Origin of the sequence: Klenkia terrae, from assembly GCF_900491935.1 — a bacterium.
GTDB lineage: Bacteria > Actinomycetota > Actinomycetes > Mycobacteriales > Geodermatophilaceae > Klenkia > Klenkia terrae.
The window spans coordinates 1,092,586-1,176,763 of the sequence record NZ_UEXK01000004.1 but is presented as its reverse complement, the minus strand read 5'-3'; the positions used below and the strand labels follow the sequence as shown (position 1 = coordinate 1,176,763).

Below are 84,178 nucleotides of genomic sequence, written 5' to 3'. Positions count from 1 at the left end.
CAACGGCACGGGCGCTGGCCGGCCTGGGCTTCGGCACCGTCACCGGGGACGCCGCCGCGACGACCACGCTCACCGCGATCAGCTACCCGCCCGGCAGCGAGGCCACCGCACGGGCGGCGGCCTCGCTGCCGGGCGGGTAGCTGATCGCGGTGAGCGTGGTCGTCGCGGCGGCGTCCCCGGTGACGGTGCCGAAGCCCAGGCCGGCCAGCGCCTGCGCGGCGGTGCCGGCCCGCCCGGCGGCGCCCGTGCCGTTGAGCACCTGGACCTGGACCGTGGTCGGGTCGGCCGGGGTGGCCGCGGTGAAGGCCGGAGGGTCCCCGACCACCGAGTCCACGAAGGCCGGCATGGCCAGCGTGTCGACCGCGACGATCGAGACGTCGTGCCCGTGCACCCGGATGGTCGGCGTGCCGGTGACCGGGATGGTGGTGAACCGGATGCTGCTCGGGCTGGTGTGCGCAAGCCGCTGGGCCAGCGCCAGCAGGTCCAGGCCCGGGTCGGTCTGCACCGCCGCGCCCACCGCCGTGACCAGGCCGTCGAGCCGGGACGGCGACAGCAGCAGACCGCTGGAGGTGATCGCTGCGGCCTCGGCGGACAGGAAGTACTGCTGCCGGACCTCGCGGTCCAGGTCGCCGTGCGGGAGCCCGTGCCGCTGCCGCACGAAGGCCAGGGCCTGGGAGGCGTCCAGCGTGGAGACCCCGGCGGGCAGCTGCAGGCCGGAGTAGCTGTCGTCCACCGGTGCGTCCAGGCAGACCTGCACCGGCCCGAGGGCCTGGGCGACCTGGTAGAAGCCGAGCAGGGAGATCCGCACGACGTGGTCGACGGTCAGCCCGGTCAGCTGCTGCACCGTGGCGACCAGGGTCTGCAGCCCGCCCGCGTCGCCGCCGTCCGCCGCGCCGTCGGCGAACGCCGAGTTGATCTTCGCGGTGTCGTGCCCGGCGATCGGCACCCAGGAGTCCCGCGGGATGGACACCGCGGTCGGTGCGCCGCCGCCGGCGGGCAGGTGCAGCACGATCAGCGTGTCGGTGTTGGTGCTGCCGCCGTCCTCCTGGGTGCCCAGCTCGGCCAGCAGCTCAGGGCTCGCGTCGGCGGGGCGGTGGTCGTCCCCGACCAGCAGGATGTTCTGCGCGGCGTCCTCGGCGGCCGGGGCCTGCCCGGCCGGCAGGGCGTCGACCCGGGTGACGCTCGCGTCCAGGGCCCGGTAGACCTGCCACCCGTAGCCGCTGCCCACCAGCACCGCTGCCGACACCAGCGCCGCCGTCCCGCGCAGCAGGGCGGAGGCGGGTGTCGGCAGGCTCACCGGCCCAGGGTGGGACGTCGTGCTGTGCGGCGGCCGGACGTCGGCTGGGGGTCGTCCGGGAGGTGCAGCGCTCAGCCGCGCTCGCGGGCCAGCTTCTCCTGCCGGTTGCGCAGCAGGGTCAGGAAGGGCGGGCGGGCCTGGTTGGCCTGCTCGTAGGCGAGGAGCTCGTCGACGGTGACCGGCTGGTAGCCGCGCAGCCGGCCGCGCAGCTGGGCGATGGTGAACCCGTCGTAGCCGGCGACCGGCGCCTCGGCGGCGGACTCGTGCACGGCCTCGATGGCCTTCTCGGAGGCGGCGATCATCGCGTCGTCCTCGGCGGCGTCGTCGCTCATGTTCACCGCCAGCTCGTCGACGGTGGAGGTGATCTCGTCGGCGGCCGGGTCGTCGGGGAGGGCGGCCACGTCGACGTCGGAGAAGTCGGTACCGCCCAGCTCGGCGGTGAGCGCGGTGGCCGCGAGCTCCTCGGCGGCCAACGTCTCGTCGGTCAGGTCGTCGTCGCCGACCGCGGCGGCCTCGTCGACCACCAGCAGGGGGGTCTGCGGCTCGTCCTCGACGTCCTCGACGGCGTCGGCGGGGTAGGCGTCGTCGGTGTCGAAGGAGTCCTCGGCGTCCACCGGGACGCGGTCGAAGGCCGAGGCGCGCGAGCCCAGGCCGCCCTCGGCCGGGGCCGGGGCGGGGGCGTCCTCGTCGTCGAAGGTGGCCAGACCCGGCTCGGCGTCGCCGCGCAGGCCGGTGAGGACCTCGTCGCCCCGGGCGACCAGGCCCGAGTACTCCTGCTGCAGCTTCAGGGTCGTCTGCATGGCCAGCCCGATCGCCCGGACGGGCAGGGCGGGCAGGGTCGTCGGCAGCTTGCGCGCCTCGTCGAGGAGGGTGGCGGCCAGCCCGGCGACGGCGCGGACGGGTTCGGGGATCTCACGGGCCATGCCACCAGCGTGCCCCAGAGCACGGCGGATCGCGCTGCGGGGCTGCGGGGGGCTCCTACAGTGGTGGCATGGCTCCTGCTCGCGGACGTGTCCTGCTCGCCGATCCCCGTGGCTACTGCGCCGGGGTGGACCGCGCGGTGATCGCGGTGGAGAAGGCGCTGGAGATCCACGGCGCACCGGTCTACGTCCGCAAGCAGATCGTCCACAACAAGCACGTCGTGGCCACCCTGGAGCGTCGGGGAGCGGTCTTCGTGGAGGAGACCGACGAGGTGCCCGAGGGTGCCGTCGTCGTGTTCAGCGCGCACGGGGTGTCCCCGGCGGTGCACGAGCAGGCGGCCGCCCGCCAGCTGCGCACCATCGACGCGACCTGCCCGCTGGTCACCAAGGTGCACAAGGAGGCCCAGCGCTTCGCCAAGGACGACTTCGACATCCTGCTGATCGGCCACCGGGGGCACGAGGAGGTCGAGGGCACGATGGGTGAGGCGCCCGAGCGGACCCAGCTGGTCGACGGCGCCGACGACATCGCCAACGTGCAGGTCCGGGACCCGGAGAAGGTCGTCTGGTTGTCCCAGACCACGCTGTCGGTCGACGAGACCCTGGAGACGGTGGACCGCCTGAAGGACCGTTTCCCCGGGCTGCAGGCCCCGCCCAGCGACGACATCTGCTACGCCACGCAGAACCGGCAGCAGGCCGTGAAGCAGATGGCCGGGGAGTGCGACCTGGTGCTGGTGGTCGGCTCCACCAACTCCTCGAACTCCGTCCGCCTGGTCGAGGTCGCGCTGGAGGCCGGCGCCCGTGCGTCCTACCTGGTCGACTACGCCTCCGAGGTCGACGAGGCCTGGCTGGAGGGCGTCTCGACCGTCGGCGTCACCAGCGGCGCCTCGGTGCCCGAGGTGCTGGTCGGTGAGCTGCTGGACTGGCTGGGCGAGCGCGGCTACCCCGACGTCGAGACGGTCAAGGCGGCCGAGGAGCGGCTGGTCTTCGCCCTCCCGCACGAGCTCAAGCAGCGCCGGCAGGCCCTGGCCGTGGACACCTCGGCCGACTGACCCCGCCGACGCAGCAGGCCATCACCCGGCGTACCGGGTGGGTGCCTGCTGCGTGGAGGGGGCCGGTCAGCGGCGTGCGACCAGCCGGACGACGGTCAGCACCAGCGCCGCGGCGACGGCGATGGCCATCGCCGGGAAGCCCCGGATGAGCAGGGTGGCGACCGTCGGCAGCGAGAACGTCGCCGAGGGCGCCAGCACGATGTTGGCCACCGCGACGCCCACGAAGACCAGGGGCGGGGCCACGACCATGGTGGCCAGGTCGCGGCGGCGCACCAGCAGGGTGGCGACGGCGACCGAGCCGACGAGGGCGACCGTGGTGATCAGGCCGAGCCCGACGCCGACGTAGGAGTCCGCGGCGGCGCCGGCGAGGGTGACCAGGAAGGCCCCCAGCACGCCGAGGGCGCCCCGGATGCCGCGCTGGGGCGGGGCCGCGCGGCGCGGTGCGCGCTGGCCGTCGCGGGCGCCCGGTGCAGGGCGCGGGTTGCGGGGTGCCCGGGGGTCGGGCTGCTCGTAGGACCACTCGTCGTGGCCACCGCGCTCGGCGGACCGGCTGCGGGGTTGTGGGGACCTAGGACGGGGGACCCCGCCACCGAGGTCGTCCCGGTGGCTGCGCTCGGCTCGCACAGCGTCCTCCCGCCTGGACTCGACAGCACTGACCGGTGCGATCTTGCACCCCCTCGCTCCCGGCAGCACCCATGTGTGGCCGCCGATCGATCGCGTCACGGTAACGGCCGGACCTGTCCGGGAGCTGGAGGTCAGCCGGTGCCGCGCGCGTCGTGCCCCCGGGTGGCGGGGGATGCAGCCGCTCAGCCGTAGCGGAGGTCGTCGCCGGGCCGGTCCTCCACGGGTGGGTGCAGCGCCCGGACCTGGGCCTCCAGGGCCGGCGGCTGCGGCACCGGCGTGGCCGCGACGCCGAGGTCGTCGAACCGGCGGGGGGTGCTGAGCACCGACCGCTCGTAGCTGCCCACGGTGTCGTTGAACCGGCCCACCGCCGAGCCCAGCGCCGAGCCCAGCCGGGTGAGGTGGCCCGACAGCGTGCCGAGCCGGGTGTGCAGCAACCGGCCCACCTCGAGCACCGCCGCGGCGTCGCGGGCCAGCCGCTCGGTGCGCCAGGAGTAGGCCACGGTGCGCAGCAGGGCGAGCAGCGTGCTGGGCGTGGCGATGACGACGTCCCGGCCGAAGGCGTGCTCGAGCAGGCCCGGCTCGGCCTCCAGTGCGGTGGTCAGGAACCCGTCGGAGGGCACGAAGAGGACGGTGAACGGCGCGGCGGAGTCGAACGCCGTCGGGTAGCGGCGGGCGGCCAGCGCCTCGACGTGCGTCCGGAGCTGGCGGGCGTGGTCGGCGACCCGCTGCACCCGGACCGCCTCGTCGGTGGCCTGCACCGCCTCGATCCAGCCGGCGAAGGGCACCTTGGCGTCGACCACCACCTGCTTGCCGTCGGCCAGGGTGACCACCAGGTCCGGCCGCACCCCGGCGCCCAGGTCGTTCACGGCCGCGGGCTGCTGCACGAAGTCGCAGTGCTCGAGCAGCCCGGCGACCTCGACCACCCGGCGCAGCTGGACCTCGCCCCACCGGCCGCGGACGTGCGGGGTGCGCAGCGCGGTGACCAGCGCAGCGGTCTCCTGGCGCAGCTGCGCCGAGGTCTGCCCCACCGTGCCCACCTGCTCCCGCAGCTCGCCGTGCGCGGTGGCCCGGTCGCGCTCGATGCCGGCCAGCAGCCGGTGCAGGTGGTCGAGGGACTCGTGCACCGGCTCGAGTCCGTCGGGCTGCGGCGCGCGCCCGCGCAGCAGGCTCACCAGCCCGAGGGTCACCGCGGTGGCCAGCAGTGCACCGACCAGCAGGCCGAGGAGGAGGGCGGTGACGTCCATGCCCGCAGGGTGCCGGAGGGGTCCGACAGAATCGCTCAGGCGGCGCGGGCGACGTGGGCGGCCTCGTGGTCGAGCAGCCACCGCTTGACCGGCGTCCCCCAGCGGAAGCCGCCCAGCCCGCCGCCGGTGGCGAGCACCCGGTGGCAGGGCACGAAGAGGGCGGCGGCGTTGCGGGCACAGGCACCCGCCGCGGCGCGGACCGCCGCCGGGCGGCCGCAGCGCGCGGCGAAGGCGGCGTAGCTGTCCGGCCGGCCGGCCGGCACCGTCCGCAGCACCTCCCACGCCTCCTGCAGGAACGGCCCCGAGCGCTGGGAGACGACGACGCCGTCGATGGCCGCGACGTCCCCGGCGTGGAACGCGTCGACGACGTCCAGGACGGGCAACCGGTCGGCGGCCGCCACCGCGGCCGGCCGCAGGGAGCGGTGCACCACCGGCACGAGGTCGTCGACGTCGGCGGTCCACCCGCTGGCGAGGACCGCGCCGGAGGCGTCGTCGACCAGCACGGTGAACGGCCCGATCGGGGTGCTGGTGGTGGCGTGCAGTGCGGTCACGACGGGACCTCCGGGGTCGGGTGGCGGGTGAAGAGGGCGGGGGCCGACATCGCCCACAGGTGCGCGACGGCGTAGGAGCGCCAGGGGCGCCAGCGGGTGGCCGCGTCGGCGTCGGAGCTGCCGAGGGCGGTCAGGGACCGGCGCAGCGCCAGGTCGCCGGGCAGCCAGACGTCCGGGTCGCCGAGTCCGCGCAGCCCGACCAGGGCCACGGTCCAGGGCCCGATCCCCGGGACGGCCAGCAGGGCGCGCCCGGCCTCGGCGCGGTCGGCCCCGGCGCCCAGGTCGATCTCCCCGGCGACGAGCCCGCCGGCCAGGGCGTGCACGGTGCGCCGGCGGCTGCCGGTGAGCCCCACGGCGCCGAGGTCGGCATCGACGAGCGCCCCGGGGCGGGGGAAGGCGTGGGTCAGCGTGCCCACCGGCTCGGGCAGCGGCGTCCCGGCCGCGGCCACCACCCGAGCGGTGAAGGTGCGCGCGCCGCCGAGGGACACGTGCTGACCCAGCACGGCGCGCACGGCGCCCTCGACCGCGTCGGGGTGGGTGGGCATCCGCCGGCCCGGTGCCGCGCGGACCAGCCCGGCCAGGGCGGGGTCTGCGGCCAGGACGGTGTCGACGGCGAGCGGGTCGGCGTCCAGGTCCAGCAGGTGCCGGCAGCGGGCGACGGCGACGCCGAGGTCGCGCAGCTCGGCCAGCCGCAGCCGGGCGGTGACCGAGACGCCGTCCGCGGCGGGGGACAGCCGGACGACGGCGGGCCCGTGCGGCAGGTCCAGGACGCGGGAGAAGGTCACGCCGTCCCACTCCTCGAGCCCGGCGACGGCGTGCCCGCCCAGGAAGAGCAGCACCTCGGCGGCGCAGAACGGGGCCCGGGCGGCCAGCCGGAGGGTGAGCCACCCGGACGGGCCGGCGGCCGGGCGGCGGGACCCGCGCAGGGCGCTGGGTGTGGTGGCGAAGACCTCCCGCACGGTGTCGTTGAACTGCCGGATGCTGGCGAACCCGGCGGCGAAGGCGAGGTCGGCGACCGGCAGGTCGGTGGTCTCCAGCAGCACGCGGGCGGTCTGGGCCCGCTGCGCCCGGGCCAGGGCCAGTGGCCCCACCCCGAGCTCGGCGACGACCAGGCGGTGGAGCTGGCGCTCGCTGTAGCCCAGCGCCGCGGCCAGCCCGGCCACCCCGCTGCGCTCGACCTCGCCGTCGGCGATCAACCGCATCGCCCTGGCCACCACGTCGGCCCGGACGTCCCACTCCGGCGACCCCGGCACCGCGTCGGGTCGGCAGCGCCGGCAGGCCCGGAACCCGGCGGCCTGCGCACCGGCCGCGGTGGGGTGGAACTCGACATTGCCGACCAGCGGGGTACGGGCCGGGCACGAGGGTCGGCAGTAGATCCTGGTGGTGCGGACGGCGGTGAAGAACCACCCGTCGAACCGGGCATCCCGGCTGGTCACGGCGCGGTAGCAGCGATCGGCGTCCAGTCCGCGTCCCTCTAGCAGCTCGGTCACGGGATCGAGCATGCCAGCGCCCAGGGCCCAGCTCTGGCGGGAATCGGACACGGTGGTCACCCGGTGGGGAGGCCGAGCCGATAACCCCGGTGTCCGTGTTGTCGAACCTGGTGGGGCCCCGTGCGCGTCGTCGTGTGCCAGAACAAGAACTCCGGCCTGAACCACCACCGGGTGGAGGAGCCGGCGCGCGCGGTGAACGAGGCCGGGGTCGGGGTCGGGGTGACGGTGGTGCAGGGCCTGGCCACGACCATGAGCTCCGGTGCCGACCCGGTCGTGCTCGACGTCGACGACCAGGGCGCCGACGTGGTGGTGCTCCAGCTGCCCAAGACCGTCGAGCTGCTGCAGTGCATGCGGATGCTGCAGGCGCGCGGGGTGGCGGTCGTGGTCGAGATCGACGAGCTCCTCTCCGGCATCCCGTTCGGCCACCCGGGCTTCGGCGTGGCGGGCAACGGGATGGCCCGGCGCGCGGCGGACTGCGCGCGGGAGGCCGACCTGGTGACCGTGTCGACGCCGGCGCTGCTGCAGGAGTACGCGCGGCACGGTCGTGGCGCGGTCGTCCCCAACGCTGTTCCCCGGCGCCTGGCCGAGCTCCCGCCGGCCTACGAGCGGTCGGGCGGCCTGGCCGAGGTCGTGTGGACGGGCAACGTGCTGGGCCAGGCCGACGACCTGCAGGTGATGGGTTCCGGCCTCGAGCAGGCGTTGGTGGCCACCGCCGGGCGCAGCCGCTTCTCGGTGCTGGGGAACAAGCTCGACCTCCAGCAGGCGCTCGGGCTGTCCGCGGACCCGCGGGAGGTCGCGTGGTTGACGGATGTCGACAGCTACGTCCAGGCGCTGGGCGAGCTCTTCGACATCGGCATCGCGCCGATGCGCGACGACCGGTTCACCAGCGCGAAGAGCTGGCTCAAGGTGCTCGAGTACTCCGCCCGCGGCGTGTACGCGGTGCGGTCGGCGACGGCGGAGTACGAGCGGCTGGGCCTGGGCTGGCGGGCCAAGGCGCCCCGGGACTGGGCCAAGGCGATCACCAAGGCGGTGCAGGACCCCGAATGGCGCCGCGAGCAGGCGGCGGCGGCCCACCGGACGGTCCTCGACCAGCACCTCACCGAGCACACCGTCCCGCTGTGGCTCGGGGCGTGGCAGCGGGCGGCGGAGAACCGGGCGACCGCCCTGCGCCGCGGTGCGGTCGCCGTCGGCTGACCCCGCCGGGGCCCCGTACCCTGGTCCGACGTGGCTCTCTCCATCGGGATCGTCGGTCTGCCCAACGTCGGCAAGTCGACGCTCTTCAACGCCCTGACCAAGAACGACGTGCTCGCGGCGAACTACCCGTTCGCGACGATCGAGCCCAACGTCGGCGTGGTCGGCGTCCCCGACGAGCGGATCGCGAAGCTCGCCGAGGTGTTCGGCAGCACCAAGCAGATCCCGGCGACGGTGTCCTTCGTCGACATCGCCGGCATCGTGCGGGGCGCGAGCGAGGGCCAGGGGCTGGGCAACAAGTTCCTGGCCAACATCCGTGAGTCCGACGCGATCTGCCAGGTCATCCGGGTCTTCGCCGACCCCGACGTGGTGCACGTCGACGGCAAGGTCTCGCCCAAGGACGACATCGAGACCATCAACACCGAGCTCCTGCTCGCGGACCTGCAGACCCTGGAGAAGGCCGTCCCGCGGCTGGAGAAGGAGATGCGCAAGGACAAGGACCGCAAGGCCTTGTACGACGCCGCGGTCGCCGCGCAGCAGGTCCTGGACGGCGGGCAGACGCTCTTCAGCGCCGGGGTGGACAGCGAGCCGCTGCGCGAGCTGGGCCTGATGACCACCAAGCCGTTCCTCTACGTGTTCAACGTGGACAGCGACGAGCTGTCCAACGACGAGCTGCTCGCCGAGCTGCGTGCCCTGGTGGCCCCGGCCGAGGCGATCGTGCTGGACGCGCAGACCGAGGCCGAGCTGGCCGAGCTGCCCGACGAGGAGGCCGCCGAGCTGTTGGCCGCCGTCGGCCAGGACGAGCCGGGCCTGCACCAGCTCGCCCGGGTCGGCTTCGCCACCCTGGGCCTGCAGACCTACCTGACCGCCGGCCCCAAGGAGTCCCGGGCGTGGACGATCCCGGTCGGGGCCACCGCGCCGCAGGCCGCCGGGGTCATCCACACCGACTTCCAGCGCGGGTTCATCAAGGCCGAGGTCGTGTCCTTCGACGACCTGGTGGCCGCCGGGTCGATGGCCGCGGCCAAGACCAAGGGCCAGGTGCGCATCGAGGGCAAGGAGTACGTGATGCAGGACGGCGACGTCGTGGAGTTCCGCTTCAACGTCTGAATCGCGGTGGACCTGCAGCTCAGGGGCTTGCGCCAGTCATCTGGTCCGCAGATGGTCCGCAGGGGAGTCCAGCGAGGCCGCCATCAGGCTCTCCGTGGCGGCTCGTGTGCGGTCGTCCGCGTCGGGCCACAGGTGGCTGTAGCTGTTGGGCGTCGCGGTCACCGTCGGGTAGGTGGACCTCGACGTGGGCGCCGAGCATCGGCAGCAGCCGGTCGCACTCGGCTTCGGCGTAGCGGACTCGCCGGCCGAGGCGGACGCCGGTCCGCATCCGGCGTCGCCCGGTCGCGCCCCGGTCCCAGGCGGCTACCTGGAACCGCCGGTGGCGGTCGGCGGGGGTTCGGCCCGGGCACGAGCCACACGCGGACCGGCCCGGGGCCTCGGGGAGCAGGCAGCACGAGGCGCGGCGGGTGAATCTGCTGGTGCCCAGTTCGGGGCCAGGGGAACACCGACTGCGGCGGCGACCGCGGTCGCGGTGGGCGAGGCGTCCAGGCCCACGGCTCGACCGGCCCACAGGAACCGGTTGCCCAGGGCGTCGGTGGCGATGGCCCACAGCGGCCTCTCCCGCATCTGGCCGGCCTCGGCGACCCGCGGCAGGACGTCGCTCGAGGTGACCCGGATCGCGGCACCCAGGGCGGTCACCGGGTCCTCGCCGATCAGCTCGACCCCCGACGTGCCGCCGGTGACGCGGCTGTCGGGGAGCCGGTGCAGGGTGACGTCGTCCACCCGCGGGGACAGTGCCCGGCTTGTCGCGAGCAGCGACGCCGCGGCGGCCACGACGTACCGGTCGGACACCGAGCACCACCACAGCGTGGCCAGCACCCGGAGGTCGTCGGGGCCTGGGACGAGTGGTCCGTGGTGGGCGGCGGGTACCCGTGCCAGGGTGACGGCGAGCAAGTCGGTCATGTGAGTTCTCCGTCCCACATCGTCACGATCCGGTCGGCGTAGGAGGCCAGCCGGGGCCGGTCGTGGCTGACCACCAGCACCGCGCAGCCCTCGTCGGCGGCGGCACGCAGCAGGCTGGCGACCACGGCGGCGCTGTCGACGTCCAGGCTGGCGGTGGGCTCGTCGGCCACCAGCAGTGCCGGTCCGGCGACCAGCGCCCGGACGACGGCCACCCGCTGGCACTGCCCGACCGACAGGGTCCCGGGCAACCGGTCGACGTCGACCCCGGCCAGGCCCACCCTGGCCAACTCCGCGGCCGCCCGCCGCCGTCGGACGGCGCGGCTGGAGCGGCCGGGCAGCGGCTCGGTGATCGTGCGCCACAGCGGCCACCGGCGATCCAGGGAAGCCACCGGGTCCTGGAAGACCGGCATGGCCCAACCGCGGCGTGGGAGCGTCGCCCGGCCCGACGTCCAGGCGTCCTCCCCGCCGAGCTGCACCCGGCCGGCGTCCGGACGTTCCAGGCCGGCGGCCACGCGGAGCAGGGTGGACTTGCCCGACCCCGACCGGCCGACGACGCCCAGCACCTCTCCGGCCCGCACCTGCAGGTCGACCCCGTGCACGGCGGGATGGCCGGCGTAGGACCGGGTCACTCCGCTGAGCACCACCTGCGGCGCGCCGACCGTCGGGGCCGCCACGGTGCGCGGCGGTGGGGTGGATGCGGCCACCAACGCAGCGGTGACCGGGTGCCGGGGTGCGGTGAGAAGCTGGGCCGAGGGGCCGTCCTCGACCACCCGGCCACCGTCCAGCACGACCAGGGAGTCGGTGTGCCGGGCGACGAGGGCCAGGTCGTGGCTGACCAGCAGCAGCGCTCGGCCGGCGTCGGCGACCAGGTCCAGCACGTCGTCGGCGAGCTCGGCGTCCAGGGCGCTGGTGGGCTCGTCGGCCAGGGTCAACGGCGGCCGGTGCGCCGCGGCGGCCACGGTCGTGGCGCGCTGCAGCATGCCGCCGGACCACTGATGGGGGTGCTGGGCGGCCCGCCGGACGACGTCGGTGATCCCGACGTCGGCCAGACGCGCGGTGACTGCGCCCTCGGGTGGGCGTCGGCCGTGGGCGAGCCAGGCCTCGGCGACGTGGGAGGACACCCGGCGCAGCGGGTCGCAGGCGGCGAACGGGTCCTGGGCGACGTAGCCCACCGCGGTGCCCCGCAATGCCCGCAGCTCCCGCTCGGGTCGCCCGAGCACCTCGGCGCCGCCGACCCGGATCGAGCCGGCGACGTGGGTGCCGCGCGGCAACAGGCCCAGGACGGCCCGCACCAGGGTGGTCTTGCCGCACCCGGAGGTACCGACCAGGCCGACCCGGCCGCCCTCGGGAACCACCAGGTCGACGCCGACCAGGCAGCGGTAGCCATCGGGGTAGGTGACGGTCAGGCCGCGGACCTCCAGGGCGTTCACGCGCGGGTCCCCGGGTCGGTGACGTCGCGCAGCGCCTCGGACGGCAGGGTGGCCGCCAGCACGGTGGCGACCAGTCCGAGGCCGGGGCCGATCAGCTGCCACGGCGCGAAGGCCAGGGTGTCCCGCGCCGCGGCCAGCATCACACCCCACTCGGCGGTCGGTGGCTGCGCGCCCAGCCCCAGGAACGACAGCCCGGCCAGGGCCAGCACGACCTCGCCGACACCCAGGGTGGCCAGGACCAGCACCTGCGCGGCGGCTGCGGGGAGCACGTGGCCCACCGCGATCCGCAGCTCCCCGACCCCGGCCATCCGGGCGGCCAGGACGTCCGGCCGGGTCAGTGCGGTGCGGGCGTGCACCCGGGCCAGGCGGGCCAGCCCGGCCCAGCCGGCCAGCGTCATCGCCAGCACCAGGTTGCCGAACCCAGGACCCAGCAGCCCCACCACCGCGAGGGTGAGCACCAGGCCGGGCAGGCCCAGCAGCACGTCGGTCAGCCGGGACAGGACGGCGTCCACCCAGCCGCCGAGCACGCCGGCGACCACCCCGACGAACAGGCCGATCAGCGCGCTCAGGGCGGCGACGAGCAACGCGGCGCCCAGCGAGGTGCGGGTGCCGGCGACGGTGCGGGCCAGCAGGTCCCGGCCGGCGCCGTCGGTGCCCAGCAGATGACCGCCACCGGGTGGGGCGACCTTGTCGGTGTAGTCGGGCACGTTCGGATCCACGGTGAGCAGCGGGCCCAGCACGGCGACGAGCACCAGGGCAGCGAGCAGTCCCAGCCCGATCCGGGCGTCCCACCGGGCCAGCAGCCGCGGCCAGACCCCGATGACCGCGACCGGCTGGGGTGAGCCCGCTGGGGTGGGCCGGAGCATCGCGGGCAGCACGCTCATGCCGCCACCCTCGCGCGCAGTCGGGGGTCCAGCGCGGCCGCCAGCAGGTCCAGCGCCAGGCTGACCACCACGTAGAGCAGGACGGCGAGCAGGGTGAAGCCGGTGACCACCGGCATGTCCCGGCCGGTGATCGCCTCCACGGTGTACCGGCCGACCCCGGGCCAGGTGAACACCGTCTCCACGATCGGCGCCCCGCCCAGCAGCGCGGCACTGCCCAGCCCGATCAGGGTCAGGTACGGCGGCAGCGCGTTGGGCAGTTCGTGGACGACGAGGCGGCGGGCGGGGCCGGCACCCCGGGCCCGGCTGACCCGCAGGTGCGCGGCGCCGCGTGCCTCCAGCAGACCCGCACGCAATACCCGGGACCAGCTGGCTGCTGCCCCCAGCGACAGCACCAGCGCCGGCAGGAAGGCCGTGCTCCAGGTGCCGTCGGCGATGACCCGACCCAGCCCTGCCCGGACGACCAGCACATCCAGGACGACGACGCCGAGCAGGAACCCCGGCACCACCAGCACCGCGGTGGACAGCACCCGGGCGACGTGGTCGGGCCAGCCGCCGGGGCGGGCCGCGGCCAGCAACCCCAGCGCCAGGGACAGCACGACGGCGAGCCCGAGGGCCGAGACCGCGAGGATCGCCGTCGCGGGCAGCCGGTCGACCAGCTCGGTGGTCACCGGCCGCCCGGTCCGCCAGCTCACCCCGAGGTCGCCCCGGGTGAGGTCGGTGAGCCAGTCCCAGAACCGCAGCGGCAGGGGCTGGTCCACGCCCAGCTCGGCGCGGACCTGGGCCACGGCCGTCGGCGTGGGGTCCTGCACGCCGCGGGCGGACAGCACCCGGCGGGCGGGGTCGCCGGGGGCGGCGACCAGCAGTGCGAAGGTGAGGATCGCACCGCCGGCCGCCGTCCCCAGGGCCTGACCCAGCCGCCGCAGGGCGGCGCGGGTCACGCCGCGGCGGGTGCGGTGTCCGCGGTCACCCACAGGTTGCTGATCGGGGTCTCGTACCCCGACCACGCCTGGTTGCTGACCACCGCGGGCAGTCGCAACACGGTGGCCGCGAAGTAGCCCTGGTCGTGGATGACGGTCTGGATGCGCTCGAGCAGGTCGGTGCGCTCGGCGTCGTCGAAGCTGACCGACAGCCGGGCGACCAGGTCGTCCAGGGTGGCGTCGGAGACCCCGCCGTAGTTCTCGCTGCCCCCGGTGACCAGCCCGTCGGTGAGTCCCTCGACCGGGCTGCCACCGAAGGAGACCAGGGAGTCCCCGACGATCGCGGCGTCCCAGTCGCTGCCCTCGCGGGCGGCGGTGACGTCGTCGACCTGGCTGACCTGCACGTCGATCCCGACCTCGCCCAGCTGCACCTGCAGGGCCTCGGCCAGGGTGGTCGAGTCCGGCTGCTGCGGGTAGCTCAGCAGCCGCAGGGTCAGCGGGACGCCGTCCCTGGTGCGGGTGCCGTCGGCGCCGGCGCCGGCGCCGGCGGTCCAGCCTGCGGCCTCGAGCTGGTCGGCGGCGGCGGCGAGGGCGGTCTCCTGGGTGTCCACGGCGTAGGGCAGGGACGGGGCGAAGACGCTGGTCGCGGTGTCGGCCAGTCCGTCCAGTACATCCTCGACCAGGGCCCGGTAGTCCACCGCCAGCAGCGCGGCGGTGCGGACGGCGGGGTCGTCCCAGCCGGGGGAGCGGGTGTTGAAGCTCAACGAGAAGGTCGAGCCGGTGGGCTCCCCGGTCACCCAGACCGCATCGTCGCGGCCCTCCAGGGTCTGCTCGATCGCGGTCGGCATGTACAGCGCGAGGTCGGCCTCCCCGGTCTGCACCGCCTGCACCCGCGAGCTGGCCTCGGGCACGAACTTCACCGTCAGCGCACTCAGCGCCGGGGTGCCACCCCAGTAGCCCGCCACCGGGACCAGCTCGGCGGCCTGGTCGTCCAGGCTCTGCACCGCGTAGGGCCCGGTGTACAGGTCGGCGTCCACCAGCGCCGAGGGGGCGTCGCCGGCGGCCAGGTGGTCCTCGTAGCCGGCGACGTCGAACACCGGCACCATCGACTCGTCGGCGAACACGCTGGCCAGGGTCGGCACCGGCCGCGAGGTGGTCACCGTGACCTCGTCCTGCCCCGTCACCTCCGCCGAGGCGAGCGCCGAGGCGCTGGCGAAGCTGTCGACGTTCTCCGCCGTCCAGGTCAGCAGATCGGCCAGGGCCCGGGCGTCGAAGCCGGCGCCGTCGGTGAACGCCACGCCCTCGTTGAGCGTCAGCGTCCAGGTGGTGTCATCGGTGCTCTGCAGGTCCGACAGCACCCATGGCTCCGGGGTGCCCTCGCGGGTCGGGCGCATCAGCAACTCGACGTAGCCGAACTCCGGGCCCCAGAAGGCGTTCTCCAGCGGGTCGAGGTCGTCGATGGCGAAGCTGGTCGCGATCGTCAACGTGGCCGGGGCCTCGGGGTCCGCGGCGGCGTCACCTCCGCCGCCGGTGGTCGCGCAGGCGCTCAACGCCAGTGCGGCGATGGACAGGGCGGTCACGGGCCGGACCTTCGTGGACAGGACAGCACGCAGCGTCATCAGATGTCTCCGCCAGCACCTCGTGGATGACTCCCGATGCCGTGGCCGGTCTCCTGGCTGACAGGTGTCGGTCTCACCCCGCCTTCCCGGACCGCCGACGTGCGGGTCCAGTGGCTGCCTCGGCCCCACGAGTGGGCGAAGGCGAGGAGCGAGACCACCTGATCACAGTGGCGAGGGCCGCGCCGGCATCACACCGGCTTCCCGAGCACCACGGCGGGCGGAACTCGCGAGCCCGCTGGTGCGGGCTCGCTCCCTCAGTCGCCCGAGCCGGACCAGGGGTTCCGAGACCCCCCAGCCGTGACCTCATCGTTATCTCGGGCGAGTCTGCCGACAGCTCGGCCTCGGTGCCCGGCGACGAGACCTGTGCCCACCGGTCCGTGCCCTCCGGGCATCAGGCTCGGCGGCGGGGCTCGGCGTGGCTGACCATGGCGGCCACGAGGTCGGCCCGGGCCCGGGCGACCCGCGAACGGATGGTGCCGACGGGGCAGCCGATGACCTCGGCTGCCTCGCTGTAGGGAAGCCCCAGCAGTTGGGTGAGCACGAAGGCTTCCCGCCGTTGCGGCTCCAGCCGATCCAGGGCATCACGGGCGGCCACCGTGCCGCCGACCTCGTCGGTGACGGCGGGGTGCTCGCCCAGCAGGGACTCCACCTCCTGGCCACCCCCGACGAACACGAGCCTGCGCCGCTGCTTGTAGCGCAGGTGGTCGGCGCACACCCGGCGGGCGATCGACAGCAACCAGGTGCGCAGACTCGACCGGCCCTGGAACCCGGCCAACGCAGGGATGGCCCGCAGGTACGTCTCCTGGGTGAGGTCGTCGGCCGCTTGCCTGTCCACCAGCCGCGAGCACAACCGCCACACGTCGGTCTGCGTGGCGCGCACGAGCGCGGCGGTGGCCGCGACGTCACCCCCCGCGGCCCGCGCCGCCCACACCTCGAGCTGGTCCACGTCCATCCCGTCGAAGTCGGTGAGCGGCGGAACTCAGCCGCCCCCTGCGACGACTACTGAACCATGGACTGCTCGTCGTTCCGTGAATCGCTGTCGGCCCGGATGGACGGCGAGGCCGGTGACCTCCCCCACCGTTGGGTCGAGGAGCACCTGAGCGGTTGCCTGGCTTGCCAGGGATGGTCCGATGCCGCCGTCGAGGCGACCCGCCGGGTCCGGATGGCTCCCGCCGTACCGGTCCCGGACCTCACGATGGCGGTCCTGACCCGGCTGCCCGAGATGGCGGGCCGCGCAGGTCGGTCCAGGTCGTGGGCGTCGACCACGCTGCGCCTGGCCCTCCTGGCCGTCGGGGCTGGGCAGACGGCGCTGAGCCTCCCGGCGCTCCTCGGGGGGGCGGGCACCATGTCGGCCCCGATGCACGTCGCCCACGAGAGCGGCGCCTGGAATGCCGCGCTCGCCTTCGCCTTCGTCGTCGTCGCGGGCCTGCCCAGGCTGGCGGCAGGCGCCTTGCCGCTGCTCGGGTTCTTCACCTCGGTGCTCACCTTCGTCACCGTGCGGGACCTCCTGGCCAGCCAGGTGGGTACTGGTCGTGCCGCCGGGCACCTGCTCCTGCTGGCCGGGACCCTGCTGGTGGCAGCGCTGGCGTGGCACGGGCGTCCACGCGCTTCGGTGCGGTCCGCGGCCGTCGCCCGAGCCCGGTGGCCGGAGCAGCGCTCGCGTGCACCCCGGTGGGTCCTCCGCACCACGGAGGCCCCCGTCCCCCTGCGTCGGGAGCACCAGGTGCAGACGTGAGGATGGGTCCTCCGGGCCGTCTGGGCGGGCTCTCCCCGACGTAGCCCGCCGGGGGGCGCCTGGCCGGGACCCCCGACGCGTGCCCCGCGGCCCGGAGGGGCACAGCTACGACTGAACACCCCACACACCTCCCTCACCACAGAACGAGGCACAGACCGATGCGCAGCACCCACCGGAGCCGCACCCTGCTGGGGGCCGCCCTGCTCAGCGCCTCCCTGCTGTTGGCCGGCTGCGGTACCCCGGCCAGCTCCCCGGACACGGGCGCCACCGCCGACGGCGGCGGCATGGCCGGGATGTCCATGCCACCGGCGCCGGCCACCCTCTCGGCACCCGACAACCCCTACGAGGGCCTCAACCTCGCCACCCCGTTCCAGAAGCCGACCTTCACGTTGACCGACCAGTCCGGTGCCGCGTACGACTTCGCGGCCCGCACCGGGGATGCGCCGACGTTGTTGTTCTTCGGCTACACGAACTGCCCCGACGTGTGCCCCACCACGATGGCCGACGTCGCGATCGCCCTGCAGACCGTGGACCCGGCGGTCGCCGAGCAGGTGCAGGTCGTCTTCGTGACCACCGACCCCGCGCGCGACACCCCGGCGGTCCTGGGTGAGTACCTCGGACGGTTCAGCTCCGGGGCGGCCGCCCCGTTCGTCGGTCTCACCGGCACCCAGTCCGAGATCGACGCGGCACAGCTGGAGGCGGGGGTGCCGCTCGCTGAGGAGGAGGGCCAGCAGCACTCGTCGCTGGTGCTGCTGTACGGCGACGACGGTCAGGCCCACGTCGCCTTCAACGCCGCGGACGGCTCCAGCGCCATCGCACACGACCTGGCTGTGGTCGCCGGTTCCTGACCGTCGCGGCCTCCCGTGGGCCGCGACGTGCCTGCGGTGGGCAGCTGCGGCGCCCCGGGTGGGCCGGTGGCCGCCAGGATGCCGCTGTCCACCATCGCCACCTGGTCGCTGTGGGCCAGGGCGTGATCGAGGTCGTGGAGCACCGCGACCCTGGTCTGGGGAAGGGCGCCCAGCAGCTCCCCGAGCTCGAGCTGGGCGCGGGCCCCGAGGTGGTCGGTGGGCTCGTCCAGCGGCAGGTGGGCGCGTCCTGGCCAGGGCGCAGGCCACCAGCACGCGCTGGCGTCCGCCGCCGGACAGGGTGCCGACCATCCGTCCGGCCAGCGCCTCGGATCCGGTGCGGCGCATCGCTTCGAGCAGAGCGGCGCGGTCGTCACGCACCGGACGCGTGATGACCTCACCGTCGGACGCCGCCAGCCCAGCCATGCTCCAGGCATAGGGCCGCTCCACCGCGGCCCACCACCCCTGGGCGCCCCGCCGGGCGTCACCCTCGGGTGCGACGAGGAGGGTCCACTGCTCACGCATGGTCGAGGACGTCGAGGTCCTTCCGCTACGACGTCGCTCTGCGGTACCGACCCCTCAGTCGGCCCGCTCGCCCAGCAGCACCTCGCGCACCGCCGCCCAGGTGCGGTCGGCGTCCTGCAGCCAGAAGTCGTGCCCGACCCCGGTCACCCGCGCGACGTCCCAGCCGAGTGCCTCCAGGCGCGCCGCCGTCGCGTCCGGGAGCACGGCGCGGGAGTCGTCGGACAGCACGATCGTCGAGGGGACGGCGGGCGGGGCGACCGGCGCCGGGGCGTGGGCGACGTCGCGGAAGACGCGGAGGGCCATGCCTCGGTCGAAGCGCGCGGTCGCCGCGTCGCGGAGCACCGCGTCGGCGGGGGACAGGGCGGGACGGCCCCGGCTGCGCCACTTCTGGGCCAGCGCGGCCACCGCCAGGCTGACCGGGGCGGTGCCCCAGAACAGCCGCCCGGCGAGGCCCGCGGTCGGCAGCCCGAGCCGGAAGCCGGGGTCGAGGTAGACCGCGGATGCCGGGGCCAGCCGCGCGACCGCGCGCTCGAGCACCGAGCCGCCCAGGGAGTGCCCGACGACGACGTCCAGCCCGACCGGCAGGCTCTCGACGAGGTCGTCGGCGAACGCGCGGACGGAGTAGTCCTCGGCCCGGTCGCTGTCCCCGTGCCCGCGGAGGTCGACCGTGGTGACGGCCACCCCGCCCGCGGCGACGAGGCGCTCGGTGAGCCCGCGCCACGTCGCGCCGTCGGCACCGAGCCCGTGGACCAGGGCCACCTGGCGCGGACCCGCGCCGTGGACCTGCGTCGCCAGCTTCACGATGCGCGCGGGCGGGTCGGGCGGAGGGTCGTCATGGGTCCGGACGCTAACCGGGTCCGGGCCGGCAGGGGATGGAGAAGTCCTCCGTGGTCCAGCGGTGCGGGTGGAGGAGTCAGTCGGCCCGTTCGGCGATCAGCCGGTGCAGGCGCAGCGCCACCTGCAGCTCCAGGGCCCGCCCCGGCTCCTTCCACCGCGGCCCGAGCACCTCGGTGATCCGGTCGAGCCGCTGGTACAGCGTGTTGGCGTGGATGTGCAGCGCCTCGCAGGTCCGCGCGTGGTGGCGGGCCAGCTCGAGGTAGGTCTCCAGCGTCACCGCCAGGTCGCGCTGCCGGTCGCGGTCGTGGTCGAGGAGGGGACCGACCGTGGCGCGGACGAACGCCGTGAGGTCGGCGCGACCGGAGCGGCTGAACAGCGACCGGTACAGCCCCAGGTCGTCGGCCGCGGCGCAGGAGCCTGCCCGGTCCAGCGCGATCAGCAGGGCCGCGGTCTGCCGGGCCTCCTCGTGGCTCGCCCGGATGCCCGCGGGACCGCCCGCGCCGGTAGCCAGCCCCGTGGTCGGTGTCGCGACGTCGGCGGCCGACAGCCGCGCCACGGCAGCGCGTGCCTGCTCGACGGGGACGGGCAGCAGCACCACGACCTGCCCGGCGTGGGCGGCGGACCACCCGCGCAGCTCGGCGGCGAGCCGGGCGGCGAACGTCCCGGCCGCGGCGGCACCGACCGGCTCGGCGTCCACCACGGCCACGGTGGACACCGCGTGCAGGTCGATGCCGTTGGCGCGGGCCCGGCGCAGCAGGCTGGCCTCGTCGGCCCCGGAGGAGAGCAGGGCGTGCACGAACTCGCCGCGGGTGCGCAGCTCGGCCTCGGCGACGGAGCGCTCCGACGCCAGCAGGACCGCCACCGTGGTGGCCCCGATCCGGAGCAGGCGCACGGCCTCCTCCTCGGGCACCGTGGTCGGCGCCGCGACCAGGTCGCCGCCGTGTCCCCCCGGCAGCTCGACCGGTACGACGAGCCCGCCCTCGGGGGACGGTCCACCCGCCAGGGTCCGGCCGTCGTGGTCGCGGATCTCCACGACCAGGCCGGCCGACCGGCGCAGCGCCGCCACGACCGCCGGGAGTCCCTCGCCGTGGAGCACGACCTCGTTGAGGACGTCGCGCAGGTCGCTGGCGCGCTCCCGGCTGGCGCTCACCTCCCGGAGCCTGGCGTTGACCGCCCGCAGCTCGGCCGCCGCGGCCCGTTCCCGGTCGAAGAGGTCGGCCGTGCGCAGGGCCAGCGCCGCGTGCGCGGCGAGCCCGGCGAGGAGCTCGACGTCGTGCGCGACGAAGGCCCGGGCCCGGCGCTCGGCGGCGAGCAGGACGCCGAGCGTGTGGTCCCCGACGACGAGGGGGACGCCGAGGATGCCGCCCAGCTGCTCGCTGGTCGCCGCCGAGTCGACGCCGTCGGTGTGCGGGAACCGGTCGTCCTGGAGGTAGCTCACGCTCCACAGCGGGCGCCCCGTCGCCAGGACCTGCCCACCGAGGCCCTGGCCCCGCTCGAGCTCGATGCCGCGCATCGCCGAGCCCATGGCGCCGTCCACGACCTCGATCCGCAGCAGGTCGCCGCGCAGCAGCATGATGTAGGCGACGTCCACGCCGAGCAGCCGCCGGGCCTGCCGCGCCACCTCGTCGAGCACGTCCCGGGTGTCGTGCAACGCGGCGAGCCGACGAGCCAGGTCGTTGAGCACGACCAGCTCGTCGGCCCGGCGACGCAGTTCGGCGACCGTCGGTGCGACGTCGGGGGCCATGACCCCATCCTCGCCCACCGGGACGGCCGGGGTCAGGGCGCCGGGTGCCCCGTCACCGGACGGCCTTGACCCGGCGGATGGCGACCGCGCCCAGCATCACGAAGACGATGCCGGAGACGAAGAGGACCGGGTACCCGCCGGTGAGCGTGACCAGGCCCGCGGCGATCGAGGGGCTCATGGCCTGCGGGACGGTGGTGGCCAGACCGAGGATGGCCAGGTCGCGCCCGGCGCTGCCCCCGCCGAGGCGGGCGGGCAGGACCTCGGTCATGAGGGCGAGGTCGATGGAGATGTAGGCACCGAAGCCCAGGCCCAGCAGGAACGGGTAGACCAGGACGCCGGTCGTCGTGGGCACGGCGAGGGGGACGGCGAGGGCGATCGACATGACGACCGAGGACCAGACGATGAAGGGCTTGCGCCGGCCGACGCGGTCGGAGAGCCAGCCGCTGACCGACGCCGAGAGCAGGACACCCACGAGCAGGACGACGCCCATCGTGGCGGCGAAGGAGTTGGACTCCTCGTCGCCCAGGCCGATGTAGTCGCGCAGGATGTAGAGACCGAAGGTCTGGGCGCCGAAGAACCCGATCACCATGAGGAAGCGGGAGGCGAAGGCCCAGGCGAAGTCGGGGTGCTGGCGCGGGCTGACCCAGAACCCGCGCAGGAACTCCCGGGCGCCGGTGCGCTCGTGGGGCAGGTGCGTGCTGGGCTCGTCCCGGTTGACCACGACGAAGACGCCGACGACGAGGACGACGAGGCCGGCCAGGACCACGTAGGGCAGGGAGCCCTGGCCGGCGGTGCTGCCGGCCACGGTCACGCCGACCGCGTTGCCGATGGTGATGCCGACGCCGATCATCGCCGAGACCCCGCCGCGGCGGGCCGCCGGGTAGCGGTCGGGCACGACGGCCGTCGCGGCCGCCTGCAGCACGTTGACGCCGACCTGGACGACCAGCCACACCAGCGCGACGGTGAACACCGACTGCGCCATCGGCAGGCCCAGGACGAACCCGCCGGTCAGCAGGGCGCCGGCCACCATCCACGGCGTGCGGCGGCCGAAGCGCGACCGGGTGGCATCGGACAGGGCGCCGGCGATCGGCTGGGCGAAGATGTTGGCGACGAAGGCGACGGTGGTGACGATCGCGAGGTTGCCGATCTTCCCGGCCTCGTCGATCCCCGCCACGATGTTCGGCAGCAGGATCCCGTTGCCACCCGAGTTCACCGCCAGGATCGCGACGTAGACCATCAGGAGCCTGAAGGACATCCGCCGCATGCGGGGCGCGGGTGCCGTGGTTGCCTCGGTCGGCTCGCCCGGCACGGCGGTGGTGGGGATCTTGCTCGTCGTCATGGTCTCTCCTGGTCCGGGCCGGCTCGCCGCCGCCGCTGGCTGTGACGCTAGGCACTCCGCGGTGGCTGCACGACGGGGATCCTCTCCACGGACGACCCCCTCGTATGGGCGATGCATCCACCCCTGGGACCGCTGGGTCAGATGGGCCCGAGGTTGCCGCGCAGGGCCGCTGCGCAGGCCGCTGCGCCGTGGTCGGTCATGATGATCGCCGCGTGGTCGACGTCCTCCACCAGCTCGGCGGAGACGAGGGACGGCGTCGCGGCGACCAGGCGGGCCACGTGCGCGGCCGCGTACATCGGCGGCGAACCGGCCCCGTTGCTCCACGGCGCGTGGACCAGCCTGACCGGCGCCCGCACGGCGGCGAGGGCCTGGGCCGGGGCTGACGAGGCGAAGACCGAGACCGCGTCGTCGACCACCGTCTCCAGGTCGCGGTGCACGGCCAGCCCGCCGTCGACCTGCGCGAGGTCGTGCGCCACCAGGGCCAGCATGCGCGGGTCGTCGGCCCCGGTCAGCGGGGCGACGCTTGCCCGGTAGTGCTCGAGGTAGGCAGCCTCGTCGGCCCAGACCCGGTCGTCGGCGTACTGGGCGCGCAGCCGGGGCGCCACCGCGGCCGCCGGGGGCGGTCCCTGCTCGCCCACCTCGAGCGGCAGCCCGCCGTCGACCAGGGTGACGGTGGCGACCCGGTCCGGGTGCCGGGCGGCGAGCTCGGCGACGACGAAGCCGCCCAGCGACATGCCGAGCAGGTGGACCCGGTCGAGCCCGAGTGCGTCCAGCAGGGCCACCAGCTGCTCGGCGTGCGCGGGCACCGAGGACGGGCCCGGTCGCGCCGGCGTCCCGCCGCGGCCGGCGAGGTCGGGGGCGACCAGGCTGACCTCCGGCGCGGCGTCCAGGACCCACGCCCACAGCCGGCTGTTGCTGGACACCCCGTGCACCGCGAGCACCGGCTCGGTGGTGCCGGGCCGGGTCAGCACCTCGAAGGGTCCGGCCGCGGTCTCGACGACCTCGGTGGTGGCGCTCACGAGAAGACCTTGCCGGGGTTGAGCAGGTGGGCGGGGTCGAGGGCGGCCTTGACGGCGCGGTGCATCGCGAGCACCTCGGCGGACAGCTCGGCGGTCAGCCCGTCGCGCTTGAGCAGACCCACGCCGTGCTCGCCGGTGACGGTGCCGCCGAGCGCGAGGGCGTCGGCGATGATGTCGTCGAACGCGGCCTCGGCGCGTGCCCTGGCTTCCACGTCCCCCGGGGGTGTCACCAGCAGCGGGTGCAGGTTCCCGTCGCCGGCGTGGGCGATGTTCGCGATCACGACGCCCCGGCGGACCGCGGTCCGCTCGATGCGCGCCAGCATCTCGGGCACCTGCTCCTTGGGGACGCACACGTCCTCGGTCAGGACCGGTCCCAGGCGCTCGAGCGCCGGGTAGGCCAGCCGCCGCGCGGCGAACAGCGCCTCGGCCTCGGCCTCGTCGGTGGACCGCTCGGCCCAGGTGGCGCCGGCGGCGCGGAAGCACGCCACCATCTGCTCGGCGAGGCCCTCGCCGAGCTCGCCCGGCTCGTCGAACCGGCCCAGCAGGACGACCTCGGCCTCGGTGGACAGGCCCATGTTCTTCCACTCGTCGACGGCCCGCAGGCAGTGCCGGTCGACCAGCTCGAGTGCCGACGGCACCAGGCCGGCCTCGCCCACCGCCCGCACGGCCGCGCCGGCGGCCACGACGGAGGAGAAGAAGCCGGCGACGGTCACGGCCGGGGCGGGCAGCGGGCGCAGCCGGACGGTGACCTCGGTGACGATCCCGAGCGTGCCCTCCGACCCGACGACCAGGCCCATCAGGTCGTAGCCCGCCACGCCCTTGGCGGTGCGCCGACCGAGCCGGACGACCTCGCCGCGGCCGGTCACGACCTCGAGCTGGAGCACGTAGTCGCGGGTGACGCCGTACTTCACGCAGCACAGGCCCCCGGCGTTGGTCGCCACGTTGCCGCCGATCGTCGACCAGGGCGAGCTCGCGGGGTCCGGGGGGTACCAGAGGTCGTGCTCGGCCACCGCGGCGCGCAGGTCGTCGTTGACGACCCCGGGCTGGACGACGGCCAGCTGCTCCAGGGGGTTGATCTCGAGCACCCGGTCCATCCGCTCGAGCGACACGACGACGCAGCCCTCGACCGCGTTCGCCCCGCCGGACAGCCCGGTGCCGGCACCGCGGGCGACGACCGGGACGCCGTGGCGCAGGCACGTGCGCACCACGTGGACGACGTCGGCGGTGCAGGTGGCGCGGACCACCGCGGCGGGCCGACCGTGCGGGGCCCACGCGGCCTGGTCGCGGCTCATGGAAGCCACGACGTCGGGGTCGGTCAGCACGGCACCGGCCGGCAGCCCGGCCGCGAGCTCGTCGGCGAGCGCGGAGCCCGCGACGTCTGGGGAGGTCGTCGTCGGCGCCAGCGGAGCTGTCATCGTCATGGGTGCACCAGATCACACCGCGAGGCCCGCCGACGCGGAGACCGTCCCCGTCGTCACGGGTCCCCGGTGGAGGTTTCCACCCCCCTGACCGTCGGGCCCGGGCCGGCCGGCGCGCGGTAGTGGTCCCGCAGGGCCGGGTCGGAGAGCCACCAGGGCGTCGTCGTCGCGTCCGGGTCGTCCCGGTCGGCGCGGTCGAGCACGGCGTCGACCTGCCGGGCCTCGACCCGCTCGACCCGGATCCACTGCAGCACGGTGAGCGCCAGGAACGGCAGGTCCAGGCACTCGGCGACCGTCCAGAGGAGGGCCCCGGCGTGCTGCTGGTCGACCAGCCACCCTGGTCGGCCCACGCCGAACCAGGGGATCGTCAGGTGCGTCTCCAGGCGGAGCACGATGCCGGGCACGGCGTCCAGCAGCAGCTCCACCACGCCGACCGACAGCGCGGCGCCGACGGCGAGCGAGGTGCGGGCGTCCTCGCGGTCGACCAGCGGCAGCGCGATCAGCGCCCCCAGCGCGAGGAGGGCCACGTGCAGCACCCAGCCCGCGTGCTGGTGCGGCACGACGAGCCGTCCGAGCCCGCCGAAGTACAGCGCCCCGGCGGTCAGCGGCACGTAGAGCGGGCCGACCGCGGGGTGGCCGGCGACCCGCAGAACCCGAGACCCGAGCACCCGCACCAGCACCGACCGCGGGCCGTGCGCGGCCCGGGCCAGCGCGACCGGCTGGGCGGCCACCAGCAGCGCCGGGACGACGAGCAGCAGGAGCAGCCACTGCAGGGTCCACACCCACATCAGCTGCTGGGCCCGGGCCTCCGGGAACCCGCAGCTGACCCACACCCCGAGCAGCACCCCGCCGCCCAGCGCGGCGTCCCGGAGCGGGGGCCACGGCTGCCCGGCCGCGTGCAGCCGCCACCTGGCCCGGACGACGAGGACCACCACCCCGGCCAGGACGGCGACGACGAGCCAGTCCGGTCGCCACTGGGTGACCGGGTGCGAGGCGCCGGGTCAGCCGGTGGGCCGCACGAAGACGTCGTCCAGGGTGACGGTGGTCAGGCCGCGGTCGGCGATGATCTGGGTCAGCTGCGGGAAGACCGTCGTCACCGGGGTGAAGTTGAGGTGGCCGATGACGATGTGCTGCGGCAGGAACCACTGGTCGGCGAAGCCGACGACCTGGTCGGGCGTGAGCAGCCCGGAGTCCGACAGCGAGCCGTACCAGAGCACCGGGCAGGTGTAGCCGATCTCGGCGGCCGCCGCGTCGGTCGAGGCGTCCCGGTAGCCGTAGGGCGGCCGGTAGTAGGGCCGCATGTCGACCCCGTAGGTGCTCAGCACGAAGTCGTGGTTGCGCTGCAGCTCGTCCTGCACCCCGGCCGCGGACAGCGAGGTGAGGTCGGCGTGGCTCCAGGTGTGGTTGCCCAGCTGGATCCGGCCGTCCGCGACCAGGGGGCGCAGCAGGTCGGCGTTCTCGGTCCAGGCCGGCTTGCTCCCGTTGAGGAAGAAGGTCAGCCGGGTGCCGGTGTCCCGGCCGAACTCGGTGTAGGCGCGCACCACCGAGCTGTCGTCGCCGTCGTCCACGGTCCAGGCCAGCAGCGACCCGTCGCCGGGGAGCTCGGTGAGCCGCCCGGGCGGGATCGGCACCCTGGTCAGCTGCGGCGCCGGGAAGGACGGCGCCGGCGGGGTGGTGGGTGGCGGCGTCGTGGGCGGCGGGGGAGTCGTGGTCGTGCTGCTCGGCGCCGCGGACGGCGTCGACCCGCAACCGGTCAGCGCGGCCCCACCCGCCAGGGTGAGGGCCAGGAAGCGACGTCGGTCCACGGTGTCGAGGTTACGGTCCGACCTGCCGATACCCACGGCATGACGACGACGGTCTGCGACGCGCTGCACCAGCTCGGCACCTCGGCGGGCACCCTCTCCGCCGACCGCTCCGACGGCGACCTGTTCACCGCCGCGGGGTGGCTGAGCACGGCGATCACCGAGGCGCTGGAGGCCCGGTTCGCCGACGCGCTGGTGCCCGCCTGACCCGGTCGTAGGGTCCTGGTCGTGCCGAACGTGTTCACCGACTACGCGCAGACCCACTGGGTGCCGATCAACGACGACATGGTCACCGTGCAGACCGTCGACGCGGCCGGCCGGCGCGAGACGCATGTGCTCTCGGTGCCCGACGCCCTGGCCCAGTTCAAGGTGAAGTACCCGTTCGTCGACGACGCCCAGGCCGCGGAGCTCTTCGCCCGCGGCGGCTGACCTTGACCGCCGACATCATCGAGCGCATCATCTGGTGCAGTTTCTGATGATGCGAAGGAGGCGGTCGTGCGGACGACGGTGACCCTGGACGACGACCTGGTGGCGCGGGCGCAGGAGCTCTCCGGGGTGTCCGAGCGTTCGGCGCTGCTGCGTGAGTCCCTGGAGCTGCTGGTCCGGATCGAGAGCGGGCGGCGACTGGCGGCTCTCGGCGGTTCCGATCCCCATGCGCAGGCAGGACCCCGCCGGCGACCCGACGAGCCGTGATCCTGGTCGACACGTCGATCTGGATCGACCACCTGCACGCCTCGGAGCCCGCGCTCGTCGACGCACTCGCCGCCGACGAGGTCGGACACCACCCGCTCGTCGCCGAGGAACTGGCGATGGGTCGGCTGGAGCGACGTACGGACGTCCTGCGGGCGCTGCGGCAGCTGCGCCCGTTCCCGCAGCTGTCGCACCAGGAGTTCACCTCGTTCGTCGAGGCCGAGCGGCTGTGGGGCCGAGGACTCGGTCCGGTCGACGCCCACCTGCTCGGCTCGGTCCGGCTGGTGCCCGGGTCGGTGCTGTGGTCTCGGGACCGCAGGCTGGTGGCCGCCGCCCGGGACCTGGGGCAGGCCGTCCGGGACTGACCGGAGGTCAGTGCGCGGCGGCCTTCCCGCCGCGCTTGGGGACGACGTGCAGCACGGCCACCACGACCGCGCCCACCACGACCCCGACCACCGCGGACAGCGCCGTGTTGGTCAGCCACCCCAGCACCCCGCCCAGCGCCCCGGTGGCGTCGTGCACGGCCACCTCGACGTGGTGCACCAGGTCGTAGGGCCAGGCCCAGCCCAGCTCCTCGGCGCCGACCAGCAGGATGTGCCCGCCGACCCACAGCATCGCGGCGATCCCGACGGTGGCCAGCGTCGCCAGCACGATGGGCATGGCCTTGACCAGCCCGCGACCGAACGCGGCGACCGCGGTGGACTTCTTCGCGGCCAGCGCGATGCCGGCGTCGTCCATCTTCACGATCAGCGCGACCACGCCGTAGACCAGCGCGGTGATCAGCAGCGCGACGACGACCAGGATGATCGCCCGGGAGACGAACGGCTCGTCCTCGACCTCGTTGAGCGCGATCACCATGATCTCGGCGGACAGGATGAAGTCGGTCCGCACCGCCCCGGCGACGACCGTCTTCTCCCGCTCCGCCGGGTCGACGTCGGTCTCCTCGGCGGCGGCCTCCTCCGGGTGGTGGCCGGAGAACTTCTCCCACAGCTTCTCCGCCCCCTCGTAGCAGAGGTAGGTGCCGCCCAGCATGAGGATCGGGGTGAGCAGGAACGGCAGGAACTGGCTCAGCAGCAGGATCGCCGGGAGGATGATCAGCAGCTTGTTGCGGATCGAGCCCTTGGCGATCCGGCCGATGATCGACAGCTCGCGGGCGGGCTCCAGGCCCTGGACGTAGCGCGGGGTGACCGCGGTGTCGTCGACCACGACGCCGGCGGCCTTGACCCCGGCCCGGCCGGCCGCGGCGCCGATGTCGTCCAGCGACGCGGCGGACAACCGGACGAGCGCGGCGACGTCGTCGAACAGGGCGAACAGGCCGCTGGCCATCAGAGGGTCCCGGGGGCGCTCAGCGAGGTCACAGCCTTCAGGCTAGGACATCTCACCGGAGCTGCGCCTCCTTCGGCGCCAACCCGCGGGCCGCCTCGGCGGCGACCTGGTCCCGGCCGGCGCCCCCGGCGGCGACGACCACGGCGCCCACCAGCCCCTCGACCAGCGGTGCGGCCGACAGCAGCACCCGCTCGCGCACCTCGTCGTCCAGCAGCTCCAGCGCGGTCTCCGCCGACAGCACCGCACTGCCCAGGTCCATGAGGACGACGACGCCCTCGCCGGAGTCCGCCGCCGTGATCGCCTCGGACACCGCGACCGCGTCGGTGCCCAGCGAGCCGTCGTCCATCCCGGCGGCGACCTCGATCGCGAGCTCCCGGCCGGGCAGCATCTGCCGGGCCAGCTCGACCGCGGCGTCGGCCAGCGCCCGGCTGTGCGAGACCACGACCACCCCCACGCTCACGACAGCGTCTCCGCGGCCGCCTGCAGCAGGTACGCCGTCGAGGTGGCGCCCGGGTCGGCGTGCCCGGCGCTGCGCTCGCCCAGGTAGCTGGCCCGACCCTTGCGGGCGACCAACGGCACGGTGGCGTCCCGGCCGTCCGCGGCTGCCTGCGCGGCCTCGGCGACCGACCCGCCGGCGTCCAGGACGTCGCAGGCCGGGCCCAGCGCGTCGACCATCGTCTTATCGCCCGGCTCGGCCTTGCCCCGGGCGAGCACGCCGTCGAACCCGGCCCGCAGCGCGGGCGCGAAGCCCTCGCCGACCGCGCCGGCCATCCGGAGGAACAGCGTCCCGTACAGCGGCCCGCTGGCCCCGCCGACCTTGCTGACCAGCGTCGCGCCGGTCTTCTTCAGCAGGGCCGCCGGGTCGTCCGGGGGAGCCTCGGTCAGCGCGGCCACGACGGCGGTCATCCCGCGGTCCATGTTCGAGCCGTGGTCGGCGTCCCCGATGGCGGAGTCCAGCGCGGTGAGCTCGTCCCGGTGCTCGTGCACCAGCTCGGCGAACCGGGTGATCCAGGCGGTGAGCTGCTCGGTGGTGGGCGCGTCGCTCATGCGCCCCACCGGAGCCCGGGGGTGTCGACCGGCGCGTCCCACAGCCGCAGCAGCTCGTCGTCGGCCTGCAGCAGGGTGACCGAGCAGCCGGCCATCTCCAGGCTGGTCATGTACGGACCGACCAGCGAGCGGGCGATGCCGATGCCGGACTTCTCCAGGATCGCCGCGACCTCGGCGTAGACCACGTACAGCTCGATCAGCGGGGTGCCGCCCAGGCCGTTGACGAAGCAGATGACGCCGTCGGAGAAGGTGTGGTCGGCCAGGATCGGCTCCACCAGCATGGCGGCGACGTCGCGCGCCGGGGCGATCGGCACGCGCCGGCGGCCGGGCTCGCCGTGGATGCCGATGCCGATCTCCATCTCGCCCTCGGGCAGCTCGAAGGTCGGCTTGCCCGCGGCCGGCACGGTGCACGAGGTCAGCGCCATGCCCATGCTGCGGCCGGAGTCGTCGATCCGGCGGGCCAGGTCGGCGACCGCGGCCAGTGGCCGGCCCTCCTCGGCGGCGGCACCGACGATCTTCTCCAGCAGCACCGTCGTCCCGACCCCGCGCCGCCCGGCGGTGTAGAGGCTGTCCTGCACAGCGACGTCGTCGTCCACGACGACGGTGACCACCTCGGTGCCGGACTCCGCGGCGACGAGCTCGGCGGCCATCTCGAAGTTCATGACGTCGCCGGTGTAGTTCTTCACGATGTGCAGCACGCCGGCGCCGCCGTCGACGCCCTGGGTGGCCGCGACCATCTGGTCGGGCACCGGGGAGGTGAACACCTCGCCGGCGCAGGCGGCGTCGAGCATGCCGGGGCCGACGAACCCGCCGTGCATGGGCTCGTGCCCGGCGCCGCCGCCGGAGACCAGGCCGACCTTGCCCTGCACGGGTGCATCACCCCGGAACACGACGCGGTTCTCGTGGTCGACGCGGAGCCGGGGGTGGGCGGCCGCCATGCCCCGGAGGGCGTCGGCGACCACGTCGGCAGGGTCGTTGATGAGCTTCTTCACGGGGCTTCCTGACCTCGGGGGGAGGGGCGGGTGCACCCGCAGGCTAGGACCGTCCCGGGGAGGGCACAACGCGCAGGGGACTGCGCTAGGTTCGCCGCGACCCGCGCCCACCCGGGTGCGGTCTCCCGAGACCGTGGAGGACACCGTGGCAGTCGAGGTCGTGCTGGACAAGGCGCTGGACAAGGCATACGAGGGCAAGCCGCTGGGCGAGATCCTGGACGCACCCGTGGCGGCGCTGGCCGGGGTGAGCGACGGCGACGCCGCCAAGCTCAAGGAGGCGTTCGGCATCGTGACCGTGCGCGACCTGGGCACGAACAAGTACTTCGCCGTGGCGGGCGTGCTGGCCGCGATGGAGAAGCACGCGGGCTGAGCGACCGTCGCGCTGCCCGGTCGGGTCAGCCCCGGCCGGGCAGCGCGCGCACCCAGGTCCGCCAGGTGCGCGGCGGGTGCCACCGGCTGACCGTCGTGCCCGGTGCGACGACGAAGCCGCACCGCTCGTAGAGGGCGATGGCCGCCGCGTTGTCGTCGAAGACCCGGGCCTCCAGCACGACGGCGCCCTGCCCGGCCGCCCAGTCCGCGACTTCCTCGACCAGCGCGGCGCCGACCCCCTGGCCCCGTGCGGACGGCGACACCCACATCGAGCGCAGCTCGGCCCGGTCGGGGGCGGCCACCGCACCGCCGACGAGGCCGAGCGGGTGCGCCACGAACCAGGGGCCGGCGGCCAGCAGCTCCCGCCACCGGTCCGCCGGCCACCCGCGCTCGACTCCGAGCGAGGAGGCGAACACCGCCGGGTCCGCGCCCAGGGCGCGGAGCCGGACGTCCCGGAGCAGGGCCCAGTCGGGCCCGTCGAGCCGGCGGATCAGTGCTCGGTCACCTGCTCGAACGCCGCCTCGAGGACGTCGAGGGCCTCGTCGAGCAGGTCGTGCCCGATGACCAGCGGCGGCAGGAAGCGCAGCACGTTGCCGTAGGAGCCGGCGGTCAGCACGATGACGCCCTGCGCGTGGCAGGCCTTGGCCACCGCGCCCGCCAGGGCGGCATCGGGCTCGGTGGTGCCCGGCCGGACCAGCTCCAGGGCGATCATCGCCCCGCGGCCCCGGACGTCCCCGATCGCCGGGAACCGCTCGGCGAGGGCGCGCAGCCGGGGCAGCATGCGCTCGCCGATCGCCCGTGCGGCGCCGTTGAGGTCCTCGGCCCGCATGGTCTCGATCGAGCCCAGCGCCGCGGCGCAGGCCACCGGGTTGCCGCCGTAGGTGCCGCCGAGGCCGCCGGGGTGCACGGCGTCCATGATCTCCGCGCGGCCGGTCACCGCGGCCAGCGGCAGCCCGCCGGCCATGCCCTTCGCCGTCGTCACCAGGTCCGGGACGACGCCCTCGGCGTCGCAGCCGAACCACTCGCCGGTGCGGCAGAAGCCGGACTGGATCTCGTCGGCGATGAACACGACGCCGTTCGCGGTGCACCACTCGCTGATCGCGGTGAGGAAGCCGGGGGCCGGCTCGATGAACCCGCCCTCGCCCTGCACCGGCTCGATGAGCACGGCGGCGGTGTTGCCCGCGCCGACCTGGACCTCGATCTGGGAGATCGCCCGGGCGGCGGCGTCGGCACCGGACAGGCCGTCGCGGAAGGGGTAGCTCATCGGCACCCGGTAGACCTCGCCGGCGAAGGGCCCGAAGCGGTGCTTGTACGGCATGTTCTTCGCGGTCAGCGCCATCGTGAGGTTGGTGCGGCCGTGGTAGGCGTGGTCGAAGACGACGACGCCCTGCCGGCCGGTGGCGTGCCGGGCGATCTTCACCGCGTTCTCCACGGCCTCCGAGCCGGAGTTGAACAGCGCGCTCTTCTTGGCGTGCGTGCCGGGGGTGAGCTCGGCGAGCGCCTCGCAGACGGCCACGTAGCCCTCGTAGGGCGTCACCATGAAGCAGGTGTGGGTGAAGTCGGCGACCTGGGCCTGCACGGCCTCGACCACCCGGGGCGCGGCGTTGCCGACGCTGACCACGGCGATGCCCGAGCCGAGGTCGATGAGGGTGTTGCCGTCGACGTCCTCGACCACGCCGCCGCCGGCGCGGGACACGAAGACCGGCAGCGTGGTGCCGACGCCGGCCGAGACCGTGGCGTTGCGCCGGGCCATCAGCTCCTGCGAGCGGGGGCCGGGGATCTCGGTGACCAGGTGCCGGCGCTGCTGCAGCGCGGTCTGGTCGAGCAGGTCGGTCATCGCAGAACCCCTCACGTCGTCGGTGGCCCCATGGTGGCACCGATGGCCACCGTTTGGGGAATCCGTCGTCAGATCGCCCCCGGACGACGGAAAAGGGCGGTGGACCCGGAGGTCCACCGCCCTTTCACCCGCGAGGGGTCGATCAGCTCGTCGGCACCGCCCCGGCGCGCAGGGCGCCGAGCAGGTCGTGGTTCAGCCGCGAGATGGTCTCCATCGAGATGCCCTTGGGGCACACGGCCGAGCACTCACCGATGTTGGTGCAGCCACCGAAGTCCTCGGCGTCCTGCTGGGCGACCATGCGGACGACCCGGCTGTCCCGCTCGGGCTGGCCCTGGGGGAGCAGTCCGAGGTGGGTCACCTTGGCGGCGGTGAAGAGCATGGCCGAGCCGTTGGGGCAGGCCGCCACGCAGGCACCGCAGCCGATGCAGGTCGCCGCGTCGAAGGCGGCGTCGGCATCGACCTTGGGCACCGGGGTGGCGTGCGCCTCGGGCGCGGTGCCGGTCGGGGCCGAGATGAACCCGCCGGCGGAGATGATCCGGTCGAAGGCGGACCGGTCGACGACGAGGTCCTTGACGACCGGGAAGCCCCCGGAGCGCCACGGCTCGATGTCGATGGTGTCGCCGTCGGAGAACGACCGCATGTGGAGCTGGCACGTGGTGGTCTGCTCCGGGCCGTGCGCGATGCCGTTGATCATCAGGCCGCAGCTGCCGCAGATGCCCTCGCGGCAGTCGTGGTCGAAGGCCACCGGGTCCTCACCGGAGAGGATCAACTGCTCGTTGAGCACGTCGAGCATCTCCAGGAAGGACATGTCCGGGGACACGTCGGTCAGGTGGTAGTTGGCCATCTTCCCCTTGACGGCGGGGGAGGGCTGGCGCCAGACCCTCAGGGTCAGCTGCATCACTTGTAACTCCGCTGTGCGAGGTGGACGTACTCGTACTCGAGGGCTTCCTTGTGCAGGATCGGGGGCTCCCCCTCCGGGGTCCACCCCCATGCCGCGACGTAGGCGAAGTTCTCGTCGTCGCGCAGCGCCTCGCCCTCGGGGGTCTGGCTCTCGGCCCGGAAGTGACCGCCGCAGCTCTCCTCGCGGTGGAGCGCGTCGATGCACATCAGCTCGGCCAGGTCGATGAAGTCGGCGACCCGGGCCGCGTGCTCGAGGTTCTGGTTGAAGTCGGTCGCGGTGCCCGCGACCTTGACGTCGGTCCAGAACTCCTTGCGGATCTCGGGGATCCGGTCAAGGGCCTTGCGGAGACTCTCCGCGGTGCGCTCCATGCCGCAGTAGTCCCAGACCAGCTTGCCCAGCTCGCGGTGGAACGAGGCCACCGTGCGGGTGCCGTTGATCGACAGGAACTTCTCGACCTGGGCGTGCACGCCGGCCTCGGCCTCGACGATCGCCGGGTGGTCGGCGGGCACCTTCTCGAACGGACCGGCCGACAGGTAGTCGGTGATCGTGTTCGGCAGCACGAAGTAGCCGTCGGACAGGCCCTGCATGAGGGCGCTGGCGCCGAGCCGGTTCGCGCCGTGGTCGGAGAAGTTGGCCTCGCCGATCACGAACAGGCCGGGGATCGTCGACTGCAGGTCGTAGTCGACCCACAGACCACCCATCGTGTAGTGCACGGCCGGGTAGATCCGCATGCCGGACTCGTAGGGGTCCTCCCCGGTGATCCGGGCGTACATGTCGAAGAGGTTGCCGTACTTGGCCTCGACGGCCTTGCGGCCCAGGCGCTGGATCGCGTCGGTGAAGTCCAGGTACACGCCCAGCCCGCCGGGGCCCACGCCGTAGCCCTCGTCGCACACGTTCTTCGCCTGCCGGGAGGCGATGTCGCGGGGCACCAGGTTGCCGAACGCGGGGTACTTGCGCTCCAGGTAGTAGTCGCGCTCGTCCTCGGGGATCTCGTGGGCAGGACGGCTGTCGCCGCGCTCCTTGGGCACCCACACGCGGCCGTCGTTGCGCAGCGACTCCGACATCAGGGTCAGCTTCGACTGGTAGTCACCCGACACCGGGATGCAGGTGGGGTGGATCTGCGTGTAGCAGGGGTTGGCGAACAGCGCGCCCCGCTTGTGCGCCCGCCAGATCGCCGTGGTGTTCGAGCCCTTGGCGTTCGTGGACAGGTAGTAGACGTTGGAGTACCCGCCGGTGCCCAGCACCACGGCGTCGGCCAGGTGCGTGGTGACCTCGCCGGTGACCAGGTCCCGGACGACGATGCCGCGGGCCTTGCCGTCGACGACGACCAGGTCGAGCATCTCGGTGCGCGAGTGCGTCTCGATGCTGCCGGCCGCCACCTGCCGCTCGAAGGCCTGGTAGGCCCCGATCAGCAGCTGCTGGCCCGTCTGGCCGCGGGCGTAGAAGGTGCGCGAGACCTGGGCACCGCCGAAGGAGCGGTTGTCCAGCAGGCCGCCGTACTCGCGGGCGAAGGGCACGCCCTGGGCCACGCACTGGTCGATGATCTGGGTGCTGATCTCGGCCAGGCGGTGGACGTTGTCCTCGCGCGAGCGGAAGTCGCCGCCCTTGACCGTGTCGTAGAACAGCCGGTGCACGCTGTCGCCGTCGTTGCGGTAGTTCTTGGCGGCGTTGATCCCGCCCTGCGCGGCGATGGAGTGCGCGCGCCGGGGGCTGTCCTGGAACCAGAAGGACTTCACGTGGTAGCCGGCCTCGGCCAGCGTCGCGGCGGCCGCGCCACCGGCGAGGCCGGTGCCGACCACGATGATCGTCAGCTTGCGGCGGTTGGCCGGGTTGACCAGCTTGCCGCGGAACTTGCGCTCGCTCCAGCGCTCCCCGATGGGGACGTCGCGCGGGGCCTTGGTGTCGGCGATCGGGTCGCCTTCGAGGAACAGCTCGAGTGCCATGGCGGTGCTCCTGTCAGTCGATGATGCCGAAGAGGACGGAGAACGGGATGAGCAGGTACCCACCGATCAGCACCACCGCGAAGGCGGTGGCGAAGACGTTGAGGGCCCGCTCGCGCCGCTTGTTGCTGTGCCCCAGGCTCTGGGTGGCCGACCACACGCCGTGCCGGATGTGGAAGCCCAGCACGATCAGCGCGACGGCGTACCAGATGACCACGACGGGGTTCTGGAACCCCTCGACCAGGCGGCCGTAGGGCAGCGAGTCGCGGCCGGCCGGGTTCACCGCACCGAGGGTCAGGTCCAGGATGTGCCACACGATGAACAGGAAGAGGATGATCCCGCCCCAGCGCATGGTCCGGGACGCGTAGCTCTGCTGCACGCGCTTCTTGGTCACGTAGCCGATCGGGCGGGCCCGCTTGGCCTGGCGCCACAGCGACACCGCGGCCCAGATGTGCGTCGCGATCGCGACGAGCAGGACCACCCGGATGATCGTCAGCACGGTCAGCCGCGGCAGGATCGGTTCCCCGAGCTCGCGGAGGAACTCGGAGTAGTTGTTGAAGGTCTCCGCCCCGGCGAAGGCCTTGAGGTTCCCCACCATGTGCGCGATGAGGTAGAGGACGAAGATGATGCCGGTCACGGCCATCGTCGCCTTCTTGAAGACCGACGAGCTGAACCGCCCGGTCTTCGGCTGCCGCCTCGGCCCGGGGTTGGCCCCGGCCGATTGTCCTGCCTGCTGCGTCGTCACTGTCGCCACGGGCCCACGGTACGACCATGCACAGGTCACGCCGAGGTGAACGCGGCGTGACACGGCTCATGCAAGGTGAGCCTTACCGGGAACGATCGAGCGCGGCACCGTGTTCCCGCACCACCCGACCCCCGAGATCGAGGCCCCCGNCGCCGCCCAGCGGGGGCCGGTCCGACGGCGCCCCCACCGGCCCCGGCCGGCCCGCCGAGCCCACCCCGCGGATCAGCCCGGAGACCTGGAGCATCACCGTCGCCGGCAACGTGGAGAACCCGACCACCTGGGACTGGGACGGCGTGCACGCGCTGCCGGCCAGCGAGTACCGCGGCGACATCCACTGCGTCACCACGTGGTCGAAGTTCGACACCCGGTTCGGCGGGGTCTCCCTGGACTCGCTGTGGGACGTCGCCCGGCCCACCGCCGAGGGCGCCTTCGTCATGGCGACCTCCAAGTCCGGCTACACGACCAACCTGCCGATCGAGGACCTCGTCGGCGGCAAGGCCTGGCTGGTGTGGGAGTTCGACGGGAAGCCTCTGACGGTCGAGCACGGCGGTCCGGTGCGGCTGCTGGTGCCGCACCTGTACTTCTGGAAGAGCGCGAAGTGGGTCACCAAGCTCGACGTCCTCAAGCGGGACCAGCAGGGCTTCTGGGAGCGCAACGGCTACCACGACCGCGGCGACCCGTGGCGCCAGCAGCGCTACCAGGGCGACTGATGAAGGACCCCGTTCCCCCCCACGACGCGCTCCGCACGCCGCGGGTCCCTGAAACGGGGCCGTTGCAGCAGGTCACCTCCTGGACCACCGCGACGATCGCCGGGCTCAAGCGGCCGCTGGCCCGCACGGTGCAGCTGCGGCTGGACGTCGCCGACCGGGTGGACCACCTGCCCGGGCAGCACTACGTGGTGCGGCTGACCGCCGAGGACGGCTACACCGCGCAGCGGTCGTACTCGGTGGCCTCGGCACCGTCGGACCCGCTGGTCGAGCTGTTCGTCGAGCGGCTGGACGACGGCGAGGTGTCCACCTACCTGGCCGACGTCGCCGAGCCCGGGGACACCCTGGAGGTGCGGGGACCCATCGGCGGCTGGTTTGCCTGGGACGGGCGGACCCCGGCGCTGCTGGTCGGCGGCGGCACCGGCGTCGTCCCGCTGGTGGCGATGGTCCGGCACGCCGTGTCGATCGACCGGCTGGACCTGCTCCGGGTGGCGGTGTCGGCCCGCACGCTGGCCGAGCTGCCCTACGCCGACGAGCTGCTGGCCGCCGGCGCGGTGGTGGTGCTCACCCGCGAGCAGCACGGCATCCGGCCGGCCGCGCGGCTGACCGCGGTGGACCTGCTGCCGCTGTGGGAGGACGGGCAGACGGCGTTCGTCTGCGGCTCCTCGGGGTTCGCCGAGACCGCGAGCCAGCTGCTGGTCGGGATGGGGTTCGCGCCGTCCGCCGTCCGGGTGGAGCGGTTCGGTCCCTCGGCTCAGTAGCCCGGTGGCTTGCCGGCGCCCAGCCAGGCGTCGAAGAACCCGCCGAGGTCGGTGCCCGAGACCTCGTCGGCCAGGTCGGTGAACTCCCCGGTGGTCACCGCCTGGCCGGCGCGGTCGGTGGTCCACCGGGACAGCAGCTCGGCGAAGTCGTCGTCGCCGACCTCGGCCCGCAGCGCCGCGAGGAGCGCGCCGCCGCGCAGGTAGACCGCCTCGCTGAACAGCTCGTCGGACGCCGCGCCGGGGTCGCCGATGGCCTGCTCCCAGAACGGGTCGTCGTCCGGGATCGCCGTGATGTCGGCGAGCTGGTCGGCCACCGTCGGGCCGCCCTGGTCCTCGGTCCAGGCCCACTCGGCGTAGGTGGCGAAGCCCTCGTTGAGCCAGATGTCGCGCCAGCGGTCCAGCCGCAGGTCGTCGCCGGTCCACTGGTGGGCCAGCTCGTGCACCACGACGAGCTCGGCGCCCGACGCCGAGCCGAAGAAGTCCTGGGCGTAGATCGGCCGGGTCTGGGTCTCCAGCGCGAAGCCCAGCGAGGAGGCGGTGACGATCCCGCCGGCCTCGGTGAACGGGTAGGGCGAGCCGAACACCCCGGCCAGGAAGTCCAGGATCGCCGGCTGCTGGTCCAGCGCGGCGCGGGCGTTCTGCGCCCGGCGGTCGGACAGCCCGGCGGCGACGGCGTCCCGGTAGGTGATGCCGTCCACCTCCCGCTCGGTGAGGTCGAAGTCGCCGACGGCGAGGGTGACCAGGTACGGGGCCATCGGCTGGTCGCTGCGCCACACCCAGGTGCGCTCGCCGTCCACCGGGTCGCCGCGGTCGACCAGCTCGCCGTTGGACACCGCGACCAGGTCCTCGGGCACGGTCACCGACAGCTGCACGGCGGCGGCGTCGCTGGGGTGGTCGTTGACCGGGAACCAGGTGGCGGCGACGTCGGGCTGGCCGACCACCAGCACGCCGTCGTCGGTGGTGACCACCCCGGACTCACCCGGCCCGTCCTCGACCGGTTCGGGGACGCCGGAGTACTCCACGCGGACGGTGAAGTCGCCGTCCACGACGACCTGCCCGGGGTAGACGACCAGTTCGTCGTCGTCCCGGCTGACCTGCACGTCGGTGCCGTCGACCTGCACCGCGGCGACCTCCAGGCCGACCAGGTCCAGGGAGAAGCTCGACAGCGGCGTGCCGGTGGTGCGGGCGGTGATCGTGGCGGTCCCGGTCAGCTCGTCGGTGCCGGGGTCGTAGCCGACGACGAGGTCGTAGCGGTCGACGTCGTACCCGCCGTTGCCGTCCCCGGGGGAGTAGGGGTCGCCGATGCCGGTGGCGCCGACCACCGGGAGCTCGCGCAGGCCGGTGGTGCCGCAGGCGGCCAGCAGGAGCACGGTGCCGACGATGACGAGCGGACGGCGTCGCGGCATGGCTGCACGGTAGGGCCCCGGTAGCGTGGCGGGCACTGTGCTCGCCGCCGTCACCGCCACCCGCTACGTCCTCCCGCTGCGCGAGGGCGGGTCCCTGCCCGGCCTGGTCGAGGCCGACGACCTGGGCACCTACGTCGTGAAGTGGCGGGCGGCCGGCCAGGGCGTCCCGGTGCTGGCCGCCGAGGTGATCTGCGGCGAGCTCGCCCGGGCGCTCGCCCTGCCGGTGCCGGCGTTGGTCACCGTGGACGTCGCACCCGAGCTGGCGGTGGGGGAGCCCGACCAGGAGGTGCAGGAGCTGCTCCGGCACTCCGCCGGCACCAACCTGGGCATGGACTACCTGCCCGGCGCGCTGGACTTCTCCGCGCACGGCCCGGACGTGCCCGCGGAGCTGGCCGGTCGGGTGCTGTGGTTCGACGCGCTGGTCGGCAACGTCGACCGGTCCTGGCGCAACCCGAACATGCTCTTCTGGCACGGCCGGCTGCAGCTGATCGACCACGGTGCCGCGCTGACCTTCCACCACCACTGGCCCGGTGCGCCGGCCGCGGTCGACCGGGTCTACGACGCGAGCCAGCACGCGCTGGTCGAGTCCCACCCCGACGTCCGGGCCGCCGACGCCGCGCTCGGCCCGCTGGTCACCCGGCCGCTGCTGGAGCGGGTGCTGGCGCTGGTGCCCGATGCCTGGCTGCGCGGTCCCGGGCGGACGGGGGAGGACACGGAGGCGCCCGACGTCACCCGGGAGCGCTACACCGCCCAGCTGCTGGCCCGGCTGGCCGCCCGTCCCGCCTGGTTGCCGGCGCTGGTCCAGGCCGCCGCCGACGGCTCCCGCGGGCGGGCCCCGGAGCCCCGCGGGCAGAACCGTCCCGGCTGGCTGGGCCCGCCGCCCCCGCCCGGGGTCCGGCAGCGGTGAACACCTACGAGTACGCCGTGCTCCGGGTGGTGCCCCGGGTCGACCGGGGCGAGAGCTTCAACGCCGGGGTGCTCGTCTACTGCCGGCAGCGGGACTACCTCGGCTCGCGGGTGCACCTGGACCTGGCGCGGCTGCGGGCGCTGGACCCGACCGCGGACCCGGTGGCAGTGGCCTGGGCGCTGCAGGCCGCCGCGGACGTCTGCGCGGGTGCCGCCGGTGCGGGCGCGGCCGGCCGGGAGGCGCTGGGGCCCCGGTTCCGCTGGCTCACCGCGCCGCGCTCGACCGTCGTCCAGCCCTCGCCGGTGCACACCGGGCTGACCGGTGACCCCGACGCCGAGGCCGACCGGTTGCTGGAGCTGCTGGTCCTGCCGATCGGCTGAGGGTCAGTCGCCGTTGGTCCCCGGGAAGAGGGCGTCGACCCGGCGGGCCAGCTCGACGTCGAGCTCGGTGACCCCGCCGGCGTCGTGGGTGACCACCGCGATCCGGACGCAGTCGTAGCGCAGGTCCAGGTCGGGGTGGTGGTCCATCTCCTCCGCGACGTCGGCGATCTGCACGACGGCGTCCACGGCGGCCCGGAACGAGGGGAACTCGACCCGGCGGTAGATGCCCTGGACGTCGCCGTCCCAGTGGGTCAGCTCGGCCACCGCGGTGGCCACCTCCTCGGGGGACAGGGCCTGCGGTCGCGTCATGCCAGGAGTGTCGCCCCTAGGTGTGGAGGCCGCACTCCACCTTGCCGCGGCCGGCCCAGCGGCCGGCGCGGGGGTCCTCGCCGGGGGCCACCGGTCGGGTGCACGGTGCGCAGCCGATCGAGGCGTAGCCGATCTCGACGAGCGGGTTCACCGGCACCTGGTGCTCGTGCACGTAGGCGTCGACGTCGTCCTGGTTCCAGGCGGCCAGCGGGTTGACCTTGACCATGCCGCGCTTGGCGTCCCAGTCGACGACCTTGGTGCCCACCCGGGTCACGGACTCGTCGCGCCGGACGCCGGAGCCCCAGGCGCTGAACCCGGCCAGCGTGCGGGCGAGCGGCTGCACCTTGCGCAGGTCGCAGCACAAGTCCGGGTCGCGGTCGTGCAGCGCGGGCCCGAACTCGGCGTCCTGCTCGGCGACGGTCTTCTCGGCCTCGACCGACAGCACCCGGATGTCCATCACCGAGGCGATCCAGTCGCGGGTGCCGATGGTCTCGGCGAAGTGGTAGCCGGTCTGCAGGAAGATCACCTGCACCCCGGGGTGGGCGCGGGCGGCCAGGTGGGCCAGCAGCCCGTCGGCCATCGACGAGGTGAGCGCGAAGGAGTCCCCGAAGGTCTCCCCGGCCCAGCGCAGCACCGCCAGCGCCTGCTCCACCGGGTCGGCGATGCCCTCGAAGCGGGCGTCGGCCTCCGCGGCCAGCTCCGGTGTCGGCTCGATCAGCGCGGTCGTCACGGCTGCTGCACTCCCGTTCCCGTCGTCCGGAGGGTGAAGGTCCGCAGGCAGGACCCGCAGTGCCATTCTCCCTCGGTCTCGCGCGGTCGGAGGGTCTCCTCGCCGCAGAACGGGCAGTAGAACGGCGGCAGCTGCCGAACCCTTCCCGGCGCGGTCAGCGCAACCAGTCCTCGTCGGCCCGGGTGGCGTAGGCGGCGAAGGACTCGCCGTCGGTGCGGTGCTCGAGGTAGCCGCGCAGCACCCGCTCCACGTAGTCGGCGGTGTCGGTGGCCAGCACCTTGTTCCCGCGGAGCTTGCGGCCGATGGAGGACTCGAAGCCCAGGTGGCCGCCGAGGTGGACCTGGAAGCCCTCCTCGCCGCCGACGACCATGCCCTTGAAGCCGATGTCGGCGGTCTGGAAGCGGGCGCAGGAGTTCGGGCAGCCGTTGACGTTGATCGTCAGCGGGGTGTCGAAGTCCGGCAGCCGGCGCTCGAGCTCGGCGGTCAGCTCCTTCGCGTGGCCCTTGGTCTCCACGATCGCCAGCTTGCAGAACTCGATGCCCGTGCAGGCCATCGTCTGCCGGCGGAAGACGCTGGGCCGCACCTGCAGGTCGTGCGCGGCCAGGGCGGCGACGGCGTCCTCGACCGCGTCGTCCGGGACGTCGAGGATGACCAGCTTCTGGTCGGCCGTCGTCCGGATCCGGCCCTGCCCGTACTGCTCGGCGATGTCGGCGACGGTGGCCAGCAGCTCGCCGCCGATCCGGCCGGTGTGCAGCGCGAAGCCCAGCGCGTTGGCGCCGTCGACCTGCTTCTGGACGCCGACGTGGTCGCGCTGGTCGGTGGCCGGCCGGTCGGGCGCGGGGCCGTCGGGCAGCGCCTCGTGCAGGTACTCGTCCTGCAGCACCTGGCGGAACTTCTCCGGGCCCCAGTCGGCCATGAGGAACTTGATCCGGGCGTGGGTGCGCGAGCGCCGGTACCCGTAGTCGCGGAAGACCGCGCAGACCCCGGCCCAGACGTCGGAGACCTGGTCGGGCCGGACGAAGACGCCCAGCCGCTCGGCGAAGCGCGGGTTGGTCGACAGCCCGCCGCCGACCCAGAGGTCGTAGCCGGCCTCGCCCGCGGCGTTGCGCACACCCACGAACGCGACGTCGTTGATCTCGTGGTTGGTGCAGTGGTGCGCGCAGCCGGAGATCGATGACTTGAACTTGCGGGGCAGGTTGGAGAACTCCCTGTCGCCGAGGTACTTGTCGACGACCTCGGTGACGGCGGGGGTCGCGTCGAGCACCTCGTCGTCGAGCACCCCGGCCAGCGGGCAGCCGAGGATCACCCGCGGGGTGTCGCCGCAGGCCTCGGTGGTGGACAGCCCGACCGCCTCGAGGCGCTCCCAGATCTCGGGGACGTCCTCGATGCGGATCCAGTGCAGCTGCACGTTCTGCCGGTCGGTGACGTCGGCGACGCCGCGGCCGAACTCGGTGGAGATGCCGGCGATGACCCGCAGCTGGTCGGCCGACAGCTGACCGCCGTCGATCCGCACGCGGAGCATGAAGTAGGAGTCCTCGAGCTCCTCGGGCTCCAGCACGGCGGTCTTGCCGCCGGGGATGCCCTGGGCGCGCTGGGTGTAGAGCCCCATCCAGCGCATCCGGCCGCGCAGGTCGCCGGGGTCGATGCCGTCGAAGCCGGTGCGGGAGTAGATGTCGGTGATCCGCTGGCGGACGTCGAGGCCGTCGGAGTCCTTCTTCATCCGCTCGTTGGGGTTGAGCGGCTCGCGGGACCCGAGGGCCCACTGGCCCTGGCCCTTCTGGGCCGGGCGGCTGGGGCGGGTGGGGGAGGACACGGGAGGACTCCATCTTCGCGCGGGACGGGCGCGGCGTTGCGGGGGACTGGGGTGCGGTGCGCTCAGCGGGAGCGGCGACAGGCGGCACTCACGACGCGCCCCAGATCGATGTGCAGGCGCGCCACCAGAGGCGTCCCGCGGTCGGTCACGCCGCCGAGTCTCCCACACCGGCCATGGCGGCCCGGACCTGCGCGACCGCCTCGGCGAGGGGCACCCGGGAGGTGTCGACCCGCAGCTCGGCCCGCACCGGCACCTCGTAGGGGTCGCTGACCCCGGTGAAGGTCGTGATCTCCCCGGCCCGCGCCCGGGCGTAGAGGCCCTTGACGTCCCGGGCCTCGCAGACCTCCAGCGGGGTGGACAGGTGCACCAGCACGAAGCGGCCGTGCTGCTCGACCAGCGCGCGGGCCTGCTCGCGGGCCTCCTCGAACGGGGCGATCGCGGCGATGACCACCGTGCCCCCGTGCTTGACGACCTCGCCGGCCACCCAGCCGATGCGCCGGATGTTGAGGTCCCGGTCGGCCCGGGAGAAGCCCAGCTCGCTGGACAGGTGGGTGCGGACGACGTCGCCGTCCAGGACCGTCACCGCCGTGCCCCCGGCCTCCAGCTCGGCCACCAGGGCGTCGGTGATCGTGGACTTCCCGGCCCCGGAGAAGCCGGTGAGCAGGACGGCGACACCAGTCATGCCGGGCAGTCTCTCAGTCGACGGGGGTGGCCCCGAAGGACCGCCAGGCGCTCTCCACCTCGGCCAGCTCGGCGACGGCGTCGGGCAGCTTGCCGGCCACGACGTCGGCCAGGGTGACCTGCTCGAGCACCCGGCGGTAGGAGTCCCGGGCGGCCACCCACACGCTGGTGAGCTCCTTGGCCACGCCCGGGTAGGTGGCGTCCTCCGGCCGCTGGCCGTGCACCTCGGCGAGGAAGCCCTGCTCCACCCGCATGACCCGGGCGATCGACACCTCCGAGGGCGGCAGGGCCAGCCGGTAGCCGCCGTCGCGGCCGCGCTGGCTGGTCACCAGCCGGGCGTGCTGCAGGTCGCCGAGGATCGCCTGCAGGAAGCGGGAGGGGATGCCCTGGGCGGTGGCGATGCGGTCGCAGGTGAGGGCGTCGGGGCTGGCCGCGGCCAGCTCGATGGCGGCGCGGACGGCGTAGTCGACCCGGGCGGAGATGCGCACGGAGGTCATCCTGCCGGGTCTGGGAAACTCGACCCGTGTTCCAGCTGCGATTCACCACGCTGGTGGAGGCGCCGCTGACCGTGGCGTTCGACGTCGGGCGGGTCCTCGGGCGCCCCTGGCCGTGGGCGCTGACCGAGGTCGCCACCGACCGCCCGCACGCCGACGAGCACCGCGGCGCCGGCGGCCTGCTGGCGCAGGTCCGGCACACCCGGCGGTTCCACCCGACGGGCGCGGGCACGCTGGTGGACGAGCAGGTGGAGTGGGTGAACCGGGTGCCCGGGTTCCTCGGCCGGCTGCTGGACCAGACGGTCGTGCGCCGGCACGTGCTCGGCGCGATGCAGGCCCACCTGGACCTGTTCGCCGCCGCCGCGCAGCGCCGGGCCGAGGACGTCGTCCAGGTGGTCGGCGCGGCGCTGGTGTCCGACGGCCGCGTGCTGGTCGCCCAGCGGGGGGCCGGACCCTTCGCCGGGCTCTGGGAGTTCCCCGGCGGCAAGGTCGAGCGGGGGGAGTCCGAGCTGGCCGCGCTGGTGCGCGAGTGCCGGGAGGAGCTCTCGGTCGAGATCGCCCCGCAGGCGTTCCTGGGGGAGGTGCCCCTGCCGGGTGTCGTCGCCGGCGGTGCGCCCGGCGCCTCGACGCTGCGGGTGTGGTGGGGGCGCATCGTGGCCGGCGACCCGGTGGACCACGAGCACAGCGAGCTGCGCTGGGCGACCGCCGGGGAGCTCGACGCCCTGGACTGGATCCCGGCCGACCGCCCGCTGCTGCCCGCCGTCCGGGCCCTGCTCGACCGCCTCTGAACGCCGAGAGGCCCGCCCCGCAGGTGCGGGACGGGCCTCTCGTGCAGGACCTCTTACTTGAAGATGTCCTTGACCTTCTCGCCGGCCTGCTTGGCGTTGCCGCTGGCCTGGTCCTTCTGGCCCTCGGCCTGCAGGTCGCGGTTGCCCGTGGCCTCGCCGGTGGCCTCCTTGCCCTGGCCCAGCAGCTCTTCGGCCTTGTTCTTGATCTTGTCCACGGCGCTCATGGCGTGCTCCTCACGTCGGCAGCTTCGGTCCACCCACGACTACCCGGCCCCGGCGGGCCCACACATGCCCGCACCTGTGGGTCTGCTGGCACCGGACCGGCGGATCCCGGTACCCGAGGTGCCGCAAGCGGTTCGACGAGCGCGGATCGGCACCGCAAGACGTCCGGTCGTGACGCCCGTGTTGCGTGCTTGTTGCGGCCTGGACGGGCTCGTCCGTGCAGGTCGTGAGCCCAGGTCACAAAACGGTGACGGTCGTGGACTGCCCCCACGGGCGTGCCTAGTGTTCGCCGGGACGTACCGGGTCCGACAGCTGTTGGCCAGGTCCGTCACGGCTCGTCCCCAGCTCGATCCGGATGCGATCGCCTCCGGACGGGCAGACCAGGTCAGATCCCCCCGCAGGTGCGGGTCGAGGGAGGCAATCGAACGTGAAGTTCAGCAAGCGCGGAGCAGCGCTCGTCGCCACCGGCATCGCCGGCGCGATGGTGCTGTCGGCCTGTGGCGGCGGCAGCAGCGACAGCGGTGGCGGTGAGGGCGACAGCGGTTCCGGCCGGGTCATCTTCGGTGAGTCCACCGACTTCCCGGAGAACCTCTTCCCCTACATCGCAGCGGGCAACGCCACCTCGGTGGCCAACCTGTTGATCCGGGTGCTGCCCGGCCCGTACGTGGTCAACCCCGACTTCAGCGTCGACTGGGACCAGGACCTGCTGGCCTCCGAGCCCGAGCTGGACACCAGCAGCGGCCAGGTCAACACCTACGAGATCAACCCCGACGCGGTGTGGAGCGACGGCACCCCGATCACGGCGGCGGACTTCGAGTTCACCTGGCGCGCGAACCGCTCCAGCGACCCGGCCGACGGCGGCTGCCCGGCCCTGCTGGGCACCACCGGCTACGAGCAGATCGCCTCCGTCGAGGCCTCGGGCGACGACGACAAGACCGTCACCGTCACCTACACGACGCCGTTCTCCGACTGGCAGTCGCTGTTCGGCAACCTGCTGCCGGCCCACGTCATGGACAACGACGACCCGGCCGCGCTGTGCGAGAGCATCACCAACGGCTGGCCGATCGCCGACGGCATCATGGACGACATCTCCGGTGGCCCCTGGCAGATCAAGGCCGAGAACATCGACGTCGGCAGTCAGATCGTCACGCTGACCCCCAACCCCGAGTGGTGGGGCGAGCCGACCGGGCTGGCCCAGCTGGTCGTGCAGAACATCGGCAACGACCCGACCGCCGCGGTGCAGGCCATGAGCAACCAGGAGCTCGGGGTCATCTACCCGCAGCCCCAGCTCGACCTGGTCAGCCAGATCGAGGACCTGTCGCCGGCCGTCGAGAGCGACGTGAACTTCGGGCTCTCCTTCGAGCACCTGGACTTCAACACCACGTACGGCCCGCTGAGCTCGCTGGCCGTCCGCCAGGCCTTCACCATGGCCCTGGACCGGCAGGAGATCGTCGACCAGACCGTCGGCCAGTTCTCCTCCGACGCCGAGGTGCTGGAGAACCGGATCTTCTTCAACAACCAGCCGCAGTACCAGGACACCGCGCCCGACGAGTACAAGACCCAGAACACCGCGATGGCCAAGTCGCTCCTGGAGAGCGACGGCTGGGTGCTCGGCTCCGACGGCGTCTACGCCAAGGACGGCCAGCGGCTGACCGTGCAGATCGACACCACGGCCAACAACCCGCTGCGCGAGACCACGATCAACGTCATGATCCCGCAGCTGGCCGAGGCCGGCATCGAGGCGACCTTCAACGCCAACCCGGACATCTTCGCCGGCGCCGAGAAGCCGACCTCGCTGGAGGCCGGTGGCTTCCAGGCCGCCGTCTTCGCCTGGGTCGGGTCGCCGTTCCGCGGTGCCACGCAGTCGATCTACGAGCAGCCGCAGGGCGACGCCATCGGGCAGAACTACTCCCGCCAGGGCACGCAGGAGATCGACGACCTGTTCGCCCAGTTCCAGACCGAGCCCGACCCCGACGCGCAGGCCGAGCTGGGCAACCAGATCGACGCCCTGCTCTGGGGCCAGGTCGCGACGGTGCCGCTGTACCAGAAGCCCACGTTCATCGCCTACCAGAGCTCCATCTCCGGCGTCGAGGACAACTCGACCCAGGCCGGTCCGCTCTGGAACGCCGACACGTGGACGGTGCAGTGACCCGCTGATCGGCCGATCAGCACGCACCACCTGAGAACCGCACCACCTGCACGCAGCCACGGCCCCCGGGGGCTCCCCCCGGGGGCCGTGCTGTGTCCGGACGTCCCAGCTGAACTGGTCGTTCCCACCGGACGACTTCCGCTCCCGGCGTAAGGTCCCCGCATGTTCTTCTTCACGATCCGGCGGATCATCGCCTCGGTCCTCGTGTTGATCGCCAGTTCGTTCCTGGTCTTCGCGCTCTGCGCGGCCAGCTTCGACCCGCTGTCGCGGTACTACACCCAGAACCCGCGCCCGCCGCAGGCGTTCTTCGACAACCTGCGCGAGCAGTTCGGGCTGAACGACAACTTCTTCGTGCGGTACTGGAACTGGCTGTCCGGCGCGCTGACCGGGGACTTCGGCCAGACCATCGGCGGGACGGCGGTCACCGACCAGCTGTGGGGCCGACTCTGGATCACCGGCAAGATGATCTTCTTCGCCGTCCTCATCGCCGTCGTCCTGGCGATCCTGGTCGGCGTGGTAGGGGCGGTCCGGCAGTACAAGCCCTCGGACTACGCCTTCACCTTCCTGGCCTACCTCCTCATCGCGCTGCCGACGTTCTGGTTCGCCGCGCTGCTCAAGGAGTTCGTGGCCGGCGGCATCAACGACGCCTTCGGGCGACAAGTGCTCTACACCCTCGGCGAGGAATCACCGGGCATCGCGTCCTACGGGACACCGTCGGAGATCTTCTGGGACCGGCTGGGCCACCTCGTGCTGCCCACCATCTGCCTGGCGCTGCTGTCCTTCGCCGCCTGGAGCCGCTTCCAGCGCTCGGCGATGCTCGACGTCCTCGGGTCGGACTACATGCGGCTGGCCCGGGCCAAGGGCCTGACCTACCGGCGGACCGTCATGAAGCACGGGCTGCGCAACGCCCTCATCCCGCTGACCACCGTCGTGGCACTGGGGATCGGCACGCTGTTCGGCGGCGCGATCATCACCGAGCAGGTCTTCGTCTGGCACGGCATGGGCGAGTACCTGCTCAAGAACGGCATCGGCCAGAACGACATCAACGTCGTCCTGGGCTGGCTGCTGATCAGCGCCGTGTTCGTCGTGCTGTTCAACCTCATCGCCGACGTCCTGTACGCGGTCCTCGACCCGCGCATCCGTCTCGCCTGACGGTCGGAGGAGACCCATGACCACCACCCAGGCCGCCACCGAGGCGGCCGCCGCACAGACGCCCGGACCCGGGGTCGAGCGGGAGTTCACCGTCAAGGCGCGCAGCCAGCGCCAGCAGATCGTCCGCCGGTTCGTCCGCAACAAGGTGGGGATGACCGGGCTGGTCGTCTTCCTCCTGCTGCTGGCCTTCGGCTTCCTGGGCCCGCTGGTGTACGGCACGAGCTACTCGACCCAGAACAGCGGCGCGCAGTCGGTCTCGCCCGGCGTGCAGGGCTACCCGCTGGGCAGCGACGAGATCGGCCGCGACCTGCTCGCCGGCCTGATGATCGGGGTGCAGCGCTCCCTGTTCATCGTGCTGCTCTTCATCGTCATCGCGCTGCCCCTGGGCCTGCTCGTCGGCGCCCTGGCCGGCTACTTCGGCCGCTGGGTCGACAGCGTGCTCATGCGCTTCGTCGACCTGATCCTCACCGTCCCGCTGCTGGTCGTCCTCATCGTCGTGGCCAGCAACTTCGGCGAGGCGCGCACCCCGCTGGGCGTCGGCATCATCCTGGGCCTGTTCGGCTGGCTGGACCTCGCCCGGATCGTGCGCAGCCAGTTCCTCTCGCTGCGCGAGAAGGAGTACGTCGAGGCGGCGCACGCCCTGGGGGCGTCCAACAGCCGGATCATCTTCAAGCACCTGATCCCGAACGCCCTGGGTTCGCTGATCGTCTGGACGACGCTGGCCGCGGCCACCGCGATCATCCTCGAGGCGTCGCTGACCTACCTGGGCTTCGGCGTGAACAACCCGAGCTCCACGTCGCTGGGCCGCCTGGTCTCCGACGGCGTGCAGGCCGCCTCGACGCGGCCGTGGCTCTTCTACTTCCCGGGCATCACCCTGCTGGTCATCGTGCTGTCGATCAACCTGATCGGCGACGGGATCCGGGATGCCTTCGACCCGAGCAACCGCCGCGTGCGGGCCTGAAGGGGATCACGTGAGCACCAGCACCGGAGCACTGCAGCAGGGGCGCACCGACCCCCGCCCCGTCGACCCCGACGTGCCGCTGCTGGCCGTCGAGGACCTGAACGTCCGGTTCCCCACCGAGGACGGCCTCGTGCACGCCGTCCGCGGCGTGGACTACACCCTGCGCTCGGGCGAGGTCCTGGGCATCGTGGGTGAGTCCGGGTCGGGCAAGTCGGTCACCTCGCTGGCCGTCATGGGCCTGCTCCCGGGATCCGCCCGGGTGACCGGGTCGGTCAAGTACCGGGGCCAGGAGCTGCTCGGGCAGAGCGACCGCGCCATGTCGCGGGTCCGCGGCAAGGGCGTCTCGATGATCTTCCAGGACCCGATGACCTCGCTGGACCCGGTGTACCGCGTCGGGTTCCAGATCGAGGAGACCCTGCGGACCCACGACTCCAAGCTGTCGTCCAAGGCCGCGCAGGCCCGGGCCGCTGACCTCCTCGCGATGGTCGGCATCCCCAACGCCGCCGAGCGCGTGCGGTCCTACCCGCACGAGTTCTCCGGCGGCATGCGCCAGCGCGTGGTCATCGCCATCGCGATGGCCAACCAGCCCGACGTGATCATCGCCGACGAGCCCACGACGGCCCTCGACGTCACCGTCCAGGCGCAGATCCTCGAGGTGCTGCAGACCGCGCTCACCGAGACCGGCGCGGCGATGGTGCTCATCACCCACGACCTCGGCGTCGTGGCCGGCATCGCCGACCGCGTGCTGGTCATGTACGCCGGCCGGCCGGTGGAGATCGGCAGCGTCGAGGACATCTACTACGAGCCGCGGATGCCCTACACGCTCGGGCTGCTCGGCTCGCTGCCCCGGCTGGACGCCTCCACCAAGCAGCGGCTGACCCCGATCAAGGGCTCCCCGCCCTCGGTGGTCAACATGCCGCCGGGCTGCCCCTTCGCGCCCCGCTGCCCGCTGCACGTCGCCGAGTGCGACACCGTCGAGCCCGACCTGCTCGACGTCGGCGGCGGGCACGGCGCGGCCTGCATCCGCACCGACGAGGTCGGCAAGGCCCACGGCGAGGCCGCCGCGGTCTTCGACGTGACCGCCGACGACACCGTGCTCGGTTCCGAGGCGCCGGTGGACCTCTCGGCCGCCGCCGGCACCACCGACACCGGGGCGCCCGGTGACCCCGTCGGCGAGCGCAGCGACCCGGGCCGGTCGACGGCCACCGGGTCGCTGCTGGACCCCACCACCCAGGACGGAGACCGTCGATGACCACCACCCGCGAGCCCATCCTGAGCGTCCGTGGCCTGGAGAAGCACTTCCCGATCAAGGGCGGCGGGCTGCTCCAGCGCACCGTCGGCGCCGTCCGCGCGGTCGACGGCCTGGACCTGGACCTGTACCCCGGCGAGGTGCTCGGCCTGGTCGGCGAGTCCGGGTGCGGCAAGTCCACCACCGGTCGGGCGATCCTGAACCTGCAGCCGGCCACGGCCGGCTCGGTGGTCTTCCAGGGACGCGAGCTGGTCGGCCTGGACCGCAAGCAGATGCGTCCGCTGCGCCGGGACATCCAGATCGTCTTCCAGGACCCGTACGCCTCGCTCAACCCGCGGCTGCCGGTCTTCGACATCGTGGCCGAGCCGCTGATCATCCACGGCCTGACCAAGGACGAGGCCGAGCTCCGCGAGCGGGTGCGGTCCCTGGTGGAGACGGTCGGGCTCAACCCCGAGCACACCAACCGCTACCCGGCCGAGTTCTCCGGCGGCCAGCGGCAGCGCATCGGCATCGCCCGGGCGCTGGCGCTCGAGCCGAAGGTGCTGGTGCTCGACGAGCCGGTGTCCGCGCTGGACGTGTCGATCCAGGCCGGCGTGATCAACCTGCTCGAGGACCTGAAGGAACGGCTGGGGCTGTCCTACCTGTTCATCGCGCACGACCTGTCCGTGGTGCGGCACATCTCCGACCGCGTCGCGGTCATGTACCTGGGCAAGATCATCGAGGTCGCGCCGCGGGACGAGCTGTTCGACCGGCCCACGCACCCCTACACGCAGGCGCTGCTGTCGGCGATCCCGCTGCCCGACCCGCGCCTGGAGCGCAGCCGGAAGCGGATCATCATCACCGGCGACGTGCCCAGCCCGGCCAACCCGCCCTCGGGCTGCCGGTTCCGCACCCGCTGCCAGAAGTTCGCCGGCGAGCTGACCGACACCCAGCGCGAGAAGTGCCTCACCGTGGAGCCCCTGCTGGAGTCCCGCGGCACCGGCCACACCAGCGCCTGCCACTACGCGGAGGCCACCAAGGTCCTGTAGGGGACGATGGTCGGGTGCTCCCCGACCGTCGCCTCCTGCTCGTGCACGCCCACCCCGACGACGAGTCGATCAACAACGGGGCCACGATGGCCCGCTACGTCGCCGAGGGCGTGCACGTCACCCTGCTCACCTGCACGCTGGGGGAGGAGGGCGAGATCCTGGTGCCCGAGCTCGCCGGGCTGGCCGCCGACCAGGCCGACCAGCTGGGCGGCTACCGGATCGGCGAGCTCGCTGACGCAATGGCCGCCCTGGGCGTGGCCGACCACCGCTTCCTCGGCGGCACCGGCCGCTGGCGGGACTCCGGGATGATCGGGACGCCGGCCAACGACCACCCGCGGGCGTTCTGGAACGCCGACCTCGACGAGGCCGTCGGCGCCGCGGTCGCCGTCCTGCGAGAGGTCCGGCCGCAGGTGGTCGTCGGCTACGACGAGCACGGCGGGTACGGCCACCCCGACCACATCCAGGCCCACCGGGTCACCACGCTGGCCGTCGAGGCGGCCGCGGACGGCGGCTACCGCCCCGACCTGGGCACCGCGCACGAGGTGGCGAAGGTCTACTGGACCTGCGTCCCGATCTCGGTCCTGCAGGAGGGGCTGGACGCCCTCGCCGCGGCCGACACCGGCTACGACGGCGTGACCGACGCCCGCGAGATCCCGTTCGCCGCGGCCGACGAGGACGTGACCTGCGAGCTCGACGGGTCGGCGTTCCTGGCGCAGAAGGCGGCCGGCATGGCCGCGCACGCCACCCAGCTGACCCTGGACGGCGAGTTCTACGCGCTGTCCAACAACCTGGGCCAGCAGGTGCTCACCACCGAGTACTACCGCCTGGTCCGCGGGCAGCGCGGCCCGGGGGAGGGCCCGCGGGGCTGGGAGACCGACCTGTTCGCCGGCCTGTGAGGGCGCTGCGGACGGTCGGCTGGGGGCTGCTGGCCGTCGTCGTCGCGTCGTGGCTGGCCGCGGTCGAGGTGCTCTGGTTGCCGCTGCGGATCGGTCCGGTCCCGGTGCCGCTGTCGGTGCTCGGCGCGGCGCTGGGCAACCTGCTGCTGGTCACCTGGGCGCACCGGTTGTCCGGCTCCCGGGTGGTCGCCCTGCTGCCGGCGGCCGCCTGGGCGGTGGTCGCGGTGGGTGCGTCGGTGCGCCGGCCGGAGGGCGACCTGCTCATCACCGGCGAGACCACCGCCGCCCAGCTGGTGGGGCTGGGTTTCCTGCTGGTCGGGGTGCTGTTCGCCTCGTTCGCGGTCGGCCGGGTGCTCAGCCGACAGGTGGCCGCCGGTAGTGGTAGCGGTGGTGCTCGATGAAGCCCAGCCGCCGGTAGAGGGCCCGGGCCGGGTCGTTGGACGCCACCACCTGCAGGTAGCACCAGCGGCCACCCCGGTCGACCGCCCAGGCCTGCAGCGCCCGGGTGAGGGAGGTGGCCAGACCCCCGCGCCGGGCTGCGGGGTCCACCGACACGGCGCTGATGCCCAACCAGTCGTCGACGAGCACCCCGCGGGCGACGCCGAGCACGGTGCCCGCGTCGTCCCGGACCCCGGCGAAGGCCAACTGCTCGGCGTTGGTCAGCACGCCGCGGGCGTCGGCCGGGACCGGATCGCCACCCCGCCGCGCCGCGGCCAGCCAGGCGTCGTCCGGGGCGGGGGACAGCTCCACCGGGACGGCGGGGGTGGGTTCTCCGTCGTCCAGCGGCACGGTGAGCACGAGGGTGTCGGGGTCGCGGGCCCACCCGGCGGCGGCGAACGCGGCGTCGGCCGCCCGGGACTGCCGGCCGGGCAGCTGGGCGCACGGGGTCAACCCGCGGTCGGCGTACCAGGAGGCGACCACGTCGACGGCGTCGGCGAGCGGGAGGCCGGGGTCGCCGGTGACCAGCGCCGAGTGCGCGCGGCTGGTGAAACCACCCCCGCCGGCGCGCAGCAGCCACTGCCCCAGGGGCTCGGTCTCCGACCCCCGCCAGCCTCGCGCGGCGACCAGCTCGAGCTCGGCGACGTCCAGCGGACTCCGTCGTTGTCCCACGGTCTCCCTCCCCGGGGTGGCGGGATAGGCAACCCTGACCTCGGCACCGCCGGGAACGGCGCCATACTGGTCACGACCCTAGAGCGAACTGGTCGTACCCCCGGAGGAACCCCCGTGACCTACGTCATCACCCAGGCCTGCGTCGACGTCCTCGACAAGGCGTGCATCGACGAGTGTCCGGTGGACTGCATCTACGAGGGCGAGCGGATGCTCTACATCCACCCCGACGAGTGCGTGGACTGCGGGGCGTGCGAGCCGGTCTGCCCGGTCGAGGCCATCTACTACGAGGACGACGTCCCGGACAAGTGGAAGGACTTCTACAACGCCAACGTGGAGTTCTTCTCCGAGCTGGGCAGCCCCGGCGGCGCCGCCCGCACCGGGAAGATCGCCAAGGACCACCCGCTGGTCGCGGCGCTGCCGCCGCAGGGGGAGTGAGCTCCCGCTCGCTGCCGGACTTCCCCTGGGACTCCCTGCGCCCGGCCCGCGCTCGCGCGGCCGAGCACCCCGGGGGGGTGGTCGACCTGTCCATCGGCACGCCGGTGGACCCGACCCCGGACGTCCTGCGCTCGGCGCTGTCCGCCGCGGCCGACGCGCCGGGCTACCCGACGGCGCTGGGCACGACCGACGTCCGGCTCGCCGCGGCGGGCTGGTTGCGGCGCCGGCTCGGCGTGACGCTGGCCGACCCGCTGGGCGCCGTGCCGTCGGTCATCCCGACGGTGGGCTCCAAGGAGCTGGTGGCGCTGCTGCCGACCCTGCTCGGGCTGGGGTCGGGCACCGTGGTGATCCCCGAGGTCGCCTACCCGACCTACGAGGTCGGTGCGGTGGTGGCCGGGCTGTCGGTGCTGCGCAGCGACGTGCCCCCGGACGACGTCGCCGACCCGGTGCTGGTGTGGCTGAACTCCCCGGGCAACCCGCACGGCCGGGTGCTGTCGGTCGAGGAGCTGCGGGCGTGGGTGGCCTGGGGCCGCGAGCGCGGCGTGCCCGTGGTCGCCGACGAGTGCTACGTCGAGCTGGGCTGGGACGTCGTCCCGACCTCGGTGCTGCACCCGTCGGTGGCCGGCGGCTCGCACCAGGGCCTGCTGGCCGTGCACTCGCTGTCCAAGCAGTCGACCGCTGCCGGCTACCGGGCCGGGCTGCTGTCCGGTGACCCGGCGCTGGTCGCGCGGGTCTGGGAGGCCCGCCGGAACCTGGGCCTGCTGGTGCCCGGTCCGGTGCAGGCCGCGACGGCCGCCGCGCTGGGCGACGACGCGCACGTCGAGCTGGCCCGGTCCCGCTACGGCGCCCGGCGGGCCCGGCTGCGCGCCGCGGTCGAGGCCTGGGGCGGTCGGGTCGAGCACTCCGAGGCCGGGCTGTACCTGTGGACCACCCGCGACGAGGACTGCTGGACGACGGTCGACCGGTTGGCCGGCCTGGGCGTGGTCGTCGCACCGGGGTCGTTCTACGGCCCGGCGGGAGAGCGGCACGTGCGGATGGCGCTGACCGCCACCGACGAGCGCATCGACGCCGCCGTGGAGCGGCTGACAAGCTGAGCTGGGGCGTCACCTTGGGGCGCGGCTTGCAGCTGAACGGCGGCCGCTGCAGGCCCGGCAGCTTCGGCGCGGGTTCCTGTTCAGTGAATGCGGCGTGGCGGTCCAGACCTGTCCGCAGTGCGGGCAGGTCCAGAGGCAGCGGTCGATGCTGTTCGGCTTCATCTCGGACAGGGTTCGGCCCGGGGCCGTGACGTCCTCCAGGAAGTAGCCGACCAGCTGGGGATGCACATCGGCGAAGCTCGTGCCCGGAGCCGGGGTGGACGACTTCCTCGCGCCCCGGCGGGCGGAGCACGACGGACATGCAGTACCGAGGCGCGTCCGGTTGGCGACCCGAGCCTCGTAGGTGCCCCCGCACCCGCCGCACCTCCAGATGCCGCGGTCATCACCGGCCGGGGGCAGGTGAGCAGCGCTGAGGGCCGGCCTGCCCACGACACCGACGAGTTCGGCGGCGACCTCCGGGTGCTCGGTCAGGAGGGAGTGGCCGCGGAGGCCCGCACGGAGCTCTCTCCATCTCTCGTCGGCCCGGGCGACGGCGTCGTCCAGCGGGGCCCCGACGGGGATCACCGACGGGGTGTCGGGTCGGTACGAGCAGATCACCGAGATGATGGCTGCCGCCCAAGCGCATGGATCGGTCTCGTCCTCCGACGTCAGCGGAACCTGACGCAGGCGGAGGTCCCCGGGGAGGGCAAGAACCGGTAGACCCCGCGGCCGGATCCGCACGTAGCGGCGACCGGCCAACCGGACCACCTTCCGGGCATCGCGCGCCTGCGCCTCGGTGGGCGCATGCCACCGGGTCGGGTCCAGGTCGACGTAGAGGTCGATGTCGTCGACCACGAGGTCGATGCGCTCGACCGGCCCGCCTCCGGCACGCAGGACCACCGCGTCGACCTCGACCGGGAGACCGGTGGCCAGGGCTACGGCTGCGGCCACCCGGTGCTCGAGGCGGCTGACCCGGAGCGACGACAGGCACACGGGGCACTGCGTCCCGTACTTGACGCGTTGGCGAGCCGTCGTCTCCCAGCTGTGGTCGACCACGCACCGCCAGAGCACCCGGTCGTGTGATCCGCACGGCGTGGAGTCGGCGTCGCGGTCCGCTCGGGTCAGGTTCTCCACGAACTCCGCCGCCAGATCGGGCCGCGCATCGCCGATGCTCGGCGTCTTGGCCGGACGGCGCCGTGCGCTGGCAGCTCCGCGGACCCTCGCGCACTCCGGACATCCGGAGCCGCGCCTGGTCCGGTTGACGACCGAGGTCACCCACTCGTGTCGGCAGGACGAGCACCGCCACCGACAACGAGCACCGCTGCCGGATGCCAGGTCGGAAGGGATTGATCCCGCAGGTGCGCCGTCCACGACCTCGATGAACTGAGCGGCCACCGACGGGTGCGTGACCGAGAGTCCGGTGCTGCGCGCTCGTAGCGAACGGGGGTCCAGTCCCCACCGTCGTGCGACCAGCCGGACGAGGGACCCACTGCGGCCGTAGGCGGCGGCGACGGCATCCGGGGTCTGACCACTGGCGAGCAGCTGCTCGAGGCGAGCGCGATCGACATCTGCCCACCGCGGAGGGGGTTGCTCGGCGCCTGCCACCGGGCGACCGTGCCATGCACCTACGACAGTCCGGCGTCCTCGATCAGGTGCTGAGCTGCAGGACCAAGGCGCCCGCGTCCTGCCCGGTGTTCTGCTGCCAGCCGATGTCCGGCGTCCAGGTCCAGTCGGCGAACCGCACCTGGCTCAGCTGCAGCCGCTGGGCGTGCGCGACGGCCCAGGTCACCTCGGGCCAGGCGGCATCGGCCACGGTGATCACCCCGCCGGCGGCGACCGTGGGTGGGCCTGCCTCACCCCGTACCGCCTCCGCGACGGCCGCGGCCCGGTCGTCGACAGGACCGGCGGCGTCCGGGGGCGAGAACGTGCACGACAGGGCGGCCGGCGCTTCGGACTGCAGGGCCCCGGCCAGGGTCTCGGCCATCTCGGTCCACTGCCGGTAGGCGAGCGGGAAGGCCGACCGCTGCACGGCGTCGGCGACCAGCGTCAGGTCACCGGTCTCCCAGCCGGGCACCTCGACCAGCCCGTCGAGGAACTTGCCGGTGGCGTAGACCGGGTCCTGCACCTGCGCCTCGGTGCCCCAGCCCTGCGAGGGGCGCTGCTGGAACAACCCGAGCGAGTCGCGGTCGCCGTAGTCCAGGTTGCGCAGCCGGGACTCCTGCTGCGCGGTGGCCAGCGCGATGACCGTCGCCCGCGCGGGCAGCCCGCGGGAACGGGCGACCGCGGCGATGGTGGCCGCGTTGGCCGCCTGCTCGTTGGTCAGCGTCAGGGCCGACCCGGCGACCGAGCAGCGGCCGGCCACCGGCGGCACCCCCTGCGTGTCGGTGTCCCAGGACAGGCCGACCACGGCGACGACCACGACCAGCAACGGCGCCCAGAGCCCGGCCATCCGGCCGCGGCGCTTCTTCCGGCGCCGGGCCGCGGCCGGATGGCCGGGCTCTGGGCGCCGTTGCTGGTCGTGGTCGTCNGGATGGCCGGGCTCTGGGCGCCGTTGCTGGTCGTGGTCGTCGCCGTGGTCGGCCTGTCCTGGGACACCGACACGCAGGGGGTGCCGCCGGCCGTGCGCTGGTCACCGCACCCACGGTAGCTAGGTTGTGCGCCATGACCGAGCACCTGCTCCCGGGGATCGTCGCGTCGCGCATCGGGACCGGGCGGGTGACCCAGCAGGTGCTGCACCGCGAGGACGTCGATCCGCACGGTGGCGGCGAGGCGGTGCTGCTCGTGCACGGCAACGTCAGCTCGGCGCTGTTCTGGCAGCAGCCGCTGCAGGCCCTGGACCCCGGCCAGCGGGCGCTGGCGGTGGACCTGCGCGGCTTCGGCGGCACGGACACCGCCCCGGTGGACGCCACCCGTGGGGTCCGTGACTGGGCCGACGACCTGGACGCGCTGGTCACCGCCCTGGGGCTGGAGCGGGTGCACCTGGTGGGCTGGAGCATGGGCGGCGGCGTCGTCCTGCAGTTCCTGCTCGACCACGCCGAGCGGGTCGCCTCGGTGACCCTGGTCGCGCCGGTCTCGCCCTACGGGTTCGGCGGGACGGCGGGGCCCGACGGGCAGCTCGTGCACCCCGACGGCACCGGGGCCGGCGCGGGCGGGGCCAACCCGGACTTCGTCGCGGCGCTGGCCGCGGGGGACACCACCGCGGACGCCCCCACCAGTCCCCGGTCGATCCTGCGCGCCTTCTACGTGGCGCCGGACAGCATGCCGATCGACTCCGGGCTCGAGGACGTGTTCGTGGCCTCGATGCTGACCACGGCGACCGGCGAGGACAACTACCCGGGCGACGTCGTCGCCGTCCCGGCGTGGCCCGGTGCCGCACCGGGCGGCCGCGGCGTGCTCAACACGATGGCTCCGCCGGTGTTCGACGTCTCGGCGATCACCGAGCTGGCGGTCAAGCCGCCGGTGCTGTGGATCCGGGGCGACGCCGACCAGATCGTCAGCGACGCCTCCGCGTTCGACCTGGCGTTCCTGGGCTCGATCGGTGCGGTGCCCGGCTGGCCGGGGGCCACGGAGTTCCCGCCGCAGCCGATGGTCACCCAGACCCGGGCCGTGCTGGACCGCTACGCCGCGACCGGCGGCGCCTACCGCGAGGTGGTGCTGCCCGGCGTGGGGCACTCCCCGCACGTGGAGCGCCCGCAGGAGTTCGTGGTGGTCCTCCTGGAGCACCTCACCGCGCCGCCGGCGGAGCCCGCCGGACTGACCTGAGCCCTCAGTTGGCGTGCAGGGCGGCGTTCAGCGCGCCCCAGTCGCCGTCCCGGGGCAGTGCCTCCAGCGCGCCGGAGACCGAGTTGCGGCGGAACAGCAGACCGGGCCGGCCCGACAGCTCGACTGCCTTGACCACGGAGCCGTCGGGCAGCGCGATCCGCGAGCCTGCAGTCACGTAGCAGCCGGCCTCCACGACCGACCGGTCGCCGAGGGAGATGCCGATGCCGGCGTTGGCGCCGAGCAGGCAGCCCTCGCCGATCGAGACGACCTGCTTCCCGCCGCCGGACAGCGTGCCCATGATCGAGGCGCCACCGCCGATGTCGGAGTCCGCGCCGACGACGACGCCGGCGGAGATGCGGCCCTCGACCATCGAGGGGCCCAGCGTCCCGGCGTTGAAGTTCACGAAGCCCTCGTGCATGACCGTGGTGCCCTCGGCCAGGTGGGCGCCGAGCCGGACCCGGTCGGCGTCGCCGATCCGCACGCCGGCGGGCAGCACGTAGTCGACCATCCGGGGGAACTTGTCGACGTGGGTGACGGTGACGTGGCCGTGCGCGGCCCGCAGCTTCGCCGCCCGCACCGGCGTCCAGTCGGCGGCCTCGACCGGTCCGGCCGACGTCCAGGCCACGTTGGTCAGCAGCCCGAACTGGCCGTCCAGGTTGAGCCCGTGCGGGCGGACCAGGCGGTGGGAGAGCAGGTGCAGCCGCAGGTAGACGTCGTGCGCGTCGACCGGCGCGGCGGACAGGTCGGCGATCGTCGTCCGGACGCCGACGACCTCCACGCCGCGCGGGTCGTCGAAGCGGACCAGCGAGCCGAACTCCGGGCCCAGCTCGGCCTCGACCTCCAGCGTCCCCAGCTGGGCGGTGCCGGTGGCGTCGGCGGCGCCCAGCGCGGGGGCCGGGTACCAGGTGTCCAGCACGACCCCGGCGGTGGTCACGGTGGCCAGGCCGACAGCGGTCGCGCCCGTGGGCTGCGCAGGAGAGGTCACGGGGACCGAGGTTAGGCGACGCCTAGGCTCGCCCCCGTGACCGCTCCGGCCCTCGACCTGACCGCCGACGTGCTGACGCTGACCCGGGCCCTGGTGGACATCCCCTCGGTGTCCGGGACCGAGGGACCGCTCGCCGACGCCGTCGAGACCGCGCTGCGGGCCCTCGGTGGGCTGGAGGTGGTCCGGATCGGCAACAACGTGCTGGCCCGGACCGACCTCGGCCGGGACGAGCGGATCGTGCTGGCCGGGCACCTGGACACCGTGCCGATCGCCGACAACGTGCCCAGCCACCTCGAGACGGTGGACGGCGTGGAACGGCTGCACGGCTGCGGCACCAGCGACATGAAGGCCGGCGACGCGGTGATGCTGCGGCTGGCCGGGCTGTTCGGCGTCCCCGGGGCGCAGCCGGCGCACGACCTGACCTTCGTGTTCTACGACAACGAGGAGGTCGAGGCGGTCAAGAACGGCCTCGGCCGGGTGGCCCGCGAGCTGCGCGGGTGGCTCTACGGCGACCTGGCGATCCTGCTCGAGCCGACCGACGGCGACGTCGAGGGCGGCTGCCAGGGCACGATGCGCGTCGTCCTCACCGTGCCCGGCGAGCGGGCGCACAGCGCCCGGTCCTGGCTGGGCACCAACGCGATCCACGGGGCGGCGCCGATCCTGGCCACCCTGGCCGCCTACCAGGCCCGTGAGGTGGACATCGACGGGCTGCACTTCCGCGAGGGGCTTAACGCGGTGAAGGTGGAGGGCGGGGTGGCCGGCAACGTCGTCCCCGACGAGTGCCGGGTGACCGTCAACTTCCGGTTCGCGCCGGACCGGGACGAGGACGCCGCCGAGGCGCACGTCCGCGAGGTGTTCGCGCAGGTGCTGGCCGCGGGGGTCACCCTGGAGGTCACCGACATGAGCGGCGGTGCGCTGCCCGGGTTGGCCGAACCGGCAGCCGCGGCGTTCGTGGCCGCGGTCGGCCGACCGGCGCGGGCCAAGCTCGGCTGGACCGACGTCGCGCGGTTCGCCGCGTTCGGCATCCCGGCGGTCAACTACGGTCCCGGTGACCCGAACCAGGCGCACCAGCGCGGCGAGCATGTCCGGGTCGACCGGCTGCAGCCGGCGGAGGACGCCCTGACCGCCTTCATCACGGGGAGCCCGGCATGAGCGACAACGGCACACGACGGGCGCGCACGCGCGGCCCGGTCCAGCTGCGCGGCGGCGAGCCCGACCCGCGCCAGGAGGGGACGACGACCGACCAGCGGCTGCTGGACTCCCGCGGCCCGTCGGACTGGGTGCACGCCGACCCGTGGCGGGTGCTGCGGATCCAGGCCGAGTTCGTCGAGGGCTTCGGCCTGCTCGCCGAGCTGCCCCGCGCGGTGAGCGTGTTCGGCAGTGCCCGGACCAAGCCCGACGACCCGTTCTACGCCGCCGGCGTCGAGCTGGGCGCGGCGCTGGCCGACGCCGGCTACGCGGTGATCACCGGCGGCGGGCCCGGGGCCATGGAGGCGGCCAACAAGGGCGCCTGCGAGGCCGGCGGCATGTCGGTCGGGCTGGGCATCGAGCTGCCGTTCGAGCAGGAGCTCAACGAGTGGGTCGACGTCGGCATCGCGTTCCGCTACTTCTTCGTGCGCAAGACGATGTTCGTGAAGTACGCCCAGGCGTTCGTCATCCTGCCCGGCGGGTTCGGCACGCTCGACGAGCTCTTCGAGGCCCTCACCCTGGTGCAGACCACGAAGGTCACCCGGTTCCCGGTGATCCTCTTCGGGTCGGCCTACTGGTCGGGGCTGCTGGACTGGATCCGCGGCACGCTGGTCGAGCACGGCACGGTGTCGCCGAAGGACCTGGACCTGATCACGGTGACCGACGACGTCGCCGAGGCGGTCCGGGTGATCCAGGACGCCGAGGCCTCCCGCGAGGCCGCCGGGCAGGACTCCGGCGGGCCGGCCCCGGTCGAGGGGTGAGCCGGTGCTGACCTTCGTCGTCTTCGTCGTGGGGCTGGTGCTGGTCGGCGGGCTGCTGTTCCTGGGCGCCGCCCTGCTGCTCGGTCGCGGCGAGACCCAGCCCCCGGCCGAGCTGGACCGGTCGCCGGTCGAGCTGCCCGACGACCGGCCGGTCACCGGGGACGACGTCCGGGCGCTGCAGGTCTCGGTGACCGTGCGCGGGTACCGGATGACCGAGGTCGACTGGCTGCTGGAGCAGATGGCGCAGACCATCGACGAGCGCGACGTCGAGATCGCCCGGTTGCGGGCCGATCTCGCGGCATCCCCGCCCGTGGTCGCCGAGGAGGAATCACCCCGTGCATGAACTGGTCGAGACCGTGGACGTCGCCGCACCGCCGGAGCAGGTGTTCGCCGCGTTGGTCGACTGGACCACGCAGGGCGAGTGGATGCTGCTCACCGACGTCACCACCGTGGACGGCGAGGCCCAGGAGGTGGGGGGCCGGATCGAGGCGCGCACCGGGCTGCCGCTGCCGGGCGGTCGCCGGCTGGGCGTGCTGGACCGGATGACGATCACCGGGTGGGAGCCGCCGTCGGTCGTCGACGTCCGGCACACCGGTCGGGTGGTCCGGGGCACCGGGAGCTTCCAGGTCCGCGAGCGGGACGGCGGCTCGACCTTCGTGTGGGTCGAGACCCTCGAGCTGCCGCTGGGCGCCCTGGGCCGGCTGAGCTGGCCGCTGGTGAAGCCGGCGTTCGTGGCCGGCGTCCGGCTGTCGCTGCGCCGGTTCGCCCGCTACGCGGAGTCGCGCGCCCGCTGAACCCGGACGACCGCCCAGACCGCGCTGGTCGCCAGCACCACGCCGACCACCACGGCCAGCGTGAGGCCGTAGTCGCGCGGCAGGAACGAGGTGTCCCCGGCGTCGCCGCCGAAGCCGAGCACGAAGGGCAGGGCGACCAGGCTGACCGACCCGCTGACCGCGGCGCCGACCACCATCGGGGCCCGGGCCGGGCGGGGCAGCACCTTGGCGGCCAGCCAGCCCAGCACGATCCACAGCGGCGCGACCACCAGGTCGTGCAGCAGGGCGCTGCCGACGAACCAGATGCCCCAGCTCTCCAGCGCGGTCGCGCTGAGCGACGTCCACAGCCCGTAACCGCCGACGGCGACCGCCAGCAGCCCGGGGACCAGGAACAGCCACCGCCACCAGGGGGTGAGCGCGGAGTGCAGCGGCCGCCGCTCGTCGCTGGTGTAGCGCGGGTCCGGGGCCGGCGTGGTCAGCTCGGGGCCCGGGACCGGGTCGAGCGTCTCGGCGGTCACGAGCCGACCCCGGCCGCGCCGGGGGCGATCCGGCCCAGCCACTTGGTCTGCATCGCGCCGGGTCGGTTCGGGGCGATCAGCCGCACCGGGTAGCCGTGGTCGATGTCGAGCACCTGTCCGTTGAGCTGCAGCGCCAGCAGGGTCTTGTCGCTGGCCGAGTGCGGCCGGGACACGGTGGACACTCGGTAGGACCCGCCGGTCTGGATCGACTCGACGTGCACCACCGCGCCGCGGGGGAGCCCGGCCGCGGCCAGGACGTCCCGCAGACGCGGGCCGGTCCACTCCGCGTTCGCGCTCCAGCCCTCGACGCAGGCGATGGGCAGCCGCTCGGTGTGCTGCGGGAAGGCCTGCAGGTCGGCGAGGGACAGGCTCAGCGGCGTGGGGCCCTCGACGACCAGCCGGAAGGCGGGGTCGACGGCGGACTCGGTCACCCCGGCGGTGATGCCGGTCTGGTTGACCGGCAGGCCCTGCGGGCCGACGCCGGGGATGCGGGGGGCGAGCACGGAGACCTGGGCGGGCGGGGAGATCGTCTGGCCCCACTGGGTCAGCGCGACCGCGCCGGTGGCCACGACCGCCGTCGTCACGAAGGCGCGGCGGCTGACCGCGCCCTCCTCCTCGGCGTCGGTCTGCGCGTAGGCCCGGTCGACCTCGGCGGGGGCGAGCCCGGCCACCGACGCCGCGGTGCCGCGACGGGCCAGCCCGCGCCGGATCTGCGGGGCGTAGGACCCCACGTGGGTGAGCACGGCGCCGACGGCGACCCAGCCGGTCCAGTAGTGCGCCGTCTTGAAGGAGAAGCCGAACGGGTACCACTGGGCGATGTTGAGCAGGCCCGTGACCAGCATGAACACCGCGCTGCCGACGAGGACCAGGATGGAGAGCCGACCGACCGCCTTGGCCGGCGTGGCGGCCGGCGGCCAGCTGAACAGCTTCGGGTAGACCGTCCAGAGCTTCACCAGCAGCAGCGGGATCAGGGCCAGCCCGACCATGACGTGCGTGCCCTGGCTGACGCGGTAGAGCCACACCGGGCCGGCCGGCCAGACGAACCAGCTCGGCGGCTGCTGGATCAGGTGGCTGACCATGCCGGTCAGGAAGCAGATGACGAACCCGCTGCCCAGCCAGACACCGACCCGGGAGGCCCGGCGCTCGGTGTGCAGCGGGCTGGGGAAGGCGTCCTCGGCCAGCGGGCCGCGGCGCAGCGCATCGGGCGGGTCGGGCAGCCGTGCCCCGAGCACCCGGTCCAGCGGTCGCGTCAACGGTCCTCCTCGGTGGGGCGCACGTCGACCCGCTGATGATGTCGACCGGGCACTACCCGCACCGGAGGGTTCGGATGCAGGGCCTGATCCGGACGGGTCAGAGCGCGAGCGCGATCTCCTCGACCGTGCGGCGCATGCGGCTGCCCTCCGGGCAGAGCGCGGCGACCTCCACGGCCTCGGGCCAGTGGTCGACGTCGGTCAGCACCGGGAGGTCCACGACGGTGAACCCGGCGCCCTCGAGCGCGGCCCGGGTGTTCACCGCGGTGTCCTCCCGGGACATCGGGACGTCGGGCAGGACGGCGGCGGCCGCGGGGGAGTGCACGCCCAGGGCCCACCAGCCGCCGTCGGGCGCGGTGCCGAGCACGGCGGTGCCGGGTCCGGCGGTCACCAGGCGGGCCAGGCAGTCGGTCAGCAGATCCGGGGTGATCTGCGGGGTGTCCATGCCGACCAGCAGGGTCGGCAGGTCGCCGTCCCCGGTCATCGCGGTGGCGAACGCGGCCGCCAGCCGGGTCCCCAGCTCGCCCTCCACCTGCGGGACGACGACGAGGTCGTGCAGGTCGAGGTCACCGGGTGCGCCGTCCAGCGCGACCACCCGGCGGCTGACCGGGGTGGCCCGGACGACGTCCAGGGTGTCGGCGACCGCGGCGGAGGCGATCGTGCTGGCCTGCAGCGGGGTGCAGGGCGGGGTGAGCCGGGTCTTGCTGCGCCCGGGCACCGGCGCCTTGGTGATCACCAGCAGCTGGGTCATCGGGAGAGCACCCGGGACATGTCGCGGACGGTCTTGGCGGTGCCGAGCACGGTGCCGGTGACCTTGGACTTCGTGCCGTCGGCGCGCGGGTGGTAGTCGACGTCCAGCTCGCGGATCCGCCAGCCGGCGTCCGAGGCGCGGGTGACCATCTCCAGCGGGTAGCCGAAACGGCGGTCGGTGATGCCCAGGGCGAGCAGCTCGGTGCGCCGGGCGGCGCGCATGGGGCCCAGGTCGTGCAGCCGCAGGCCGGTGCGGCGGCGCATCAGCACGCTCAGCGCGGTGTTGGCGACCCGGGCGTGCACCGGCCAGGCCGCGCGGGAGCTGGGCCGGCGCCGCCCCAGCACCAGGTCAGCCTCGCCCGCGGCGACCGGGCCGACGACCCGGGGCAGCTGGGCGGGGTCCATCGAGGCGTCGGCGTCGCAGAAGCACACGATCTCGTCCGTCGCGGCCTCCAGCCCGGCGTGCGCGGCGGCACCGAACCCGCGCTGCGGCACGTGGACGACGGTGGCGCCGTGGTCGGCGGCGATCTGGGCGGAGCCGTCGGTGGAGCCGTTGTCGGCCACGATCGCCCGGTACCCCTCGGGCAGGCGGGTGAGGACCCAGGGGAGCGCCCCGGCCTCGTCCAGGCAGGGGAAGACGACGTCGGGCACGCGCAGACGCTAGCCGCGGGTGATCGTCACCGCCCGGTGAGCACCACCCGGTTCCCGTCCGGGTCGGCCAGCCGCAGGATCCGGCCGGACGTCACCGGCTCCGGTCCGGCGTGCTCGACGCCGGCCGCGGCGAGGGTGCGCGCGACCTCGTCCAGGTCCTCGGCGGCGAGCGTCGCCCCCGACCGGCCGGCGCGGTCGGGCTCGGCGAACACCTGCACCCCGGACCCGCCGGGCAGGTACCACTCCAGCAACCCCTCCATCGGCCGGGCGTCGGGGTCGCGGCCGACCAGGGCGGCGTACCAGGCCTCCGCCCGGCCCAGGTCGGACACGGTCAGGCTCGCCAGGGCTGCGGTGATCGACATCGGGTCCTCCTCGTCGGTGGCTGTCGGGGAATGGACCCTGCGGGGCGGGCGGACTCATCGGGGACGGGCCGAGCCACCTAGAGTCCGACGTCGTGACCAGCGCGGGGACGAGGGTGCGGCAGCTGCTGCCGGTGGTCGCCGTCGTCGCCGCCGGGCTGTTCGTCTGGCTGATGACGTCGATCGGGCGCCGGCTGGCCGAGGGCGGCACGATCCTGCACCTGCTGGGCGGCTACCTGCTGCGCGGGGAGTGGGCGCCGCTGGACCCGAGCGCCCGCATGCTGCCCCCGGTCGTGCTGGCCGCGGTGGTCGTGCTCGTGGGCCCGGCGCTGGCCGCGCGGGTGCGCTTCGGCGTGCTGGCGGCCGGGTCGGCCGTGGTCGCCGCCGGCTGGGCCGTCGCGCTGGCGCTGACCAGTGGACCCGACCGGCTGACCGAGCCGCTGTCGGTGCGCTACGAGTACCCGAACGACGTCCCCCGGGTCGGCTCGATCGCCCAGTTCCTGGCCACGTTCACCGACTCCGTCCCGGCCGACTCCGCCGACCCGTGGACCACCCACGTGGCCGGCCACCCGCCGGGCGCGCTGCTGGCCTTCGTCGTGCTGGAGAAGCTGGGGCTGTCCGGGCTGGGGTGGGACGCCGCGCTGTGCATCGTCGGCGGTGCCCTCGCCGTCCCCGCCGTCCTGCTGGCGGTGCGCGCGGTCGCCGACGAGGTGCGGGCGCGCACGGTCGCGCCGTTCCTGGTGCTGGCCCCGCTGTCGCTGTGGGTCGCGACCAGCGCCGACGCCTTCTTCGCCGGGGTGTCGGCGTGGGGCATCGCCGGGTTGGCCACCGCGGCCGTGTCGACCGGGTGGCGCCGGGACGCCAAGGCGCTGGCCGGCGGGCTGCTGCTGGGCCTGGCGCTGTTCCTGTCCTTCGGGCTGACCGCGCTCGGGCTGCTCGCGCTGGTCGTCGTGCTGGTGCACCGCGGCCGGCTCGGCTGGGGCGGGGTGGTCCGGGTGCTGGGGGTCGGGGCGGTCGGCGTCCTGGTCGTCGTCGGGCTGTTCGCGCTGGGTGGCTACTGGTGGCTGGACGGGTTCCACGCCGCGGGGGAGCGGGTGCGCTCGGGCCCCTCCTACGCGAACCGTCCGGTCGAGTTCTTCCTGTTCTCGAACCTTGCTGTGGCGCTGCTGGCGATCGGGCCGGCGGCGATCGCCGGGCTGGCGTCGCTGCGCCGGCACCGGCTGGCCCTGCTGCCGCTGGCCGCGCTGGTCGGGATCCTGGTCAGCGACGTCACCGGGCTGGTGCGCGGGGAGACCGAGCGGATCTGGCTGCCGTTCTACGTCTGGGTGCTGACCGCGACGGCGTTCCTGCCGGCCCGCGGACGGCGGGTCTGGCTGGCGCTGGGCGCCACGCTGGCGATCGGCATCGAGGTGGCCGTCCGCACCGAGTGGTGACCTGGCCGGAAACCGGCGGTGGCTGGCAGGTCGGGTTGCTGACGCCGGGCGCGGCGGGAGGCAGGATGACGCGGTGAGTCGTCGGGGCTGGGCGCTGTTCGTCGCCATGTCGGTCATCTGGGGCATCCCCTACCTGCTGATCAAGGTCGCGGTGGGGGAGTTCGACCCCGTGCTCGTCGTCTTCGGCCGGTGCGTGCTGGGGGCGCTGGTCCTGGTGCCGCTGGTCCTCGTCCGCGGACAGCTGCGCGGGCTGGCCCGGCACTGGCGGCCGCTGCTCGCGTTCACGGTGCTGGAGATGACCGGGCCCTGGCTGCTGCTGAGCATCGCCGAGCAGTCGCTGTCCTCCTCGCTCACCGGGCTGCTGGTGGCGACGGTGCCGTTCGTGGCCGCCCTGGCCGGCCGGCTGCTCGGGGACGAGGAGCGACTGTCCCGGGTGCGGATCGGCGGGATGCTGCTGGGCGTCGCCGGCATCGTCGCCCTGCTGGGCCTGGACGTCCGCGGGGCGCAGCTGGTGGCCATCGGCGCCGTCGTCCTCACCGTCATCGGGTACGGGACGGCGCCGCTGATCATCAGCCGGCAGCTGTCCGACGTCCCGGGGGTGGCCGCGAGCGCCGTCGCCCTGGTCGTGACCGCGGTGGTCTACGCGCCGTTCGCCGTCCCGCGGCTGGGCCAGTTCGCCGGTGCGCCGGTCGACGCGCTGGCCGCCGTCGTCGTCCTCGGGCTGGTCTGCACCGCGCTGGCCCTCGTGCTGTTCTTCCGGCTCATCCGCGAGGTGGGGCCGCAGCGGGCGCTGGTGATCACCTTCGTCAACCCGGCGGTCGCGGTGCTGCTGGGCGTGCTGCTGCTCGACGAGCCGTTCACCGTGGGCATCGCCGTCGGGCTGCCGGTGATCCTGGTCGGCTGCGTGCTGGCCACCCGCCGCTCCCGCGTGCCGGAGCCCGACCCGGTCCCGGTCGCGCCGGCCTGAGACGTTCCCGCGGGAACGTCTCAGGCCGCGCGGTCCGCGACCTGCCGGCGGCGGAGCGCGGCCCGGTTCGCCAGGATCGTGCCGACCACGTACCGCAGGTCCATGCGGGCGCCGTTGGCCTCCCAGGACGGCGGCAGGTTGGACGCCGGCGCAGGAGCCGCCGCGGGGGTGTCCGGGACGGCCCAGATCCTCGATCCGTCGGGAGTCGACGCGCTCAGCCGGGCCCCGTGGCGGTGCAGGGTGACGTCGAGGTCGTGCACCAGCCCGTGGCAGCGGTCGCACAGCAGCACCAGGTTGTCCAGGTCGGTGCGGCCGCCGGCCAGCCAGCTGACCAGGTGGTGGGCGTGCAGGCGTTCGGGACGGGTCTCGGTGCAGCCCGGCCGGGCGCAGCCACCGTCGCGCAGCAGGAGGGCGCGGCGCTGCACGGAGCTGGCGAACCGACGGGTGCGGCCGGAGGCGATGACCTGGCCGCCCTCGACGAGCACCGTGGTCACGGCGGCGTCGCAGGCCAGCCGGCGGGCCTGGCTGGGGCTCAGGGCGGCCACCCCGTCGAGCGCCGCCTGGCCGGCCGCGGTGTCGTCGGCCAGGACAACGGCGTCGACGCGGACCAGCAGCTCGCGCCGGGCCGGGTCGCCGGGGTGGGTGTCGACGGCACCGGCGCCGGCCCGGACCAGGTCGAGGAAGGCGGTGGTGCGGGCGACCGTGACCCGGGACCGACGGGCCGCGGCGATCTCCCGACCCCGACCGGCGGCCGCCCGGCCGGCGGGCAGGTCGTCCCCCGCGACCCAGCCGGCCCAGTCCGGGGAATGCTCGTCCTCGGCCCGTGCCGCGACGCGTTCGCGGCGGGTGAGCACCTCGGCGCGGTGCTCGACCGCGGCCACCACCTCGGCGGCGTCCTCCGCGGACAGCCGCAGGCGCAGCGTCACGCTGCCGTCGCCCTCGTCGTGCCAGTCGAACCGCTGCTCCCACCGGGCCGGGACGGCGTCCGGGTCGGCACCCTCGGGCCACCACGCGGTCCACACCTCTGCCGCGGCCTTCCTCCCGGCGGCGTCGGCCTCGTCGTCGGACCCGCCGGCGTCCAGCACGGTGCTGCGGACGGCGCTGCGGGCCTCGTCGGCCTGGCCGCGGGCCAGGTCGGTGCTGACGGCGTCCGCCCGCCGCCAGCCGGCGACCACCCGGTCGAGCTGGGCGGCGGTGCAGTTCTGCGCCAGGTCGAGCAGGTCGGACTCGGTCGCCGCGTCGGCCACCCGCGCGATCGCCCGGGCTTTGGCGTAGGACAGCCGGCCGGCGCCCAGCTCGTCGGTCACCCGGGGCAGGCCGGGCAGCGCGCGGGCCAACCGCACGTGCTCCCGCGCCGTGCCGGGCGCGATGCCGCACTGCCAGGACAGCCAGTGCGCGCAGGAGGCGACGCCGGGCACCGCCCAGCCCTCGCGGCGGTCGAACTCGGCGACCAGCAGCAGCCAGGCGGCGGTCGAGGCGGAGATGGCCACGGCGCCGGAGCACAGCCGGGCGGCCAGCTCGGGCAGGGCGAGACCGCCCGAGGGCGGGTCGTCGCTCGCGCAGTTCATCTGGTCGAGCACCGTCGTCGTGGTCATCGCCATCCACCTCTCCGATCGAACACTTGATCGAAGGATGGCCCAGGGGTCCGACAGAACGCGTTCCCGCGGGAACGCTCAGGGCTCCTGCGGTGCCGCCCGGAGCTCGGCGGTGGCGAACTCACGCATGCCGTCGGCGAACGACACGGCGGCGGAGAAGCCCAGCTCGTCCTGCGCCAGGGCGGGACTGGCGACCACGTGCCGGACGTCGCCGATGCGGTACTGGCCGGTGACCTCGGGAGCCGGCCCGCCGAACGCCTCCGCCAGCGCGGCGGCCATGTCGCCGACGGTGTGCGGGGTGCCGCTGGCCACGTTGTACGTGCGCAGCGTGGACTCCTCGGGCGGGTGCTGGAACGCCCCGAGGTTGGCCTGGGCGACATCGGTGACGTGCACGAAGTCGCGCATCTGGCCGCCGTTCTCGAACACCTGCGGGGCGCGGCCGCCCTCCAGCGAGGAGCGGAAGATCGAGGCCACCCCGGCGTAGAAGGTGTCCCGGGGCATCCGCGGGCCGTAGACGTTGTGGTACCTCAGCCCGACCGCGGTGCCGCCGGTGGACCGGGCCCACGCCGAGGACAGGTGCTCCTGGGCGAGCTTGGTCGCGGCGTAGGTGTTGCGCGGGTCGGGCGGGGTCTCCTCGCCGACCCGGCCCCAGGTCAGCTGCCGGCCGCACGCCGGGCAGGGCGGGTCGAACACCCCGGCGTCGAGGTCGGACCGGCGCCGCGGCGCAGCCGGCACCACCCCGTGCTCCGCGCACTCGTAACGGCCCTCGCCGTAGACCACCATGGAGCTCGCGAAGACCAGCTGGCCGACGTCGGCGCGGGCCATCCCGGCCAGCAGCACCGCCGTCCCCAGGTCGTTGATGCCGGCGTACTTGGGCATGTCCTGGACGTCGATGCCCAGCCCGACCATCGCCGCCTGGTGGTTGACCGCATCGACCCCGCGCAGCACCTGGTCGACCACCGAGGCGTCGCGGACGTCGCCGACCACCAGCTCGACGCCGTCCAGGCCGGGCGGGCCGTCGGGGTAGACCGGGTGGACGGCGGGCAGCAGCGCGTCGAGCACCCGCACCTCGTGCCCGGCGTCGAGGTGGGCGGCGACGACGTGGGAACCGATGAAGCCGGCCCCACCGGTGACGAGGATGCGCACGCCGGCGAACGCTAGTTCGGCCCGCCCCGCGACGCAGCGCGGGAGTCCAGCCGGGCCTGCAGCCCGTCGAGCATCAGGCCGAGCCCGAGCTCGAACCGGTCCTCGTCGTCGCCGCGGAGGTCGCGCTGCGGTGGGGCAGCTGGACGGCGCCGGTCTGGCTGGACGTCGTGGTCGTCGCCGGCGTGGGCGGGCTGCTGCTGGCCGTCTCCGCCTGGCTGCTCAGCCGGCCCGAGTGAGGGAGCGCTAGCTTCCCGGGCGTGGAACCGGAGCGCTGCGGCTGGGCGACCAGCACCCCCGACTACGTCGCCTACCACGACGAGGAGTGGGGGGTGCCGCTGCGCGGGGACGACGCCCTGTTCGAGCGGCTGTGCCTGGAGGCCTTCCAGTCCGGGCTGTCCTGGATCACCATCCTGCGCAAGCGACCGGCGTTCCGGGCGGCGTTCGCCGGGTTCTCCATCGACGCGGTGGCCGACTTCACCGACGCCGACGTGGAGCGGCTGATGGCCGACGCCGGCATCGTCCGCAACCGGGCCAAGATCGAGGCGGCCCGGCGCAACGCCCGCGCCGCCCAGCAGGTGCCCCAGGGCCTGTCGGAGCTGCTGTGGTCCTACGCCCCGCCACCGCGGCCCAACCCGGCCACCCTCGCCGACGTGCCGGCCACGACGCCGGAGTCCACCGCGCTGGCCAAGGACCTGAAGAAGCGGGGGTTCGCCTTCGTCGGGCCGACCACCGCGCACGCCCTGATGCAGGCCACCGGCATGGTGGACGACCACGTCGCGACGTGTTTCCGGGCGGGGCTGGCCGGCGTCGGTTGAGGGCTCATGTTGGTGGTCCGACCGGCATGCAGGAGAATGGACGCCAGCTCTGGTTCAGCAGTTGACGGACAGCCACACCGCGACCCACCACGGGGACGCGGGTGGCCGGTGAAGGAGGCACGCATGGCGGCCATGAAGCCGCGCACGGGTGAAGGTCCCCTCGAGGTCACCAAGGAGGGCCGCGGCCTGGTCATGCGCGTCCCGTTGGAAGGTGGGGGCCGGCTGGTGGTCGAGCTCTCCGCCGACGAGGCGGCAGCGCTCTCCGAGGCCCTCCAGGGCGCGATCAGCTGACCAGTCCCACACGAGATCAGACGGCCCCGGCCGCCGGCAGCACGCCGGCGACCGGGGCCGCTGTCGATCCGGGCGGGTCGACCGCCCCGCAACCCCGGGTCAAGCTGGCCACCAGCCTCCCCGAGCTGACCGAGGACGACGTCCTCGCCGTGCCCGTGGGTGCCCGGGGCGCGCTGCCGGACTGGCTGGCCGGCGCCGACCTGGACCCGGGGTGGGTGGCCGGCGCGCTGGCCGACACCGGCAACGGCGGCGCGCCCGGCGGCATCACCAACCTGCCGGTGCCCGGTCGGCGTCCACGGTCGCTGGTGGCGGTGGGGGTCGGCGACGCCACCCCGGCCCACCTGCGCAGCTACGTCGCGGTCGCCGTCCGCCGGGCGCAGACCCTCGCCGAGCACGGCGCCACCCGGCTGGTGCTCCCGCTGCCGGCCGGCGCCGGTCCCGAGCTCGTCCGGGTCGCCGCGGAGACCGTGCTGCTGGCCGGCCACCGGTTCCGCCAGACGTCCACCTCGCACCCGCCGCGGCTGGCCCGGGTGACCCTGGTCGTGCCGACCGCCGGGCCGGCCGAGGTCGACGCCCTGCACCGCGGGCTCGTCACCGCCGCGGCGGTGACCTGGGCGCGCGAGCTGGTGGCCACCCCGCCGGACACCGCCGATCCCGACTGGCTGGCCGAGGCCGCCCGGGAGCGGCTGGCCGGCCACGAACGGGTCACCACGACCGTGCTGGGACCCCGGCAGCTGCGGGCCGGGGGCTTCGGCGGCCTGCTCGCCGTGGGCGGCGGCTCGGACAGACCGCCGCGGCTGGTGGTCGCCGAGCACACCCCGCCGGGCGCCGCGGGCAGGCACGTGGTGCTCGTCGGCAAGGGCATCACGTTCGACACCGGCGGCATCTCGGTCAAGACCACCGCCGGCATGCGGCACATGCACACCGACATGGCCGGCGGTGCCGCCGTCCTGGCCGTCGTGGACGCGGTGGCCCGGCTGGGCCTGCCGGTGCGGGTGACCGCGGTGGTGCCGCTGGCGGAGAACGCGGTGTCCGGGTCGGCCTACCGACCCGGGGACGTGCTGACCCACGTCGGCGGGCGCACCACCGAGGTCCGGAACACCGACGCCGAGGGCCGGCTGGTGCTCGCCGACGCCCTGGCGCACGCCCGCCTCGTCCTCGGCGCCGACCTCCTCGTCGACGTGGCCACCCTGACCGGCGCCGCGCGCACCGCGCTCGGCGCCCGCACCGGGGCGCTGTACGCAACCGACGACGAGCTGGCCGACGGCCTGTTGGGCGCGGGCGGGGCAGCGGGCGAGCCGTGGTGGCGGATGCCGCTGGGCGAGGAGCACGTGGCGCACCTGCGACCGCAGATGGACAGCCCGGTCGCCGACGCCAACAACGCGCCCGGCAACCCCGGCGCGACCACCGCCGCGCTGTTCCTGCAGCCCTTCGCCGGCGACCTGCCGTGGGCGCACCTGGACATCGCCGGACCGGCCCGGGCCGCGGCGGACCACGGCGGCACCGTCAAGGGCCCCACCGGATTCGCGGTCGCCACGCTGCTGCGGTGGCTGGAGGGTTTCCGACCCCCGGCGGCGGGCACGGTCGAGGGAGAGCCGCGCCGTCCGGCGCGACCGTGAGGGAGGAGAGCACCGTGGCTGGACTCGGAGACAAGGCCAAGGACTTCCTGGGCAGCGACAAGGGCGAGAAGGCCAGCGACGGAGCCCTGGACAAGGGCGCCGACTTCGCCGAGGGCAAGGCGGGCGGGCACGCCGACCAGATCGCCAAGGGTCGCGACGCCGCCGACTCCAAGATCGGCGACGAGGGCCGCTGAGCCCGCCGTGGCCCGGTCGGCAGACCGGGCCACGGACCCGCCGGTGTCGGGCAGGATGCGGGGGGGACCGAGCCCGCGCAGCACGGAGTCGTCTTCCCCGCAGGCCCCGACGGACGACGCAGCACCGCGTCCCTGGGTCGCGCCGTCGTCGCCGACGCGCTGCGGGCGGTGGACCCGACCGGCGCCCGGGCCGCCGAGCAGGAGACGAACTGGCGGGCTGGCTACCTGCCGCACCTGCGCCGCCTGGTCGAGGCCGGGCTGGCCTCCCGGGAGGCCGCGGTGGGCATCGCCGACGCCGGGCTGGCCTCGCTGCACGACCGGATGCGGGTCGTGGTCGGCGGCGCCGAGCAGCCGTTGTCGGTGCTGGCGTCGTCGGCGCCGGACCGGCACCTGGGCACCGAGACGGTGCACGGGACGGCCGAGCCCGAGCGGGAGCTGACCGTGCCGTTCCGCGGCCGCCGGCTCGGCGGCGCCGACCTCGCCCGGCAGCTGGACGCCTGGGTGGCCGGCGGGGCCGTGGAGCCCAGCTGCGCCGAGGCCGTCGCCGCGGTCGCGGCCCACCCGGAGTGGCTGGCGCTGCCCGGCCGGACGGTGGCCGTGCTCGGCGCCGGCGCCGAGATGGGTCCGCTCACCGCGCTGCTGCGGTGGGGCGCGACCGTCGCCGCGGTGGACCTGCCCCGCCCGCAGCTGTGGGACCGGGTGCTCGACACCGCCCGCCGCGGTGCCGGCACGCTGCTGCTGCCCACGGCGCACGGCGTCCGCGGGGCCGACCTGATCGGCGAGGTGCCCGCCGTCGCCGACTGGCTGGGCGGGCTGGACGGCGTCCCGGTGCTGGGCAACTACGTCTACGCCGACGGCGCGACCAACGTGCGGGTGTCCACCGCCGTCGACGTGCTCACCCTCCGGCTGCGGGCCCAGCGCCCCGACCTGGCCCTGGCCTTCCTGGCCACCCCGACCGACGTGTTCGTGGTGCCGGGCGAGGCGGTGGAGGCCTCGGTCGCCGCCTACGCCGACCGCGGCCGGACGGCGAAGCTGCTGGGCCGCCCGCTGCGCACGCTGTCGGCGGGCCGGCTGCTGCAGCGGGCCTACGTGCCGGGCACCGACCCGGGGATCGCCGACAGCCTGGTGCCGCAGCAGGGGCCGAACTACGCGCTGGCCAAGCGGCTGCAGCGCTGGCGGGCGACCAGTGCGCGGGCGGCCGGCGCGGTGGTGTCGATGAACGTCGCGCCGCCCACCCGCACCCGGTCGGTGCTGAAGAACCGGGCGCTGGCCGCGGCGTACGCCGGGGCGCACCGGTTCGGCGTCGAGGTGTTCGAGCCGGCGACGTCCAACGTGCTGATGGCCGCGCTGCTGGTGCACGACCTGCACACCGACGGCGGGCCGCGGCACGACCTGCCGTGGCAGGACGAGGCCTACGCCGCCGCGCACGGCGGGCTGTGGCGGACCCCGTACGCCCCGCGCAGCGCGCTCGGCCTGGCCGCGGTGCTGGGGCTGGGCGCGGCGAGGGGCTAGGGACGGGGCGCGGCTAGGCCGGGCCGACCAGGCCGGCGACGATCTCCGCCGACAGCGTCACCAGCGGCAGCCCGCCGCCGGGGTGGGCGCTGCCGCCGACCAGGTAGAGCCCCGGCAGCGGGGAGGCGTTGGCCGGCCGCAGGAAGGCAGCGCGGGCGCCGTTGGACGACGTCCCGTAGATCGACCCGCCCACGCTGCCGGTGGCGCGGCCCAGGTCGGCCGGGGTGCGCACCTCGCGCCACCGGATGCGGTCGCGCACGTCCAGGCCGCGGCGGGCGAGGACGGCGAGCACCCGGTCGGCGTAGGAGTCGGCCAGGCCGGGCGCGTCCCAGTCGACGCCGCGGCCGGGCTCGTGCCGCGGTGCGTTGACCAGCACGAACCACGACTCGCTGTCCTCGTCGGGTCGGGTGGCCGGGTCGTCGGGGGCGCTGACGTAGACCGTGGGGTCGGCCAGCGGCCGCGGGTCGGTGAACAGGCCGTCGAACTCGGCGTCGTAGTCGTCGGGGAAGAGCACTGTGTGGTGGGCCAGGTCCGGCGTCCGGCCGCGCAGCGCGAGCAGCAGCACGAAGCCCGACGAGGACGGCGTCGCCCGGGCCAGCGTCGCCCGGGCCCGGCGCACCGGGGCGTCGGCGGGCAGCAGGCGGTCGTAGAGGGCGGTGGCGTCGGCGTTCACGACCACCGCGTCGGCAGGGACCCGCTCACCGCCGGCCAGTTGCACGCCCGTCGTCCGGCCGCCCTCGACGAGCACCCGGGTGACCGGGGTCGACGTGCGGACGACAGCGCCGCACTGCGCAGCCCGCTCGGCGACGGCCAGCGCCAGCCGGCGCAGCCCGCCGCGGACGTACCAGGACCCGAACGCCTGCTCCACCCAGGGCACGGTGGCCAGCGCGGCCGGGGCCCGGCGCGGGTCGGAGCCGGAGTAGGTGGCGTACCGGTCCAGCAGCACCCGCAGCCGGGGGTCGGTGAGGTACTGCGCGCCGAGCCCGCGCAGCGAGGACCACGGGGCGACGGTGCGGACGTCGTCGGCGGAGCGGGCCAGCCGGGCCAGCGTGCGGGCGCCCTGCAGCGGGGACCGCAGGAACGGCTGCTCGGTGGCCCGCCAGATCTCGCCGGCCCGGTCCAGCAGCGCCGACCACTCCGGCCCCAGGACCTCGCGCGCCCCCGACAGGTCACCCGGGACGGCGACGCGGGTGCCGTCGGCGAAGCGGTAGGTGACCGCCGGGTCGAGCCGGACGAGGTCCAGGACGTCGTCCAGCGGTGCGCCGGTGGCGGCGAACAGGTCGCGGAGGACCTGGGGCAGCGTGACCAGCGAGGGGCCGGTGTCGAAGCCGTGCCCGTCGCGGGCGAACCAGCCCAGCTTCCCGCCCACCTCCGGTGCCTGCTCGAGCACCGTCACCGTGTGCCCGGCCGCCGCCAGCCGCGCGGCCGCGGCCAGTCCGCCGAGCCCGGCCCCCACCACCACGACGCGCGCCATGCCGCCCACGGTAGGAGGACATACGGTGCGCAGGTGCCGGCCGACGTGTGGACCCCCGTCGAGCTGCGCACCGGGCGCACCGTCCGGGTGCACCACCGCGAGTCCGGGACCGGCGGCCGTCCGCTGGTCCTGGTGCACGGCCTGGGCATGTCGGGCCGGTCGATGGTCCCGGCGCTGCGCCTGCTGGGCCGCGACCGGCGCACCTTCGCCCCCGACCTGCCCGGGTACGGCCGCACCCGCGGGGGTGGTCGCGCGCTGGGCGTCACCGGGCTCGCCGACGCGCTCAACCGCTGGCTGGACGCCGTCGGGCTCGACGAGGTCGACCTGGTAGGGCACTCGCTGGGCGCGCAGGTGGTCGCGGCCGCCGTCCGGGCGCGGCCCGAGCGGGTCCGGCACCTGGTCCTGGTCGGCCCGACGCGGGACCCGTCCGCGCCCACCTGGGTCGGCCAGGCCTGGCGGCTGCTGCGCGACGCCCCACGGGAGCGGCCGGCGCTGCTGCTCGTCGCCGTCGTGGACTACCTGCGCGCCGGGCCGCTGACCATGGTCGCCGTGCTGCGGCACGCGCTCCGGCGCCCGGAGGAGCAGTCGATGGGCGCGGTCGACGTCCCGGCGTTGGTGCTGCGCGGCAGCCGCGACCCCGTCGCCGGCCAGCGCTGGTGCGAGGACCTGGCCGCCGTGCTGCCCCAGGGCCGGCTGCAGGTGGTCCCCGGTGGGCCGCACGGGCTGCTCTTCTCCGCCCCGGCGGAGGTCGCCGTGGCCGTCACGGAGTTCTGCCGGTGAGCCGGGCGATCACCGCGGCCTACCGGCTGGAGACCGGGCTGCGCGACCTCGCGTCACGGATCGCCCGGGGCTTCGGCTGGACGCCGGTGGCCATCCCGTACCCGGGGTACGGCAGCGGCGGGCGGGGGCGGGTGCTCGGCCGGGGGCTGCTCGCGCCGGCCGGCACCCACCCGGAGTCCCGGCTGCGGATCCCCGGCTGGCAGCGCTTCCTCACCCTGGAGGCGCCGCGCACCGGGGTGGACGTGGAGGTCGCCGGTGTCCGGCAGCAGCTCACCAGCGACGACGACGGGCTGCTGGACGCCGTCCTGGAGGTGCCGGACCCGCTGACCGGCCGCCCGTCGGTCCCGGTGCGGATGGGGACCGGACGACGGTCGGCCACCGCCCCGCTGCACCTGGCCTCGATCGACGCGCACCGCGGCGTGGTCTGCGACATCGACGACACCGTGCTGGTCACCGAGATCGCGCACCCGCTGCGCGCGGCCTACCGGACGTTCGTGCAGCGCAGCCGGAACCGGCGCGCGGTGCCGGGGATGGCCGACCTGCTGCGCGAGCTCACCGCCGGCCGCGAGCACGTGCCGGTGCTGTACCTGTCCAACGGGCCGTGGAACCTGATCGGTCCGCTGTCCGCGTTCCTCGAGCGCAACGGCTTCCCGCCCGGGGCGCTGCTGCTCACCGACTGGGGCCTGCAGCCCGACCGGTGGTTCCGGGACGGCCAGGCGCACAAGCGCGGGTCGCTGCTGCGGCTCGCCGAAGACATGCCCGGGGTGGACTGGACGCTCGTCGGGGACACCGGCGAGCACGACCCGGCGCTGTACGAGGAGTTCGCCACCGCGCACCCCGACCGGGTCGCGGAGATCCTGCTGGTCGACGCCGCGGTCGGCGGTCCGGTGGTCGACCGGCTGGGCACCATCCCGGTGCTGCGGGCCCCGGACGGCGCCGGTCTCAGCCGAGCACGGGCGACGCTGCACGGCTGAGCAGCTCGGCCAGCGCCGCGTCGGACTCGGCCAGGGCGCCGCGGTCGTAGGTGCTGGAGGAGGCCACCAGCTCGGCCGCGCCGGTCCGCTCGAGCAGCTCGCCGACCTGCTCGGCCACCTGGGCCGGCGTGCCGGTGATCGACCGGGACTGCTCGACGTAGCGCCGCTGCGCCGGGGTCATCGCCCCGATCGAGTCCACCGGCTGCAGGGCCGGGAAGGTGCCCGTCGTCCGGGCCTGCGCCATCGCCCAGGCCTCGGGCAGCGCCAGCCGGCGGGCGTCGGCGGCGGTCCCGGCGACCAGCACGTCCGCGGACACGCCGACCCACGGCGCCGGCTGCGCGGCCGAGGGCACGAACGCCTGCCGGTACCGGTCCAGCGCGTCCGGGTCGTCCAGCACCGGGCCGCCGACGACGACCGGCAGGCCCAGCTGCGCGGCGACCTGCAGCCCGTGCCCGGTGGCCAGCACGAACACCGGCACGGGTGCGGCCGGCCGCGGGTGCGCGGTGATCTCCGCGGTGCCGGCCAGGTGGGCGCGCAGCTCCGCGACGTCGGCGGCGAAGTCGGTGTCCTGCTGGCGCAGCGCCCGGCGGACCGGGGCGGTGAAGCCGGGGGAGCGGCCCACGCCCAGGTCGACCCGGCCCGGTGCCACCGCGGCCAGGGTGGCGAACTGCTCGGCGACGACGAGGGGCTGGTGGTGCGGCAGCATCACGCCCGCCGACCCCAGCCGGATCCGCGAGGTGGCCCCCGCCAGCACCGCGAGCAGCACGGCCGGCGCCGACCCGGCCACCCCGGGCACGCCGTGGTGCTCGGCCACCCAGAACCGGTCGTAGCCCAGTGCCTCGGCCCGCCGCGCCCGCTCCACGGTGTGCCCGATCGCATCGGCGTCGCTGCTGCCCACCCGGGTGCGGGTGCGGTCCAGCAGGGAGAGCCCGACGTCGTCCATGCCGGGTGCAACGCAGCCGGTCGCCGTCTGCGTCCCGTGGTAGGACGGTCGCGTGAGCCGGATCAACGACGTCGGTGGCATGGCCGGGTTCCCCGCGATCGTGGAGGAGCCTGACGAGCCGCGGTTCCACGAGGACTGGGAGGCCCACGTCTTCGCGCTCAACGGGGCGCTGATCAAGCGCGGGGTCTACAACCTGGACGAGTTCCGGGACGCCCAGGAGCGGCTGCCGGTGGCGCAGTTCCTGGGGTCCTCCTACTACGAGCGCTGGTTCGCCGCGATCAGCACGCTGCTGGTCGAGAAGGGTGTCGCGGCGCCCGGGGACCTGGAGCCGTGACCGCCTACGCGCCCGGCGACCGGGTGCGGACCCGGACCGCCGACCCGGCCGGGCACACCCGGCTGCCCCGATACGCCCGGGGCGCCACGGGCACCGTCGTCCAGGTGGCCGGGTCGCACCCGCTGGCCGACGACCGGGCCCGCGGGCTCGACGTCCCGGCCCAGCCGGTCTACCACGTGCGGTTCGCCGCCCGGGACCTGTTCGGCGACGGCGACCACGGGGTCACCGTCGAGCTCTGGCACGACCACCTCGACCACGACACGGAGGGACGGGCATGAGCGACGACCACGGCAGCTCGCTGATCTCGGCCCGGGTCCGGCACGTCGAGGCGCTGCTGGAGTCCCGCGGTCTGCTGGACGCGGGGGAGATCGACACCCGGATCGACGAGTTCGCGGCGGGCGGGACGCCGGCCAACGGCGCCCGCGTGGTCGCCCGGGCCTGGGTGGACGACGGCTTCCGCGACCGGCTGCTGGCCGACGCCAACGCCGCGCTGCCCGAGGTCGGCCTGTCGATGGCCGGCGGCCTGCAGGAGCAGCGGCTCAAGGTCGTGGCCAACGGACCGGACGAGCACCACGTGCTGGTCTGCACGCTGTGCAGCTGCTACCCGATCGCGCTGCTGGGGCCCTCGCCCAGTTGGTACAAGTCCGAGGCCTACCGCTCCCGCGTCGTCCGGGACCCGCGGTCGGTCCTGGCCGAGTTCGGCCTCGACCTGCCCGCGGGCACCCGGATCGAGGTCTGGGACGCCTCGGCGGAGTCCCGGTACATGGTGCTGCCGCGCCGTCCCGAGGGCACCGAGGGGCTGACCGAGGACCAGCTGGCCGGGCTGGTCACCCGCAAGGGCCTGATCGGGACGGCGGCGGTCTGACCCTGGGCTAGCTCCTCGCGGCCAGGACCCGCTGGTAGACCGCGACGGTCTGCTCGGCGATCGCCGGCCAGCCGAACTCCGCGAGCACCCGGTCCCGGCCGGCCGCACCCATGCCGGCGGCCCGGTCGGGGTCGGCCAGCAGCTCGGTCATCCGGGCCGCGAGACCGGCGGCGAACGCGGCCGGGTCGGCCTCGTCGTAGGGCACCAGCAACCCGGTCCGGCCGTCGTCGACGACCTCCGGGATGCCGCCCACGGCCGAGGCGACCACGGCGGTGCCGCACGCGGCGGCCTCCAGGTTGACGATCCCCAGCGGCTCGTAGACCGACGGGACGACGAACACCGTGGCGCCGGTGATCAGCGGGACCAGCTTCTGGCGCGGCAGCATCTCCTCGATCCAGACCACGCCGGTGCGCTGCTGCTGCAGCCGGGCCACCGCGTCGGCGACCTGCTGCCGCTCGGCCGGGGTGTCCGCGGCGCCGGCGCACAGCACCAGCCCGGCGTCGGGCGGCAGCTGCTCGGCCGCGGCCAGCAGGTGGACCAGGCCCTTCTGCCGGGTGATCCGGCCGACGAACAGGGCGTAGGGCCGGTCGGGGTCCACGCCGACGGAGCGGACGACGTCGTCGTCGTGGACCGGCCGGTAGGCCTCGGCGTCCACCCCGTTGCCGACGACCAGGACCTTGTCCGGGTCCAGCTCGGGGTAGGCGTCCAGCACGTCGGTGCGCATGCCGTTGCTGACCGCGATGACCGCGTCGGCGGCCAGGTAGGCGGTGCGCTCCACCCAGGAGGACAGCCGGTAACCACCACCGAGCTGGTCGGCCTTCCACGGCCGGCGAGGCTCCAAGGAGTGCGCGGTCACCACGTGCGGGATGCCGTGCACCAGGGAGGCCAGCTGGCCGGCGTGGTTGGCGTACCAGGTGTGCGAGTGCACCAGGTCGGCCCCGGCCAGCGCGGCGGCGATCTCGACGTCCACGCCGACGGCCTGCAGCGCGCCGTTGGCCTCGGCCAGCCCGGCCGGGACGGCGTGCGCGGTGGCGTCCTCGCGCGGCCCGCCGAAGCAGTGCACGTCGAGCTCGGGTCCGTCGGCGAGCCCGCGCACCGCGGCCACGAGGTGCTCGACGTGCACCCCGGCCCCTCCGTAGACGTCCGGCGGCCATTCCCTGGTGACGACTCCCACGCGCATGGGCCGAACCCTAGATGTCGCGGGCCCCCGGGGAACCGCGATCAGTCCTGGGGGTCGTCGCAGTCGAAGTCGCCGCGGACCGACGGGACCGGCGCGCCGAGCTCCTCGAGGGCGGCGTGCACCCGGTGGGCCGCGCAGCACTCGGGGTACGGGGGCTCGTGCCAGCCGGCCATCGGGTCGGGCGCGGGGTGCTCGACGGCCAGGTCCGGGCCGCCGTCCCAGTGGTCGCAGTGCTCGCCCGGGTAGCCGACCAGGTCGGCGCTGCCGCGGCGGAGCGCGACGACCAGGCCCTCCGGGCAGGGGGTGCCGGTCCAGCGGCCGATGCTCTCCAGCAGGTCGCCGTAGAGGGCGGTCCAGTCGGCCAGCTGCGGGCCCACCGGGGTCAGCGTGCGCGCGCGGCCACCGGCGACGACGTCCACGCCCGAGAGGCCCAGGGCGTCGCCGCTGCGCTGCAGCCGGAAGACCACGAGCGCCTCGTCGGTGCCGCGGTCGAGCTCGACGGCGGCCCGCAGGTCGACCAGGCAGCGCGCCACGGCGAGGTCGGCGGCCCGGCGGGCGGCCTCGATCGCGGCGCTGCGGGGGAGTGCGCGGCTGAGCTTCACGCGGACAGCATGGCACCGGGTGCGCACCTGGCCGGGGTAGCCGTTAGGTTCACCACATGCGTGGCAGCCCGCGGGTACTCGGCATCGTCCTGGCTGGTGGAGAGGGCAAGCGCCTCTCCCCGCTCACCCAGGACCGGGCCAAGCCGGCGGTGCCCTTCGGGGGCAACTACCGGTTGGTCGACTTCGTGCTCTCCAACCTCGTCAACGCCGAGATCCGGCAGATCGCCGTGCTGACGCAGTACAAGAGCCACAGCCTGGACCGGCACATCACCACGACCTGGCGGATGAGCAGCCTGCTGGGCAACTACATCACCCCGGTGCCCGCCCAGCAGCGCCTCGGGCCGCGCTGGTTCACCGGCAGCGCCGACGCCATCTTCCAGTCGCTGAACCTGATCCACGACGCCCGGCCCGAGATCGTCGTCGTCTTCGGTGCCGACCACGTCTACCGCATGGACCCCGCGCAGATGATCGACCAGCACCTGCAGACCGGGGCCGGCGTGACCGTCGCCGGGCTGCGCGTGCCGCGGCACGAGGCCACCGAGTTCGGCGTCATCGACGCCGACGCCGACGGCAAGGTCAAGGGCTTCCTGGAGAAGCCGGCCGACCCGCCGGGCCTGCCCGACTCCCCGGAGGAGAGCTTCGCGTCGATGGGGAACTACGTGTTCACCACCGAGGCGCTGCTGGAGGCGCTGCGCGCCGACGCCGAGGACGACGCCTCCGTGCACGACATGGGCGGCTCGATCATGCCGATGCTGGCCGACAAGGGCGAGGCGTGGGTGTACGACTTCTCCACCAACGTCGTCCCCGGCGCCACCGAGCGCGACCACGGCTACTGGCGCGACGTGGGCACCATGGACAGCTACTACGAC

92 protein-coding genes, 1 pseudogene and 1 riboswitch (1 of these 94 cut by a window edge) are annotated in these 84,178 nt (G+C 74.4%); of the genes and pseudogenes, 43 read left to right on the top strand and 50 right to left on the bottom strand.

Annotated features, from left to right (window positions below):
- Positions 1 to 82: 82 nt before the first annotated feature.
- Together LFA75_RS06085 and LFA75_RS06080 are read right to left on the bottom strand one after the other, a co-directional pair.
- Positions 83 to 1,297: an LCP family protein gene (locus tag LFA75_RS06085; RefSeq protein ID WP_225232790.1), complete on the bottom strand. Its 1,215-nt coding sequence runs from the start codon at positions 1,295 to 1,297 to the stop codon at positions 83 to 85.
- 71 nt (positions 1,298 to 1,368) lie between these two features.
- Complete coding sequence (locus LFA75_RS06080) at positions 1,369 to 2,220, bottom strand: lipid droplet-associated protein (RefSeq protein ID WP_225232789.1); 852 nt, start codon at positions 2,218 to 2,220, stop codon at positions 1,369 to 1,371.
- A gap of 68 nt (positions 2,221 to 2,288) precedes the next feature.
- Between LFA75_RS06080 and LFA75_RS06075 the strand changes: the two genes are divergently transcribed.
- Positions 2,289 to 3,266: a 4-hydroxy-3-methylbut-2-enyl diphosphate reductase gene (locus tag LFA75_RS06075; RefSeq protein WP_225232788.1), complete on the top strand. Its 978-nt coding sequence runs from the start codon at positions 2,289 to 2,291 to the stop codon at positions 3,264 to 3,266.
- Between the two features lie 66 nt (positions 3,267 to 3,332).
- Here the strand turns inward: LFA75_RS06075 and LFA75_RS06070 are convergent, their stop codons facing one another.
- The 4 genes from LFA75_RS06070 to LFA75_RS06055 all read right to left on the bottom strand — a co-directional run bounded on the left by LFA75_RS06070 (position 3,333) and on the right by LFA75_RS06055 (position 7,175).
- Positions 3,333 to 3,890, bottom strand: coding sequence for a DUF6542 domain-containing protein (locus LFA75_RS06070; protein ID WP_225232787.1), 558 nt, complete (start codon positions 3,888 to 3,890; stop codon positions 3,333 to 3,335).
- Positions 3,891 to 4,072: 182 nt separating this feature from the next.
- Complete coding sequence (locus LFA75_RS06065) at positions 4,073 to 5,134, bottom strand: DNA recombination protein RmuC (protein WP_225232786.1); 1,062 nt, start codon at positions 5,132 to 5,134, stop codon at positions 4,073 to 4,075.
- A 35-nt stretch (positions 5,135 to 5,169) separates the two neighbouring features.
- Positions 5,170 to 5,685, bottom strand: a complete 516-nt coding sequence (locus LFA75_RS06060) for a methylated-DNA--[protein]-cysteine S-methyltransferase (protein ID WP_225232785.1) — start codon at positions 5,683 to 5,685, stop codon at positions 5,170 to 5,172.
- Positions 5,682 to 7,175, bottom strand: a complete 1,494-nt coding sequence (locus LFA75_RS06055; protein WP_225232784.1) for an Ada metal-binding domain-containing protein — start codon at positions 7,173 to 7,175, stop codon at positions 5,682 to 5,684. Before LFA75_RS06055 ends, LFA75_RS06060 begins: the two co-directional genes overlap by 4 nt.
- Positions 7,176 to 7,295: 120 nt before the next feature.
- On the opposite strand from LFA75_RS06055, the gene LFA75_RS06050 reads away from it, so the two are divergent.
- On the top strand, positions 7,296 to 8,369 hold the full coding sequence (locus tag LFA75_RS06050; protein ID WP_225232783.1) for a glycosyltransferase family protein: 1,074 nt from the start codon (positions 7,296 to 7,298) through the stop codon (positions 8,367 to 8,369).
- Positions 8,370 to 8,399: 30 nt separating this feature from the next.
- Positions 8,400 to 9,473, top strand: a complete 1,074-nt coding sequence (ychF, locus tag LFA75_RS06045; RefSeq protein WP_225232782.1) for a redox-regulated ATPase YchF — start codon at positions 8,400 to 8,402, stop codon at positions 9,471 to 9,473.
- Positions 9,474 to 9,776: 303 nt separating this feature from the next.
- Here the strand turns inward: ychF and LFA75_RS06040 are convergent, their stop codons facing one another.
- The 6 genes from LFA75_RS06040 to LFA75_RS06015 form a co-directional block, all read right to left on the bottom strand.
- Positions 9,777 to 10,376 carry a hypothetical protein gene (locus tag LFA75_RS06040; RefSeq protein WP_225232781.1) on the bottom strand — a complete coding sequence of 200 codons (600 nt, stop codon included), beginning with the start codon at positions 10,374 to 10,376 and terminating at the stop codon, positions 9,777 to 9,779.
- Positions 10,373 to 11,806, bottom strand: a complete 1,434-nt coding sequence (locus LFA75_RS06035) for an ABC transporter ATP-binding protein (RefSeq protein ID WP_225232780.1) — start codon at positions 11,804 to 11,806, stop codon at positions 10,373 to 10,375. Before LFA75_RS06035 ends, LFA75_RS06040 begins: the two co-directional genes overlap by 4 nt.
- On the bottom strand, positions 11,803 to 12,690 hold the full coding sequence (locus LFA75_RS06030) for an ABC transporter permease (RefSeq protein ID WP_225232779.1): 888 nt from the start codon (positions 12,688 to 12,690) through the stop codon (positions 11,803 to 11,805). The genes LFA75_RS06035 and LFA75_RS06030 overlap by 4 nt, the downstream gene beginning before the upstream one ends.
- On the bottom strand, positions 12,687 to 13,628 hold the full coding sequence (locus LFA75_RS06025; protein ID WP_225232778.1) for an ABC transporter permease: 942 nt from the start codon (positions 13,626 to 13,628) through the stop codon (positions 12,687 to 12,689). Before LFA75_RS06025 ends, LFA75_RS06030 begins: the two co-directional genes overlap by 4 nt.
- Positions 13,625 to 15,187, bottom strand: a complete 1,563-nt coding sequence (locus LFA75_RS06020; protein WP_225232777.1) for an ABC transporter substrate-binding protein — start codon at positions 15,185 to 15,187, stop codon at positions 13,625 to 13,627. The genes LFA75_RS06025 and LFA75_RS06020 overlap by 4 nt, the downstream gene beginning before the upstream one ends.
- A gap of 65 nt (positions 15,188 to 15,252) precedes the next feature.
- A riboswitch (cobalamin riboswitch) is annotated at positions 15,253 to 15,454 on the bottom strand.
- 163 nt (positions 15,455 to 15,617) lie between these two features.
- Positions 15,618 to 16,178 (bottom strand): sigma-70 family RNA polymerase sigma factor, encoded by a 561-nt coding sequence (locus LFA75_RS06015; RefSeq protein ID WP_225232776.1) that lies wholly within the window; start codon positions 16,176 to 16,178, stop codon positions 15,618 to 15,620.
- Positions 16,179 to 16,235: 57 nt separating this feature from the next.
- On the opposite strand from LFA75_RS06015, the pseudogene LFA75_RS06010 reads away from it, so the two are divergent.
- From LFA75_RS06010 to LFA75_RS06000, 3 genes and pseudogenes are all read left to right on the top strand, one after another.
- Positions 16,236 to 16,334 (top strand): annotated as a pseudogene (locus LFA75_RS06010) (zf-HC2 domain-containing protein); the annotation flags it as partial.
- A gap of 87 nt (positions 16,335 to 16,421) precedes the next feature.
- A complete protein-coding gene (locus LFA75_RS06005; RefSeq protein ID WP_225236124.1) occupies positions 16,422 to 16,961 on the top strand; it encodes a hypothetical protein in 540 nt (179 codons plus the stop codon).
- A gap of 158 nt (positions 16,962 to 17,119) precedes the next feature.
- Positions 17,120 to 17,809 (top strand): SCO family protein, encoded by a 690-nt coding sequence (locus LFA75_RS06000; RefSeq protein WP_225232775.1) that lies wholly within the window; start codon positions 17,120 to 17,122, stop codon positions 17,807 to 17,809.
- A 576-nt stretch (positions 17,810 to 18,385) separates the two neighbouring features.
- Here the strand turns inward: LFA75_RS06000 and LFA75_RS05995 are convergent.
- The 7 genes from LFA75_RS05995 to LFA75_RS05965 form a co-directional block, all read right to left on the bottom strand.
- Complete coding sequence (locus tag LFA75_RS05995; RefSeq protein ID WP_225232774.1) at positions 18,386 to 19,132, bottom strand: alpha/beta fold hydrolase; 747 nt, start codon at positions 19,130 to 19,132, stop codon at positions 18,386 to 18,388.
- A 112-nt stretch (positions 19,133 to 19,244) separates the two neighbouring features.
- On the bottom strand, positions 19,245 to 20,912 hold the full coding sequence (locus tag LFA75_RS05990; protein ID WP_225232773.1) for a helix-turn-helix domain-containing protein: 1,668 nt from the start codon (positions 20,910 to 20,912) through the stop codon (positions 19,245 to 19,247).
- Positions 20,913 to 20,964: 52 nt separating this feature from the next.
- A complete protein-coding gene (locus LFA75_RS05985) occupies positions 20,965 to 22,251 on the bottom strand; it encodes an MFS transporter (RefSeq protein ID WP_225232772.1) in 1,287 nt (428 codons plus the stop codon).
- Positions 22,252 to 22,388: 137 nt separating this feature from the next.
- Positions 22,389 to 23,270: an alpha/beta fold hydrolase gene (locus tag LFA75_RS05980; RefSeq protein ID WP_225232771.1), complete on the bottom strand. Its 882-nt coding sequence runs from the start codon at positions 23,268 to 23,270 to the stop codon at positions 22,389 to 22,391.
- Positions 23,267 to 24,691 carry an FAD-binding oxidoreductase gene (locus LFA75_RS05975; protein ID WP_225232770.1) on the bottom strand — a complete coding sequence of 475 codons (1,425 nt, stop codon included), beginning with the start codon at positions 24,689 to 24,691 and terminating at the stop codon, positions 23,267 to 23,269. Before LFA75_RS05975 ends, LFA75_RS05980 begins: the two co-directional genes overlap by 4 nt.
- Before the next feature lie 53 nt (positions 24,692 to 24,744).
- Positions 24,745 to 25,623, bottom strand: coding sequence for a cytochrome c oxidase assembly protein (locus LFA75_RS05970; protein WP_225232769.1), 879 nt, complete (start codon positions 25,621 to 25,623; stop codon positions 24,745 to 24,747).
- Positions 25,624 to 25,689: 66 nt separating this feature from the next.
- Positions 25,690 to 26,493 carry a polysaccharide deacetylase family protein gene (locus tag LFA75_RS05965; protein ID WP_225232768.1) on the bottom strand — a complete coding sequence of 268 codons (804 nt, stop codon included), beginning with the start codon at positions 26,491 to 26,493 and terminating at the stop codon, positions 25,690 to 25,692.
- A 39-nt stretch (positions 26,494 to 26,532) separates the two neighbouring features.
- On the opposite strand from LFA75_RS05965, the gene LFA75_RS05960 reads away from it, so the two are divergent.
- The 4 genes from LFA75_RS05960 (at position 26,533) to LFA75_RS05945 (ending at position 27,545) form a co-directional block, all read left to right on the top strand.
- Positions 26,533 to 26,697 (top strand): hypothetical protein, encoded by a 165-nt coding sequence (locus tag LFA75_RS05960; RefSeq protein ID WP_225232767.1) that lies wholly within the window; start codon positions 26,533 to 26,535, stop codon positions 26,695 to 26,697.
- Positions 26,698 to 26,718: 21 nt separating this feature from the next.
- Positions 26,719 to 26,919 carry a hypothetical protein gene (locus LFA75_RS05955; RefSeq protein ID WP_225232766.1) on the top strand — a complete coding sequence of 67 codons (201 nt, stop codon included), beginning with the start codon at positions 26,719 to 26,721 and terminating at the stop codon, positions 26,917 to 26,919.
- Positions 26,920 to 26,985: 66 nt separating this feature from the next.
- Positions 26,986 to 27,183 (top strand): type II toxin-antitoxin system VapB family antitoxin, encoded by a 198-nt coding sequence (locus tag LFA75_RS05950; protein ID WP_225232765.1) that lies wholly within the window; start codon positions 26,986 to 26,988, stop codon positions 27,181 to 27,183.
- Entirely contained in the window at positions 27,180 to 27,545 is a 366-nt protein-coding gene (locus tag LFA75_RS05945; RefSeq protein WP_225232764.1) for a type II toxin-antitoxin system VapC family toxin, read from the top strand. Before LFA75_RS05950 ends, LFA75_RS05945 begins: the two co-directional genes overlap by 4 nt.
- A gap of 7 nt (positions 27,546 to 27,552) precedes the next feature.
- Here LFA75_RS05945 and LFA75_RS05940 read toward each other — a convergent pair whose 3' ends face one another.
- Genes LFA75_RS05940 through dhaK form a run of 4 tightly spaced genes read right to left on the bottom strand, consistent with a single transcriptional unit; the run spans position 27,553 to position 30,545 of the window.
- Positions 27,553 to 28,506 (bottom strand): DUF808 domain-containing protein, encoded by a 954-nt coding sequence (locus LFA75_RS05940; RefSeq protein ID WP_225232763.1) that lies wholly within the window; start codon positions 28,504 to 28,506, stop codon positions 27,553 to 27,555.
- Positions 28,507 to 28,558: 52 nt separating this feature from the next.
- Entirely contained in the window at positions 28,559 to 28,966 is a 408-nt protein-coding gene (dhaM, locus tag LFA75_RS05935; protein ID WP_225232762.1) for a dihydroxyacetone kinase phosphoryl donor subunit DhaM, read from the bottom strand.
- Entirely contained in the window at positions 28,963 to 29,553 is a 591-nt protein-coding gene (gene dhaL, locus LFA75_RS05930) for a dihydroxyacetone kinase subunit DhaL (protein ID WP_225232761.1), read from the bottom strand. Before dhaL ends, dhaM begins: the two co-directional genes overlap by 4 nt.
- Positions 29,550 to 30,545 carry a dihydroxyacetone kinase subunit DhaK gene (dhaK, locus tag LFA75_RS05925; protein WP_225232760.1) on the bottom strand — a complete coding sequence of 332 codons (996 nt, stop codon included), beginning with the start codon at positions 30,543 to 30,545 and terminating at the stop codon, positions 29,550 to 29,552. The genes dhaL and dhaK overlap by 4 nt, the downstream gene beginning before the upstream one ends.
- Positions 30,546 to 30,690: 145 nt before the next feature.
- On the opposite strand from dhaK, the gene LFA75_RS05920 reads away from it, so the two are divergent.
- The gene (locus LFA75_RS05920; RefSeq protein ID WP_225232759.1) at positions 30,691 to 30,915 is read left to right on the top strand and encodes a hypothetical protein; all 225 of its coding nucleotides are present in this window, start codon (positions 30,691 to 30,693) and stop codon (positions 30,913 to 30,915) included.
- A 25-nt stretch (positions 30,916 to 30,940) separates the two neighbouring features.
- Here the strand turns inward: LFA75_RS05920 and LFA75_RS05915 are convergent, their stop codons facing one another.
- The 5 genes from LFA75_RS05915 to LFA75_RS05895 all read right to left on the bottom strand — a co-directional run bounded on the left by LFA75_RS05915 (position 30,941) and on the right by LFA75_RS05895 (position 36,346).
- Positions 30,941 to 31,330: a GNAT family N-acetyltransferase gene (locus LFA75_RS05915; RefSeq protein ID WP_225232758.1), complete on the bottom strand. Its 390-nt coding sequence runs from the start codon at positions 31,328 to 31,330 to the stop codon at positions 30,941 to 30,943.
- A gap of 74 nt (positions 31,331 to 31,404) precedes the next feature.
- The gene (gabT, locus tag LFA75_RS05910) at positions 31,405 to 32,751 is read right to left on the bottom strand and encodes a 4-aminobutyrate--2-oxoglutarate transaminase (RefSeq protein ID WP_225232757.1); all 1,347 of its coding nucleotides are present in this window, start codon (positions 32,749 to 32,751) and stop codon (positions 31,405 to 31,407) included.
- 142 nt (positions 32,752 to 32,893) lie between these two features.
- Positions 32,894 to 33,649 carry a succinate dehydrogenase/fumarate reductase iron-sulfur subunit gene (locus tag LFA75_RS05905; protein WP_225232756.1) on the bottom strand — a complete coding sequence of 252 codons (756 nt, stop codon included), beginning with the start codon at positions 33,647 to 33,649 and terminating at the stop codon, positions 32,894 to 32,896.
- The gene (locus LFA75_RS05900) at positions 33,649 to 35,595 is read right to left on the bottom strand and encodes a fumarate reductase/succinate dehydrogenase flavoprotein subunit (RefSeq protein ID WP_225232755.1); all 1,947 of its coding nucleotides are present in this window, start codon (positions 35,593 to 35,595) and stop codon (positions 33,649 to 33,651) included. The genes LFA75_RS05905 and LFA75_RS05900 overlap by 1 nt, the downstream gene beginning before the upstream one ends.
- 13 nt (positions 35,596 to 35,608) lie before the next feature.
- Complete coding sequence (locus tag LFA75_RS05895) at positions 35,609 to 36,346, bottom strand: succinate dehydrogenase cytochrome b subunit (RefSeq protein ID WP_225232754.1); 738 nt, start codon at positions 36,344 to 36,346, stop codon at positions 35,609 to 35,611.
- Positions 36,347 to 36,363: 17 nt separating this feature from the next.
- Between LFA75_RS05895 and LFA75_RS05890 the strand changes: the two genes are divergently transcribed.
- Both LFA75_RS05890 and LFA75_RS05885 read left to right on the top strand, forming a co-directional pair.
- The gene (locus tag LFA75_RS05890) at positions 36,364 to 37,047 is read left to right on the top strand and encodes a molybdopterin-dependent oxidoreductase (protein WP_318249964.1); all 684 of its coding nucleotides are present in this window, start codon (positions 36,364 to 36,366) and stop codon (positions 37,045 to 37,047) included.
- A gap of 62 nt (positions 37,048 to 37,109) precedes the next feature.
- Complete coding sequence (locus LFA75_RS05885; RefSeq protein WP_225232752.1) at positions 37,110 to 37,805, top strand: FAD-binding oxidoreductase; 696 nt, start codon at positions 37,110 to 37,112, stop codon at positions 37,803 to 37,805.
- Here the strand turns inward: LFA75_RS05885 and LFA75_RS05880 are convergent.
- Positions 37,799 to 39,211, bottom strand: a complete 1,413-nt coding sequence (locus LFA75_RS05880) for a M1 family metallopeptidase (RefSeq protein ID WP_225232751.1) — start codon at positions 39,209 to 39,211, stop codon at positions 37,799 to 37,801. The two genes, LFA75_RS05885 and LFA75_RS05880, sit on opposite strands and share 7 nt — an antisense overlap.
- Before the next feature lie 37 nt (positions 39,212 to 39,248).
- Between LFA75_RS05880 and LFA75_RS05875 the strand changes: the two genes are divergently transcribed.
- Positions 39,249 to 40,118, top strand: a complete 870-nt coding sequence (locus LFA75_RS05875; RefSeq protein ID WP_225232750.1) for a HipA family kinase — start codon at positions 39,249 to 39,251, stop codon at positions 40,116 to 40,118.
- Positions 40,115 to 40,498: a DUF3037 domain-containing protein gene (locus tag LFA75_RS05870; protein WP_225232749.1), complete on the top strand. Its 384-nt coding sequence runs from the start codon at positions 40,115 to 40,117 to the stop codon at positions 40,496 to 40,498. Before LFA75_RS05875 ends, LFA75_RS05870 begins: the two co-directional genes overlap by 4 nt.
- 3 nt (positions 40,499 to 40,501) lie before the next feature.
- Here the strand turns inward: LFA75_RS05870 and LFA75_RS05865 are convergent, their stop codons facing one another.
- From LFA75_RS05865 to LFA75_RS05845, 5 genes are all read right to left on the bottom strand, one after another.
- The gene (locus LFA75_RS05865; RefSeq protein ID WP_225232748.1) at positions 40,502 to 40,807 is read right to left on the bottom strand and encodes a 4a-hydroxytetrahydrobiopterin dehydratase; all 306 of its coding nucleotides are present in this window, start codon (positions 40,805 to 40,807) and stop codon (positions 40,502 to 40,504) included.
- Positions 40,808 to 40,823: 16 nt separating this feature from the next.
- Positions 40,824 to 41,537, bottom strand: a complete 714-nt coding sequence (locus LFA75_RS05860) for a phosphoadenylyl-sulfate reductase (RefSeq protein WP_225232747.1) — start codon at positions 41,535 to 41,537, stop codon at positions 40,824 to 40,826.
- A 154-nt stretch (positions 41,538 to 41,691) separates the two neighbouring features.
- Complete coding sequence (locus LFA75_RS05855; protein ID WP_225232746.1) at positions 41,692 to 43,350, bottom strand: nitrite/sulfite reductase; 1,659 nt, start codon at positions 43,348 to 43,350, stop codon at positions 41,692 to 41,694.
- A gap of 145 nt (positions 43,351 to 43,495) precedes the next feature.
- The gene (gene cysC, locus LFA75_RS05850; RefSeq protein ID WP_225232745.1) at positions 43,496 to 44,032 is read right to left on the bottom strand and encodes an adenylyl-sulfate kinase; all 537 of its coding nucleotides are present in this window, start codon (positions 44,030 to 44,032) and stop codon (positions 43,496 to 43,498) included.
- 13 nt (positions 44,033 to 44,045) lie between these two features.
- On the bottom strand, positions 44,046 to 44,528 hold the full coding sequence (locus LFA75_RS05845) for an RrF2 family transcriptional regulator (RefSeq protein WP_225232744.1): 483 nt from the start codon (positions 44,526 to 44,528) through the stop codon (positions 44,046 to 44,048).
- Positions 44,529 to 44,554: 26 nt separating this feature from the next.
- On the opposite strand from LFA75_RS05845, the gene LFA75_RS05840 reads away from it, so the two are divergent.
- A complete protein-coding gene (locus tag LFA75_RS05840; RefSeq protein ID WP_225232743.1) occupies positions 44,555 to 45,313 on the top strand; it encodes an NUDIX domain-containing protein in 759 nt (252 codons plus the stop codon).
- 53 nt (positions 45,314 to 45,366) lie between these two features.
- On the opposite strand, the gene LFA75_RS05835 is transcribed toward LFA75_RS05840, so the two are convergent.
- Complete coding sequence (locus LFA75_RS05835) at positions 45,367 to 45,537, bottom strand: CsbD family protein (RefSeq protein WP_225232742.1); 171 nt, start codon at positions 45,535 to 45,537, stop codon at positions 45,367 to 45,369.
- A 425-nt stretch (positions 45,538 to 45,962) separates the two neighbouring features.
- On the opposite strand from LFA75_RS05835, the gene LFA75_RS05830 reads away from it, so the two are divergent.
- The 7 genes from LFA75_RS05830 (at position 45,963) to LFA75_RS05800 (ending at position 53,371) form a co-directional block, all read left to right on the top strand.
- Complete coding sequence (locus tag LFA75_RS05830) at positions 45,963 to 47,684, top strand: ABC transporter family substrate-binding protein (protein WP_225232741.1); 1,722 nt, start codon at positions 45,963 to 45,965, stop codon at positions 47,682 to 47,684.
- A 162-nt stretch (positions 47,685 to 47,846) separates the two neighbouring features.
- Positions 47,847 to 48,836, top strand: a complete 990-nt coding sequence (locus LFA75_RS05825) for an ABC transporter permease (RefSeq protein WP_225232740.1) — start codon at positions 47,847 to 47,849, stop codon at positions 48,834 to 48,836.
- A gap of 16 nt (positions 48,837 to 48,852) precedes the next feature.
- Positions 48,853 to 49,797 (top strand): ABC transporter permease, encoded by a 945-nt coding sequence (locus tag LFA75_RS05820; RefSeq protein ID WP_225232739.1) that lies wholly within the window; start codon positions 48,853 to 48,855, stop codon positions 49,795 to 49,797.
- Between the two features lie 10 nt (positions 49,798 to 49,807).
- Entirely contained in the window at positions 49,808 to 51,049 is a 1,242-nt protein-coding gene (locus LFA75_RS05815) for an ABC transporter ATP-binding protein (protein ID WP_225232738.1), read from the top strand.
- Positions 51,046 to 52,074: an ABC transporter ATP-binding protein gene (locus LFA75_RS05810; RefSeq protein ID WP_225232737.1), complete on the top strand. Its 1,029-nt coding sequence runs from the start codon at positions 51,046 to 51,048 to the stop codon at positions 52,072 to 52,074. Before LFA75_RS05815 ends, LFA75_RS05810 begins: the two co-directional genes overlap by 4 nt.
- Before the next feature lie 14 nt (positions 52,075 to 52,088).
- Positions 52,089 to 52,970 carry an N-acetyl-1-D-myo-inositol-2-amino-2-deoxy-alpha-D-glucopyranoside deacetylase gene (gene mshB, locus LFA75_RS05805; RefSeq protein WP_225232736.1) on the top strand — a complete coding sequence of 294 codons (882 nt, stop codon included), beginning with the start codon at positions 52,089 to 52,091 and terminating at the stop codon, positions 52,968 to 52,970.
- Positions 52,967 to 53,371, top strand: coding sequence for a hypothetical protein (locus LFA75_RS05800; RefSeq protein WP_225232735.1), 405 nt, complete (start codon positions 52,967 to 52,969; stop codon positions 53,369 to 53,371). Before mshB ends, LFA75_RS05800 begins: the two co-directional genes overlap by 4 nt.
- Here the strand turns inward: LFA75_RS05800 and LFA75_RS23785 are convergent.
- Positions 53,325 to 54,080 (bottom strand): GNAT family N-acetyltransferase, encoded by a 756-nt coding sequence (locus tag LFA75_RS23785; RefSeq protein WP_263639354.1) that lies wholly within the window; start codon positions 54,078 to 54,080, stop codon positions 53,325 to 53,327. The two genes, LFA75_RS05800 and LFA75_RS23785, sit on opposite strands and share 47 nt — an antisense overlap.
- Positions 54,081 to 54,194: 114 nt before the next feature.
- On the opposite strand from LFA75_RS23785, the gene fdxA reads away from it, so the two are divergent.
- Together fdxA and dapC are read left to right on the top strand one after the other, a co-directional pair.
- Complete coding sequence (gene fdxA, locus LFA75_RS05790; RefSeq protein ID WP_225232734.1) at positions 54,195 to 54,515, top strand: ferredoxin; 321 nt, start codon at positions 54,195 to 54,197, stop codon at positions 54,513 to 54,515.
- Positions 54,512 to 55,609, top strand: a complete 1,098-nt coding sequence (dapC, locus tag LFA75_RS05785) for a succinyldiaminopimelate transaminase (protein WP_225232733.1) — start codon at positions 54,512 to 54,514, stop codon at positions 55,607 to 55,609. Before fdxA ends, dapC begins: the two co-directional genes overlap by 4 nt.
- A gap of 9 nt (positions 55,610 to 55,618) precedes the next feature.
- Here the strand turns inward: dapC and LFA75_RS05780 are convergent, their stop codons facing one another.
- Positions 55,619 to 56,959 carry a zinc-ribbon domain-containing protein gene (locus tag LFA75_RS05780; RefSeq protein ID WP_225236012.1) on the bottom strand — a complete coding sequence of 447 codons (1,341 nt, stop codon included), beginning with the start codon at positions 56,957 to 56,959 and terminating at the stop codon, positions 55,619 to 55,621.
- Positions 56,960 to 57,236: 277 nt separating this feature from the next.
- On the bottom strand, positions 57,237 to 58,037 hold the full coding sequence (locus LFA75_RS05775; protein WP_225232732.1) for a hypothetical protein: 801 nt from the start codon (positions 58,035 to 58,037) through the stop codon (positions 57,237 to 57,239).
- Between the two features lie 212 nt (positions 58,038 to 58,249).
- Here LFA75_RS05775 and LFA75_RS05770 point away from each other — a divergent pair, with 212 nt between their 5' ends.
- Positions 58,250 to 59,350: an alpha/beta fold hydrolase gene (locus tag LFA75_RS05770; protein ID WP_225232731.1), complete on the top strand. Its 1,101-nt coding sequence runs from the start codon at positions 58,250 to 58,252 to the stop codon at positions 59,348 to 59,350.
- A 4-nt stretch (positions 59,351 to 59,354) separates the two neighbouring features.
- On the opposite strand, the gene dapD is transcribed toward LFA75_RS05770, so the two are convergent.
- On the bottom strand, positions 59,355 to 60,335 hold the full coding sequence (gene dapD / locus LFA75_RS05765) for a 2,3,4,5-tetrahydropyridine-2,6-dicarboxylate N-succinyltransferase (protein WP_225232730.1): 981 nt from the start codon (positions 60,333 to 60,335) through the stop codon (positions 59,355 to 59,357).
- Between the two features lie 36 nt (positions 60,336 to 60,371).
- Here dapD and dapE point away from each other — a divergent pair, with 36 nt between their 5' ends.
- From dapE to LFA75_RS05745, 4 genes are read left to right on the top strand one after another with little or no spacing between them, the layout of a single operon-like run.
- A complete protein-coding gene (dapE, locus tag LFA75_RS05760) occupies positions 60,372 to 61,487 on the top strand; it encodes a succinyl-diaminopimelate desuccinylase (protein WP_225232729.1) in 1,116 nt (371 codons plus the stop codon).
- A complete protein-coding gene (locus LFA75_RS05755) occupies positions 61,484 to 62,284 on the top strand; it encodes an LOG family protein (RefSeq protein WP_225232728.1) in 801 nt (266 codons plus the stop codon). The genes dapE and LFA75_RS05755 overlap by 4 nt, the downstream gene beginning before the upstream one ends.
- 4 nt (positions 62,285 to 62,288) lie before the next feature.
- Positions 62,289 to 62,627: a DivIVA domain-containing protein gene (locus LFA75_RS05750; RefSeq protein ID WP_225232727.1), complete on the top strand. Its 339-nt coding sequence runs from the start codon at positions 62,289 to 62,291 to the stop codon at positions 62,625 to 62,627.
- Entirely contained in the window at positions 62,620 to 63,078 is a 459-nt protein-coding gene (locus tag LFA75_RS05745; protein WP_225232726.1) for an SRPBCC family protein, read from the top strand. The genes LFA75_RS05750 and LFA75_RS05745 overlap by 8 nt, the downstream gene beginning before the upstream one ends.
- Here the strand turns inward: LFA75_RS05745 and LFA75_RS05740 are convergent.
- The 5 genes from LFA75_RS05740 to LFA75_RS05720 all read right to left on the bottom strand — a co-directional run bounded on the left by LFA75_RS05740 (position 63,054) and on the right by LFA75_RS05720 (position 66,588).
- Positions 63,054 to 63,575 carry a hypothetical protein gene (locus LFA75_RS05740; protein WP_225232725.1) on the bottom strand — a complete coding sequence of 174 codons (522 nt, stop codon included), beginning with the start codon at positions 63,573 to 63,575 and terminating at the stop codon, positions 63,054 to 63,056. The two genes, LFA75_RS05745 and LFA75_RS05740, sit on opposite strands and share 25 nt — an antisense overlap.
- Positions 63,572 to 64,828, bottom strand: coding sequence for a molybdopterin-dependent oxidoreductase (locus tag LFA75_RS05735; RefSeq protein WP_225232724.1), 1,257 nt, complete (start codon positions 64,826 to 64,828; stop codon positions 63,572 to 63,574). The genes LFA75_RS05740 and LFA75_RS05735 overlap by 4 nt, the downstream gene beginning before the upstream one ends.
- A 97-nt stretch (positions 64,829 to 64,925) precedes the next feature.
- Positions 64,926 to 65,576 carry a TIGR04282 family arsenosugar biosynthesis glycosyltransferase gene (locus LFA75_RS05730; RefSeq protein WP_225232723.1) on the bottom strand — a complete coding sequence of 217 codons (651 nt, stop codon included), beginning with the start codon at positions 65,574 to 65,576 and terminating at the stop codon, positions 64,926 to 64,928.
- The gene (locus tag LFA75_RS05725) at positions 65,573 to 66,226 is read right to left on the bottom strand and encodes a glycosyltransferase family 2 protein (RefSeq protein ID WP_225232722.1); all 654 of its coding nucleotides are present in this window, start codon (positions 66,224 to 66,226) and stop codon (positions 65,573 to 65,575) included. Before LFA75_RS05725 ends, LFA75_RS05730 begins: the two co-directional genes overlap by 4 nt.
- Before the next feature lie 26 nt (positions 66,227 to 66,252).
- Positions 66,253 to 66,588 carry a VOC family protein gene (locus tag LFA75_RS05720; RefSeq protein WP_225232721.1) on the bottom strand — a complete coding sequence of 112 codons (336 nt, stop codon included), beginning with the start codon at positions 66,586 to 66,588 and terminating at the stop codon, positions 66,253 to 66,255.
- 92 nt (positions 66,589 to 66,680) lie between these two features.
- On the opposite strand from LFA75_RS05720, the gene LFA75_RS05715 reads away from it, so the two are divergent.
- Entirely contained in the window at positions 66,681 to 68,018 is a 1,338-nt protein-coding gene (locus LFA75_RS05715) for a hypothetical protein (RefSeq protein ID WP_225232720.1), read from the top strand.
- A 73-nt stretch (positions 68,019 to 68,091) separates the two neighbouring features.
- Positions 68,092 to 68,985: a DMT family transporter gene (locus tag LFA75_RS05710; protein ID WP_225232719.1), complete on the top strand. Its 894-nt coding sequence runs from the start codon at positions 68,092 to 68,094 to the stop codon at positions 68,983 to 68,985.
- 20 nt (positions 68,986 to 69,005) lie between these two features.
- Here the strand turns inward: LFA75_RS05710 and LFA75_RS05705 are convergent, their stop codons facing one another.
- Together LFA75_RS05705 and LFA75_RS05700 are read right to left on the bottom strand one after the other, a co-directional pair.
- The gene (locus LFA75_RS05705) at positions 69,006 to 70,580 is read right to left on the bottom strand and encodes an HNH endonuclease signature motif containing protein (RefSeq protein WP_225232718.1); all 1,575 of its coding nucleotides are present in this window, start codon (positions 70,578 to 70,580) and stop codon (positions 69,006 to 69,008) included.
- Between the two features lie 78 nt (positions 70,581 to 70,658).
- The gene (locus LFA75_RS05700; RefSeq protein WP_225232717.1) at positions 70,659 to 71,726 is read right to left on the bottom strand and encodes an NAD-dependent epimerase/dehydratase family protein; all 1,068 of its coding nucleotides are present in this window, start codon (positions 71,724 to 71,726) and stop codon (positions 70,659 to 70,661) included.
- A 257-nt stretch (positions 71,727 to 71,983) separates the two neighbouring features.
- Between LFA75_RS05700 and LFA75_RS05695 the strand changes: the two genes are divergently transcribed.
- From LFA75_RS05695 to LFA75_RS05675, 5 genes are all read left to right on the top strand, one after another.
- Positions 71,984 to 72,541 carry a DNA-3-methyladenine glycosylase I gene (locus tag LFA75_RS05695; protein WP_225232716.1) on the top strand — a complete coding sequence of 186 codons (558 nt, stop codon included), beginning with the start codon at positions 71,984 to 71,986 and terminating at the stop codon, positions 72,539 to 72,541.
- Between the two features lie 123 nt (positions 72,542 to 72,664).
- Positions 72,665 to 72,832, top strand: coding sequence for a DUF3117 domain-containing protein (locus LFA75_RS05690; RefSeq protein ID WP_082522773.1), 168 nt, complete (start codon positions 72,665 to 72,667; stop codon positions 72,830 to 72,832).
- A 149-nt stretch (positions 72,833 to 72,981) separates the two neighbouring features.
- Positions 72,982 to 74,451 carry a leucyl aminopeptidase family protein gene (locus LFA75_RS05685; protein WP_225232715.1) on the top strand — a complete coding sequence of 490 codons (1,470 nt, stop codon included), beginning with the start codon at positions 72,982 to 72,984 and terminating at the stop codon, positions 74,449 to 74,451.
- Between the two features lie 14 nt (positions 74,452 to 74,465).
- Positions 74,466 to 74,645, top strand: a complete 180-nt coding sequence (locus LFA75_RS05680) for an Rv0909 family putative TA system antitoxin (protein WP_225232714.1) — start codon at positions 74,466 to 74,468, stop codon at positions 74,643 to 74,645.
- Between the two features lie 168 nt (positions 74,646 to 74,813).
- Positions 74,814 to 76,157: a hypothetical protein gene (locus tag LFA75_RS05675; RefSeq protein ID WP_225232713.1), complete on the top strand. Its 1,344-nt coding sequence runs from the start codon at positions 74,814 to 74,816 to the stop codon at positions 76,155 to 76,157.
- A gap of 13 nt (positions 76,158 to 76,170) precedes the next feature.
- On the opposite strand, the gene LFA75_RS05670 is transcribed toward LFA75_RS05675, so the two are convergent.
- On the bottom strand, positions 76,171 to 77,631 hold the full coding sequence (locus LFA75_RS05670; protein WP_225232712.1) for a phytoene desaturase family protein: 1,461 nt from the start codon (positions 77,629 to 77,631) through the stop codon (positions 76,171 to 76,173).
- A 33-nt stretch (positions 77,632 to 77,664) separates the two neighbouring features.
- Between LFA75_RS05670 and LFA75_RS05665 the strand changes: the two genes are divergently transcribed.
- Together LFA75_RS05665 and LFA75_RS05660 are read left to right on the top strand one after the other, a co-directional pair.
- Positions 77,665 to 78,411: an alpha/beta fold hydrolase gene (locus tag LFA75_RS05665; protein WP_225232711.1), complete on the top strand. Its 747-nt coding sequence runs from the start codon at positions 77,665 to 77,667 to the stop codon at positions 78,409 to 78,411.
- A complete protein-coding gene (locus LFA75_RS05660; RefSeq protein ID WP_225232710.1) occupies positions 78,408 to 79,385 on the top strand; it encodes a phosphatase domain-containing protein in 978 nt (325 codons plus the stop codon). The genes LFA75_RS05665 and LFA75_RS05660 overlap by 4 nt, the downstream gene beginning before the upstream one ends.
- On the opposite strand, the gene LFA75_RS05655 is transcribed toward LFA75_RS05660, so the two are convergent.
- Positions 79,354 to 80,328 carry an MsnO8 family LLM class oxidoreductase gene (locus LFA75_RS05655; RefSeq protein ID WP_225232709.1) on the bottom strand — a complete coding sequence of 325 codons (975 nt, stop codon included), beginning with the start codon at positions 80,326 to 80,328 and terminating at the stop codon, positions 79,354 to 79,356. The two genes, LFA75_RS05660 and LFA75_RS05655, sit on opposite strands and share 32 nt — an antisense overlap.
- A 52-nt stretch (positions 80,329 to 80,380) precedes the next feature.
- On the opposite strand from LFA75_RS05655, the gene LFA75_RS24065 reads away from it, so the two are divergent.
- Genes LFA75_RS24065 through LFA75_RS05645 form a run of 3 tightly spaced genes read left to right on the top strand, consistent with a single transcriptional unit; the run spans position 80,381 to position 81,527 of the window.
- Positions 80,381 to 80,662, top strand: coding sequence for a hypothetical protein (locus LFA75_RS24065; protein WP_404820933.1), 282 nt, complete (start codon positions 80,381 to 80,383; stop codon positions 80,660 to 80,662).
- Positions 80,659 to 80,940: an SH3-like domain-containing protein gene (locus LFA75_RS24060; RefSeq protein ID WP_336391803.1), complete on the top strand. Its 282-nt coding sequence runs from the start codon at positions 80,659 to 80,661 to the stop codon at positions 80,938 to 80,940. The genes LFA75_RS24065 and LFA75_RS24060 overlap by 4 nt, the downstream gene beginning before the upstream one ends.
- Complete coding sequence (locus LFA75_RS05645; protein WP_225232708.1) at positions 80,937 to 81,527, top strand: nitrile hydratase subunit alpha; 591 nt, start codon at positions 80,937 to 80,939, stop codon at positions 81,525 to 81,527. Before LFA75_RS24060 ends, LFA75_RS05645 begins: the two co-directional genes overlap by 4 nt.
- A 7-nt stretch (positions 81,528 to 81,534) precedes the next feature.
- On the opposite strand, the gene glgA is transcribed toward LFA75_RS05645, so the two are convergent.
- Positions 81,535 to 82,707, bottom strand: coding sequence for a glycogen synthase (gene glgA / locus LFA75_RS05640; protein ID WP_225232707.1), 1,173 nt, complete (start codon positions 82,705 to 82,707; stop codon positions 81,535 to 81,537).
- A gap of 41 nt (positions 82,708 to 82,748) precedes the next feature.
- Positions 82,749 to 83,309, bottom strand: coding sequence for a hypothetical protein (locus LFA75_RS05635; RefSeq protein ID WP_225232706.1), 561 nt, complete (start codon positions 83,307 to 83,309; stop codon positions 82,749 to 82,751).
- 56 nt (positions 83,310 to 83,365) lie between these two features.
- Between LFA75_RS05635 and glgC the strand changes: the two genes are divergently transcribed.
- A protein-coding gene (glgC, locus tag LFA75_RS05630; RefSeq protein WP_225232705.1) for a glucose-1-phosphate adenylyltransferase crosses the window boundary here: on the top strand, positions 83,366 to 84,178 show its 5' portion. Its footprint extends 411 nt past the window's final position; 813 of the gene's 1,224 nt are visible here — the first part of the coding sequence; it begins with the start codon at positions 83,366 to 83,368; its stop codon lies off the right edge, out of view.

Coding starts and splice junctions, on each gene's coding strand:
- LFA75_RS05975 (WP_225232770.1), bottom strand. CDS start 24,691: ATGACGATGACAGCTCCGCTGGCGCCGACGACGACCTCCCCAGACGTC.
- LFA75_RS05730 (WP_225232723.1), bottom strand. CDS start 65,576: ATGACCCAGCTGCTGGTGATCACCAAGGCGCCGGTGCCCGGGCGCAGC.
- LFA75_RS05835 (WP_225232742.1), bottom strand. CDS start 45,537: ATGAGCGCCGTGGACAAGATCAAGAACAAGGCCGAAGAGCTGCTGGGC.
- LFA75_RS06030 (WP_225232779.1), bottom strand. CDS start 12,690: ATGAGCGTGCTGCCCGCGATGCTCCGGCCCACCCCAGCGGGCTCACCC.
- LFA75_RS05825 (WP_225232740.1), top strand. CDS start 47,847: ATGTTCTTCTTCACGATCCGGCGGATCATCGCCTCGGTCCTCGTGTTG.
- LFA75_RS05845 (WP_225232744.1), bottom strand. CDS start 44,528: ATGACCTCCGTGCGCATCTCCGCCCGGGTCGACTACGCCGTCCGCGCC.
- LFA75_RS06065 (WP_225232786.1), bottom strand. CDS start 5,134: ATGGACGTCACCGCCCTCCTCCTCGGCCTGCTGGTCGGTGCACTGCTG.
- gabT (WP_225232757.1), bottom strand. CDS start 32,751: ATGACCGACCTGCTCGACCAGACCGCGCTGCAGCAGCGCCGGCACCTG.
- LFA75_RS05645 (WP_225232708.1), top strand. CDS start 80,937: ATGAGCGACGACCACGGCAGCTCGCTGATCTCGGCCCGGGTCCGGCAC.
- dhaL (WP_225232761.1), bottom strand. CDS start 29,553: ATGAGCGACGCGCCCACCACCGAGCAGCTCACCGCCTGGATCACCCGG.
- cysC (WP_225232745.1), bottom strand. CDS start 44,032: ATGACTGGTGTCGCCGTCCTGCTCACCGGCTTCTCCGGGGCCGGGAAG.
- LFA75_RS05690 (WP_082522773.1), top strand. CDS start 72,665: ATGGCGGCCATGAAGCCGCGCACGGGTGAAGGTCCCCTCGAGGTCACC.
- LFA75_RS06000 (WP_225232775.1), top strand. CDS start 17,120: ATGCGCAGCACCCACCGGAGCCGCACCCTGCTGGGGGCCGCCCTGCTC.
- LFA75_RS05905 (WP_225232756.1), bottom strand. CDS start 33,649: ATGCAGCTGACCCTGAGGGTCTGGCGCCAGCCCTCCCCCGCCGTCAAG.
- LFA75_RS05770 (WP_225232731.1), top strand. CDS start 58,250: ATGACCGAGCACCTGCTCCCGGGGATCGTCGCGTCGCGCATCGGGACC.
- LFA75_RS05960 (WP_225232767.1), top strand. CDS start 26,533: ATGACGACGACGGTCTGCGACGCGCTGCACCAGCTCGGCACCTCGGCG.
- LFA75_RS05670 (WP_225232712.1), bottom strand. CDS start 77,631: ATGGCGCGCGTCGTGGTGGTGGGGGCCGGGCTCGGCGGACTGGCCGCG.
- LFA75_RS05655 (WP_225232709.1), bottom strand. CDS start 80,328: ATGGACGACGTCGGGCTCTCCCTGCTGGACCGCACCCGCACCCGGGTG.
- LFA75_RS05705 (WP_225232718.1), bottom strand. CDS start 70,580: ATGACCACGACGACGGTGCTCGACCAGATGAACTGCGCGAGCGACGAC.
- LFA75_RS05865 (WP_225232748.1), bottom strand. CDS start 40,807: ATGACGCGACCGCAGGCCCTGTCCCCCGAGGAGGTGGCCACCGCGGTG.
- LFA75_RS05810 (WP_225232737.1), top strand. CDS start 51,046: ATGACCACCACCCGCGAGCCCATCCTGAGCGTCCGTGGCCTGGAGAAG.
- LFA75_RS05985 (WP_225232772.1), bottom strand. CDS start 22,251: ATGACGACGAGCAAGATCCCCACCACCGCCGTGCCGGGCGAGCCGACC.
- LFA75_RS06040 (WP_225232781.1), bottom strand. CDS start 10,376: ATGACCGACTTGCTCGCCGTCACCCTGGCACGGGTACCCGCCGCCCAC.
- glgA (WP_225232707.1), bottom strand. CDS start 82,707: ATGCGCGTGGGAGTCGTCACCAGGGAATGGCCGCCGGACGTCTACGGA.
- LFA75_RS05820 (WP_225232739.1), top strand. CDS start 48,853: ATGACCACCACCCAGGCCGCCACCGAGGCGGCCGCCGCACAGACGCCC.
- LFA75_RS05720 (WP_225232721.1), bottom strand. CDS start 66,588: ATGTCGATCACCGCAGCCCTGGCGAGCCTGACCGTGTCCGACCTGGGC.
- LFA75_RS06080 (WP_225232789.1), bottom strand. CDS start 2,220: ATGGCCCGTGAGATCCCCGAACCCGTCCGCGCCGTCGCCGGGCTGGCC.
- LFA75_RS06005 (WP_225236124.1), top strand. CDS start 16,422: ATGGCGGTCCTGACCCGGCTGCCCGAGATGGCGGGCCGCGCAGGTCGG.
- LFA75_RS05880 (WP_225232751.1), bottom strand. CDS start 39,211: ATGCCGCGACGCCGTCCGCTCGTCATCGTCGGCACCGTGCTCCTGCTG.
- LFA75_RS05990 (WP_225232773.1), bottom strand. CDS start 20,912: ATGGCCCCCGACGTCGCACCGACGGTCGCCGAACTGCGTCGCCGGGCC.
- LFA75_RS05900 (WP_225232755.1), bottom strand. CDS start 35,595: ATGGCACTCGAGCTGTTCCTCGAAGGCGACCCGATCGCCGACACCAAG.
- LFA75_RS05940 (WP_225232763.1), bottom strand. CDS start 28,506: ATGGCCAGCGGCCTGTTCGCCCTGTTCGACGACGTCGCCGCGCTCGTC.
- LFA75_RS05755 (WP_225232728.1), top strand. CDS start 61,484: ATGAGCGACAACGGCACACGACGGGCGCGCACGCGCGGCCCGGTCCAG.
- LFA75_RS05775 (WP_225232732.1), bottom strand. CDS start 58,037: ATGGCCGGGCTCTGGGCGCCGTTGCTGGTCGTGGTCGTCGCCGTGGTC.
- LFA75_RS06015 (WP_225232776.1), bottom strand. CDS start 16,178: ATGGACGTGGACCAGCTCGAGGTGTGGGCGGCGCGGGCCGCGGGGGGT.
- LFA75_RS06075 (WP_225232788.1), top strand. CDS start 2,289: ATGGCTCCTGCTCGCGGACGTGTCCTGCTCGCCGATCCCCGTGGCTAC.